Source organism: Brenneria goodwinii (genome assembly GCF_002291445.1).
Taxonomy (GTDB): Bacteria; Pseudomonadota; Gammaproteobacteria; order Enterobacterales; family Enterobacteriaceae; genus Brenneria; species Brenneria goodwinii.
The window spans coordinates 4,260,280-4,375,622 of the sequence record NZ_CP014137.1; the positions used below are offsets into that span (position 1 = coordinate 4,260,280).

Sequence of the window (115,343 nt, forward strand, 5' to 3'; positions counted from 1 at the left end):
AATGATGATTGCTGTTACAGGTATCTCTGGTCAGTTGGGGCGTTTAGTTATTGAACAGTTGCTGGAAAAAGTCCCCGCGGGTGAAATCCTGGGATTGGTGCGGGATGTCGCCAAGGTTGCTGATTTAGCCGCCCGCGGTATCCAGGTGAAAGCCGCGGATTACACTCAGCCAGAGTCGCTGATCGCCGCGTTGCAGGGGGTGGATAAACTGTTGCTGATTTCCTCCAGCGAAGTGGGTAAACGCGTGGCGCAACATCGTAATGTGATTGAGGCGGCGGTGCAGGCCAAGGTCAAACTCTTGGCGTATACCAGCATTCTGCATGCCGATCGCTCGCCGTTGGGTCTGGCGAAAGAGCATCGTGAAACCGAGAGCCTCATCAGCGCCTCGGGCTTGCCTTATGTGCTGTTGCGCAATGGCTGGTACACGGAAAACTATGCCGCCAGCATACCGGCTGCCTTGCAGCATGGCGTTTTTATCGGTAGCGCCGGCGAGGGAAAAATCGCCTCAGCCACGCGGGCTGACTATGCCGCCGCCGCCGTTGCCGTGCTGACGCAGGATAATCAGGCCGGTAAGGTTTATGAACTGGCGGGCGATGAGCCGTACACCCTGACGGAATTGGCGGCTGAAATCAGCCTTCATTCTGGTAAAACGGTTAGCTACCAGAATTTGCCCGAAGCGGAATTCAGCGCGGCGCTGGTGGCGGCGGGTTTACCCCCGGTTATCGCCGATATGATTGCCGACTCCGATGTCGGCGCATCCAAGGGCGGTTTATTTGACGACGGCCATCAATTGAGCCGGTTGATCGGGCGCTCAACCACACCGTTGGCGGCCGTGGTGAAGTCGGTAATTAAGTAAGCTGAATACCGGTTACGCAAGACGGGTTATCATGGGGCGCCGGCGTTATTTTACGCCAGCGCCCCATTATCCTGGCGATCCAGGCACAAGTCCCTTCTATGCTGATTCCCGCTAAATGCGGGAGGTGCGGTTCTGCGGCGAAAAACGGCTTTCGGCGTCGTGCGCGAAACCGGAAACTAATAGCGCTCACCCTCGCCAAATGCGCCGTCCAGCAGGCAAATTTGCGCCGCGAAGGCGGCGGCGTTTTTCAGGCTGTCCGATAACGATCTCCCCGCCAGGTGCGCCAGTAAAAACGCGGTGATAAATGCATCGCCAGCGCCGAGCGTGTCTCGCGCCGCCACCTGTTGCGGCGGCTGTTCCAGCCAATGTTGACCGTCAAATAATACGGCGCCTTGCGCGCCGCGGGTAGCGATGGCGTAACGGCTCCCCTGGCGATGAGCGTCAAGCAGAATCCGCCGCGTCTCCTCCAGGCTGCGTTCGGCGCAGGAGAAAAACGCGTAATCCAGCAGCGGGCATAAAGCCAGAGCGGCCTCAACGTCGAAATCATCGGAAAAGTCATACGACAGGCGGCCCGGCAATACGCTCAGCGCGGGCAACTGCTTATCCAGATAGCTGTAAGCGCCGGTGTGCAGCAACGCGAACTGACTCAACCAGGCAATGTCCGTTACGGCGAAATCCATCGATATCCGTTGCCGAATGCCGCCCGCATTGGAGCCAAGGAAAATCCGTTCGCCCTGTTTAATGGTCAGGTCGGCATAGCCGTTTTCACCAGCCGCCACGCGGCAGTGAGACGTATCAATGTTGCGGGCGGCCAGCGCGCGTTGTACATGCGAACCGTTGTCGTCATCGCCAAACACGCCGAGGTAGGCGGCCTGGGCGCCAAGCATTTCCGCGTAGACGCTGAAATTAAGCGCATTGCCGCCCGGATAACGAATATGCGTGTGCGTGTAACGATCAACAACGTTATCGCCGATACCCAGTACTTTCATCATAGCGTCCTTAATAGGCGACTTTCCCCATATAGCGGCGTGTTTCCAACGGGTGTTGCCGCACCAGGGCCAGCGCGGCGCGGTATTCGCACATCACGCTATAGAACAGCACCGGGTTGAAATAGTCCACCACCGGCGCCGGAATAACGCTCAGGCCGAGTTCTTTGGCATCAACGATTTCTACTTTATCGCCATACTGCGCCAGAAAATGGACGGCGCGCTCGTCAAGCGGACGCGTACGGCCTTCATTCACCATCACAATCCACGGCGTGTTTCTATTGGTTACTTCAAAGGGGCCGTGGAAAAACTCGCCGCTGTGAATTGATGCGGCATTGAGCCACTGCATTTCCATTAACGAACAGATAGCGAAACCATAGGCGTGGCCGTAAGAGGCGCCGCTGGAAAGCACATAGAACAGCGATTCATTACGATACCGGTCGGCAAATTCGGCGCAGCGTTGTTGTACCTGCATTCGTGCGCGGGCGATGACGCCATCGATCTGCGCCATCCCGCTCTGGAAATCCGCATAGCCGCTGAACCCTTCGCTTTGCGCTAACGCCTCGACACACAGATTGAGGATCAGCGCCATCGGGTTGGCGACCACCTGGCTGTCGTTGCCCCAAGCATAGAGAATATTACTGTCGGACCAGGCAATCAGCTCGGCCTCGGCATTATGGGTCAGGGTAATGGTGGTACTGCTGTGCTGCTGCGCCAGTTTCGCCGCCGCGACCGATTCCGGCGTATTGCCGCCGTGGGAACAGACAATGGTCAGGGAATTTTTCCCCAGCGTTTTTGGCGCCGCGTGGACGAATTCATTGGCCGTCATCATAAAGCTGTGCAGCGTGGCGGACTCGCAGTTAAGAAAGTAGTGTGCGGGATACATATCCACCAGCGATCCGCCGCAGGCGACAAGAAAGATCTGACGCAGGCCGCCTGCCGGATGAAAACGGTTTTCCATTAACGAAGTGATGATTGCCGCGGTATTCATGAATTAGTCGCCATACACATTGAAATTAAAGTATTTTTTCGCCAGTCGGTCGTAGGTGCCGTCGCGGCGGATTTCGGCAATCGCCTCATTGAGTTGATCGCGCAGTTTGTCGTTCTGCTTATTGACGCCGATACCGGTGCCCGGTCCGAAAATCACGTCATCCTTTACTTGCGGTTCTATCAGAGCAAAGTTTTTACCCTGGGGCTTGCTGAGCAGGGACTCGGTAACCACGGTCGCATCGTCCAGCGTGGCGTCAAGCCTTCCCACGATCATATCGGCATAGACGTCATCGGCGCTGGGGTAGGCGATCACTTCCACGCCGTGGCTTTGCCAGTGTTTTTTGGCGTAAGACTCAAATACCGAGCCTTGCTGCACCCCCAGGCGTTTTCCTTTCAGCGATTCGACTGTGGGTTTTAAACCGCTGGACACCGGGGCGACGAGAAAAGCGGGCGTGTTGAATAACTTGTCGGTAAAGTCGATGGCCTTTTTGCGCTCGTCGGTAATCGACAGAGAGGAGAGAATAGCGTCGAACTTGCGCGCATGCAGCGCAGGGATCAGGCCGTCAAAGCTGCTTTCCACCCATACGCATTTGGCGTTGAGTTTGGCGCACAGCGCGTTGCCGATATCAATATCGAAACCCTGCAATGAACCATCCGCCGCTTTTGATTCAAACGGCGGGAACGTGGGGTCCGTTCCGAAGCGGATCTGCTGTTCAGCGTGAACGTTTAAAGGCAGCCACGGCAACGCGAGGCCAAGCAATAAAAGAGAAAGCGCTTTTTTCATTATTTGCTCCACATTAGTAATGTGTACCATAAAATATACCATGATAGATATACTCACCGACTTAGCTAAAGGCAAGGGGTTGTTTATTTTTTTCTTTTTATAATAATTAGTTATGGCATTATGGTCTGATTTTTATCCTGGCTGTTTGTCATCGTAGCGGCGGTTTTTTGCTGGCTAATCAGACATTCATCGGTATACTTGGTACAAAATTTAGCGATGCTGAGTGAATAAAAATAGACCATGACGGAGATCGGCGAAATAAAACGGCGCCCGCGCAAAGCCTATTTGCAGGCCCGGCAATCTTTGCTGGCGCTATTGGCGACGCCGGAATACAACCAGGGCGATCAAATTCCCGCCGAGCGCGAGCTGGCGGCGCTTTTGCATATCAGCCGGATGACGCTGAGAAAAATTCTTGATGAACTTGTTGCTCAGGGCGTGCTGGAACGGCGCGGCAATCAGGGCACCTGGCTTACGGCCGCCGCCATCGAGCGTCCGTTAACTCAGGCGATAGAACAAGGCATCAGCAAAATCATCGAACATAACGGCGCGGTGCCCAGCAGCCGCCTGATCTACTTTCAGGATGCGGCCGCCAGCGAGCGTATCGCCCGCTTATTGCAGATAGAAACCGGCGCGCCTTTGCTGATGATAAAACGCCTGCGGCTGGCTGATGGCGTACCATTCTGCCTTGAAACCAGCTATCTGCCGCGCCGGCGCGTGCCGGATTTAAGCGCGCCGATGCTCGAAGCCAACGGCTCCTTGTACCGCCTGTTGGCCGAGCGCTACCACATTCAGGGGATCGCGGATGAGGGAACGATTCGGGTTGGCGTAATGAGCGAGGAAGAACAGGCGCTTCTGAACGCGCCGCCAGACAGTCCGGCGCTGGTGTACCGCGGGGTTATTTCCGATCGCCTGAATCAACCGGTGGAATATCTGGTGTCGGTCAATCATCCGCAGCGTGTGACGTTTCGCATCAGCCATAATGCCGTCGGACAGACGGATGTGAATGCTAACGTTCGCTAGCGGTCAATGGTTGGTTGGCCGCCAACGGTACGATTTACTTACGCCATAGCCGTAAACTGTTGCCTGATCTTGGGCGCCGCTCTCCGCCCGTAGCCAAATCCTCATTAATATATATTTCATATTGTGGTAAAAATCTCCCATAAGAATCACGTGTGATATCCTGCCTTTTATCAAATAGATGAAAAAATCTACGACGGCTCCGAACTTACTCACAAAAGGTGATCGCTTGAGCTTGTTTGAATTGCTTGCCGGATGCGCCCATTTATTGGCGGCCATCACACTGCTTTTGGCTAACGTTTTTCCAGACACTCCCTTGCTGGCGATTGCCATGGGCGCCACGGTGCTGGCGACTTTATTACGGTTTAATGCCCTCTCGCTGCTGGCTCGGGGATTTTGTCTGGGCGCTATCGCGGCTTTTGCGTGGGTGGCCTGGCGCTATCCTCTGCAACTGCACGTTATGGTTCAAGCGCTGGCGCAAGGGGTAGCGTTTTCATGCCTGTTGATCGTTCTGGGGCTGTTGCGTTATCCGGTGAGCCGCTCCGGCACCGTGCGCGAGGCGGCCGGATATCTGCTCTCTTTTCCCATCAGCCGCCGCTATGCGGCGGTTAATGCGGGCAGCCATTTTCTTAGCCTGCTATTTAACGTCGGCATCATTCCGCTGATTGCCGACCAATTGGGGAGCGCCAAAGATAAACCGGCCGAAGGTGAAGACCGCATCATGCTGCTGGCGGGGATGCGCGGCGCGGTTCTGATGACCATCTGGTCGCCGATGGGGCTGGGTTTTGCCATTGTCACTACCGCGCTGACGGCGCTGAACGCGACGTATTTTATTGCCGCCGCGTTCGCTTCGGCGATGCTGATTATGATCGTCACCTGCCTGTGGGCGATGCGCTACGAAGACGCGGAAGCGGATACTCACGCCCCCGGCGCGGGATCGGCCGGCTCCGCGCGCACGCTGCTTGGCGTGCTGCTGGCCTGCGCGGCGCTGCTGGCGGCTGTGATCGGTATCCATATCTGGTTACAATGGTCGTTCGTGGTTTCGACGGTGCTGGTGCTTCCGCTGTTCGCGCTGGCCTGGCTATGCCTGGAACGGTCATCTCCCCGCGCCGGCCTGGTTCAGGATGCCCAGCATATTTTTAGAAACATCGGCTCTATGCGGATGGAAAGCGCCATTTTCCTTTCGGCCAATGTGATTGGCGCGGCCATCTCGTTGACCATCCAGCAGCAGCCGGGGTGGCAGGAGCTGCAGTCTGCCCATTTCCCCGCGTTGGCGGTGTTGTTGGCCTGTTTGCTGATTGTTCCGCTGGCTGGCGGCCTGTTCATCCCCCACTCGATTTTCGTGGTGTTGCTGGCCCAGATATTCGGCGCCAGCGAATTGGGGATGGCGCACCCGATGTCATTGGCTTTGGCCCTGACCTTTGGCTGGGCGATGGCCATCGCCATATCGCCCATTAGCGCCATGTCTTTACTGACCGGCGCGCTGTGCGGGGTGAAGCCGCAAAAAGTCGGCTTGCTATGGAACCGCAGCTTCGTTGGGCTGATGTTCGTCGTTTCCGCCGCCATAATCGGCGTGTCTTATAGCTATGGATGGTAATCCTGGTTGGCCCGCCTGAGTCACTTATTTTAGGAGTCTTTCCGTGAAACTCTTCGATGCCGAAGCTACGGCCAAACTACTTCCTTACGATCGTCTGGTTGACGCACTGGATCTGATGACGCAACAAGCCCTGAACGGGCAGGCGCAAGCGCCGGTGCGCCAGAGCGTGCCCGCCCAGGACGGCGGCGTACTGCTGATGATGCCGGCCTCCGATAGCCAACACCTGTGCGTAAAACTGCTTACCGTACACGCGGGCAATCCAAATCGCGGCTTGCCGGCGATTCAGGGCGAACTGGTGCTGATGCGCGCCGATACCGGCCAACGCCTGCTGTCGCTGGATGCGCCGACGGTCACCGCGCGGCGCACGGCGGCGCTCTCGCTGCTGGGCGCGCGCAAATTGGCTCATCCGGATGCCGATACCCTGCTGCTGATTGGTTCCGGCGTACAGGCCAGGGAACATATTCAGGCTTTTGCCCAGCAGTGGCCGTTACGCCGGGTTCGTATTTTGTCCCAGCGTCTGCCGCGCGCCGCGGCTCTGGCGGACTATGTGCGCGAGCATCTGGGGCTGGATGCGGAAGCGATCGAGGCGGTGGATGAACGTGAAGCGCAGGCCGGGCTGATCGTTTCGGCAACCACCAGCCGTACGCCGGTGCTTTCGGTTCGGGTGCCGAATGACAGCACCATTATCGCTGTCGGCGCTTATCAGCCGGAGATGGCGGAGATCGCGCCGGCGGTGGTGCATAGCTGCGATCTGTTCGTCGATACGCTGGAAGGCGCCCGGGAAGAGGCGGGCGATCTGATGCAGGCCGGCATCGAGTGGGGCCGCGTCGGGGAAATTGGCGGTATCGTCAACCCGCGTCCTCGTCAGGGGCGTCCGGTGATGTTTAAAACCGTTGGCACCGCGTTATGGGATCTGGCCGCGGCGAAGCTGGCGGCGGAGATGGCCGGCTTAAGCTGATTTCTTTGTGGCGTTTGCGCATGACGCATGGCGAACGGTTCGTTCGGATCGATGTTAAATCCGGCGGACGAAAGAAGAGCGGGCATAAAAAAGGGCTCGCCGGTTGCGGCAAGCCCTCGCGCGGTTGATTGAGCGATTATTTCATGCAGCTAGCGCATGACTTCTGCTGAATCTGTTGGAAGAAATCATTGCCTTTATCATCCACCAGAATAAACGCCGGGAAGTTTTCCACTTCAATTTTCCAGATGGCTTCCATGCCCAGTTCCGGATATTCCACGCATTCCAGGCTCTTGATGCTCTGCTGAGCCAATACCGCGGCCGGGCCGCCGATACTGCCCAGATAGAATCCGCCGTGTTTATGGCAGGCGTCCGTCACCTGCTGGCTGCGGTTGCCTTTGGCCAGCATAATCATGCTGCCGCCGTGGGATTGCAGCAGATCGACATAGGAGTCCATGCGTCCCGCGGTGGTTGGGCCCAGCGAACCGGAAGCATACCCCGCCGGCGTTTTGGCCGGACCTGCGTAGTAGATCGGGTGATCCTTAACGTACTGCGGCAGGCCTTCGCCGTTATCGATACGCTCTTTCAGCTTCGCATGGGCGATATCGCGGCCCACGATAATGGTTCCGGTCAGGGACAGGCGGGTGGATACCGGGTATTGGGACAGCTGGGCGAGAATTTCCTTCATCGGGCGGTTCAGGTCGATATGCACCACTTCGCCTTCGCCCTGCTGGCGCAGGGATTCGGGAATATAGCGCGCAGGATTGTGTTCCAGTTTTTCAATCCAGATGCCTTCGCGGTTGATTTTGGCTTTGATGTTGCGGTCCGCGGAGCAGGACACGCCCATGCCGACCGGGCAGGATGCTCCGTGGCGCGGCAGGCGAATCACCCGGATATCGTGAGCGAAATATTTACCGCCGAACTGCGCGCCCAGCCCCAGGTTCTGCGCTTCGGCCATCAGTTCCTGCTCCAGTTGTACGTCCCGGAATGCCTGGCCGTGTTCGTTCCCTTCGGTCGGCAGGCCGTCGTAGTATTTGGCGGACGCCAGTTTTACCGTCTTCAGGGTGCTTTCCGCGGAGGTGCCGCCAATCACAAAAGCAATATGGTACGGCGGGCAAGCCGCGGTACCCAGGGTACGCATTTTCTCCACCAGATAGTTTTTCAGCTTGCCGGGGTTAAGCAGCGCCTTGGTTTCCTGATAGAGATAGGTTTTGTTGGCGGATCCGCCGCCTTTGGCCACGCACAGGAATTTATATTCATCGCCATCCACGCTGTAGAGGTCGATTTGCGCGGGCAGGTTGGTGCCGGTATTCACCTCTTTGTACATATCCAGCGCGACATTCTGGGAATAGCGCAGATTGTCTTCGGTATAGGTGTTATACACGCCGCGAGCCAGCGCTGCTTCATCATCGCCGCCGGTCCAGACGCGTTGCCCTTTTTTCCCCATGATAATGGCGGTGCCGGTATCCTGGCAGGTCGGCAAGATGCCTTTGGCGGCGATTTCCGAGTTTCTCAGAAACTGCAACGCAACATACTTGTCGTTTTCGCTGGCTTCGGGATCGTGCAGGATAGATGCGACCTGTTGCTGGTGGGCGGGACGCAGCATAAACGCGGCATCGTGAAAGGCCTGCTGGGCCAGCAGTGTCAACGCTTCGGGAGCGACTTTAAGTACCGGCTGACCTTCAAACTCGCTTACCGAGACGTGTTCGCTGCTTAGCAGGTAATACTCCGTCTCATCTTTGGCGAGGGGGAAAGGAGCCTGATAATGGAAAGGTTTGTTCGACATTTTTTCTCACTTAATTAGTTATTGCCGCTGTTATCGGGTATCAGCAAAAAATATTATTGCGGCATATTGTTCGGTACGGCGTTTGCCAGCCCGGCGCAATGGCGGCTGGCGACCTGTTATCAGAACATCATCAACATCCACGGGTAACCGATAACCAGCAAGGCAACCAGGAAAATTGCGCCGAAAATGGTGCCCAGACGCCAATAGTCCGCTGCCGGCAGGTAGCCGCTGCCATAGTAAATCGGGCTTGGGCCGGTGCCGTAAGGGGTGATAATCCCCATGATACCCAACGACGTTACCATCAATAGGCAGAATACCTGCATGTTCATGCCCGGGATGGTGGAGGCGATGGTCAGCATGGCGGGCAACAGCGCGGTGGTGTGGGCGGTGGTGCTGGCAAACAGATAGTGCAACAGGTAAAAAGCGACCAACAGTACGACGGTCGCCGTGCCGGGGGAGATACCGCCCAGCAATATGCCGCCTTCTTTACCCAGCCAGCCGATAAATCCGGTGGCGGACAGGCCGTCGGCCAATGCCACCAGCGTGCCGAACCAGACGAAGGTATTCCACGCGGCCTTGTTGCCGGTAATGTCGCTCCATTCCAGTACGCCGGTCCACAACATCAGGCTGATTACCAGCAGGGCGGCCAGCGCCGGTTCGATCCAGTTGGCGGCGAAAATCCACATCACCAGCGCACAGCAGACGAACACCAGCAGGAGAATTTCATTACGAGACAGTTTGCCGAGTTTTTCCAGCTCCTGGCTGGCCCAACGCGGCACTTCATCGTTGAATTTCACTTCAGGCGGATAAAGCCAGTAAGCCAGCAGCGGCATGGCCAGGATCAGCAGGATACCCAGCGGCAGGAAGGCGATAAACCAGGTTCCCCAAGAAATGTTAATGCCCACCGTGCTTTTGACTAACGCCAGCGCCAACAGGTTTGGCGCGAGCGCCGACAAGAACATGGAGCTGGTGATGCAGGCGGCGGTAATCGCCACCCACATCAGATAGGAACCGATCTTGCGGGAACTGGGATCATTGGGCTTGGAGCCGTACAACGGCGGCAGGTTGGCGATAATCGGGTAGATCGTACCGCCGCTGCGCGCGGTGTTGGAGGGCGTAAACGGCGCCAGAAGCAAGTCGGCGAAGGTGATGGCGTAACCCAGCGTCAGGCTGCGGCGACCGAGGTATTTCACCAGAATCAGCGCCAGACGGCGGCCAAACTGGGTTTTATCGTAGCCTGCGGCGAACATGAATGCGCCGAAGATCAGCCAAACGGTTGAGTTGCCGAACCCGCTCACCGCCCACTTAAAAGATTGCCCGGCGAGGTTGAAGCCGGGATCGGCCAATTGCTCCGGGCTGAATAGTAACCACTGGCTGCCCAGGGCGATGATGACTAATCCTGTCAGGCCGATCACTGCGCCCGGCAGCGGTTCGAATATCAAGCCGACAATCACGCCGACAAATATGGCGAAGAAGTGCCATGAATAGGGCTGTAATCCATCGGGTGCCGGAGTTAATAGCAATAAGACGGTAATTGCTATCGTCGCCAATATATATTTTAGATTGCTTTTCTGCTTCCCGCATGAGGCTTTTTTAGCCATTTGTGGGGTTTCACTTTTCGCTATTACGTTCATTTCGTTTGTCTATTAAGTAGTTAAGAATATTTTTGGTACGGATAAATATTATGCTTTATTTAGTTTTTTAAATTTATATGGTTATTTAACAATGACATTTTGAATGTTATATTGTCGCCATTTTTCGCATATAAATTATCCAATCCGTAGGATGACCATAATTTATATAATGCGTTTTTCGTATTTATAGCCGTTGATCTCGATCAATAAAATCACTGTGGCGTATCGATTTCGGCAGGTAAGAAATTCCGGTTTTTGTATTTTATTTTTTATTATATTTATCCGTTTTTTTATTTTTCAGGCATTGTTTATACGTAAGTAAATATGTCATTAGGTTTCTTATGGGTATTGGCAGGATAACCTTTCCATAAGTATTGCTTTTAACATCTCAGTAGTGGCGCGGCTTGTAGGGGTGTTAGTGGGTAAACTTTAATTATTTTTTATCTTGGTAAATGAAAAGTTATTTTAATTTAACACAATGTGATCTTTTCTTTTTAAAAGTAATGATGTCTTGGTAAAACGAGTAAATTGGTACTTGGCAAATAGTTAAATAAGTAAATTTAATGATTTTTAAACTAAATATAAAGTTATATTGATAGCATGACATCGGCTATGAATTAAAACCAATAAATAATAAACCGATAACGGATTCAGAGAATATTTATAATTTGGAGTTGATTATTATGAACAGTAACGATCGCATACTGAGTCCCTTTACTTTGCCCAATGGCACCCAGGTAAAAAACCGACTTCTGATGGCGCCGATGACAACCTGCACCGGTTTTTATGACGGCTCCGTCACGAATGAATTAGTGGAATATTATCGGGCTCGCGCCGGTAATATCGGTACTGTTGTTGTTGAGTGTTGTTTTATTGATGATCAAGGCCTGGCATTCCCTGGGGCCATTGGCATTGATAATGACAATAAAATTTCTGGTCTGGCAAAAGTCGCTGAAGCGATCAAAACCAAAGGTTCAAAAGCGATTCTGCAAATCTATCACGGCGGTAGGATGGTCGAGCCTAAACTGATTGGCGGCCAGTCTCCCGTCGGGCCGAGCGCTATCGCCGCGCCCCGTGACGGCGCGCCGACGCCGACGGCCTTAACCGCCGACGAAGTGGAAGGCATGATCGCTAAATTTGGCGAAGGCGTGCGTCGCGCCATTGAGGCCGGATTTGACGGCGTGGAAATCCACGGCGCCAACACCTATCTGATTCAGCAATTCTACTCGCCGAACTCCAACCAGCGTGACGATGAGTGGGGCGGCAGCCGTGACAACCGGGCTAAATTCCCGCTCGCGGTTCTGGACATCACCCACAAGATGGCGCGCAAGTACGCGGACGCTTCCTTCATCATCGGCTACCGCTTCTCGCCGGAGGAAATAGAAGAGCCCGGTATTCGCTTTGACGACACCATGTATCTGCTGGAAAAGCTGGCCGAACGCGGGCTGGATTATCTGCACTTCTCCATGGGTTATACCCTGCGCCCGTCGATCGTCGATACCCTCGATCCCACGCCATTGATCGATAAATATGTCGCCATGCGTTCCGAGACGCTGGCGAAAGTTCCGGTGATGGGCGTAGGCGGGGTGGTTAACAAAGAAGATATCGAGCTGGCGCTGGAACACGGTTACGACATGGTCGCCGTTGGGAAAGCCTGCATCGCGTATCCGGACTGGATCGACCGCATCGCCAGGGATGAGAGAATTGAACTGTTCATCGACAACACCAAGCGTGAAGATCTGATCATTCCGGAACCGCTGTGGCGTTTCTCGCTGGTTGACGCGATGATCCGCGACATGAGCCTATCGTCGAAAAAATTTAAGCCCGGCGTATTCCAGGAAAAAGCGCAGGATGATGCCAACGAACTGGTCATCAACGTTAGTCTTGAAACCGATCGCATCGCCGACATCGCGCTGGACGCCAGTTCCAATCTGGATGTCTCTTTCACGACCAGTTTCGAGGTCATTCGCTCGCGTATTCTGGACGCCAACAGCCCGCATGTGGATGCCGTTACCGGCGCCACGGCGCAAAGCGAAGCGGTGAAAAAAGCGGTTTCCAAAGCATTGGCAAAATCCTGCAAGGCGCAGATTCTGGAAGAAGGCGGTAACCCAGCCACGCCGCAACGCTATGATGTCGTGGTGGTGGGCAGCGGCGGCGCCGGTCTGGCCGCGGCGATTCAAGCCAGTGACGAAGGCGCCAGCGTATTGATTATTGAGAAGATGCCAAGCATTGGCGGCAACACCATCAAGGCCTCCGTCGGTATGAATGCGGCGGAAACCCGTTTCCAGAAAATAAAAGGCATTGTCGACAGCAAAGAGCTGTTTTATCAGGAATCCCTGAAGGGCGGTAAAAACAAAAATAATCCGGAGCTGCTGGCGTGCTTTGTCGAAAATGCGCCGCTGGCCGTGGAATGGCTGGCGGATCACGGTATTGAGCTGAACGATATCACCATCACCGGCGGGATGAGTATCGACCGTACTCACCGTCCGGCGGATCGTTCGGCCGTCGGTGGTTTTCTGATTAGCGGGCTGACGAAGAACATCAATAAACGCAATATTGATGTGATGCTGGATACTTCCGTTACCGATATTCTCTATGAAGCCGGTGCGGTAACCGGCGTCCGCGCCGTCAATGACGAGGGCGAAACTCTGACAATCCTGGCCGGAAGCGTCATTGTCGCCAGCGGCGGCTTCAGCGCCAACCGGGATATGGTTGTGCAGTATCGTTCGGATCTGGACGGTTTCGTCACCACCAACCATAAAGGCGCGACGGGCGACGGTATCGCTATTCTGGAGAAAATTGGGGCCGGTACGGTCGATATGGGCGAAATCCAGATCCACCCGACCGTAGAACAGACCACTTCTTATCTGGTTTCCGAATCAATTCGTGGCGGCGGCGCGATCCTGGTGAATCAGGAAGGCAAACGCTTCTTCAACGAAATGGAAACTCGCGACAAGGTTTCAGCGCAGATTATCAGTTTGCCGGAGAAATACGCTTACGTAGTCTTCGATGAGCAGATAAGAATGAAAAACAAGGCGGCGGACGAGTATATTGCGCGCGGGTTTGTCATCAGCGCCGATTCTCCGCGTGAGCTGGCCGACAAGCTGGATATGGACCTCCACGCTTTCCTGGCAACGCTGGAACGCTACAATGTGTTTGTTGATAAGCAGAATGACGAAGATTTCGGCCGTAAGACCGCCTTGCGTCAGCCTATCAACCAGGGACCGTTCTACGCTATCCGCATTGCTCCCGGGGTTCACCACACCATGGGCGGCGTTACGATTAACCCCGATGCCGCGGTGCTGGATGATCAACAACGGGTCATTCCGGGCGCCTATGCCGCCGGTGAGGTTGTCGGCGGGATCCACGGCGGTAACCGTATCGGCGGCAATGCCGTCGCCGATATCATTATCTTCGGTATTCTGGCAGGCCGTCATGCCGCCGCTCACGCCCTGCGGTAACCGATACCGACCTGAGCTTCGGGTAGCCGAGGCTCAGGGCTCATGATCCTATAATTTTCAGGTGCTCCGCTATGCCGCCAGACGATCGTGTATATGCCTATTCCGCTGTTTTGATGGGGTCACCCATTCTTCTTAAGCTGTTCGGGCATGATGAAAGTCTGGCTTCACAGGTCTTCAGGCTGATAAAACAGCAGGAAAACCGGCTGACGGTTAACCGGGCTCCTTCCGAAGTGATGAATATTAATCATGCGGCGGGCGCGCATCCGGTGGCGGTTAGCCCGCCGGTGTTTAATCTGATCAAACGCGCCAAAGCGGTGAGCCTGCTGGACGATAGCTGTTTTAACTTCGCTATCGGCCCGCTGGTTAAACGCTGGAAAATCGGCTTTCACGGCGACAGCGTTCCCCCCGCCGATGAATTGCGGACTTTGTTGGCGCTGACGGATCCCAGAGACGTGATCCTCAATGAACAGGATGGTTCGGTCTTTCTGCAAAAAGCCGGGATGGAGATCGATCTGGGGGCGATAGCCAAAGGATACATCGCCGATCTGGTCAGGGATTTTCTGCACCAGCGGCAGATTCATCATGCGTTGATCAATCTGGGCGGCAACGTACAGACGCTCGGCGTGCCGCAAAACAGCGGGTTGGACTCCTGGGCGGTTGGCCTGAAAAAACCGTTTTCCAATCCTGAAGCGCTGATTGGCGTTATCAACGTGAAAAATAAATCGGTTGTCACATCCGGTATTTACGAACGTTACTTTGAGCTGGACGGCCGCTGCTATCACCACATCCTCGATCCCAAAACCGGCTACCCGCGGGATAACGAGCTGCTAAGCGTCACGATTATTTCCGACGACTCCATCGACGGCGATATCTATACCACGCTGCTCTACGGCATGGGCGTGGAAAACGGCCTCGCCTATCTATCCGGGCTTCCTCATATTGAAGCCATTTTTGTCACCAGAGACAGGCAGGTTATTCTTTCTTCGCAGCGCCAGTTTACCTTTACCCTATTGGATAACGGTTATCACATGGCGTAATAACCTAACCGTCAGGACGTTTTCCTTCCGTTGCTGATATATTATCACTTTGATAAAGTTAATTTTTCTGGTCTTCTGCATTGGTAAAAATCGACGGCTTCAGCGTATTCTCGCTTTCCCGTATTCATCAGGGCGCTGCGGATGAATTGGAAGCCGCTTTTTATCAATACCTGACCGGATGCAGGATTTCGTTGGAGATGACTGCCGCCGATTGCTGATAAATTTAAGGTGCTAAATCCAAACTCACACAGTGTTCGGCAGGCTTCGCTGCAATATCCGCGCTTCCAATATGCCCGTCCCAGCCAGTAACCAATACCGGCTTTTTGGCGATTAATACCCATCAGCGAGATGGCGCCTATCAGGCTTTGATTCGCCCTAAGCGTGACGGCGAATGCGGCCAGCGTCCCGTTTTCCCAGCCGGGACGATGAGAGGCAATCCATTCCTGCGCCAGCAACGGTGGGTAGGGATGAGGAATATGCGCGGTTACATCGGCAATCTGCGGGTCATTTACCAGTTGATGAACCCGGTCGGCATCATCGGGTTGGAACGGTCTAAGAATAAGTCTCGGTGTTTCAAGGTTCGGCTGTAGCATGATTCTCTCCATGATAATGACTAAAACCGTCACGAATTAAACGTTATCGCGTGTCTATAACCGTCAGGACGACCGTCATCATGGCGAAGATCATGTTTTCCACGCTTAAGGGGCTAAAGCAGGCAGTTCTTCAAGATAACTTTTTAGCGCCGCCTGACTTTGGCTGAGTATCTCCATTTTATGCTGGATTTTTTCCAGTTCCATCTGCAAGGCTGGCCGCACGCGGGGGCAGGGCTGGAAGCGTTTGTTATCGCGGCTTATGCAAGGCAGCACGATACGTATGGTGCCGAGCGTCAAACCCGCTTCGCTCAGGGCCGCTATACGTTCCACGATCGTGACATCGTTTTCACTATATTCCCGGTAGCCTGATTCCCGGCGCTGTGGATTAAGCAGTCCTTGTTCCTCGTAATAGCGCAGCATTCTTACGCTTACGCCGGTTTGCCGCGAATCGATTGTGCGAAATGACGCACGCCCCGTTCGAAGTCAGCCCGCTTATCGTACACGGCATCTTCCATTACCCTATTTTATACGGATACCGGCCTAACCTTCGCCAGCGAGTTGAAAGAACGGTCATCGGCTCCCGGCGCTCGCCATAGGTCCATTTTACCTTCGACAAAGGAACAATTATGAGCACTAACGAGAAGAAAGTCGCCATCGTCACGGGCGCCTCGCGGGGAATCGGCCGGGCTGCGGCTGAGCGGCTTGCCAGGGACGGCTTCGCCGTCATCATCAACTATGCCAGCAGCGATGCCGCAGCCAGGGAGGCGGTGAATGCCATTACGGCTACCGGCGGCGACGTGAAGGCTTTCAAAGCGGACATCGCAAATGAGACGCAGGTCGAGGCGCTCTTCGACTTCACCGAGCAGGAATTCGGCGGCGTGGACGTCACCGTGAACTGCGCGGGCATCATGATTACCAAACCCGTCGTCGATTTCACCGTGGAAGAGTTCGACCGGATGCACGCGATCAACGTCCGCGGAACCTTCCTCGTATCGCGCGAAGCGGCTCGGCGGATGCGCGCGGGAGGCGCCATCATCAACATTTCAACGGCGGCCGAACGTCAGGCGATGCCGGCCTATGGCCCCTATGCCATGTCGAAGGACGCGGTCGAGGGGCTGAACCTTATCCTCGCCCGCGAGCTCAAAGGCCGCGATATCACCGTCAACACGGTCGGCCCCGGTCCCGTGGCTACCGAGCTGTTCCTCAATGGCAAGGATGAAGCGCTTGTCGAGCGGATCGCCAGCTTCAATCCTTTTAATCGCATTGGGCAACCGCCTGAGATTGCTGAAGTGATCTCGTTCCTCGCAGGCTCCGCCCGCTGGATCAATGGACAGACGATCTATGTGAACGGCGGCATGAACTGATCCTCGCTTCCCTGAGTCGATTGCGGGCTTCGTTCACTCTAATTGTACGGACAGCCGTACAGCCTATTCGATTTAGGCCGTATTGTCGGATATATTGGCGCATGATAGATTAAAAAAAGCACTAAAGCGGTAAGCGTGGATTCCCGGACTGGACGGGAGACGAGACTTTCGGTGGCGATCATGAAATCAGTACCAAACCTCAAAGACGCGAGCGATCTCATCGCCGTCGTGGAAGCCGGCGGCTTCCGGGGCGCCGCGCTGGTGCGGCACTCAAGCGCCTCTTCCCTCAGCGATTCGATCCGCCGGCTGGAAGCCGACCTTGGAATACGATTGCTCAATCGTACCACCCGCAGCGTCACGCCTACCGAGGCCGGCGCCAGGCTGATCGAACGTTTGAAGCCGGCATTCTCAGAGATCGAAGCGGCCTTCAACGACCTGAAGGACGAGGCCAACCGCCCGCTTGGCACGCTAAAGCTAAACGTGCCCGTTCCCATTGCCCGCCATGTTCTGCCCGGCATCGCCACGGGATTTCTCGAACGGTTTCCCTGCATCCGCCTGGATGTTGTCATGGAGAATGACTTCAGCGATGTGATCGGTCGTGGGTTCGACGCCGGTGTTCGCTATGAGGAGCGAATCGCCAAGGACATGATCGCCGTCCCTATCGGGCCAAGGCGTCAGCGCTTTGTGGCTGCGGCGTCGGCGTCCTATATCGAAACGTTCGGCTTGCCCGATCACCCGCGGACATTGCTGGTTCAGCATCGTCTCATTGGTAACCGGTTTCCCAGCGGAGCCATATGGCCCTGGGCGTTCGAGCGTGATGACGAGCTGCTGCGCATTATGCCGGATGGCCCCCTGATTTCCAGTTCCATCGATCTTCAACTCGCTTGCGCCGTCTCCGGCGCGGGTATCATCTATACCTTCGAGGATTTTTTGCGCCCGTATCTCGAATCCGGAGAGCTTGTGCCGCTGCTAGAAGAGTGGTGGCAGGAATTCGACGGTCCTTACCTGTATTACCCCAGCCGGCGACACATGCCATCGCCCTTGCGCGCCTTCGTTGACTATATCAAGGAGCTGAACGCCGGGGAGAAACCGTAAGCGCCGACAGCCGCGTCCCATTAGGCGACCGGGCTGCCCGGTCGCTATCCCGATCCGAGCACGCAAAAAGAGAGGCCCAGCCATGACCGTATCCCGTGATGCCGTATTTCCTGCCGGGCGACAAGCCCTGTACGAACGCAACCGCTATTCACCGGCCGTCCGCTCGAACGGTTTTCTTTTCGTCTCGGGCCAGGTCGGCAGCCGGGATGATGGCTCGCCGGAGCCAGAACTGGAAGCGCAGATCCGGCGTGCCTTCGATAACCTGAACTCGGTGCTTGAGGCTGGCGGTTGCACTTTCGATGACGTAGTCGATGTCACCGTGTTTCTTGTCGATCCTCAGTCCACGCTCGATACCGTCTGGAAGGTGCTGCCGGAGTTCTGGGGCGATGTGCCATACCCAACTCTGACGGGGGTCGGCGTCACCTGGCTTTATGGCTTCCAATTCGAGATCAAGGTGGTCGCGCGCCTGCCTGAAGGTACGAAATAAGCCACAGTGCTATTAAAGGTCTTCCCGATCTTAGGCGCTTGTGGTGAAACAAGATGCAGGGACGTCATACCCTGCGCCTTATTTATCGATCCAACTCTACCGAATACGCAATGTCCTTCTGCGCGTCGAGAGCCGCGAGCCGCTGCTGGAGCGCCGCATGGATATTGTCGAAGGCGGATGCTCCGAGCGTCAGACGCAACGGCGTCGTACCCGTATCGATCATTTCGATCATCCGATCGACCACTTTGTCCGCATCGCCAGTGACGGCGAACGCGCCCGAATCAATGCCGCGCTGCACGTCGCCGGCAGGCGTGCCGTCGTAGACCGGCGGCATGGCGGGACGAACCAGGCCGGCCTTGAAATTGGTGGCGGTCGGCCCCGGCTCCACGAGGGTGAAGGTGATGCCGAAGGGTTCCAGCTCCTTGGCCATCGTCTCGACGAAGCCTTCGATCCCCCATTTGGTGGCGTGGTAGAGGCTGAACCCTGGATAGGCGATCTGACCCCCTTCCGAGGAGATTTGTAGCACGCGCCCGCCGCCCTGATTGCGCAAGTGCGCGATCGCGGCGCGGATGAGCGTGATGGAGCCGATGAGGTTCGTATCGATGATCTGGCGAATTTGTTCGTCAGGCACGGCTTCCGCCGGACCGAGGATGCCATAACCGGCATTGGACACGATGACATCGATGCGGCCGAGAGCGGCAAAGGCGCGATCGGTCACGGTACGCACCGCGTCCGCATCGGTCACGTCGAGCTTGGCGACCCACAGCCTGTCACCGTAAGTCGCGACGAGATCGTCGAGTGAATCAAGACGGCGCACCGTGGCGGCCACTCGATCGCCGCGGGCGAGCAGACGTTCGGTGAGAAGGCGGCCGAGACCGGCCGATGTTCCGGTAATGAACCAGGTTTTGCTCATGACAGACTCCAAAATGAGAAATAGGTGGGTGACAGGATTAGATCATAGGGTCATATCATTGTTGCGATAAGAGTGAATTAACCACATGGGTTGGTGTATAAAAACTACCAATGAGCAAACCGACGCTAGCTGATCTCAAAGCCTTCATGGCGGTCGCCGAGCACCGCAGCTTTCGGCGTGCCGCCGATTTGCTGGGGATCGCCCGCCCCTCCGTGAGCCATACCATTCAGAATCTGGAAAATAGCCTGGGAGTTCGCCTGTTTCACCGGACGACGCGCAGCGTGTCCCTGACCGAAGCAGGGCAGCGCCTGCTAGGCCGCCTCGATCCGCTGATGCGCGATCTCGATGCGGCGTTGGAGGAGGTCACCGGCGAACAAGGGAATCTGCAAGGCCAACTGCGCATCAATGGCAATGATGCCGCGATCGGCCTGCTACTGCGGACGGTGGTGCCGGAATTTCTGGCGCGCTATCCCAGCGTCGAGTTGGATCTCGTCGCTGAGGGACGCCTGGTGGATATTGTTGAACAGGGGTTCGACGCGGGTATCCGCTTGCGCGAAGCCGTACCCAAGGACATGGTGGCGATCCCCCTCGGGCCGGACATCCGCTTTCTGGCGGTGGCCTCGCCACGCTACCTGGCCGCACGGCCCGCACCGGAAGTGCCCGATGCGCTTACCCAGCACCAGTGCATCCGGCAGCGTCTGCCCAGCGGCAAGCGCTACCGCTGGGAGTTCAGCAAGCGGGGACAGATGATGGAGATCGACGTGCCCGGTACGCTGACGCTCGACAGCAGCCCGTTGATGCTGGAAGCCGCCATCAAGGGTCTTGGCATCGCCTACATGCCCGAACCCTATGCCCGCGCCGCGCTGGAGGATGGGCGTCTGGTGAGCGTATTGGAAGATTGGTGTCCCCGGATACCGGGGCTGTCGCTGTATTTTCCCGGCCATCGCCACGTTCCGGCGACCCTGCGGGCCTTGATCGATACGATCCAAGCGCTGCGCCATCAATTCGACGACCTGGCTCCGTCGACGCCTCTGCGCAAATCCTCGCCCGCCGTCAAACCACGCTGAGAGGTGCGGCGTGTCACGCGGGCCTGTGTGTATCCGGCGCAATTTGCCGTCTCGTCTGGTAGGCATGCCTGACCGGAGGCATGCCGAATATCCGGGCATAGTCGCGACTGAATTGACAAGGGCTTTCATCACCGACCAGGAAGCCAGCGCTGACGGCATCCGCGGCATCACTCACCATCAGCATAACAAGGCGCTATGCGGGAGCGGTGGAAGTGAGTGGACGCTTAAAGACGCAGCGTTCGATACAGAAGCTGGAATTTTGTTTTATCTGTTTGATTTATCATTATGTTTGTTGGTGCGTTTTTGTGCGATGGGCACATTTATGGACACAAAAAACATATTATGGATAACACATTGAATTTAAATAACAATATGATATTCCTATCACTATTGATTACGCTATCTGCCCCAGTGGAAGTGCGTTTAACTCAGAATGGGCATTCTGCCAGGCATAATAGTATTGGCCCAGTAATGATATGAACCGTTCATTAGTGGGTCGGTTCAATTAAATGACCATCTCATGCACGATCTCCTCCTGAATTCTGCTGTGCCAACCAGCTTTTACCCGCCGGCGTAAGTCGATACCTTTGTCGACTGCTTCTGGGTTTGTCCGGAATCGTCATTTCTATGAATCTACCCGCCAGCGCTGGGAGAAGATAGGTATTGCGGAAGTGATCTTCATGTTTCAATCCCAGAGCGGCCTGGATGTCCGACCGCTTCATTTCCCCTTGTATTACCATTAGTAACCGCAACACTTCCCCGGTGACTTCCCCGGTGACTTCCCCGGTGACTTCCCCGGTGACTGCTTCTGTCAGTGGTCGCCGGATAACCACGCGGAACTGGTTAGCCGCTACATCGTCGATAAGATCGATGGCTGGCCAATCCTGCAATGCGCGGGGAATACCGGTGCCTAAGCCGCGGTAGGGCAGGATATGTACGGCATGCTCGGTCAGCGTGGGATTACGCCGGTTAGTGGCACCGCGACGAATGGCCTCGGTGCTCAGGCTGTCGGGCAGGTGGCCGGGACTGATGATTTCCACCCGATCGGCGAATACCATCAGACGGATAGACGCGCTGGTGAAGTAGTCTCGGTGAATCAACGCATTGACCAACAACTCTTCCAGCGCCTGTTCCGGAATTTCCAGTTGCCCTAGCGTATTAAAGCCTCGTCCGGCCTGTACATGGCGTAGGTTGCGGCGAATAAAGGCAAAGCTGCGCTGGTATTGCTCCAGCAATGTGCCGCCGATGTCTTCGCTGTCCAGATAGCGGGTATCGTGCAGTGCTGTACCGGGGAAAGCGACGGCTTTGACTTCGAAAGCGGGCCGCCAGCGCTGCGGGTGGTGACCGAATAACAACAATCCGGTCAGATTTAGCTCGCGGCCATCGCTCAGGCTGAGGTTTTGCAGCAGTTGTTCCAACGGTTGTCCGGCAAACTCCACATCCTGACCGTAGCGGCGATTGAAATAGTTATGGAAAGCCTTGCCATTGATATCTGTTGGCGACGTACCGGCTATTGGCACCACATCTGCGTAGACCAAGCCGGCAAGTTGGAACATGCGCTGCATCTCTTCGCGAGCTGTCACATGGCGCTTATCCGCTCCCTGTTTGACCCAAATACGGCCCTGGTGATCCACATAGGGTTTGGCAAGGCCATCGGGTACGCTGATCACCATTACGATGCCGTTGGCCGTCTGCACATTTTCAGTGAGAGGATGTACAGGCGGACGCGTGTGCTGCGAAGCGGCATTGCTTAGCAACTGATTCAGACGTCGCACTGCGCTAGCATCCAACCCCAATACCGAGCCATCATCCGCTACGCCGATAAATAACCGGCCGCCGCCACTGTTGGAAAAAGCCGCCAACTCAGCGGCCATACTGTCAGCGTTGGTGGCGTCGCGTTTGAACTGGCGGCGGCTGTCTTCGCCGAGAGCCAGTTGGTGCAGGAGTTCGGCTTCGGTCATTGGCAATATAATCCTTATTGGGTGAACAATTCGCTGGTGCTGCGAATCGTCTGGTGGATGTTGAGATCGGAAAAATGATCTTGTCCGGCAAAATGGATGTAGCTCTAAGCGAGGCAAATTATATCGGACCTTGCCCACTATTCGCATGCGGTCGGTATCGGTTGTGTAATCAACGTCAATGTATCAAATCCCGGACATAAAAGATGAACCTGAACGTATCATGCTGGGATAGGGCCAGAAAGCGAAACATATTGAGAGTTATATCGCCGATCGTCTTAATGAGGTAGCCGGGGAGGGCTGAGTTGACCCGACTCTCAGCGGAGGCGGATAAACAAAAAAATCCCGCATAACAGGCAGCTATGCGGGATGAGTGGAAGTGAGTGGACGCTTACAGACTCAGCGTTACTTGCCGATGCAGAAGCTGGAGAAAATGCGGCCCAGCAGGTCGTCGGAAGTGAATTCGCCGGTTATCTCGCTCAATGCCTGTTGTGCTAAACGGAGTTCCTCGGCTAATAACTCACCAGCGTAAGCGCTCACTAACTGTTCTTTGCCCTGCGCCAAATGCTGGGCCGCCTGTTCCAACGCTTGCAGGTGCCGGCGCCGCGCCAGAAAACCGCCTTCCGTATTGCTGGTGAAGCCCATACTTTGCTTAAGATGCTCACGCAGCGTCTCAATGCCTTCGCCGGTGCGTGCCGATAGGCGAATAAGTGAGTAAGTATTCACATCCTCAATGCCCAGCGGCTCCCCGGTGATGTCGGCTTTATTGCGCACCACGGTAATCGGCAAGGTTCGGGGTAAACGCGCCATGAATTCGGACCAGATGGCGGCAGGTTCAATCGCCTGGGTGGTGGTGCCGTCGACCATAAACAGCACGCGGTCGGCCTGTTCGATTTCCTGCCAGGCGCGTTCGATGCCGATGCGTTCGACTTCATCGTTGGCGTCGCGTAGGCCGGCGGTATCAATGATGTGCAGCGGCATACCGTCAATATGGATATGTTCGCGCAGTACGTCGCGGGTGGTGCCGGCGATATCGGTGACAATCGCCGCTTCCCGCCCGGCTAATGCGTTGAGCAGGCTGGATTTTCCGGCGTTGGGCCGCCCGGCGATCACCACTTTCATGCCTTCACGCAGCAGGCTGCCCTGATGGGCTTCGGCCCTGACCGCGTCCAGATCGGCCATCACATTGTTGAGCTGGCCTTCAATTTTCCCATCGGAGAGAAAATCAATCTCCTCATCGGGGAAATCGATCGCCGCTTCAACGTAAATTCGCAGGTGCGTTAGCGCTTCAACCAGATGATTGATACGGGCGGAAAAAGCCCCCTGTAACGAATTCAGCGCGGAACGCGCGGCCTGTTCAGAGCTGGCGTCAATCAGATCGGCGATGGCCTCCGCCTGCGCCAGATCGAGTTTATCATTCAGAAATGCGCGCTCGGAAAATTCTCCTGGGCGCGCAATGCGCACATCGGGCAAGGTCAAAATACGTTGCAGGAGTATGTCGAGAATAACCGGGCCGCCGTGTCCCTGCAGCTCCAGAACGTCTTCGCCGGTGAACGAGTTGGGGCCGGGAAACCATAAGGCGATCCCTTGATCGAGCGTTGTCCCGTCGGCATCACGAAACGGCAGATAATCGGCGAAGCGCGGCTTGGGCAGCTTACCCAATACGGCTTGCGCCACGGCTGATGCCGCTGGGCCGGAAACACGTAAAATACCTACCCCGCCGCGTCCTGGTGGCGTGGCCTGGGCTACGATGGTGTCGGAATGGCTCATGGTTTTCTCTCAGATGGTATAAAAAATAAGGCGGTCAATGACCGCCTTATCTTGTTTCGCTAGTCAGCTGTGACCGTTAGCTTTTTTTGCGGCTATGCAAGCCACGTTTTTCCAAACCACGGTAAATCAACTGCTGCTGGATGATGGTCACCAGGTTGCTGACGATATAATACAGCACCAGACCAGACGGGAACCACAGGAAGAACACGGTGAAAATAACCGGCATGTAGGTCATGATCTTCTGCTGCATCGGGTCGGTAACGGTGGTCGGCGACATCTTCTGAATGAAGAACATCGTCACGCCCATCAGGATCGGCAGAATGTAGTACGGGTCTTGCGCGGACAGGTCGTGGATCCACAGGGCGAACGGCGCATGGCGCAGTTCAACGGAGCCCATCAGCATGTAGTACAGCGCCAGGAAGATCGGCATCTGAATGACCAGCGGGAAACACCCGCCCAGCGGATTCACTTTCTCCGACTTGTACAGCGCCATCATTTCCTGGCTCATGCGCTGTTTGTCGTCACCGATGCGCTCACGCATTGCCTGCAGTTTTGGCTGCAACATGCGCATCTTCGCCATTGAGGTGTATTGCGCCTTGGTCAGCGGGTACATGATGCCGCGCACGATAAAGGTGATGGCAATAATGGAGAAGCCCCAGTTGCCGATAAAACCGTGCAGGAATTTCAGCAACTTAAACAGCGGCTGAGAAATAAACCACAGCCAGCCGTAATCAACGGTCAAATCCAGGTGCGGCGCTACCGCAGCCATTTTGTCCTGAATTTCCGGGCCGACCCACAGGGTGGCATTCAGGTTTTGCTGACTGCCGGCCGGCACCATGACCGGAGTAGATTTAAAGCCGATGGCGGCCTGACCGTTACCAAGATTGTTGGTATAGAAGGTATTGGCGCCTGCGGTGGTCGGGATCCAGGCGGTAGCAAAGTACTGCTGCAACATCGCTACCCAGCCGCCGTTGGTGGTGATGTTCAGGTTCTCGTCCATGTCGCCGAAGCTGTATTTCTTATACTTCTCTTCGCTGGAGGAGAACGCCGCGCCGCGGTAGGTATGCAGCGCAAAGTTGCTGCTGCCGGTGTCGCGGTGTTTGGGTAAATTAATGGATTGCTTCAACTGGCCGAACAGCGTGAGTTCCAACGGCTGGGCGCTGCTGTTATTGATGCTGTAATCAACATTCAGCGCATAGTCACTCCGTTTCAATATGAACGTTTTGGTGTAAGTGACGCCGTCAGCCGCGGTATAGGTCAGCGGAATACGCAGTTCGTTTTGACCATCGGCCAGCTCAAAGTGATCCTGATCGGCCGTGAACAAGGGGCGCGGGCCATTGGCCGGATTATCCGGGCCGTTTTTGCCTGTCAGGCCGCTTTGCGCCTGATAAACGAATTCGGGTGTGGTTTCCAGCAACAGGAAGGGGGTATTGGAACCCAGCGTGTCCGGATACGCCAACAGGCTAGCCTGCTCAATGTCGCCGCCACGGGTATTGATGGTCAGAGACAATACGTCAGTTTTAACCGTGATGAGTTTACCTTGGCCGCTAGCGGGTACGCCCTGGTTACTGGTATCACCGGGTGCTGCATTCGTCGCCTGCTGTATGGCCTGCGTGGTAGCTGGCGGATTTTTGTCCGTTTCCCAGGCTTGCCAGATCATAAAGGTTACGAATAGCAGAGCGATGAGAAAAAGATTGCGTTGCGAATCCATCGTTAATGTTCTCTGTTATTGTCGGTTTTTGGCGGTACGGGATCATCACCACCAGGGTTCAAAGGGTGGCATTTTAATACGCGTTTAAGCGTCAACCAACTGCCTTTTATCATGCCGAACCTGCGAATTGCTTCAATACCGTATTGTGAACACGTTGGCCGAAACCGGCAATGTGGTCCAAGTAACGGGCTGATAACGAGTTGATAGCCACGTATCAACCCGATCAGCAGGCGGGAGCCAAACGACAGTGCCGACGCCATAATTTTTCCAACGCTTCCGTCAGTGCTCGGTTATCCAGTTCAGACACCCCTTTTTTGGCAATCACCACAAAATCCATTGCAGGCAATGAATGTTGATGCAGGCGAAAGCTTTCGCGCGTCAGGCGTTTAATCCGATTGCGTTCATGAGCACGTTTAACATGCTTTTTGGCGACGGTAAGACCGATGCGGGGATGCCCCAGCGTGTTCAGGCGGCCGAGGATAGTGATTTGCGGCGTGCCAGCCCGTTGCGGTTGCTGGAAGACGAAAGTGAAATGGCTGGGAGTTAACAAACGTAACTCCCTGGGAAAAGCGAGCTTAACCACTCGGTGGGTTAGCTTTTATTACTTAGAAACGGTCAGACGAGAACGGCCTTTCGCACGACGGCGGGCCAGAACCTGACGACCATTTTTAGTGGCCATACGAGCACGGAAACCGTGGCTACGGTTACGCTTCAATACGGACGGTTGGAAAGTGCGTTTCATGGCGATTTCTACCTAAACTTGGATAATTAACGGTCTATCCCTGCTGGTGCGGGGAATAAACACGACTTCACAGTAAACGCGTTTGGCTACTCGGCGTGACAGTGACCGACGCCTCAATCGCATATAACAAAGAGGCGGGATTGTAATAATTGTACAGTCCCGAGTCAATTAACATCACACTTTACCTGCCAGCCATTCCAATTATTTTTTGGATTTCTGTCTGGCCGAGCACAGAAACAGGCGTTGACGCGCGGGCAGAGAATTATACGGACTCCAGAATAAAGCGCAAGGATCCTGCTGCGATCCTCCCGGCGAGATCATGATCAATATCACCGCAACTTGTCCGCCGACTGGTCTATTCTTAAATGAATTTCGTCGTCGCGCTGAGAATAAGATTCTTCCGATCTTCTGGCGTAAGGCCTGAAGCTGCTATAAGCATAGCCTGTGGATAAAAAGGATCAAAACTGTGCAGAAGGGGAGGATCTCTTCTCTGGTTTAGGTTATGATCCGCCGTCCCGTTAGCGATCCTTCTTCGGGATCGCCACGGTAAACCGCATCGGTAACGCGGTGCATCTGCCGTCTTTTCGTGGACGGGGGCAGGTGCCAAAATCATGAGTTATATAAATATCGTTTCTTATTCTTTTCTTTTTGATCGTTCTTGTTCGAGTGGAGTCCGCCGTGTCACTTTCGCTTTGGCAGCAGTGTCTTGCCCGTTTGCAGGATGAGTTACCTGCCACAGAATTCAGTATGTGGATACGCCCATTGCAGGCAGAACTGAGTGATAACACTCTGGCGCTCTACGCCCCTAATCGTTTCGTACTGGATTGGGTTCGTGACAAATATTTAAATAATATCAATGTCTTGTTGAATGATTTTTGCGGGCTGGATGCCCCGTTGCTGCGTTTTGAGGTCGGCAGCAAACCATTGGTTCAGACGATAAGTCAGCCGGTTAACCATCATGGCAGCGCCAACGTTGCCTCCGCGGTGCAGGTGCGTCCAGCGCCGGTTCGCCCAAGCTGGGATAATTCGCCGGTGCAGGCGGAGCACACCTATCGCTCCAATGTGAATCCGAAACATACCTTTGATAACTTCGTTGAAGGTAAGTCGAACCAGCTGGCGCGCGCCGCTGCCCGTCAGGTCGCCGACAACCCTGGCGGCGCCTATAATCCCCTGTTCCTGTACGGCGGAACCGGCCTGGGTAAGACGCACTTATTACATGCGGTCGGCAACGGCATCATCGCGCGTAAAGCCAACGCAAAAGTGGTTTACATGCATTCCGAACGTTTTGTGCAGGACATGGTAAAAGCGCTGCAAAATAATGCGATTGAAGAATTCAAACGCTATTACCGTTCAGTTGATGCATTACTGATTGATGACATTCAGTTTTTTGCCAATAAAGAGCGTTCGCAGGAAGAGTTTTTTCACACCTTCAATGCGCTGTTGGAAGGGAACCAGCAAATCATTCTGACGTCGGATCGCTATCCGAAAGAGATTAACGGCGTGGAAGATCGCCTGAAGTCGCGCTTCGGCTGGGGGCTGACGGTCGCCATTGAACCGCCGGAGCTGGAAACGCGCGTCGCGATCCTGATGAAAAAGGCCGACGAGAACGATATTCGTCTGCCGGGCGAGGTGGCTTTCTTTATTGCCAAGCGCCTGCGTTCCAACGTGCGTGAACTGGAAGGCGCATTAAACCGGGTGATTGCCAACGCCAATTTTACCGGCCGTTCCATCACCATCGATTTTGTGCGTGAAGCGCTGCGCGATCTGCTGGCATTGCAGGAAAAACTGGTTACTATCGATAATATTCAGAAGACGGTGGCGGAATACTATAAAATCAAAGTCGCCGACTTGTTATCCAAACGTCGTTCCCGCTCGGTGGCCCGCCCGCGTCAGATGGCGATGGCGCTGGCCAAAGAGCTGACTAACCACAGTCTGCCGGAAATCGGCGACGCGTTTGGTGGACGCGACCATACCACGGTGTTGCATGCCTGTCGTAAGATCGAACAGCTGCGTGAAGAAAGTCACGACATCAAAGAAGATTTTTCCAATTTAATCAGAACATTATCTTCATAATATTATGAAATTCATTGTCGAACGCGAACATCTGTTAAAACCGCTGCAACAGGTCAGCAGCCCGCTGGGCGGCCGGCCTACATTACCTATTCTGGGCAACCTGCTGTTGCAGGTTACCGAAGGAGCGTTATCACTGACCGGCACCGATCTTGAAATGGAGATGGTCGCCAAAGTTGCATTAACGCAGCCGCATGAACCGGGCGCCACCACGGTTCCGGCGCGTAAATTGTTTGATATCTGCCGTGGTTTGCCGGATGGCGCGGAAATCACCATCATGCTGGATGGCGATCGCATGCTGGTGCGTTCCGGCCGCAGCCGTTTTTCGCTGTCGACCCTGCCTGCCGCTGATTTTCCCAATCTGGATGACTGGCAGAGCGACGTTGAATTTTCATTGCCTCAGGCAACGCTGAAACGTCTGATTGAAGCCACGCAGTTTTCGATGGCGCATCAGGACGTTCGTTATTACCTCAACGGTATGCTGTTTGAAACCGAGGGCGAGGAGTTGCGCACGGTCGCGACCGACGGGCACCGCCTGGCGGTGTGCGCCATGCCGGTGGGGCAGACGCTGCCGTCGCATTCGGTGATTGTGCCGCGTAAAGGCGTGATGGAATTGGTGCGTTTGCTGGATGGCGGCGATACGCCGCTGCAATTGCAAATCGGCAGCAACAATATCCGCGCTCACGTCGGCGATTTTATCTTTACTTCTAAGTTGGTTGACGGCCGTTTCCCGGATTATCGCCGCGTATTGCCGAAGAACCCGGATAAAACGCTGGAAGCCGGCTGTGATTTGCTTAAGCAGGCGTTTTCCCGTGCGGCCATCCTGTCGAATGAAAAATTCCGCGGCGTGCGTTTACACCTCATCCATAACCAACTGAAGATCACCGCCAATAACCCGGAACAGGAAGAGGCGGAAGAAATTCTGGATGTGCAGTACGACGGCACCGAGATGGAAATTGGCTTCAACGTCAGCTATGTGCTGGACGTTCTGAATGCGCTGAAGTGTGAAGATGTCCGCTTGCTGTTGACGGACTCGGTTTCCAGCGTGCAGATTGAGGATGGCGTCAGCCGGGCCGCCGCCTATGTCGTTATGCCGATGCGTCTCTAGTCTATGTCGGGCGATTTCACTTGTCAGCCTCGGATTGGAGCGCGTTCACCCTCTCCGCGTATGTTGGGGATGCTCCGGGCGCCCGCTGGGAATGCCCGTTGGGCCGGTCGGCCGTTCGTCCCAAATACGTTGTCTCTGGGCGGTGTGCTGTCCGCACTCAATCAGTCTGCGACAATAGCGCCTCTCGATTGCAAGAAATAGTCGCATGGCTCTGAATCGTCTTCTTATTAAAGATTTCCGTAATATTGAAGCGGCTGATTTGGCGCTGGCGCCCGGCTTTAATTTTTTGGTTGGGCCGAATGGCAGCGGTAAAACCAGCGTGCTGGAAGCGATTTATACGCTGGGGCACGGGCGGGCGTTTCGTAGCGTGCAGGCGGCGCGCGTGATCCGTCACGAACAGCCGGAGTTTGTCCTGCATGGTCGTATCGATGGCCTTGAACGTGAACGTTCGGTCGGGCTGAGTAAAAACCGTCAGGGTGACGGTAAAGTGCGTATCGACGGCAGCGACGGCCATAAAGTGGCTGAACTGGCGCAGCTATTGCCGATTCAGCTGATCACTCCCGAAGGTTTCACTCTGCTGAACGGCGGGCCGAAATATCGCCGCGCTTTTCTCGACTGGGGCTGTTTCCACAACGAACCCGGCTTTTTCTCCGCCTGGAGCAATATGAAACGCCTGTTGCGCCAGCGTAATGCGGCGCTGCGGCAGGTGGGGCAGTATGGGCAGCTTCGGGCCTGGGATCAGGAACTGGCGCCGCTGGCCGAACGTATCAGCGAATGGCGGGCGCAATACAGCTCGGCGATTGCCGAGGATATTTCAACCACCTGTAGCCAATTTTTACCGGAATTTTCCCTCAGTTTCGCTTTTCAGCGCGGCTGGGATAAAGAAAGTGACTATGCCGAACTACTGGAACGGCAGTTTGAACGCGACCGTATGCTTGGTTATACGGCGCTTGGGCCGCATAAAGCCGACTTTCGCATCCGCGCCAGCGGTGTGGCCGTCGAGGATATGCTGTCCCGTGGTCAGCTAAAGCTGCTTATGTGCGCGTTAAGGCTGGCCCAGGGTGAGTTTCTCACCCGTCAGAACGGACTGCGCTGTCTGTATCTGATAGATGATTTTGCTTCCGAACTGGATAGTACCCGCCGCCGTTTGCTGGCTGAACGGTTAAAAGCCACCCATGCACAGGTTTTTGTCAGCGCGATCGGCGCTGAGCAAATCGCCGACATGATGGGTGAAAATGGCAAGATGTTCCGCGTAGAACAGGGTAAAATAACGGTTCAATCACAGGACTAAAATGAGCGGGAAACGTTGATGTCGAATTCTTATGACTCCTCAAGTATCAAGGTATTGAAAGGGCTGGATGCGGTACGTAAACGCCCAGGTATGTACATCGGTGATACGGATGATGGTACCGGTCTGCATCACATGGTATTCGAGGTTGTGGACAACGCTATCGACGAGGCACTCGCTGGCTATTGTAAAGACATTGTCATCACTATCCACGCTGATAACTCAGTCTCGGTACAGGATGATGGCCGTGGTATTCCCACCGGTATTCATGAAGAAGAAGGGATCTCCGCGGCGGAAGTGATCATGACGGTGCTGCATGCCGGCGGCAAATTTGACGATAACTCGTATAAAGTTTCCGGCGGCCTGCATGGCGTGGGGGTTTCCGTTGTGAACGCCCTGTCGGAAAAGCTGGAGTTGGTCATTCGTCGCGAAGGTAAGGTTCATCAGCAAACCTACCGTCACGGTGTGGCGCAGGCGCCGCTGAAAGTCGTGGGTGATAGCGATAAAACCGGCACCACCGTGCGCTTCTGGCCGAGCCTGGAAACCTTTACCAACATGGTGGAGTTCGAATATGAGATTCTGGCCAAGCGCCTGCGCGAACTTTCCTTCCTGAACTCGGGCGTTTCTATCCGCCTGATCGACGAGCGCGTAAAAGATAAAGCCGACCATTTTCACTATGAAGGCGGCATCAAAGCGTTTGTTGATTACCTCAACAGAAACAAGACGCCCATTCACCCGACGGTATTCTATTTCTCCACGGTGAAAGACGATATCGGCGTGGAAGTGGCTTTGCAGTGGAATGACGGTTTCCAGGAAAACATTTACTGCTTTACCAACAACATTCCGCAGCGTGACGGCGGTACGCACCTGGCCGGTTTCCGCGCCGCCATGACCCGTACCCTGAACACCTATATGGATAAAGAAGGCTACAGCAAGAAAGCCAAGATCAGCGCCACCGGCGACGACGCGCGCGAAGGTCTGATTGCCGTGGTTTCAGTGAAAGTACCCGATCCGAAATTCTCCTCCCAGACCAAAGATAAACTGGTGTCATCGGAAGTGAAAACGGCCGTTGAGTCGCTGATGAACGAGAAACTGGTGGATTATCTGATGGAGAACCCGTCAGACGCCAAAATCGTGGTGGGTAAAATTATTGACGCCGCCCGCGCCCGTGAAGCCGCGCGTAAGGCGCGCGATATGACTCGTCGTAAAGGCGCGCTCGATTTGGCCGGCCTGCCGGGTAAACTGGCGGATTGTCAGGAGCGTGACCCGGCGCTGTCCGAACTGTACCTGGTGGAAGGGGACTCGGCGGGCGGTTCCGCCAAACAGGGGCGTAATCGTAAGAATCAGGCGATTCTGCCGCTGAAAGGCAAGATCCTGAACGTCGAGAAAGCGCGTTTCGACAAAATGCTCTCTTCCCAGGAAGTGGCGACGCTGATCACCGCGTTGGGTTGCGGCATCGGCCGCGACGAGTACAACCCGGATAAACTGCGTTACCACAACATCATCATCATGACCGATGCCGACGTCGATGGTTCTCACATTCGTACGCTGCTGTTGACGTTCTTCTACCGTCAGATGCCGGAAATTGTCGAGCGCGGGCACGTGTATATCGCGCAGCCGCCGCTGTACAAAGTGAAGAAGGGCAAGCAGGAACAGTACATCAAGGATGATGACGCCATGGATCAGTACCAGATTATGCTGGCGCTGGACGGGGCCACGCTGCACACCAACGCCGCCGCGCCGGCGATGGCGGGCGAGCCGCTGGAAAAACTGGTTGCCGAACATTATGCGGTGCAGAAAACGATTGGTCGTATGGAGCGTCGTTTCCCACGGGCATTCCTCAACGGTTTAATCTATCAGCCAACGCTGGCTGAAGCGGATTTAAGCGATCGGGAACATGTCCAGCAGTGGATTGAAACGCTGGTGACGCGCCTGAATGAACAGGAGCAGCACGGCAGCGCTTACACCTTTGTTATCAACGATAACCAGGAACGGCAGATCTTTGAACCGGTTCTGCGCGTGCGGACCCACGGCGTCGATACCGATTATCCGCTGGATTACAGCTTCGTCACCGGCGGCGAGTATCGCAAAATCAATCAACTGGGCGAGAAACTGCGCGGCCTGATTGAAGAAGACGCCTACATTGAACGCGGCGAGCGCCGTCAACCGGTCGCCAGCTTCGAGCAGGCGCTGGACTGGCTGGTGAAAGAGTCGCGTCGCGGTCTGGCTATCCAGCGTTACAAAGGTCTGGGCGAGATGAACCCGGAACAGCTGTGGGAAACGACGATGGACCCGACCAGCCGCCGTATGCTGCGCGTGACGGTCAAGGACGCCATCGCCGCCGATGAACTGTTTACCACGCTGATGGGCGATGCGGTTGAGCCGCGCCGTGCGTTTATCGAAGAGAATGCGTTGAAAGCCGCGAATATCGATATCTAATCGGGTAAATCGACCGCTTTACCCCACCCTAACCTCCCTTTCGCAGGGAAGGGAATCAGGCCGGTTCGCTTCTGAGCCGGCTTTTTTATGGCAGCCGTCCTGCCACCTTTCGCGCCGTCACTGCGTGGCGTTGAAAACGCTCCCTGCGTTTTTTATGGCCCGCCATTCATGGCGGCAATTCTACGGATCGTCGCAAATCGCTACCGGTATCGCGATATGAAGCCCCGCTATACCGCTACGGCGCGTTGCCTGGCGCTGCGCAGTTCCTGCCGTAGCGTAATCAGCGCGGTGATCAGCATAAAAATCACCGCCGACCAGAAGATGGCCTGCGGATAGTTGTGATCCAGTAACCAGCCGAACAGTAGCGGCCCAACGGCGCCGCCGATATTAAAGCCGGTGGAGACGATGCCGAAAACACGCCCTTCGGCGCCGGCGGGCGAGGCCGCGCGCACCAGCATGTCGCGCGAAGGCGCAATCATACCGGATAGAAAACCGGCGGCGGCCAACAGGGGAACCAAAACGGCGACCGGCAACGGATAAATAGCGACCAGCGTGATTAAGCCTGCGGTAATTGCCAATGCCGCCGTCGCCACCAGCCCGTGACGCCGGGTTTTATCCGCCAGCGCGCCGCCCGCCAGTACGCCGAAGGCGCTGGAAAACAGAAAGGAGGTCAGCACGATATTCGCCTGCGATAACGGCAGGTCATAGCCGGTGACAAACGCCGTAACCGAAAAGTTCTGAATCGACGCCGTGCTCAGGTTTAACAGCAGGAATAGCACTAACAATGCCATGATGGGCAGTGTAAAAAGCGCCGCGCGGCTGCGTTTGCCTGGGCGATCGTTTTCCTGCGTAGCGTGCTGGAGGCGGATTGGCTGGTCGCGCTCGGTCAACAGCAGGGGAACCGTCAGCAGTCCTATTGCTCCCGCCACGATAAATGCGCTATTCGTGCCTGCGAAGGCGGCTACCGTCAGTAAGATCCCTGGGGCGATGGCAGTACCGAAGAAGCCGGAGAAAGTATGGATTGAGAAAGCCCGTCCCATGCGTTTTTCATCGATCCCGCGTGACAATAGCGCGTAATCGGCGGGGTGATAGACCGCATTCGCCACGCCCGCCAGCGCCATCGCGGTCACCAGCCAGAAGTAGCTGTTTGAGAAACTCAGAGAGAGAAAACACAGGCTGCCGAGCGTAAGACCGGCGGTCAAGGTGCGTCGCGCCCCGATGCGGTCGACCACAAAACCGATTGGCGTTTGCACGCAGGCGGAGACAATATTGAACACGCTTAGCGCGAAGCCCAGTTCGACGAAGCTGATATTGCGCTGTTCAGAGAGCAAAGGGATCAGCGCAGGCAGCACCATCATGTGGAAATGGCTCACCAGGTGAGCGGATGAAATCTGGGCCAGCAGGGGCAGCTTTATTCGTTTCATTTTTTGTCGTCAGCAGATGGTTATGCGCATATTGGCGCGTCAGGCGTGGCGCTAAAGGCAGAGAAAGCATAACACTACTGCATCGATAATATTATTAGCCTTCAATCTTTTTGTCGCTGCCGTGACGAATAAATGGGGGGAAGGCGGGTATGAGAGGAATGACAGGCCGGCCACGCCAGCCCGTCATGAACAACCGATCAGGAGAGCCTGAACACCTGCACCACCTGGGAGAGCCGTTTGGCCTGATCTTCCAGCGAAGCCGCGGCGGCGGACGCTTCCTGTACCAACGAGGCGTTCTGTTGCGTGACGCCATCCATTTCGTGGACGGCCTGAGTGACCTGACTGATGCCGCGCGACTGTTCGTCCGACGCCGAGACGATTTCATCCATAATATCTTTTACCGACGTCACCGCCGTCAGCATATCCTGCATGGTGGCGCCCGCGCTTTGCACCAGTTTGACGCCGTTGTCGACGCGGCCGGCTGATTCGGCGATCAGCGCGGTGATATCTTTCACCGCATTGCCGCTACGCTGGGCGAGATTGCGTACTTCATTGGCCACCACGGCAAAACCGCGCCCTTGCTCGCCCGCTCTGGCGGCTTCCACCGCCGCGTTCAGCGCCAGAATATTGGTTTGGAAGGCGATACTGTTAATAATGCTGGTAATTTCGGCGATCTTCTGAGAACTATCATCGATTTCACCCATGATGTCGACGACCTGACCCACTAGCGCATCGCCTTTTTTGGCGATTTGCGCGGCGTTTTGCGCCAGGCGAGTGGCGTTATGGGCATTATCCGCGTTCTGTTTCACGGTCGCGGTGATTTGTTCCATGCTGGCTGCGGTCTCTTCCAGCGCGGAGGCCTGCTGCTCGGTTCGGGAAGCCAGGTCCGTATTGCCTGCGGAAATTTCGCTGGCGCCGTGGCTAACGGATTCGCTGGTGGTGAGCAACTGCTCTGCGATATCCCTCAACTGCGCCTGCATGGTGTGCATGGCGTAAAAAATACTGTGCTTGTCTTTGGCCTGCAGCGGAATGTTTTTGGTTAAATCGCCCTGCGCGACCGACAGGGCGAGTTCGGCTGCCTCCGTAGGTTCCCCGCCAACGGTACGCAGCACCTTACGGGTGAAAATGACGCCTACCACGCCGGAAACCACAATGATGCTCAGTATGGTCAGCAGTATGGCGATGTTGCGCTGCCTGACGCTTTCCGCCATCACGGCATTAACGGGGATCGCCAGACCCAGCACCCAGGGCGTGCCGGTATTGCCGATGGTGATGGGGGCGTTGATGTTGAACGCTTCGGTGCCCAGAGTGTCGCTAAAGCGCTCCTGTATACTGATTTTGCCGTTCGCAATGCTTTCCAGCAGCGCCTGGCTATTATCGGACTTTTGGCCGATGCGTTTCTGATCCGGATGCGCGATAAAGACGCCGGTATGCGAAAACATCTGTGCGTAAGCGCCTGGATAAGGACTGATGCTATTGACGAACTGTTGCAGGCTGGCTAGCGAGAAATCAGCCGTGACGGATCCATAAAACTTGCCGTCAACCATGATGGGGACGGCAAGCGACGTAAGTAACGTTTCCACGCCGTTATAGCTATAGCTGTAGGGATCCAGAATGACCTCTTTTTGCAGTTGGCGCGGCAGGAGATAGTAGTCGCCGCTGCCGGGCGTTTCGTAGTCGGTCAGGTGATGCAGTGCAATGCCGCCGGCGGGATCGCGATCGACATAGCGGACAAAACGTCCGTTAGGATCTTGATCGGGCTGTTCGGCATACTGTTGATCTTTCCCGTCGAAAGCGTTGGGCTCCCAGGCCAGCGACATGGAGAGCAGATCAGGATGATTTTTCAGCGTATTTTTCAACATGGCTTCCGCCGTGCGGCGATCGGGATTACCCACTTCCTGTAATGTTTGTACGCTTTGAACCAGATCGCGGGCGGCGGATAATGCATTATTGAACTTATCCTGCACCAAAGAGATGTTTGAATACGTCATTTGAGTCAGAAATTTCTGGGCGATATATTTTTGCTGTTGGCTGGACTGCCAGAGTAGTAAGCCGATGGTAATAATAAATCCTAATGCGATTGTGGCGATGGTGCTAATTAATACCAGAGCCCGGGTGGAGAGTTTCTTTTTTTTAGAAGAAGGTGGCTGGGATGAAGAATAGGAAACCAATTCATTTGACATTGGGTTGTCCCCCTTTAACCAAAGTGCCTATGTAAGAGCAGCCGGCTGCGCTTCTTTCACTGTCGGATTGCATGCATATACCCAATAGTTTTCGAGACTCAGGGGAAGACGAATAATGAAGCCAACACACCTGCGGCTTGAAAGATGATGGGTATTAATGTGATAAAAACCACTTTTTATTTATCGACTTAATTTATTGTTTCTTTAGTTATTTTCAGTGATCTATTTATTGCGTTACTGCTACAGATGATTTTCCGCGTCGCACGTAAAGACGTTTTATAGAAATAGAAAAGAGAAGCATAATTAATATATTTCACGGTTCGGATAATATCGCCGCACTTTAAAATATATTCGAAATATCATTTTAAAAAAATAACGAGACGGGCCGAAATTCAATCGGAGAACGCGGCCGGGCCTTTACCCACCGATTCACGGATAATCAATTGGCCTTTAAATTCGGGGAACGGCGCGACCTTTCCGCCTTCCAACTTACAAAGCAGCCTTTCAAGCGCGCATTTTATCATTTCGGCGACGGGGACGTGTACGGTGGTCAGGGCTGGATGAAACCAGGAGGCCATCGGCAGGTCGTCAAAACCCAGTAAAGAAACATCCTGTGGGATGGATATACCCCGTTTACGGAACGCCTTTGCCGCGCCAATAGCCATGTCATCGTTGCTGGCGACCAGCGCGCTGAAGGTGACGCCGCGCTGGTACAGTATCTCCACGGCTTCATAACCGCTTTCGGATGTCCAGCTTCCCGGCGCCGCCAGAGCGGGGTTGAATGCGATGCCCCGGGCCGCCAGCGCCTGCCGGTAACCGGCGAAACGGCTTTCTCCGGTCGGTGACTCCGCCGAACCGCTGATAAAAGCGATATCCCGGTGCCCTTGCTCAATCAGGTAATCGACGGCGGTAAAACAGTGCTGTTGATGGTTGGCGCAGACGCTGTTTTCTTCATGATGTTTCAACTTGCGATTTACCACCATGATGGGCTGTTCATGGCGATCGATAATGGTTTCCAGCGCGGCGATGGAAAGAAAGCGAGGGTAGATAATAATTGCGTCGCAGCGTAAATCCAGCAGGAACTGAATGGCCTGCTCCTCTTCTTCCGCGCCGTGCTTGCCATCGGCCATGATCAACTGCCGCCCGAATTTCTCCGTCATGGTGGCGGTCTGAAACAACAGTTCGCTAAAGTAGGGGCCGTTATACAACGTATTGGTGACCACCAGGCCAATGCTTTGGGATTTGCTGGTAGCGAGGTTGCGCGCCAGCAGGTTTGGCCGGTAGCCCGTTTCCTCTATCGCTTTGAACACCCGGTCTCTGGTGGTTTTGCTGACGTAGTTGTTGCCCGTCAGTACGCGTGAGACTGTGGCTTTCGATACGCCCGCTTTTTTCGCCACATCGAGCATGGTTATCATTCTGTTTTCATATCCCTCATTTTTCATGCCGCAGATGTGTTGGCGGCTCAGTCGCCCGGCCTCTCGGTCGCCTGCGCGCAGGGCGCACCGCTGCGCTTATTATAAGGAAATTAGACCATTTTTATCATTGTTAAACCAGACTCCGCCAATTTTTATTCATGGGGAATTCTATTTATGATCGCGTTCAAAAAATGAGAAAAATAATATGAAACCGGTTGCATATTATTTTTTGTATTGCTTGAATAATAAAAAAGACAGACGGTGAGGTGCAAGATGAATAAAATTCTACTCTGTTGCGCAGCGGGTATGTCCACCAGCATGCTGGTTCAACGCATGGAAAAAGCGGCGAAAGAGAAAGGAATCGGCGTTGAAATAAAAGCCGTTGGTTTTGATGAGTTTAATGAAGTTATCTCGGAGTATGACTGCTGTCTGCTCGGTCCGCAGATTAAATATAAGCTGGCGGAGTTTAAAGAAATAGCTGATGAGAAAAACAAGCCTATTGCCGTTATCAATATCCTTGATTATGGAATGATGAATGGCGAGAAGGTTCTCAGCGACGCGTTGGCGATGATCCACTAATGATGGGAAATAATGATGGGTAAATTCAGCGAGTCATTATTTGGCGTGATTGAAAATAGCATTAGCCCGGTTGCCGCAAAACTTTCCAATCAACGTCATGTTGTAGCAATTAAAGATGGTTTTATTGCCTCCATGCCGTTTTTGATTGTCGGCTCTTTTATGTTGCTATTTGCTCATCCCCCTTTCAGCGCGGACAGCCAGTGGGCATTCGCGCAGTGGTGGCTGGGGATGGTCGCGCGTCATAACGAACAGATTATGATGCCCTACAATATGACCATGGGCATTATGGCGCTGTATATCGCCAGCGCGATTGCCTATAACCTGGCGCAAAGCTACAAAATGAACGGCTTTATGGCGGCCAGCCTGTCGCTGATGTCGTTTCTGGTGGTGTCGGCGCCGCAAACCGGCGGCAGTTTACCGGTGGGATCGCTGGGGGGCGAAGGGATCTTCACCGCGATTCTGGTTGCGCTCTACGCCACGGAGCTGATGCATTTCTTGCAGAAACATAACATCGGTATCCGGTTGCCGGAGCAGGTGCCGCCGAAGATTCGCCAGTCTTTTGATCTGTTAATTCCGATCCTGGCCATTTTCCTGACGCTGTTTCCGCTCAGCCTGCTTATTCAAAGCCAGTTCGGCATGCTGTTGCCGCAGGCGATTATGGCGATCTTCGCGCCGATTATCTCCGCTTCGGATTCGCTGCCCGCCATTTTGATCGCCGTGCTGCTGTGCCATCTGCTGTGGTTCGCCGGGATCCACGGCGCGGTGATCGTCGGGGGCATCCTGCAGGCTTTCTGGCTGACCAACCTGGGTCTTAACCAGCAGGCGCTAAATACGGGCGCGCCTATCACTCAAATCTTTATCGAACCATTCTGGCAGTTCTTTATCGTGGTGGGGGGATCCGGTTCGACCATGGGCCTGGTGTTCCTTTATCTGCGCAGCCGTTCGGCTCATCTGCGCTCCATCGGCAAACTGGCCGTCGTTCCCAGTATGTTCAATATCAATGAACCGGTGATTTTTGGCTCCCCGGTGGTGATGAACCCGCTGTTGTTTATTCCGTTCGTTACCGCGCCATTGGTCAATGCCGTGATCGCTTATGTCGCCACCAGAACCTCGCTGGTCAACCATGTGGTGTCGCTCGCTCCCTGGACAACGCCGGCGCCGATCGGCGCGGCCTGGTCCACCGGTTGGGACTGGCGGGCCATTGTGCTGGTCGGCGTGCTGATTATGGTGTCGGCGATGATTTATTACCCATTCTTCAAGATGTACGAACGTCAGCTTTTGGCGCAGGAAAAAGAGACGATACAAACCGAGGGGGTCACTGATGGCGCTTGATGAAATCACGGTAATGGAGCTGATTATTCATGCCGGAGAAGCCCGTTCCTGCTCAATGGAAGCCCTGAGCGCCGCAAGAAAGTATGACTGGGACCAGGCGGACGCGCTGCTGGCCGACGCCTCCGCCGCGGCGCGTAAGGCCCATCGGATTCAGACCGAACTGATCGGCGCGGATGAGGGGAGCGGAAAAATTCCGGTCAACCTGATTCTGGTCCATGCGCAGGATCACCTGATGAATGCGATGTTGTGCCGCGAGCTGGTTGAGGAGCTTATTTATCTGCATAAAAAGATTGCCGCGCTTGCGCCTTAAGCCGCTTGTGCATGGCGTTGACGCCACGAATGCACCGCGTGTCGACGCTAACCATTTTACCGACGAATGCCGGTTATTTATCAAAAGTTAAGAAGGGTACGAAATGTCAGTTCAACAATTACCGGAAGACTTTCTGTGGGGCGGCGCGGTAGCGGCGCATCAGGTTGAAGGCGGTTGGGATCAAGGAGGGAAAGGCGTCAGCATTTGCGATGTGCTTTCCGGCGGCGCGCACGGCGTGGATCGGGTGATAACCGATGGCGTACAGCCGGGTATCAGCTATCCCAATCATCAGGCGGTGGAGTTTTATTCCCATTATAAACAGGATATTGCGCTGTTTGCGGAGATGGGGTTCAAGTGTTTCCGTACCTCTATCGCCTGGACGCGTATTTTCCCCAATGGCGATGAGCAGGAGCCGAATGAAGCGGGCCTGCAATTTTATGACGATCTGTTCGATGAACTGCTGAAATACAATATTGAACCGGTGATTACGCTTTCCCACTTTGAGATGCCTTACCAGCTGGTCAAGCGGTATGGCGGATGGCTTAACCGCCAGGTGATTGATTTTTTTGTGCGTTACAGCGAAGTGGTAATGAAACGCTATAAGTCCAAGGTGAAATACTGGATGACGTTCAATGAGATCAATAACCAGCGTAACTGGCAGTATCCGCTGTTTGGCTATTGCTGTTCCGGGGTGATTTTCACCAAACACCCGAATCCCGAACAGGCGATGTACCAGACGTTGCACCACCAGTTCGTGGCCAGCGCCAAGGTCGTGAAGCTAGGGCATGCGATCAATCCTGAGTTTAAAATCGGCTGCATGCTGGCGCTGGTGCCGCTTTATCCCTGGTCCTGTAATCCGGATGACGTGATGTTCGCCCAGGAAGCGATGCGCGAACGTCATCTGTTTGGCGATGTGCAGCTACGCGGCTATTACCCGGCCTATATCCTGAAAGAGTGGGAAAACAAGGGCTACCAGATTGATAGGCGGCCGGGCGACGAGCAAATCCTGAGAGAAGGCTGCGCGGACTACCTCGGCTTTAGCTATTACATGAGCAACGTCGTACAGTATGCGGCCAAGGATCGGCCGGGAGGAGATGCCATCACGGGCTTTAACGGCAGTGTGAAAAACCCGTACATTGGCGCGTCCGAGTGGGGGTGGCAGATTGACCCGGTGGGGCTGCGTTATACGCTGAACAGCTTCTATGAGTGTTATCAAAAGCCGATGTTTATCGTTGAAAACGGTTTCGGCGCGGTCGATACCGTGGAAAGCGACGGGCAGATCCATGACGATTACCGTATCGATTATCTGCGCGCGCATATTGAGCAGATGAAAAAAGCCGTATTGGAAGACGGCGTTGAATTAATGGGATACACGCCCTGGGGCTGTATCGACTGTGTTTCCTTTACCACCGGGCAGTACAGCAAACGCTATGGCTTCATCTATGTCGATAAACATGATGACGGCACCGGCACGCTGAAACGTTCGAAGAAGAAGAGTTTTAACTGGTATAAGCGGGTGATTGCCAGTCAAGGCGCTGATCTGGCGTAAGGCGGCTTGCCTATCGTGTTTCAAACCCTCGTGGTTTCCCTGAATGACGCGGCCCGGTCCCTTTAGGGCCGCGTTCCCGCCGACTGACATCTCTTGCGTATAAATATGGCCGGATTTCCGGTTTGTTCCGCGTATGAGTGCGCTCAATAGATGTCAACATTAGGGAATATCGCTTTCTTATCATTGATGACGAATATTAGCGTGCTTTATTTTGCTGGCTCTTCGTCGCTGAATCGCGTTAGCATAAAAACAGTCACGTGCTGCTGGAATAACTATGTCTATTAAACTGATCGCTATTGATATGGACGGGACGCTGTTGACGCCCCAGAACCAGATTTCGCCTGCCGTAAAAGCCGCTATCGCCGCCGCCCGGGCCAAAGGCGTCCAGGTGGTATTGGCTACCGGCCGCCCGTTTATCGGCGTGGCGCGTTACCTGGCGGAGTTGGATTTACGGCAGGAAGGTTGCTACTGCATTACCAACAACGGCGCGCTGGTGCAACGCGCCACCGATGGCGAGTGTGTGGCGCAAACCACGCTCAGCTTCGACGACTATCTCTACTTCGAAGCGTTGGCTCGTCAGCTCAATGTGCATTTCCACGCGTTGGATTTCAATTTTGTCTATACCGCGAATAAAGATATCAGCGCCTATACCGTGCATGAGTCGAATCTGACCGGTATGCCGTTAAAGTATCGCGCGGTGGAAGAGATGGACCGCAGCCTGACGTTCCCGAAACTGATGATGATCGATGAGCCGCCGGTGTTGGATCGGGCCATCAGCCAGATCCCGCGGGAAGCGTTCGAGCATTACACCCTGATGAAGAGCGCCGAGTTCTATCTGGAAATTCTGAATAAGCGGGTCAACAAGGGCGAAGGCGTGAAGATGCTGGCCGAACACCTGAATATTCCCCGTGAAAGCATTATGGCGATGGGCGATCAGGAAAACGATCTGGCGATGATTAATTACGCCGGGATTGGCGTAGCGATGGGCAATGCCATTGATGAGGTGAAGGAAGCCAGTCAGTTCATCACCAAAACCAATGCGCAAGACGGCGTGGCTTACGCCATTGAGAAATTTGTTCTCAATGCCTGATGGCGGTTGTTTATAGGTTCAGATCTGAATAGCCATCAATGATGGCTCAGACTGATGACAAAGCCCCTAATATACCCCTGTCATCCTTCACGGCCCCAGCGCGGTCATTCCCGCAGTAGTAGGCGGGAATCTCCTGCTGAAACCGTAAACAGCCATTGGCTGATTCCCGCCTACGCGGGAATGACGGGTTTGGGAAGGTTTGTCATCAACCTCGCTATTTTTTTTGCCTTTAATTATTTCTCTGCTATCTATTTTTAATGGATTAACTTCATAATTAATTATTCGATAAAGTCGTTGTAAAACAAACAAGGAATTATTAGATAGCATCCTAATTTATTCTAATGACAGGCAGTCGGTTATTTTTTCTTTTATCATCCTGGTGACCTGATTGACTAACTGGCTGCGGGGGATTTGCGGCGGGTAAACCGCGCAGTACGCCATTTTTATATTGGGATGAAAGGGCTTAACGATAACCGGGGATGAACTATTCAATGCCGTAATGAAATCCACTACGCCGATGCCGACATTCTTTGCCGCCAGCGCGCAGCTGTTAGCCATTGAGGTTTCAATCGGATTGTGCAAATACCCCTGTTCGTTTCTGATCGACATATCGATTTGCGCCCGTAACGGCGTAGTTCTGCCCGGCAGGATAGCTCGGTAATGGGTTAAGTCGGCAATGGTAATCTGCTCCGCTTCCGCCAGAGGATGCGTCATCGACAGCACGGCAACGGCGCTGGCTTCAGCCAGCGGTTCGGCTTCCAGGCCTTTGTTGCTCGCCTGACCAAAAATAAAACCGACGTCGTACTGGTTCGCCGTAATGGCTTCGGTGATATGACTGGAACTTTCTATATCTAAAAATAAAGAGATATCAGGATATTCCTTGATTAAGGCTGGCAGCATTTGCTCCGAACAGAGCAGCGATAACGCCTGAACCGAGGCAATGCGCAGTACGCTGCCTTTGGCATGACGGATTTCATCAGCGATGAGGGCGATGTGATCCAGCCCCAGATAAAGGCGATCGACTTCCCGGTAAAGTTTCATCGCTTCGGCGCGGGGAATCAGGCCGCGCCCGTCCCGGTCGAACAGTTTCAGGTTCAGGGCGTCTTCAAAATCCCGAATCAGCCGGCTTACCGCGGGTTGGGTAATGTGCATCATGTTGGCGGCTGATGTGATCCCGCCAGTGAGGATGACTTTGTGAAAAGCTTCAACCTGGCGGGGATTGATTCGCATACTGTTCACTCCGAAACATAATATTTGTTTATCAATTTAACACAAAATGTAATTTTTATTTGTTCAGTCTAACGCATAGACTCCTTAAATATAATATTTTATGCACTACATAACTCTGACATGGAATAGAGGGGCTAGTGAATGAAAAAATCAACAACGGCATTATTTTTTACTTTTTTATTTTCATCTTCACCTTTGGTTTTTAGTGCGGATTTGAATATTGGTTTGGCGACATCCACAACGTCAATGGACCCTCAGTTTTATGTGGGCGGGCAAAATAGCGCCATGGCGCGTAATATTTTTGACGGTTTGGTTGTTCAGGATGAAAAACAACAAATTTCTCCGGCTTTGGCCGTATCGTGGAAAATTATTGACGATAAAACCTGGGAATTCTCATTACGGCCAGGCGTGAAGTTTCATGACGGTAGTGAGTTTACCGCCAAAGATGTGATTGCCAGCATCAAACGCGTCGCGCTGGCATCAAAAAACAGCCCGAGTTCTTATGCGCCTTACGTCAACGATGTTGCTGATATTCAGGAGATCGATCCGTTAACGGTGCGCATCACCACCAAAGAACCGTCGCCTTTGCTGTTGAATAATTTAAGCCGGGTTTCAATTTTACCGGCCCGTCTCGAAACGGTGCCGACGGAAACGCTGAATGCCGGGAAAGACGTAATTGGAACCGGGCCTTTCAAGTTTGTTTCCTGGGTGCCCGATGATCGGGTCGTTCTTGAGCGTAATGATAACTACTGGGGGGAAAAAGCCGAGTGGGACAAGGTTACCGTTCGTGTATTTAAAAACAGCAGCGCCCGTGTAGCCGCTATTTTATCCGGTGATGTGGACATGATCGAAAGCGTTCCAACAGCCGACAGCCGTAATATTTTAAAAAATAATCAGTTACACACGATTTCAACACCAGGGAATCGTATTATTTATCTGCATATGGACCAACAACGCGACGTTTCGCCGTTCGCCAAAGGTCCTGATGGCAAAAATCCATTACTAAAAAAAGAAGTCCGTCAGGCGATGTCTTTAGCGCTTAATCGCCAGGCCATCGCCGATCGTATTATGGATGGGCAGGCCAATCCGGCTTCCCAACTTGTGCCTAAAGGGTATTTCGGCTATTCCGCTTCCATTCCTGCGCCGGTTTACAACCCGGAGAAAGCCAAACAGGAACTGGCGGCGGCGGGATACCCCGACGGCTTTACGCTGACGTTTCATGCTTCAAACGATCGTTATCCCAATGACGCGAAAATCGCGCAGGCTATCGGTCAGATGTTTACCCGCGTCGGGATAAAAACCGACGTCGTGACGATGCCGGGCAGCGTCTATTTCTCACGCGCGGCCCGTCTCGAATTCAGTTTAATCATGGGCGGCGCGGCCATCGAAACCGGGGAAGCGTCCGGCGTTCTGGGGCCGTTGCTGGAGACCTTTGGTCCTAATGGCGGGCAGGGCAACCGTGGCCGCTATTCCAACCCCGCCTTTGATAAAGCGTTGAACGAAGCGCGCGCGACAATGGATAGCACGCGGCGGGAAGCGCTATTGGCCGAGGCAATGAACATCGGTATGAACGACCAGAGCGTGATTCCGGTGATGTTCCTGTCCAACACCTGGGCGATGAAAAAACAGTACACCTATGTGGGGCGCTCGGATGCGTACACGCTGCCGTATTTTGTTCGTTCGGCGAAGTAGCCCCTCCGCATCAGCGCCCGTTGTGGCGTATCAATGAAATTTTTGCCCGCTATTCCATTGCCGGCTGTATTAAAGCGGCGCTGCAATTGCAGGGGTTTGACGTGGGCGATCCGTTGCCGCCGCAGCCGTCGCTGGATGAACAGGCGCGCCAAGAGATCGCCGAGGTTCTGGCATCCGTCGATGCTTTATAATATGTAACAACATCTTGAAGAAGGGAACGGTCGCCGGATGAGTGCTGTACCGATTATTATTGATTGCGATCCGGGGATTGATGATGCCATCGCGCTGTTGAGCGCGTTTGTCTCGCCTGAGCTGGATATTCTCGGGATTTGCGCGGTATGCGGTAATCAACCGCTGGAACGCACGGTCCATAACGCATTGCAAATTGCCGAACTGGGGAATCGCACGGATATTCCCGTTTATGCGGGGTGTCATCGCCCCCTTTTTCGCGCACCGATTCACGGCCAGTTTCATGGGAAAAGCGGGTTGGGCAACACGGTCTTACCCGAACCACGAAAACAGGTCGAATCTCAGCATGCGGTAAGTTTTATCATTGAGCAATGCGAAAAGGCCGCGGCTGCCGGTCAGCCCGTCACGCTATGTACGCTGGGGCCGCTAACCAATCTGGCCACCGCGTTGATTATGAAACCCGCCATCGCCGACGGCATTGAACGCGTCGTTATGATGGGAGGCGCATACCGGGAAGCCGGTAACCGCAGCCTGACGTCGGAATTCAATATGCTGGCCGACCCTCATGCGGCGCACGTGGTGTTCTCTTCCGCCCTCGCCATTGTCGCGCTGCCGTTGGATGCCTCTCACCAGGTGATCCTGACGCCGGAACAGGTTGCGCGCTTTATTGCGCTTTCCGGGCGGATTTCCACGCCGCTGGGGGAAATGATGGCGTTCTGGGATCGTAACGATATCCGCCGTTACGGTTCGCGCGGCGGGCCGCTGCACGATCCGCTGGTCATCGCCTGGCTACTGGCGCCGCACTGTTTTAACAGCGAAAAAGCGCGGGTCTACATTGAGCATGAAAGCGAGCTTTGCATGGGGCAGACCGTGGCCGACTGGTATGGCAAGACCGACGGGCGGCCCAATGTGGATGTGGTGACGCAAGTTGATGCCGAACGGGTTTTTGCGCTGTTTGCCGAACGTCTGAACCGCTATGAAGTGAAAGCCTGATATGGTTAAAGAACGCATTATTATTGATACCGATCCCGGAGTGGATGACGCCATCGCCATCTGGCTGGCGCTGGCGGCGCCGGAACTGGATGTTCTGGGTATCACGGTGGTGGCGGGCAATGTGCCGCTTGAGGATACGCTGGCTAACGCCTGCAAGGTGGTCGGGTTGACCGGCAGAACGGATGTGCCGGTTTACGCCGGTTCGCCAGGGCCGCTGGTGCGCGAGCAGGTCTACGGTAAATACGCGCATATCGGGGCTTTCTCGCGTGAGCTGGTGCCGGATTCGTCTTTCCGCCCGGAGCAGGGGCATGCGGTCGATTTTCTGGTGCGTACGGCGCGCCAGGCCGCGGCGGACAACAATCCGATTACCCTTTGCGCGCTGGGACCGTTGACCAACCTGGCTTTGGCGCTACGTCATCATCCGGATGTCGCTCGCGGCATCAAGCGGATTGTCACCATGAGCTGCGCCTTTAGCGCATTGGGCAACCGTGTTCCCTGGGCGGATTTTAACGTTTATGCCGATCCCCATGCGGCGGCGATCGTCTTTTCTTCCGGCGTTCCCGTGGTGATCATGCCGCTGGATATGACGTTTCAGGTGCTTATTCAGAAACAACAAATTGATGACCTGGAACGCCGCGCCGGAGCGCCCGGTGCGGCGCTGGCGGCGTTACTACGCCGCTTCGACCGTAACGAGGTCGTCCGTTTTGGCCGCGAAGGCGGCCCGATTCATGACGCCACCGTGGTGGCGTGGTTGCTTAACCCCGCGTTGTTCAGCGGCGTATCGGCCAGAGTAGACGTGGAGGTCGCCGGCCGCACGGCAGGCTATGTGTTTGCTGATTTCTATAACAAGCTCGGCCAGCCTGCGAATGCGCTGGTGATGCGGGACACGGATGAGCAGGGCGTCCTGACCCTGCTTGCGGACTACCTGAACCGCTATGGTTCTAAGGAACGCTGATGATCGCCTACCTGCTAAGCCGTATCGGACAGACGCTGTTGACGCTGATCGTCATGTCGGTACTGGTGTTTGTGGGGGTGTATCTGGTGGGTAATCCGGTGGACATGCTGCTGGGGGCGACGGCGACGCCGGCGGAAAGACTGGCGGTGATCCAGTCATTCGGTTTGGATAAGCCGGTGTGGGAACAGTATGGATTATTCGTACTGAATGCCCTGCACGGCGACATGGGGAACTCCTTTATTTTCAACCAGCCGGCGCTGACGCTGATTTTTCAGCGCATGCCCGCCACGCTGGAATTAGCGATGACGGCGTTCGTTATCGCCCTGGTTATCGGCATACCGCTCGGCATTTACGCCGGCCTGCGGCCGGACAGCGCCGTATCGAAATCGATTATGACGTTTTCCATCTTCGGCTTTAGTTTGCCGACCTTCTGGATTGGTCTGGTCATGATCATGTTGTTCAGCGTCAAGCTGGGGCTATTGCCGGCCTCGGGGCGCGGACAAACCAGCGATGTATTCGGTATTCCCTTTAGCTTCTTAACCAGAGACGGCCTTGAACATCTTATCTTACCCGCCTTCAATCTGGCGCTGTTTAAAACCTCATTGATTATTCGTTTAATGCGGGCCGGCGTGATCGAGTGTCTGCAACAGGATTATGTGCAGTTCGCCCGCGCCAAAGGGCTCTCGGAAACCCGCATTGTGCTGGTGCACGTGCTGCGCAACACGCTGATCCCGCTGATTACCGTTATCGGCCTGGAGCTAGGTTCGCTGATCGCGTTTGCGGTAGTCACGGAAACCATTTACGCCTGGCCCGGCATGGGTAAGCTGATTATCGATTCGATCGCCGTGCTGGACAGGCCGGTGATCCTCTCTTATCTGATGATTACCGTGGTGATGTTCAGCGTCATTAACCTGCTCGTCGATCTGCTGTATGTGCTGGTCGACCCGCGGGTTCGGCTGGGAGGGAATAACTGATGCCCGCCAATACGGTACATCAGCGCGCGGCGGGGCGGGAGCCAAGTCATTCGGCCTTCACGCTGGTTCTGCTTGCGCTGCTTAAAAACAGGCTGGCGCTGTGCGGCCTGATTATGCTGGCCATTTTTATCACGCTGGCGGCCCTCGCCTCGATCGTTTCGCCGCAAAATCCCTACGATCTGATGCAGCTCGACATCATGGACGGACGCCTGCCGCCGGGATCCGACAGTCTCAGCGGCATAACCTATTGGCTGGGCACCGACGATCAGGGGCGCGACCTGCTCAGCGCCATTCTTTACGGTACGCGGATCAGTCTGGTGGTCGGTTTTTCCAGCGCGGTGTTGGCCCTGCTGATTGGCGCCTCGCTGGGATTGATTAGCGCCTATGCCGGCGGTAAAACGGACGCGCTGATTATGCGTATCGTCGATATTCAGCTCAGTTTCCCGCCGATCCTGATTGCGCTGATTTTGCTGGCGGTGCTGGGGCAAGGCGTCGATAAAATTATCCTGGCGCTGGTGGTGACCCAGTGGGCTTACTACGCGCGGACCATCCGGGGCTCGGCGCTGGTTGAACGACGGCGAAACTACGTGGATGCCGCCCGTAGCATGTCCTTATCCAATCGACGGATCCTGTTTCGTCATATTTTGCCGAATTGCCTGGCGCCCCTGATTGTGGTCGCGACGATGCGCATTGCTTACGCCATCATGCTGGAGGCGACGCTCTCTTTTCTCGGGATCGGATTACCGGTGACCGAGCCGTCGCTGGGGTTATTGATTGCAAACGGTTTTGAATACCTGATGTCCGGCGACTACTGGATCAGTTTCTTCCCGGGGCTAACGCTGCTGCTGCTTATTGTGGCGATCAATCTGGTGGGGGATGCGCTGCGCGATATCCTCAATCCAAGGCATTAAGGGGAACAACATGACGTCGCCAATTATGTCGGTATTGCATCTCACCACGGCCTTTCAGGTGAATGGCGAGTGGATGAATGTGGTGCGCGACCTGTCTTTCTCCATCGGCGAGAGAGAGACCGTCGCCGTGGTGGGCGAGTCCGGCTCCGGCAAGAGCGTGATGGCGAAATCCATCATGCGGTTGTTGCCCGCCGGGCAGAGTCAGATCGGCGGGGAGGTTCATTTCGGCGGCGTCGAACTCCTCTCCTTATCACCCCGAGAGATGCGGGATGTGCGCGGCAATCGCATCGGGATGATCTTTCAGGAGCCGATGACCAGCCTCAACCCGGTATTGCCGATTGGCTATCAGATTACCGAGGTGCTGCGCCATCACCGGGGGATGGATAAGGCGCAGGCGCGGGCGGAAGCCGTTCGTCTACTGGAGAAGGTACGCATTCCCGGCGCCAAAGCGCGCTTGCATGAGTATCCGCAAAGTTTCTCCGGCGGGATGCGCCAGCGGGTGGTGATCGCCATCGCGCTGGCCTGCAACCCGCAGCTGTTGATTGCCGATGAACCGACCACGGCGCTGGACGTCACCATTCAGGCGCAGATACTGGCGTTGATTAAAACCCTGCAGGAAGAAGAAGGGATGTCGGTGCTGTTTATTACCCATGATATGGGCGTGGTGGCGGAAGTTTCCGACCGCACGTTAGTCATGTATCAGGGCGAAATGGTTGAAAACGCCGCCACCAGAGAAATTTTTCATCATCCCAAACATCCTTACACCCGCATGTTGCTGTCCGCCGTTCCCAGGTTGGGATCCATGTCGGGAAGCGAGCGGCCGCAGCGTTTTCCGCTGGTGGATCGCCAGACGGGCGAGCGCCTGCCGATACCGGAAACGGTGGATACCCTCCGCAGTGATAAGCCGGTACTGGCAGTAAAAAATCTGGTGACCCGCTTTGATATCCGCTCCGGTTTTTTCCGGCGGCTGTCCGGGCGGGTGCATGCGGTGGAAAACGTCTCTTTCGATCTGTGGCCCGGCGAAACCCTGTCTTTGGTGGGCGAGTCGGGCTGTGGGAAGTCCACCACCGGCCGGTCAATCATCCGCCTGGCTGAGGCGACCAGCGGAGAGATTCTGCTCCAGGGGCAGGATATTCTCACAGCGGATAAAAATGCGCTGTCCGAGCGCCGGCGGCAGATTCAGATGGTGTTTCAAGACCCTTACGAAAGCCTGAATCCGCGAATACGGGTGGGCGACGCCATTGCCGAACCAATGCTGGCTCACGGGCTGGCCGGCGCCAAAGAGGTTCAGGCCCGCGTTCGGGAACTGCTGGAACAGGTCGGTTTACCGGGCTGGATGGCCGAGCGTTTTCCACACCAGTTTTCCGGTGGACAGCGGCAGCGGGTCTGTATCGCCAGGGCGCTGGCGCTGGAACCGAAAATCATCATCGCCGACGAATCGGTTTCGGCGCTTGATGTTTCCGTCAAGGCGCAGGTCATCAATCTGATGCTGGATTTACAACAGCAACTGGGGCTTTCTTTCCTGTTTATTTCCCATGATATGGCGGTCGTTGAGCGCATCAGCCACCGCGTCGCGGTGATGTATCTGGGGGAGATCGTCGAAATTGGACCGCGCGCCGCCATTTTTGATAACCCGCAGCATGACTATACCCGCCGTCTGATTGCGGCGGTGCCGATCCCCGATCCGGATATCCGGCCGGTTCGCGCGCTGTATAGCGATGAACTGAAAAGCCCGGTGAGACCGCCGGACTTTATTTGTCCTGAACGCCGCTATCGGGAAGTCTCCCACGGGCATTTTGTTCAGATCCAGAACGGCGGCGATCGCCACGCCGGGCGCGGGCGGGATCCGCTGGCATAGCCCGCCGTGGCCGACACCTCAGCTTTGCGACACTTTCTGCGGTATGTAAGTGTTGGCGACCACCTCGCCCTGGGAGCCGACCGCGCGCAGCGGCGCGGGATGCGCCAGATCGAGATGCGGAAACAGCAATTCGCCGACCCGATAAGCCTCTTCCAGGTGCGGATAACCGGAGAGGATAAAGGTATCGATGCCGAGATCGGCATATTCCTGAATGCGCGCGGCGACCGTCGGCCCATCGCCGACCAGCGCCGTACCGGCTCCGCCGCGCACCAGACCGACCCCGGCCCACAGATTGGGGCTGATTTCCAGTCGGTCTTTTTTCCCGCCGTGCAAAGCCGCCATACGCTGCTGTCCGACCGAATCGAAGCGGGCAAGCGCGGCCTGCGCGCTGGCGATGGTGTCGTCATCCAGATGCGCGATCAGCCGATCGGCGGCCTGCCAGGCTTCTTCCGTGGTTTCGCGCACAATCACATGCAGGCGAATGCCGAATCGCACCTGGCGGCCTTTGGCCTGCGCCTTGGCCCGCACCTCGTCCAGCTTTTCTTTTACCTGCGCGGGCGGCTCGCCCCAGGTCAGATAAAGATCGACCTGATCGGCCGCCAGATCCTGCGCCGCCGCGGAGGATCCGCCGAAATAAAGCGGCGGACGCGGTTGTTGCACCGGCGGATACAGCAGCTTGGCGTCTTTTACCTTAAGGTGCTTGCCTTCAAAGTCGACCGTGTCGCCTTCCAGCAGCCTGCGCCAGATGTGGGTAAATTCGGCGGACGCCTCATAACGCTCGTCATGGCTGAGAAACAGCCCTTCCGCGGCCAGTTCTTCGGGATCGCCGCCGGTGACCAGATTGAAAAGCGCGCGGCCGTTTGACAGCCGATCCAGCGTGGCGGCCTGACGTGCGGCAATGGTCGGTGAGATGACGCCGGGACGCAGCGCCACCAGAAATTTCAGCCGCTGCGTTACCGGGATCAATGAGGCCGCCACCAGCCAGGAGTCCTCGCAGGAGCGGCCGGTCGGCAGCAATACGCCGCCAAATCCCTGCCGTTCGGCGGCCTGCGCCACCTGTTGCAGATAGCTGTGATCCACCTGGCGCGCGCCCTCGGAACTGCCGAGATAGCGGCCGTCGCCATGGGTGGGTAAAAACCAGAATACGTTAAGACTCATCGTGTTATCTCCTGAGTAGGTCGAACTCTCCGGGCTACCCGGCATAAATGTTATTGGGACTGAGGACGCCAGACGCGTTGGGAAACATCCACTTTCACCGGCACCAGACGATTTTCATAAAACAGATCGGCGGTATATTGCTGCGCTTCGATCGTCGGCTGTTCCAGCGGTTTGATGGTCGTCGGCGGGCGATGGTCGAGCGCGGCGGCGATCACTGTTTCCGGCAGGCCGACCGCGTTCGCCAGCAGCGTGACGCTTTGCGCGCGATCGCTCAGCGTCAGCGCATCGGCCTGGGTTAACACCTCCAGCACCTGACGGATAAAGGGGCCATGCGCTTCGGTATACGGACGGGCCGCCAGATAGAAGGAGCCGGTCTGGTTCAGGCCGGTACCGTCCGCCAGCACCCTAACGCCGCCCTGCAATAAGGCGGCGGAGTAATAGGGATCCCAGATGGTCCAGGCGTCGACATTGCCTTGTTGAAAGGCGGCGCGGGCATCTGCCGGGGTTAAATAGATCGGTTTAATATCGCTGAACGCCAAACCGGCCTGTTGCAGCGATCGCAGCAGCAGGTTGTGCGAACTGGAGCCTTTCTGAAACGCTACCTTACGGCCTTTCAGATCGGCGACGCTCTTAATTGGGCTATCTTCGGCCACCAGAATCACTTCGGCTTTGGGTTTTGGCGGCTCAACGCCGACGTACAGTAAATCGGCCCCGGCGGCCTGAGCGAAAATAGGCGGAATATCGCCGGTGCTGCCCAGATCGATACTGCCGACGTTAAGCGCTTCCAGCATTTGCGGACCGGCCGGAAATTCAATCCAGCTGATCCTGGTCTGCGGAAACCGTTTCTCCAGCAGCTGATGGGATTTAGCCAGCACCAGACTGACCGACCCTTTCTGATAGCCAATTCGGAACTGCTCGGGTGCGGCATCCTGCGCGTGGGCGACGCCTGTCAGCAGCGCGCTAAAGGCGACCGTTGCCGCCAGCCAGCGGCGCAACGGTGTCTGGCGTTGATGTGATGTTCCCAAGCCGAACGCTTTCGTTGAATCCTTCACCATAAGTATCACCACCTAGACCACTTATAACCAAAAGTTAAAATAAAGTGACCATTTGCAACATTGAGGTGATAAACATAACAGGCGCAGCGCGGGTTTTTTAAATCTCAATTTCTGGTTTTGATAGTTAAAAAGGGGAAAAGATAGGGATGGCCTATCTCCCCCCTTCCAGACCCTTCTTGTAAAAATTTCTCGTATAAATTTATTGTTATTTTGTTAAATTGCCTGTTTTGTGATCCAGATTGTAGTACTAGTTAATATGTTAGTACTACAATCAGTCACAAGAAGGAGCAACAGAAACGAATATTGTGCAGCACTTCAGCGACGCTCAGCGGCGCGGCAGGTAAAGTAGAAGCGATACGTATCAACCTGTTTTTATTCCGCTGAGGTGACGATGAACAAACATGAACTAAGCAAAACTGACCGCATCATTCTTGCTATTGGTCAACAGATTGTTAGCGGTAAGTACGCGCCGGGCGCGCCTTTACCGGCGGAAGCGGAACTGTGCGAAGAGTTTCAGACCTCGCGCAACATTATCCGTGAAGTTTTCCGCGCGCTGACGGCGAAGCGCCTGATTGAGGTTAAACGTTATCGCGGCGCATTCGTTGCCGCGCGCAACCAGTGGAACTACCTGGATACGGACGTGTTGCAATGGGTGCTGACCAACGATTATGACCCGCGTCTGATTGGGGCGATGAGTGAAGTGCGTAACCTGGTTGAACCGGCCATCGCCCGCTGGGCGGCGGAAAGGGCGACCTCCAGCGAACTGGCGGTGATTGAACAGGCGTTGAACGACATGATTACGCATCACCAGGATCGTGATGCTTTTAATGAAGCGGATATTCGTTTTCATGAGGCGGTGCTGGCATCGGTGCATAACCCGGTGTTGCAGCAGTTGAGCGTGGCGATCAGCTCGCTGCAACGGGCGGTATTTGAACGCACCTATATGCCGGATAACGAAAATATGCCGCGGACATTGCGCGAACACCAGGATCTTTATGATGCCATCCGGCATCAGGATGTTGAAGCGGCGGAACGGGCGGCATTGGGCATGATCGCCAGTTCGACCAAACGGTTAAAGGATATTACATGAATGACAGTTATATCGCGATTGACTGGGGATCAACCAATCTGCGCGCCTGGCTTTATCTGAACGGCGCCTGTGTCGATGAGACGCAGTCCGAGGCCGGGGTAACGCGTTTAAACGGCCAGACGCCGCAACAGGTTTTTCAGAATATCGTCGCGCCCTGGCGGCGGCATGACGTGCCGGTGGTGATGGCCGGCATGATTGGCAGCAATGCCGGTTGGCTGTCGGTGCCTTACCTGCCGTGCCCGATCCGCTTGACCGACGTGGCGCGCCGCTTAACCCGCGTGGATGCGGCGAAACCGCTGGCGGCCTGGATTATTCCCGGCTTGAGCATTGCGCGGGAAGATAACAGCAATGTGATTCGCGGCGAGGAAACGCAGCTGATCGGCGCTTACGACGCATGCCCGTCATCGCTCTACCTGATGCCCGGCACGCACTCCAAATGGGTGCAAATGGATGGCGACGCCGTGATCGACTTTCGTACGGTGATGACCGGCGAACTTCATCACCTGTTGCTAAAGCAGTCGTTGATCGGCGTTGGCATCGGTGAGCAGCAGCCTGCTCCTGACGCTTTCCAACGGGGGCTAGAGCAGGGTTTCGCTGATGAAAATATCATCCGTTGCCTGTTTGAAACCCGTGCGGCGCACGTGTTGGGACGGCTGGAAAAAAGCGCCGTCAGCGACTGGCTATCCGGGCTGCTGATTGGCAATGAAGTCGCGCAGATGCAGCGCCAGTATCGGATCGCCGCCGATACGAACGTAACCATTATCGGTAATCCGGCGCTTGGCGCGCGTTACCAACAGGCATTACTCAACGCCGGGCTGCGCGTTCAGTCACTTGATGGCGACCAGACTTTTCAGGCAGGTATAAGGAGTATTGTGAATGAGCTGGAATACTGATCTTCCCTTAATCGCCATTCTGCGAGGCATTACGCCCGAAGAGGTGTTGGAGCATGTCGCCGCGCTACTGGACGCCGGTTTTGATGCGGTGGAAATTCCGCTGAACTCGCCGGAACCTTTCCGCAGCATTCAACTGACGGTTGAGCGCTTCGGCGACCGGGCGCTGATCGGCGCGGGTACGGTGCTGAAGCCGCAGCAGGTTGATGAGTTGAATAACGTCGGCGGCAAACTGGTGGTTACGCCGAGCATCAACCCGGCGGTGATCCGCCGCGCGGTTGAGTGCGGCATGACGGTTTGCCCTGGCTGCGCGACGGCGACGGAGGCGTTTAATGCATTGGATGCCGGCGCTCAGGCGCTGAAAATCTTTCCTTCCGTCTCTTTTGGTCCGGGCTACATCAAAGCGCTGAAGGCGGTGTTGCCAAAAGACATCCCGGTGTTTGCCGTCGGGGGCGTGACGCCGGCGAATTTGGCGGATTATCTTGGCGCCGGGTGTCTCGGCGCCGGGCTGGGCGGCGATCTCTATCGCGCGGGTCAGTCTGTTGCTGTCACTACACAAAAAGCGCATGCATTTGTTAAAGCTTATAAGGATGCTGTTCAATGAAAATTACCAAACTGACGACCTACCGACTGCCGCCGCGCTGGATGTTTCTGAAAATTGAAACGGACGAAGGCATTGTCGGCTGGGGCGAGCCCGTGATTGAAGGACGGGCGCGGACGGTCGAGGCCGCCGTACATGAGCTGGCCGATTATCTAATTGGTCAGGATCCGGCGCGGATAAACGATATCTGGCAGGTGCTTTACCGCGCCGGTTTTTACCGCGGCGGCCCGATTTTGATGAGCGCGATTGCCGGTATCGATCAGGCGTTATGGGATATCAAAGGCAAAGCGCTGGGCGTGCCGGTTTATCAACTGCTGGGCGGTCTGGTGCGGGATAAAATCAAGGCTTATAGCTGGGTAGGCGGCGATCGCCCCTCGGAAGTGATTGCCGGTATCAACAAACTGAGCGAAATCGGCTTTGATACCTTCAAGCTCAATGGCTGTGAAGAGATGGGCATCATCGATAACTCGCGCAAAGTCGACGCCACGGTCGCGGTGGTGGCGGAAATTCGTGCCGCGTTCGGCAACCGTATTGAGTTCGGGCTGGATTTCCACGGACGTGTCGATGCGCCGATGGCGAAAATCCTGATCAAAGAGCTGGAGCCGTACCGTCCGCTATTTATTGAAGAACCGGTGTTGGCTGAACAGGCCGAATATTATCCGCGCCTGGCGGCACAGACGCATCTGCCGATTGCGGCAGGCGAACGGATGTTCTCGCGCTTTGACTTCAAACGCGTTCTGTCGGACGGCGGTTTGGCGATTATTCAGCCCGATCTCTCTCACGCCGGGGGAATTACCGAATGCTTTAAAATCGCCGCGATGGCGGAAGCGTACGATGTGGCGCTGGCTCCGCATTGCCCGCTGGGTCCGATTGCGCTGGCCGCTTGTTTGCACCTCGATTTTGTTTCACGCAACGCGGTATTCCAGGAGCAAAGCATGGGAATTCATTATAATAAAGGCGCGGAACTGCTGGATTATGTGGTGAATAAAGATGACTTCGCCATGACCGATGGCCATTTTTATCCGTTAAATAAACCAGGGTTGGGGGTGGAAATTAATGAAGAGCTGGTGATTGAACGCAGTAAAAACGCACCAGACTGGCGTAACCCGGTATGGCGTTATCCTGATGGCGCGGTAGCCGAATGGTAAATACGTCATATTACATATTAATAAAAAGTAACGAATAAAAATTAAATTTATTTTAGTTGTCTCTGTGTATTCAGTGGCACGGCCTGTTATTGCAGTAATACTGAATACCCTATTATTTGAGGTAATAAATAATGGCTGCCGATCTGTACTCGTCGACCCTCAAGCAACTTAATGCGAAGATAATACCATTTATCATTATATGTTATTTTGTTGCTAATTTAGATAAAACCAATATATCCATCGCCGCATTGCAAATGAATGCCGATCTGGGCCTTTCCGCCAGTATGTATGGGCTCGGCGTGGGGATGTTTTATATTTCTTATATTATATTTGAAGTTCCCAGTAATATCTTAATGACCAAAGTCGGGGCGCGCATCTGGATTGCCCGAATTATGATAACCTGGGGGATTGTCAGCGCCGGGATGTCATTTATACAAAGCGCCAATCAATTGTATGTTATGCGCTTTCTATTGGGCATGGCGGAAGCCGGATTTACGCCGGGGATTATCTATTATATCTCTTGCTGGTTCCCTAAAAGTAACCGTGCGCGGGCTATGTCGTTCTTTTATATGGGTTCTGTGCTGGCTTCGGTTATTGGCCTGCCGATTTCGGGCAGTATCCTGAATTTGCATGGGATTGCCGATATCGCAGGGTGGCGCTGGCTGTTCGCCCTTGAAGGGATCCCCGCTGTGGTGCTGGGCTGCCTGGTTCTGTGGCGTTTGCCGGACACGCCGGAACATGCCGACTGGCTGAACCAATCGCAGAAAAACTGGTTAACCTCGCAGTTGAAAAAAGATAATGCCGCCATTGAGGTGGGGAAAACACACTCATGGGGCAGCGCATTAAGAAATAAAACCGTATTGTTGCTGAGCGTGGTTTGGTTCTTGCAGGCATTTGGCTCCATTGGTATTACGCTATTCCTGCCGCTGATTATAAAAAGCGTCGTGACCGAGCAAAGCAATTTTGTTATCGGTTTGCTATCGTCTGTTCCATTTATTTTTGCCGCGCTGTTCATGTATCTGAACGGCCGTCATTCTGACATAACCAAAGAGCGTCCGTTACATTTGGGGCTGCCGCTGATTATTTCGGGGATATTGCTGGCGACCTCGATCTATACCAGTAATTTGTATATTGCCTATATTCTTCTGGTATTGACGGTAGGGTTCAACTTTGCGTTAACGCCGATTTTTTGGGCAGTGACGACAGAGAAATTGGCGGGCGTTGCCGCGGCGGCATCCATCGCGTTTATTAATGCGATTGCGAATTTCGCCGGCTTAGGTTTACCGCCGATTCTGGGGAAAATAAAGGATGCGACCAACAGTTATGAATATGGACTGTTGATTGTCGCGATCGCGTTGATCATCGGCGGTGTTATCGGAATTATTATTGCTCGTCCCGGTAAATCCGTCGGTGGGAAAGAATCAGTCTCTTCACTCTCGTAGTACGAAGGTTAATTATGAAACAGAAAATATTAAAGCAGGCATCGTTACCGGCACAGTTGGATGAAGAGCTGAATGCGCGGTATGACGTATATGAATACGCCGCATTGGCGCCATCCGAGTTTTCGCGACTGGCGGAAGAGTTTCGCGTTGTCATCACCAACGGCGAAGCGGTCGTGACGCGGGAGTTCATTAACGCCTTGCCTAATCTGGCGCTGATCGCGGTTTTCGGCGTGGGTTATGATGGCGTGGATGTTCCGGCGGCGAAAGCGCGGGGTATTGCGGTGACGCATACGCCCGGCGTATTGACCGACGATGTCGCCGATCTGGCGCTTGGGCTGCTGTTGGCGACGTCCAGACAGATCGCGGACGCGCAAACCTTTATTCAGCAAGGTGGCTGGAAACAGCAATCCTATATGTGGACGCGCAAAGTGTCTGGTTCGACGCTGGGGATTATCGGCCTGGGGAGGATTGGCCGGGCGGTGGCGCAACGCGCTGCCGGCTTTAATTTGGCCATCTCCTATACCGATCGTCAGCCGGCGAATGATGTGGACTTCACATTTTATCCGACGGTGGAAGCGTTAGCGGCCGCCAGTGATTATCTGGTGGTGTGTACGCCGGGCGGCTCCGATACCCACTGTCTGGTCAATCGCGACGTATTGCGCGCGTTGGGATCGGATGGGATGCTGATTAATATCTCCCGCGGCTCGGTGGTGGATGAGCAGGCGCTGGTCGAGGCGATCGAACAGGGAACGATCGCCGGCGCGGGCCTGGATGTGTTTGCCCATGAGCCGGATGTGCCGGCAGGGTTGTTGGGGAAACCGAATGTGGTCGTCACGCCGCATATGGCCAGCGCCACCTGGTCGACGCGCAGGGAGATGTCGCGTCTGGTCATGGAAAATGTCGACGCCTGGTTCGCCGGACAACCGCTGGTGACGCCTGTCCCTTAAGTTAACTGCGATAATAAAACGGGTTTTCCGATATTAGGCGGAGAACCCGTTTATTTATTCTATTTTCAGGTAATTATACGCTAAATAATTCGAGCGGCAGGAAGGCGGTTTTACTGCGACAAATTCGTCGGGAAGCGATTTGAACGCCGCTTGCGGCGGCTTTGTGGATTTATTTTTAATGTGACTGATATCCCAAAAAAACACAAACGATTAGACAACTATTAAAAATACGTGCTAGTTATAAATCAAGCCGTAGATACACTATTAAAACATTATCCTGTGATAATCTTTTAATAGTTTCGGAATGGCGTAAGCCAGGAAAATTAATAAAACAGCGTTTTGTTGGTTGTTCTATTTAACAAACCGTTGTTAATAGGGTCAGTGAACTGAAAGCCCTCAGAGATTTAAACAATCTCTGAGGGCTTTTTTTTTATTTTTAAATAAGGAGTTGGAGTCATGTCAAAAAAACGTCGGTTATCCAGAGTTTTTGCTCAAGATGGTAAATCTGTTACGTTGGCACTGGATGGGTACTATTTTTCCACCAAAACAGCAGGCGTTGACGATACGCTAAAAAGCCTGCCCGTATTGATTGAAAAAGGGCTGGATTGTGCTTTGGTCACCTACGGTATGGCAAAAAATTATGAAGCGGAATTAATGAATATTCCAATTGTGCTGCGGGTAGACAGCACCGTAAATATTTTTGATAACACCGTTCCTGACACAAAAGGGGTTTTTTCTGTTGAGGATGCATTAAAAATCGGGGCCGATGGCGTTGTGTGCATGACATTCCCCGGCGCGTTTAATGAAGAGAAAACCCACGATTTGGCCATGAAACTGGCGCAGGCCGCCGATGCCTGGAATTTACCGCTAATTGTTGAATCGTTGCCTTACGGCTACCCGGTTACCAATAGCGAATCCAACAGCCCTGAGGTGATTGCCGCCGCTGCCCGCATTGCCGTGGAATTGGGGGCCGATGTCATCAAAACCCGCTTTTCAGGAACCGCCGCAGACCGGCTGATTGTTGAGGCGGCCGGTGTTCCCGTACTGGCGTTAGGCGGCCCTAAAACCGATATTCTAAGTTATTTTGAATTCGTACAGCACTGTATGAACATGGGGGCGAAAGGTGTCGCCGTAGGCAGAAATATTACCCAAGACCCCAAACCCGCCCACGTTGTAGCAGGTCTACACGCCATCATTCATGAAAATGCAACACCGGAAGATGCGTATGGCCTCTATATGAAAAAATAGAAATCTGGACAACTCTCTATGATGTTAAATAACACCGTCATACCCTCGGTCAGACGCTATAAAAATTTTGAGAAAGCGCTTTCCTGTGAATCAGAATATATTTTATTGTCGGAAGCCGATATAGGTAACTTACAGTCCCTGGTAGGGAAATGTCATAAAAGAAATAAAAAGGTTCTGATTCATTTAGAACTTTTGGGTGGGTTCAAACCCGATCCGTGTGGCATCTCCGTATTAAAAAAGATCTATAAGGTGGACGGTGTTATTTCCTCTAATTTTACTGCGTTACGATATGCAAAAAAGGAGGGGTTAATCACTATCTATAGAATATTGCTCATTGACTCCAGAGCGTTAGATCAATCCATCGATATCGTAAAAAATAATTCAATCGATGCGATTGAATTGCTGCCGGCAGAGTATGCGTGCTTATGTTTCGATTTGCTAAAAAATAACTTTAAGAATCTTAATGTAAAGTTCATCGCCGGTGGTTTTGTAAAAAGAAAATATTTAGTTGATAGGATCTTTTACACCGGGTTTGACGGCATTACCACCAGCGAACCCAGCTTATGGTAAATAATCATTATAAAAATCCGAGGCGGACATGAAAAATAAATATGTCATGGGTATTGATAATGGCGGCACCGTAACAAAAGCGGCTATTTATGACATGCAAGGCCATGCGCTTGCCATTGCGTCCAATGCTACCCGCATGTTAACACCCAAACCGTTTTACACCGAACGGGATATTAAAGAGCTATGGGAATCAAATATTAAGGTTATCAAAGAAGCGATTATTGATTCCAGAATTGATGCCGGCGACATCGTGGGAATATCCGTAACCGGGCACGGTAATGGTTTGTATCTGGTCGACGAAGAGGGGCATCCAGTCAGAAACGGCATTATCTCCACCGATTACCGGGCAAAAGATTATGTTGAGAAATGGTATCGGACGGCCGAGTTTGAAAGGGACATTCTCCCCAAGACCATGCAGTCAATCTGGGCGGGGCAACCCGTTGCGCTGCTGGCATGGTTGAACGATCACGAACCGGAAACCATAAAGAAGACAAAATATATCTTTATGGTGAAAGATCTGATTCGTTACTACCTTACCGGGGAAGCCTATCTGGAGTTGACCGACATCTCCGGCACCAATCTGATCAGCGTACGTGACCGAGATTATGATGACGAACTGCTGGATTTCTGGGGGATCCGCGCCTGGAAAGACAAGCTGCCGCCTATCCGGCTTTCGACGGAGTGTTGCGGGCGGATTAGCCGGCAGGTTGCCGAACTGACCGGATTAGCGGCGGGAACGCCGGTATCCGGCGGCGTGTTTGATATATCGGCGTCATCCATTGCGTCGGGTATCAACGATATCAATAAACTGGCTATCGTCACCGGTACATGGAGTATTAATGAGTATGTTACGGATGAACCGGTGGTTGATAAAAACTTATTTATGACCTCCATCTACCCGCTGGACGACAAGTGGCTGATAACGGAAGCCAGTCCTACCTCGGCCAGTAATCTGGAATGGTTTATCAACAATTTCATGGCCAGCGATAAACAGCTGGAACAGGAAAAAGGCAAATCTATTTATGCCTTATGCAATGAGTTGGTCGCATCGACAAACCCGGAAGAGAGCCATTTGTTGTTTTTCCCCTTTGTCTTTGGTTCCAATACCATACCCGATGCCACCGCCGGATTTATCGGCGTAAACAGTTTCCATAAAAAAGAACATTTCCTGCGGGCGATTTACGAGGGCGTCGCGTTCAGTCATCTGTATCACACCGAGCGATTAAGAGCCATCAATCCCCAGCTCAGCGATGTCATGCGTGTCGCCGGCGGTATCGCCAATTCAGATACCTGGCTGCAGATTTTTTCAGATATATTCCAGTGCTCATTAGAGATCGTGGACGTAAAGGAACACGGTACGTTAGGCGCCGCCATGACGGCGACGGTGATGTGCGGGTATTACCAGGATATTTTTGCGGCGTCGAATAATATGGTTAATGTGTCGAAAACTATTCGCCCGAACAAAGACAATCAGGGAATTTATCAGAAAAAATATCAACTCTACAAAACGATTCTAAAAGACATGCAATTGCCATGGAAATCCTGCAGTCGTTATGTCATAGAATAATTCTGGAGCAATAATATGGATCTTGAACTGAAAAACAAAAACGCCATTATTACCGGCGGCGCCACGGGGTTGGGCCGTGAATTTGTTCTTTCGCTGGCTAAAGAGGGGGTAAATATCAGCTTCACTTATCTTAGTGAAAAAGAAAACCCTGATACTTTGATTCATGAAGTAAACAATATTTCCAACGTTAATATTATTGGTATAAAAACAAATTTGGCGAATGATAACGAGATAGCCGAATTCTTTGCGGAAAGTGCCGCCACGCTGGGGAATATCGATATTTTGATTAACAACGCCGGCATCTGGCTTTCCGGTTATGTCAATGACATCTCGCTGGAAGATTGGGATCTGGTAATGAATGTGAATTTAAAATCCGTGTTCTACCTTAGTCAGCTTTTTGTGAACCACTGTATTCATGAAGATAAAGCGGGCTCTATCTTAAATATCACCTCTCAGGCCGCTTTTCATGGCTCGACCACCGGGCATGCCCACTATGCGGCCAGTAAAGCCGGCCTGGTCGCTTTTTCTATTTCACTGGCCAGGGAAGTCGCCAAGCAAAAGATTAATGTAAACAATATTGCCATCGGCATTATGGATACCCCCATGATCCGAAAAAATCTACAAGAAAACCCAGACTACTACGTGAATAGGATCCCAATTGGTCGTGTGGCGTCACCGCATGAAATTTCTGAAATCGGGGTATTTCTGGTTTCGTCTAAAGCAGGCTATATGACCGGGGCAACCGTCGATGTGACCGGCGGAATGCTGATGCGCTAACCATGAGGAGTAGTAACATGAAGTGTCTTGCTATTGCGGATCTTTTTATCAATAAAGCCACCATGAATTTCGGGCTGCAAAAGCTCAGGGATAACGGTATTGACGTTATTGTCAGGGAATGGAAACACGATTCGCTTGAAAAGCTCCAGGTGGATAATTTACAGGTTGAGCAACAGGGCGCGGAAGCCGTGCAGTTGCCGGCCGCCTTGCTGGAAGGCATTGAAGATATTGATGTGATCATTACGCAATTTGCGCCCGTTAATATTTCAGTCATGGAGAAGGCCAAAAAACTGAAATACGTCGGCGTATTAAGGGGGGGAATTGAAAATATCAATACCGATTATGCGTGTCAAAAAGGTATCGTGGTGTTGAATACGCCCGGCCGTAATGCCAGAAGCGTGGCGGAGTTTACGGTGGGCATGATGCTGGCGGAGACCAGAAACATTGCCCGGGCGCATGATGCGTTAAAAGATAAACATTGGCGAAAAGATTTTCCCAATCAGGAATGTATCCCGGAACTGGGCGGGAAAACCATCGGGTTGATCGGTTTCGGGCATATTGCCCAACTGGTGGCAAAATTTCTTAGCGCCTTCGACGTGAATATCATTTTCTTTGATAAATATGTCGATCATCACGATCGGTATAAAAAGATAACTGATCTGGATGAGCTGGTAAAAAATGCCGATATTATTTCTGTTCATGCGCGTTTGACGGAAGAGACGCAAAACTTGATCAACGCCCATCATTTCAGATTAATGAAAAAAAACGCCGTTATTATCAATACGGCACGTTCCGGGTTGATTAATGAACAGGATTTACTGCAGGCATTGCAGGAAAAGCGCATTATGGGGGCGGCGATCGATACCTTTGATTATGAGCCATTGCAAGATGATAGCGCGTTTTACGCACTGGACAATGTGACGATTACTCCGCATATGGCGGGCAGCACGATTGATGCCTTCAGTAATACGCCGAAACTTTTTTCTGATATTCTCTTGGGGAAATTAGATAAAGGTAAGTGATATTAATTTTTTAAAACCAGCGAATTTATCAATCATCTATTACATAAAATCGGCGCTTATTATGTGCATTTTATGCCGTGTTCCTTTTCTTGTAAGGGCGTACTATGGATATTATAAATAGTATTATCGGTCTTGGCGCATCAGTAATGATGCCCATTATTTTTTTCATCATCGCGCTATGCTTTGGGGTAAAAATAGGCACAGCTTTTAAGGCGGGCATGCTTGTCGGTATCGGTTTTGAGGCTGTCGGCCTGGTCATTAATCTGTTATTGACGAATCTGGGGCCGGCCTCTCAGGCTATGGTAGAGAGGATGGGGCTGTCACTGACCGTTGTCGATACCGGTTGGCCGACCGCGTCAACGATAGGATGGGGCTCGCCTATCATGTTGCCTGTTGTTGTCGGGTTCATTGTTATTAATCTGGCTATGCTGTTTTTAAAACTGACGAAGACGGTGAATATCGATATCTTTAATTACTGGATATTCCTGATAGTCGGCTCCGTGGTTTATGCGGGAACCAATAACTATTGGTTATCAGTGGGTTTCACCTTCGCCATTTTTATATTGACGCTGATCGCGGCAGATTTTACCGCGCCTTATATCCAGCGCAATTACAACCTGAAAGGCATTTCATTCCCCCATTTAACCTGCATTATTTATGTTCCTTTCGGTATCGTGACCAATTTTTTATTGGAAAAAACACCGTTAATTAAAAGGATAAATCTAGAGCCGGAACATATTAATAAAAAGTTCGGCGTATTCGGCGAACCTCTAACGCTGGGGTTTATACTGGGGCTGGTACTCGCTTTTTTAGCGGGATACCGCATCGCCGATGCGGTATCGCTGGCGATAAAAGTCTCGGCCGCCATGTTGCTGCTGCCGAAAATGATTGAAATTCTGATCCAGGGTTTACTCATTGTGCGTGACGCGGCCGAAGATAAGTTAAAAAAGAAATATCCCGATCGCGATTTCTATATCGGCATGGATACCGCGCTGCTGATTGGCGAACCTTCGGTCTTGGCGACGGGATTGTTATTGATTCCTATGGCCGTGGTTCTGTCGGTGATTCTGCCGGGCAATCGGGTACTGCCCTTCGTCGATCTGGCTTCCCTGATGTTCCTGATGGCGATGATTACCCCTTTCTGCAAGCGTAATATGTTTCGCATGTTTATTTCCGGCACCTTAGTGCTGATCTCTATTTTTTACGTCGGTACGGACATTTCCGCCGAGTACACTCAGGCGGCGGTTAATTCAAATATCCCGATCCCCGAGGGGATGTCTGAGATCACCAACATTGTTGGCGGCGCAACGACGCCGATCGGATGGTTGGCGGTAAAACTTGGGGAATTATTCAGTAGCGGTACATGACAGAGGTAATAAAGGAACAAATGGAGGGCGTACGCTCGTATTGCCCTTTTCCTTCGTTCATAAAAAACCGGATTGCCTTGATGAGGGGCAATCCGGGGAGGGCAGGTGAAGCAGGATAATTAACGGATTAGTTATAAATTACCGCAGTACCGCGCAGGTGGTCGTTACCGGTTGCTGAGGTGATGGTAAAAGCTTTAGCCCCGGCCTTGTCAGCTTTTTCAGCCAGATGTGTTTTCAGCGAGTCCAGGTCCAGCGCGGAGGCGGAAACTACACCCACTTTTTGCATGCCTTGAGCCTGCTGTGCGGAGACATACTCAGCGGCGGAAGCGCCGAAAGAAACGGCAGCGAGTACAACGGTAGCGGCGATAGTTTTTACGTTTTTCATAATGTCTTATCCTATTCTGAATTATGGAATGAAAGGTCATCGCCTTTCGATAGAACAAAGGTTACGCCGATGTTCACTCACTGAAAATCGAATGTTTTTGATGGCGGCATTCAAATTTTTTGAACTAAACATGGTGTGATCGTTCTTATTTTTTAAATATAAAACAAAAGCTTATACATAAAACTGAAACATATTTACAATCTATTGAAGTTTATTGATTTTGCGGGGTGATACTTTGTATTGTGAACTAAAGTTAACTTTTAATGCTATTGGTCATCAAATTACCAATATTAATGTCTGGTCATGTGATGGAAACTGGATAGTTTATGATGTTCGCCCCCGGGGATCTTCATTTACCGGCTTGACTATTGAACGAGTAAACATTCATAGCCGGGAAATCGAGGTCATCTATCAGGCAGGAGACGGCGCGCATGTGGGCGTCGTAACCTGTAGTCCGGTCGCGCCGTTACGCTATGCGTTTATCCACGGACCGGAACATCCCGATCGCCATTGGCAGTATGATTTTCATCACCGCCGGGGAACGATCGTCAGCGACAGCCAGCGCGGCAGGGCGGTAACGCTGGATGCGCTTTCGATTACGCCGCCTTATCAGGCGGGAGCGCTGCGCGGGGGGTCGCATGTTCATGTATTCAGCCCGGACGCCAGCCGTCTGAGTTTTACCTATAACGATCATGTGCTGCATGAGTACGCGCCGTCGCTGGACTTACGCAATGTCGGCGTTGCCGTACCGCTGCATCCGGTTTCGGTCGTGAAACGGCATTCGCGCGAGTATGACGGCAGCCATTATTGCGTGCTGGTCAGTCGCACCACGCCGCATCCCCGGCCTGGCAGCGATGACATCAATCGCGCGTATGAAGAGGGGTGGGTCGGTTCGAACGGCTATCGTCGGCCTGATGGCGCCTGGCAGCGCTGGGCGCTGGCGTTTATTGGCGATACGCTCTCGGTTAGCGGGGAAAAAGTTGCCGAAGTCTTCCTGGTGGATTTACCGGAACCATTGACCGATTACGCCAAAGAGGGCGACGCGCCGTTGGCAGGAACATCGACGACAATGCCCGCGCCGCCTTTGGGCGTGCGGCAGCGGCGGTTGACGTTTACCCATCACCGCCGTTATCCCGGTCTGGTGAATCAGCCCCGCCACTGGCTGCGCGCTTCGCCTGACGGCGGCGAAATTGCCTTTTTGATGCAGGATGACTCGGGGATTGTGCAACTGTGGACGGTTTCACCTAACGGCGGCGAGCCCCGACAGGTGACGCACTCGGCATCCGGCATTCAGTCGGCTTTTAACTGGCATCCGCGCGATCGTAAATTGGCGTTCGTCTGTGATAACAGCATCATGCTGTGTGATGCCGACAGCGGGAAAACAACCCGCCTGACGGCCCGCACGGAGAATGCGCCCAGCGCGGACGCCGTCGTCTTTTCACCGGACGGGCGGCATATCGCTTATATGCGCGAAATCGACGGGTTTAATCAGATTTTTGTCGTGGCGGTTACGCCATGCTGAGCGCCCCGGCAGCCACTTTATCTGTAAAGTAAAGCGTGGCGAAAATAAGTTTAAAGCTGATTGTTGGGCGCCGTGGCTGCCTGTGAATTGGCCGTCTGGCTCTGTTGTTCACTATGCAGGATGCGGTCGTGCATGGTGGTTTTATCTCCGTCCGCACGGTAATAGTCATAGGGCAGCAACAGCGTATCCGCCACGGCGGAGAATGGCAGGTCGAGAATGACCAGCGGCATCATCGCCCAACTGGTGTTGTCATCGCGCAGCATATCCATGCTGGCCCGCGTCCCGGGATAGTACCCCTGATCGTTTCCGGTATGCGTCATCACGCTGGAACAACCGCCCGTTACCATCATTCCGCTACTGATGATGAAAGAGAATAAAGCACTTTTCAGCATAGTCATATTATCGTCCATTAAGGGTAGGGAGGGCGTATCTGCCCTGACTCTCTATACCCTCCATCTTTCAGATTGCCGGTACGTTGGCGGCGTTCATTACTCGGCCCTGCTCTGGGCCTCGCCCATCAAGGGCCGACGCTTTGCGTTGTTCAAAACGACAACGTTATGCCGTGCAACTCGAAATCTCTTGGGTATATAACGTATTACCTGAAACTACAGCCTTATTTGCTGGTCCCTATCATCTGAATTCTGAGTCAATGCATCGGAACTCATTCGCAGCACCTTGAGAGCCATGGCGCATCATAACCAGGTACGCGTAAAGTTTGGCTACACTGCGGCATCGAATGATTTAAGTGTATGTGATAACAGGGCGCTTATCGGTGAATTTTGCATGAAAAGCGATAATTTTTTCTAGTGGCCTATTGAAAGTCTGAGATCGGTCACCATGTTGAAAAATAAGTTCGGAGAGAAAGGTACGCCGGAAGGGTATCTATCCGAACGCTGAACCTGTCCTTAGGGAAGGTTGATTGTGAATCCTCGCTGAATCTTTAGGAGGCCGTTTATGCGTAACCCGGACTTTTCACCGCTTTATCGTTCCGCTATTGGTTTTGATCGCCTGTTCAATCTATTGGAAACCGGCCAGACCCCGAGTAATGGCGGTTACCCCCCCTACAATGTCGAGTTAGTCGACGAGAATCAATACCGCATCGCCATCGCCGTCGCCGGTTTCGCCGAGCAGGAACTGGAGATCACCGCACACGATAATTTACTGATCGTGAAAGGGGCGCATGCCGGTGAACCTGCCGCCCGTAACTATTTATATCAGGGGATCGCCGAGCGTAATTTTGAGCGCAAATTCCAGTTGGCCGAACACATTCAGGTCAAAGGCGCCAATCTGGAAAACGGTTTGCTGTATATCGATCTGGAACGCATTGTGCCGGAAACGATGAAACCGCGCCGGATCGAAATTAAATAAGCGGCATTAGAGCCTGCGGTCGTATCGTAACGAATTAATGTAATAACTATCGTCTGCCGAATGGGGACGAACCCAGCGGCGTCGCCGCGGCTGGGAAAGATTATCTCGCTTCATAGAAGGAGTAACGAGTATGCGTAACTATGATTTATCACCCTTACTGCGTCAGTGGATCGGTTTTGACAAATTAGCCAGTTCGATGCAAGGGGGTCAGGAACCCATTGAGTTTCCTCCCTATAACATTGAGAAAAAAGACGATAACCATTATCGCATCACGCTGGCTTTAGCTGGTTTCCGGCAAAGCGATCTGGACATTGAAGTGGAAGGCCCGCGCCTGACGGTGAAGGGCAGCCCGGCGCAGCCGGAAGAAAAAGTGGAATATCTGCACCAGGGGTTAGTGTTTAAGCCTTTCTCCCTGAGCTTTACGCTGGCGGAACATCTGCATGTTTCCAATGCGAAGTTTGAAAACGGCTTGCTGCATATCGATATGGTCCGCGAAGTGCCGGAAGCATTGCAACCGCAGCGGATTGCCATCGGTAGCGGGCGTCCGGTATTGACCCAGCCATCCGCGGATGAGGCGCTCCAGACGTCTGATCCTGATAAGGCGGCGGCCGAGTCGTAACAGACGGCCCCTCCGGTTATTGCTATTTTGTTTGTTGCGCCCGTTGCTTAGCCGAGCAGCGGGCGTTTTTTGTGTTGCCCGCCACGTTTCCCTCCTCGTCATTCTGCCAGAATCAATCACAGTAAATGTCGATGCTTAACTGAACTGCTTATGTTTTTTCCTCAAATAAGATGCGTTTGCACAAAGAAGGACACGAGGTATGAGTGATATCGCGCTGACCGTTAGTATGCTGGCGCTGGTGGCGGTTCTGGGACTATGGATCGGTAACTGGCGGATTTACGGCGTTGGTTTGGGCATCGGCGGGGTTTTGTTCGGCGGCATCATCGTCGGGCATTTTGCCCAGAGTTATCAGTTCGCGCTGAATGACGATATGCTGCATTTTATTCAGGAGTTTGGGTTAATTCTGTTTGTTTATACCATCGGCATTCAGGTCGGGCCGGGATTTTTCTCTTCATTACGCGTTTCTGGTCTGCGCCTCAACGGGTTCGCCATTCTGACGGTATTTCTCGGCTGTGTCGTGACCGTCATTATTCATAAAATCTTCCATGTTCCTCTGCCCATCATTCTGGGGATCTTCTCCGGCGCCGTTACCAATACGCCTTCTCTGGGCGCCGGGCAGCAAATACTGACCGACCTCGGCTCCGATGCCGCGCTGGTTAATCAGATGGGGATGGGGTACGCAATGGCTTATCCATTGGGTATCTGCGGTATTCTGCTGGTGATGTGGTTCATACGCGTCTTGTTTCGCGTGGCGGTCGATGCGGAAGCCAGGCAGTTTGAGAACGATAATGGTATGCACCATGAACATCTGCATACCATGAATGTGTCCGTAACGAACGCCAACCTGCAAGGATTGGCGATTCAGGACGTGCCGATTCTGAATCGCGATGCCATTGTGTGTTCCCGTCTGAAACGTGGTGATGAACTGATGGTGCCTTCTCCGGCCACCGTTATTCAACTGGGCGACTATTTGCATCTGGTAGGGGCGAAAAACGATCTGGAGCAGGCGCGGCTGGTGATCGGTCACGAAGTGGATACCTCGCTGTCGACTCGTGGCACCGAGTTGCATGTAGAGCGGGTGGTGGTGACCAATGAGAAAGTATTGGGACGCAAGATCCGCGAATTAAATTTAAAGCAAAATTACGATGTGGTGATTTCCCGTCTGAACCGCGCCGGCGTCGAACTGATCGCCAGCAACAACGCAAGCCTGCAATTCGGCGATATTCTCAATCTGGTCGGGCGGAAAACCGCCATTGACGCCGTAGCCAATCTTGTGGGCAATGCGCAGCAGAAGCTCCAGCAGGTGCAAATGTTGCCGGTATTTATCGGCGTCGGCCTCGGCGTTGTGTTGGGATCCATCCCGATATTTATTCCTGGTTTCCCGGCGGCCTTACGGCTAGGGCTGGCAGGAGGGCCATTGGTGGTTGCCCTGATACTGGGGCGTATCGGCGGTATCGGTAAGCTATATTGGTTTATGCCTCCCAGCGCCAATCTGGCCTTGCGTGAGCTGGGTATCGTGCTGTTTCTGTCGGTTGTCGGGCTGAAGTCGGGCGATGGCTTCATCGATACCTTGCTGCATGGGGATGGCGTCTGGTGGATTGGCTACGGGGCGTTAATTACCATTATTCCTTTGCTGGTGGTCGGGATTTTGGCGCGGGTTATCAGCAAAATGAATTATCTGACGCTGTGCGGCATGTTGGCCGGCTCAATGACCGATCCTCCGGCGCTGGCGTTTTCCAATGGGTTGCATCCCACCAGCGGAGCGGCGGCGTTGTCGTATGCCACGGTATACCCGCTAGCCATGTTTCTACGCATTATGTCGCCTCAGATTCTGGCGGTTTTATTTTGGGCTATGTGATATCTCCCTGACGGGAATAATGTTTTCACGCTAGCGGAAATAAATCAGACAAAGAGATAACGCCTTATCTGCTATTATTTTTTTTGCGTAGGAAATGCATTCCTGTGCAATAGATAAATATCACCCGTTATCTCATCAATTGGCATATTAAATATCCATGTAAAATATATGGATAACGCTTATGTTATCGATTATGATTTAAGTTAATTTAATGTTTATTAATTGTTGCATTAAATATATATCATTTGCTTGTTGAAATTATTACCCTGATTATTAAGTTAATAAATATATTTAGTAAGTAAAGTAATCTCTATTTGTAACACCATTACATTATTATGTTTCTATGGGTTATAGGAATTTAATGGGCGAAAAATCACCCTTTGCCATTACTTTCTCGCTTTTTTAAGCTGATGTTTCCAGTTGCGATAGTTACTTCTGTATTAACGAGCAGGGTGATGAAGGAAGAATAAGAAACACCAACTTCTCCGCACGGAACATCCGTTATTAGTTAACGAATTCCGTATTAATGAAGAGTGGTGTTCTATGTCTGCAAATAATGGCAGGTTAGTAAAGCTTCTGATTATAATTTGTCTCGCCGTTGGGTTATGGTTACTGCCGGTTCCTTCCGGCGTGAGTCCCGATGCCTGGCATTTAATGGCAATTTTTATTGCGACGGTCGTGGGGCTGATTCTCTCTCCTTACCCGTTGGGCGCGATGGCGATGTTCAGTCTGACATCGGTCGCAATATTGGGTTTGTTATCCATTAAAGATGTTCTGGCGGGGTTCAGCGATCCGACCATCTGGATGATTGCCTGCGCATTCTTTATTTCCCGCGGCTTTATTAAAACCGGTTTCGGCAGACGTATCGGTTTGCTGTTTATCAGCAAATTGGGCAATAGCTCTCTGGGGCTGGCTTACGGATTGGTCTTTACCGATTTGCTGTTTGCCCCGGCAATGCCTTCAACCTCGGCGCGCTGCGGCGGGATTATCACTCCGCTGTTCCGCTCTATTTCCGAGGCTTATGACTCGACGCCGGAAAAGGGAACGCAGCGGCGCATCGGCGCCTTTCTGGTACAGTCCATTTTCCAGTGTAACGCGGTGACGTCCGCCATGTTTATGACCTCCATGGCCGGTAACCCGATGGTGGCTAAACTGGCGTCGCAGTTCGGTATTCATATAAGCTGGACTGACTGGGCGCTGGCAACGCTGTTGCCCGGTTTCCTCTCGTTGGCCTTGATTCCCTATCTGGTTTACCGTTTCTATCCGCCCGAACTGAAGAAAACCACAGAAATGCGCGCGATTGCGGTAGAGCGTCTGCGTGAAATGGGGCCGATGAGCCGCAATGAATGGGTCGTTCTGGGGGTATTCCTGGGGCTGGTCACGTTCTGGGTGCTTGGCTCTACGTTGAAAATTGACGCCACCCTGACGGCGCTGGCTGGCTTGAGCGTCTTGTTGCTGAGCCGCGCGTTGACCTGGGACGATGTTGTCAGCGAAAAAGAAGCCTGGCATACCGTGGTGTGGTTCGCCGTTCTGATGACGCTGGCCGGTCAGCTCAATAAGATGGGATTGATCGCCTGGCTGGGCGGTCTGGCCGGAAACGCCGTGAGCGGTATGCACTGGTTGCCGATGCTGGGTCTGCTGTTGTTGGTTTACTACTATAGCCACTATCTGATGGCGAGCGCGATTGCCCATATCAGCGCCATGTATGCGATTTTCGTTTCGATTGCGCTGGCGGCAGGGGCGCCGCCGATGCTGACGGTGCTGGTCTTCGGTATCTTCAGTAACCTGTTTATGTCCACCACCCACTATTCCAGCGGTCCGGCGCCGATTCTTTTTGGCTGCGGTTATATGCCATTAAGCACCTGGTGGAAAATCGGCTTTTTCATCAGCCTGGTGATCATCCCTATCTGGCTGGTTGTCGGCGGCATGTGGTGGAAAGTGCTCGGTTACTGGTAAGGCCGGATCTCTCCTTCATGCATCAAGTTGCAGCGGCGTTGGCCGATTAAAATCGAGGCCGCTGCAAACACCGCGCAAATTCGCGTCAGGCCGGCTGGTTTCCCAATGGTTTTGTTGACCGGATTTGCTGGGTTGTATTCAATGATTGACTGGCGTCATCTTGAAATCTATCGGGTTATCGCTTTGTTTTTACGCCATATTTGATCTGAAATGACGCGCACTGCGGCGTATCCGTGTTCGCCGACACGCGAAACCTGATGAAAAAGTATAAGATAACGGTGTAATGATAGTTATTCCGGAGAGCAGCATGAATAAGAAAAAAACACCGTTGAAGTTGGGTACATCGGTGTTTCTGATGGTTTCGGCGGTGATTGGCGCGGTTCTGTTGGTCGTATATGCCTTGCTGTTTTTTCGCATTAACCAGCTCTCTGAAGACCATCTCCGGGAAAAAGCCTTCGCTATCGCCCGCACTTTTGCCTCTTCCCCCTTGGTTATCGATGACCTGAAAGGCATCGGCAACCCTGATTCCATACAGGACGCTGCAGGAGTTATTCTCCGGCGTAACCAGTTGCTCTTTATTACCGTTACCGATATGAACACTATTCGCCATACGCACCCTGAGCCGAATAGGATTGGCGGATACTTTGCCGGCCGGGATATTTATCCCGCCTTATTGGGGATGGAGAATTCATCAATCAATCGCGGTACGCTTGATCCCGCGCTACGGGTGTTTACACCTGTCTTTGATCACGATCATCGTCAGGTCGGCGTTGTGGCCGTGGGTATTGCGCTGACCAGCGTACAGAAGGTTATCAGTGAGAACCGCTGGATGATCCCCTGGGCTATCCTGGCTGGAGCGCTGGTCGGCTGGCTGGGTACCTTGATTTTGGTGAAAATACTCAAGCGAATCATGCTAGGCTTTGAACCGTTCGAGATCTCGAATCTGTTTGAACAGCGCAATGCGATGTTGAAGCAGATTAAAGAAGGCGTGATCGCGGTCGATACTCAGACAAATATCACGGTGATTAACGATGAGGCGATACGGCTATTCCGGCAGGGAGGAAGCCAGTCGCCGGATAAAACGGCAGAGAGCATTAGCCAGAATTGGCTGGATCACTTGCATTTGAAGCAGGTGCTGGAGAACGGCATCCCGCGGCGTGATGAAGAAATCAACGTTCACGGCCATCTGCTGCTGACCAATACCGTGCCGGTATTTGTTAATGGCGATATGATCGGCGCGATTGTGACATTCCGTGATAAAACGGAAATCAGTCAGTTATTACAGCGTCTGTCCGGCATGTCCTACTATGCGGACGCGTTGCGGGCGCAATCGCATGAGTTTATGAACAAGCTGCATGTGATTCTGGGGATGCTGCATTTGAAATATTATTCTCAACTGGAGAATTATATTTTGAAAACCGCCAATAATTATCAGGCGGAAATCGGTTCGATTATCCGTAAAGTAAAATCCCCGGTGATTGCCGGTTTCTTGTTGGGCAAAATTAACCGCGCCCGCGATCTCGGCATCACGCTGTCAATTAGCGAAGAAAGTTATCTGCCCGATACGGATGACGTGGATGCCACGAATGAGTTAATTACCGTGCTGGGCAATCTGATTGAGAATGCGATGGATGCCATCGACGGGCAGGAAAACTGTGAAATCAGCGTGGGTTTTCACCACCAGGATGGATGTTTGCATTTAACCGTTGGTGATGATGGCCCAGGTATTTTGCCGGAGAATCAGGAACATATTTATGAACAGGGTTTTTCCACGAAAGGCAGTGGCCGAGGCATTGGCCTGTATCTGACTAAACAGAGTTTGGAAAAGATAGGCGGAAACATCGATTTTGAGTCGGAACCTGAGGTGTATACCCAGTTTTTCGTTAACATACCTTATCAAGCAAGGCCGTTAGATCATGATTAATGTACTGATTGTTGATGACGATGCCATGGTTGCAGAACTGAATAAATCCTATCTGAATCAGATTTCCGGATTTAGCTGTTATGCAACGGTACCTACGTTACAGCAGGCGAGAAACTTACTGATGCAAGCGGATTCAGGCATCGATCTGGTATTGCTGGATATTTATATGCAGCAGGACAACGGGCTGGATTTGCTGCCGACCATCCGTGAGTTCAGTGAAAAGACGGATGTGATCATTATTTCATCCGCCAGCGACGTGTCTTCCATCAAGAAAGCGCTGCACTATGGTGTAGTGGATTATCTGATTAAACCTTTTCAGTTTTCCCGCTTTGAGCAAGCATTGACGGCCTATCGCGAAGAAGCCAATTTGCTGAAACATCGTGAGTTTGTCGCGCAGTCCGATATTGATAACCTGATCCGCCGTACCAGCGGCAATTCTGCCAGCGAACGCAAGAAGTTGCCGAAAGGGTTGACCAGTTTAACGCTGCGTACCGTGTGCGAATGGGTTGAAGGGAACCAGGGGACCGAGTTCTCGACGGAAATGCTGGCGAATGCCATCGGCATTTCCCGCGTGTCGTGCCGTAAATATCTCATTTATCTGGCGGATACCGGCATCCTTGCCACCAACATTCTCTATGGTTCTACCGGCAGGCCGGTGTATCTCTATCGGCTGTTGCCGGAAAAGCAGGATGCGTTGCGCCAATACTGTGAGTAGCGATCGTTGCGCCGTCAGCTCAGGGCCGCTTTCCGGCCCTGACGTCATGCTTCTTACAACGTATAACCGCTTGCCTGACGCAGCCATGCGCCGGCGCCGAGCAGGCCAGGGTGCGGATGGGTAATCAGGTACACCGGAATATCGGCCAAATAATCTTTAAAGCGGCCTTTATCCTCAAAGGCGGTGCGAAAACCGGAGTTGAGGAAGAAATCCAGAAAGCGCGGAACAATGCCGCCGGCGATGTATACGCCGCCAAACGTTCCCAGAGTTAACGCCAGATTACCGCCGAACCGTCCCAACAGAACGCAGAACAGCGACAACGCCCGGCGGCAGTCTACGCAGCTATTTTCCAGCCCTCTGGTGGAAATATCCTTTGGCGTCAGCGGCGTCGGCGTTCTGCCGTCGGCAATGACGATAGCCCGATACAGGTTGACGAGGCCCGAGCCGGACAGCAGGCGTTCCGCCGAGACATGACCAAATTCGTCGCGCAGTGTTTTGAGAATGATTGACTCTTCCTCACTGTTTGGCGCGAAATCGACATGTCCGCCTTCGCCGGGCAAGCTAACCCATTTGCCGTTCACCGGAACGAGATGCGCCACCCCTAGCCCGGTGCCCGCGCCATAAATCGCAATGGGTTTACCGGCTTCGGCCTGGTTGCCGCCAAACTGGATCACATCATCCGGGCCGAGCGTCGGGATCGCCATACTAACGGCGGTAAAGTCGTTGATAATGTCCAAACGGTCGAAATTCAGATTGCGGGTTTGCTCCGCAATGGAAAAGGCCCAGTGATGGTTGGTCATGGCTACCCAGTCGCCGACGATCGGACAGGCAATCGCGATACAACCTTGTTTAATGGTCAGTGAGGCGTGCTCAGCCAGGAACAGCCGGATAACCGTTTCCAGGCTATCATGCTCGGACACGGCATAATTTTTATTGCACGATATAGCGCCGTTTTCTAATGCGCAAAGCGCGAGACGCGCGTTCGTTCCCCCGACATCGCCCACCAGGGCATACTGATACATAACGTCTTATCTCCGATCAGATTTCAAGAATCTTTCTTTCCATTTTCCAGCGGCGGAGCGCTCATCATGGCCATCTGGTTTTCCAGGCTGATGAGGATGGGTTCCGCGCGTTGGAATGTATTTGGCTATATATAAACAGAAATGGGGGGGGAAGGTCACGGTTAAGGCGGAAAATAAATAGGCCGGTCGATAAAGCCGACCGGCCTATGGCAGATAATGCGCGGTTAAGTTAGATGATCCAACCCAGCAGCAGGGTGGCGCCGATCACGGTGGAAGCCCCGCCGATACGGGTGGCGATCTGAGCGAAAGGCATCAATGACATACGGTTGGAGGCAGACAATATGGCTACGTCGCCGGTGCCGCCCAGCCCGCTATGGCAAGTGGTGACGATGGACGCTTCTATCGGATACATGTTCAGGTAAGGCGCGATAAAAAAGCTGACCAGCGCCATGGAGAGCACCACTGAGCCGCAGACGATGACATAACCGATGGAGAAGACGGATACCACGCTTTCCAGCGGGATGTAGAGCATGCCTAAGCCAATCATCAGCGGCCACACCAGCGAGCTGGAAACAAACTTGTAAACGCTATGCGCGCCGGTTTCCATCGTGGCGGGAATAACGCGGCTGTATTTACAAAATACGGCGATCAAAATCATCAATACCGGCCCGGGGATATGAACCAGTTTCTCAAACAGGCCGCCGACGATGAAAAACGCGCAGATCATCAGCAAACCGCCGCCCATCAGGTGGAAGTCAACGGCTTTCGGCGCTTCGGTTACGGAGAAGATGGCGTTGTCTTCATCGCTGCGCACCAGACGGCCTTCGCCATTCAGATCTTTTCGGCGCATGCCCAGGCGGGACAGGATGCCTGCGCAGAAGATGGCGAAGATGTTGCCGACGACGGCGGCCGGCGCCAGTTGCGCGACATAAACATCCGGCGTTTCTCCTAAAATCGCGGAGTAGGCGAGCGATAAAGGCAGAATGCCCTCGCCGATGCCGCCGCCGATAATCGGAACAATGATGAAAAAGAAGGTGTGGTAGAAGCTATAGCCACAGAGTTTGCCAACCAGCAGTCCGGTGCACAGCGCCGTTGCCGTACCCACAACCAACGGTACAAACATGCGGACCATGCCTTGAATCAGGATTTTCCGGTTCATGCCCAGGATGCTGCCGACCACCAGGCAGGCGATGACGAAATACAGGAAATTCGCCTCTTTCATCAGCAGGTGTACGGTATTCATGGTGTTTTCATTGAACATATGAAAATACACCAGAATAGAAGGCACCATCAGACAAAGAATTGCCGGGCCGCCGATATCTTTAAATACAGGAATTTTATGTCCGATATGCGCCAGTAAAAAACCCATACTCATAATAACCGCGAAACCGCCGATCATATTTTTTGGTAAATATCCTGCGTAGGCTGCAATAAAAACAATAGCAGCGATAGCAATAAAAAGCGGGACAGGGACGGCCCCGATTTTCTTGTTGAAAATAGTATCTACAAGTGAGAGGGATGTGGGTGTATCTATGGCAAGATCGTTCTCACAGAGAATATCAGTGTCAGTTTTTTTCATTGTATTCACCCTGCTATGACAGTACGGTACAGGAGAGTCCTGCGTTCATTTTCAGATAAAAGTAAGAAATCCATTTTTTGTTTTTCATCAATACGTAACGAAAAACTCAGAATGGTGAAGGTTTTATTTAACGCGTGTTTTTATTAATCCGTAATCTAGCATGGGTTAATGTTAAAAATAATATGTGATTTCATTATTTGTGAACTTATTAGCAAGTTCCTTTTAAATAACTTATATCATTTTTTTGTAATTAAATTAATTTAAAGGTCGCATTTAATAGCATTTCGGAGAATGAAAGGCGGGGACATCATTAATGTAATATAAACATATCACGTTATTAAAATAAGTAAATAATCGAATCAAAAACTAATAAAAGCATTTTTAGCGACCAAAATCCATTCTTAATAGCTTCCAGCATAGAAAAGATGGCCATAAGCCAGATATTCCCTATCAACATGCCTCTGACCGCTTGAGCGGCGGAACGGATAGGCGCGTTTTCTTCAGCAAGATCCCGGCGCTTTAGCCGGTGGGCAAATCGGCTGCGGCCACCCTCTTTCGCGTTATTGTTTCATAGGCAATAAAGTTTTTTTATGACGCGTAGATAGTATGTTTCAAATTTCTATATTTCATACTGATATCACTTTAACTTATATGTTGGCAGGATTTTCACCTGCCGATAACGTTTTTCACAATGAATAGTGCTCATATCTTGGACATGTAGAAGAATATTCTCATAGTTTTTTTGATGGTGGTAATTTCTTTATTTTTGTGTTTTTATGGTTTTTTACACTGGCTTTTAATTATTTTACAAAAAATAATAACTGTTATTTGCGATTTTTTCGTGTTTTGAACCAATGAAAAATGGTCTGGCTGTTTGTAAATCCCTACAGCTTGTATTGACGCAACTGTAATCTGTTGACAGATTTAAGACGTCATAGAGGGAAGAAAACAGTGAATGCCTGAATGATTCCTCGTATTCATTGGCCGTAGGCTGTCTCGCCGCTTTCTCCGTTATTTTAATTTTGCGCCTTCGGGCAAGGCTCGGACCATTACACTCAAAAATAGCGGTCCGACCTAATGAACAACACAATATCATCCACAATGGAGCACAAATAATGGGAAATTCCTTGGCTAAATCAAGGGTTTTGAAACTCGGGCTTGGTTTGTTGGCCATGTCTGTCGCCGCCGGACTACAGGCTAAAACGCTGGTCTATTGTTCCGAAGGCTCTCCAGAAGGGTTTAACCCGCAACTGTTCACCTCAGGAACAACGTTTGATGCCAGCTCTATTCCTATCTACAACCGTTTGATTGAATTCAAAAGCGGGACAACCGATATAGAACCCGGTCTGGCTGAGAAGTGGGATATCAGTGAAGATGGTAAAACTTACACGTTCCATCTGCGTAAAGGCGTGAAGTGGCAGGACAGTAAAGACTTTAAGCCGTCGCGTGATTTCAATGCCGATGACGTATTGTTCTCCTTCCTGCGTCAGCAGGATGCCAATCACCCCTATCATAAAGTGTCCGGCGGCGGCTATGAGTACTACCAGGGCATGGGGATGCCGGATTTGATCGGCAAGATTGAAAAAGTGGACGACTACACGGTCCGCTTTGAGCTGACTCGTCCGGAGGCGCCTTTCCTGGCTGACTTGGCGATGGACTTCGCTTCCATTATGTCGGCGGAGTATGGCGATCAGATGCTGAAAGCCGGTACGCCGGAGAAGATCGACCTGAATCCGGTCGGCACCGGGCCGTTTAAATTGCAGCAATATCAGAAAGATTCACGCATTCTGTACACCGCATTCCCCGGTTTCTGGGGTAAAAAACCGGGCATCGACCGTCTGGTGTTCTCCATCACGCCGGATGCTTCCGTGCGTTACGCCAAATTGCAGAAAGACGAATGCCAGATTATGCCGTACCCCAATCCGGCCGATTTGGCGCGTATGAAAGAAGACAAAAATATTACGCTGCTGGAAAAACCGGGTCTTAACGTCGGTTATCTGGCGTTCAACGTACAGAAAAAACCGCTGGACGATGTGAAAGTGCGTCAGGCGCTGACCTATGCGGTGAACAAAAGCGCCATTATCGACGCGGTCTATCAGGGAGCCGGACAAGCGGCTAAAAACCTGATTCCGCCGACCATGTGGGGCTATAACGACGATATTCAGGACTACAGCTACGATCCGGAAAAAGCCAAAGCGCTGTTAAAAGAAGCGGGCATGGCGGATGGCTTCACCATCGACCTGTGGGCGATGCCGGTCCAGCGGCCTTATAACCCGAATGCCCGTCGTATGGCTGAAATGATCCAGTCGGATTGGGCGAAAGTCGGGGTGCAGGCCAAGATCGTCACCTATGAATGGGGTGAGTACCTCAAGCGCGCCAAAGACGGCGAGCACCAGACCGTATTGATGGGATGGACCGGCGACAACGGCGATCCGGATAACTTCTTCGCCACGCTGTTTAGCTGTGATGCGGCGGAAAGAGGATCGAACTACTCCAAGTGGTGCTACAAGCCGTTTGAAGATCTGATCCTGCCTGCCCGCACGACCTCCGATCATGAAAAACGGATCGAGCTGTATAAACAGTCGCAGGTCGTTATGCACGATCAGGCGCCGGCGCTGATCGTGGCGCACTCCACCGTGTATGAGCCAATCCGTAAAAATGTGAAGGGTTATGTTATCGAGCCCCGTGGCGTACACAGTTTCAACAACGTGTCGTTGGATTAATTCAACACGTCTTCACGGGCAATCCCTGAGCCTTGCCTTCGCCGCGTCGCTGACGATGTGGCGGCGGTGGGGCTTTATTGCCCGTTAAATTTCAAATGTGAGCATATAAGTCCGATAGCCTAAGAGCCATCGGACGCTTAAAAGAGAGTTCGGGATATGTTGCAGTTCATACTCCGGCGTTTGGGGCTGGTTATCCCAACGTTTATCGGTATTACTCTACTGACTTTTGCTTTTGTGCACATGATCCCGGGCGACCCGGTTATGATCATGGCCGGGGAACGCGGAATTTCTGCTGAGCGCCATGCTCAGTTGATGGCTGAAATGGGGCTGGACAAGCCGTTGTGGCAACAATACGTCAATTATATCGGCGGTGTATTACACGGCGATTTAGGCGTTTCTCTCAAAAGTCGCATTCCAGTCTGGGAAGAATTTGTCCCACGCTTTAAAGCGACGCTGGAATTAGGTATCTGCGCGATGATTTTCGCCATCAGCGTGGGTATTCCCGTCGGCGTTCTGGCGGCAGTAAAACGCGGTTCTATCTTCGATCACGCCTCCATCAGTCTGGCATTGGCGGGTTACTCCATGCCCATTTTCTGGTGGGGGATGATGCTGATCATGCTGGTTTCGGTTCACTTCAATCTGACGCCGGTATCCGGACGCATCAGCGATATTGTTTTCCTTGACGAAAGTATGCCGCTGACCGGGTTCATGCTGATTGATACCTTCTTCTGGGGCGAACCGGGCGACTTCATCGATGCGGTGGAGCATATGATTCTGCCCGCGGTGGTGCTGGGCACCATCCCGCTGGCGGTGATTGTGCGTATGACGCGTTCCGCCATGTTGGAAGTGCTGGGCGAGGATTACATCCGTACCGCCCGCGCCAAAGGGTTGAGCCGTCTGCGGGTGATTGTGGTGCATGCGTTGCGTAATGCCATGCTGCCGGTGGTGACGGTTATCGGCTTACAGGTCGGTACGATGCTGGCCGGCGCCATTCTGACGGAAACGATCTTCTCCTGGCCGGGGCTGGGACGCTGGCTGATTGATGCCTTACAGCGCCGAGATTATCCGGTTGTGCAGGGGGGCGTGCTGCTGGTGGCGACCATGATTATTCTGGTTAACCTGCTGGTGGATGTGCTCTACGGCGTGGTTAATCCACGTATCCGTCATAAGAAATAAGGGGGAGGCTGAGATGACACAAATTACTGAGCCTGTTGTAAACAGCGCGCCTAAGCCGATGACCCCGTTCCAGGAATTCTGGCACTATTTCAAACGTAATAAAGGGGCGGTGATCGGCATGATTTATGTCGTGCTGATGCTGCTTATTGCGATTGGGGCGAATGTACTGGCGCCGCATCTGCCGTCCGAACAGTTCCGCGATGCATTGCTTCATCCGCCGGTCTGGCAGGAGGGAGGAAGCTGGCGGTTTATTCTGGGCACGGATGACGTCGGCCGCGACATTTTATCCCGGCTGATGTACGGCGCGCGTCTGTCGCTGCTGGTCGGCTGTCTGGTGGTCGTCCTGTCGCTGATTCTGGGGGTGATCTTCGGCCTGCTGGCCGGTTACTTCGGCGGTATGGTTGATGCCATTATCATGCGCGTCGTCGACATCATGCTGGCGTTGCCCAGCCTGCTGTTGGCGCTGGTGCTGGTGGCGGTCTTCGGGCCGTCGATTGTCAACGCCTCGCTGGCGCTGACGTTTGTGGCGCTGCCGCACTACGTTCGTTTGACCCGCGCGGCGGTGCTGGTTGAAGTGAACCGCGACTATGTGACGGCTTCGCGCGTGGCGGGCGCGGGGTCGATGCGCCAGATGTTCGTCAATATTTTACCAAACTGCCTGGCGCCGCTGATCGTGCAGGCATCGCTGGGTTTTTCCAATGCCATTCTTGATATGGCTGCTTTGGGTTTCCTCGGTATGGGCGCGCAGCCGCCTACGCCCGAGTGGGGCACCATGCTTTCCGACGTTTTGCAGTTTGCGCAAAGCGCCTGGTGGGTGGTGACGTTCCCCGGCGTGGCGATTTTACTGACGGTATTGGCGTTTAACCTGATGGGGGACGGCTTGCGTGATGCTCTCGACCCCAAACTCAAGCAGTAATAGAGGTAGAGAGATGGCGTTACTCAATATAGAGAAACTGTCCGTTCATTTTGGCGATGAGGGCGTGCCGTTTCGTGCGGTCGACCGTATCAGTTACCAGGTTGAGCAAGGGCAGGTGGTGGGTATTGTCGGCGAATCGGGGTCCGGTAAATCGGTCAGTTCGCTGGCGATTATGGGATTAATCGATTATCCCGGCAAGGTGATGGCCGACAAACTGGAATTCAACCAGCGGGATTTGACGCAGATATCCGAGAAAGAGCGGCGTCAACTGGTCGGCGCGGAAGTGGCGATGATTTTTCAGGATCCGATGACCAGTCTGAACCCCTGCTACACCGTGGGTTTTCAGATTATGGAAGCCATCAAGGTTCATCAGGGCGGCAACCGCAAAACCCGTCGTCAGCGGGCGATTGACTTGCTGACGCTGGTCGGCATTCCCGATCCCGGATCAAGGCTGGACGTCTATCCGCACCAGCTTTCCGGCGGGATGAGCCAGCGCGTGATGATCGCCATGGCTATCGCCTGCCGGCCCAAACTGTTGATTGCAGACGAACCGACCACGGCGCTGGATGTCACCATCCAGGCGCAGATCATCGAGTTGCTGCTTGAATTGCAGCAGCGCGAGAACATGGCGCTGATCCTGATCACGCACGACCTGGCGCTGGTGGCCGAAGCCGCGCATCACATCATCGTGATGTATGCCGGGCAGGTGGTGGAGTCGGGCAAGGCGACGGATATTTTCAGCGCGCCCCGCCATCCGTATACGCAGGCGCTGTTGCGCGCGCTGCCGGAGTTTGCGACGGATAAATCGCGTTTGGAATCGCTGCCGGGCGTGGTGCCGGGGAAATACGACCGTCCAAACGGTTGTTTGTTGAATCCGCGCTGCCCCTATGCGAACGATCGCTGTCGGCGCGAAGAGCCGGAGCTGCGGAGTATTCCGGGGCGTCAGGTGAAATGTCACACACCGCTGGATGATGCGGGGAGGCCAACCTTATGAACCCGAATAACGTCACATCGCAACCGCATTTACTGCATGCGATCGACCTGAAAAAACACTATCCGGTGAAGAAAGGCTTGTTTGCGCCGGAGAGAATGGTCAAAGCGCTGGACGGCGTCTCTTTTACGCTGGAGCGCGGGAAAACGCTGGCGGTGGTCGGTGAATCCGGCTGCGGCAAGTCGACGCTGGGCCGTCTGCTGACCATGATTGAAATACCGTCGGCGGGCGAGCTTTACTATCAGGGACAGGATCTGCTGAAGCCGGATCACACGGCGGAGAAGTTGCGCCGCCAGAAGATCCAGATCGTATTCCAGAATCCTTACGGATCGCTGAACCCGCGTAAAAAGGTCGGTCAGATCCTGGAAGAGCCGCTGCTGATCAACACCGAACTGTCGAAAGCCGAACGCCGTGAAAAAGCGCTGACCATGATGGCGAAGGTGGGGCTGAAAACCGAGCACTATGATCGCTATCCGCATATGTTCTCCGGCGGGCAGCGTCAGCGTATCGCCATCGCCCGCGGCCTGATGCTGGATCCGGACGTGGTGATCGCCGATGAACCGGTGTCGGCGCTGGATGTTTCGGTGCGGGCGCAGGTGCTGAACCTGATGATGGATTTACAGCAGGATATGGGGCTGTCTTACGTGTTCATCTCTCATGACCTGTCGGTGGTCGAACATATTGCCGACGAGGTCATGGTGATGTATCTGGGGCGCTGTGTGGAGAAGGGCAGCAAAGAGGCCATCTTCAGTAATCCGCGTCATCCGTATACCCAGGCGCTGTTATCCGCGACGCCCCGGCTTAATCCGGATTTACGGCGTGAACGCATCAAGCTGGTCGGCGAGCTGCCCAGCCCGTTGAATCCGCCGCCGGGCTGTGCGTTCAACGCCCGCTGTCAGCGTTGCTTCAGCACCTGCACCCAGTTCCAACCACAGCTGAAAGACTATGGCGGACAGCAGGTCGCCTGTTTCGCCGTCGATCAGGACGAACAGGGCGTTCAGCCTGCGCATTCCGGCTAATTGGTTATCGCTAGCCCACGTCTCTTTCATTGGGGCGTGGGCTAGCCTGATTCACCGTAAAGAGAAAAGAAGAGACGGTCGGACGATAAACGTCACGCTAGATCCATGACTCGTGGATCAGGCTAAAAACCACACCTGAATATTTCAACGATGATTGCCGCTAGCGGCGGTGTTTCTGCCGGGTAAGGTGAAACGCCTCGGCCAGCCGTGCAATGCCGGGTTCAATCTGTTCGGTTTTGATCGCGTGGAAGCCCAGACGGAAATAGTTTTCCGGCGGCTGCCTGTCGAGGAAATGATCCTGACCTGGTTCGATCAGCACGCCGGCATGGGCTGCCCGCCATGCCAACTGTTGTGTATTGATGGATGCCGGCGTGCGAATCCAGAACGCATTGGCAGGGTTACTGCCGGGAATGCGGGTACATTCGGGGAGATGGGTATTCAGCGCATCATTGAGAATATGCCAGCGTTTGGCCGAGTCCTCGCGGTAGCGGTGCAGGTAGGTTTCGTAATATCCCTGCGACAGAAAATGCGCCATCTGATACTGAATGCTGGCGGGCGGATGACGGTAAACCAGCCGGCGTAGCGCGCGCAGCTCGTCAATCAGTTCCGACGGCGCGACCAGATAGCCCAGACGCAGCCCCGGCGACAGCGATTTCGACAGGCTGCTGACGTAAATCACCCGGTTGTGCATGTCGCTGGCCTTCAGGGCGGCCCTGGGGTGGGGATCAAAACTGCTTTCGGAGTCGTAATCGTCTTCAATGATAATCTGATCGTATTTACAGGCGTGCTCAAGCAATTGGGTTCTGCGGGCATTGCTCATGCTGATGCCCGTCGGCGCCTGATGGCTGGGCGTGACATAAAAATAGTCGCAGGAGCGCGATACCTCGGTTAACTGCAAGCCTTCGCTGTCTAACTGGTGGGGGATGATGTGGGCATCCTGTAGCGCGAAAGTATTGATGGCCTCGCGGAATACCGGATTTTCTACCGCGATTCGGGTGTTTCTGTTCAGCAGCAGGCGAGAGAGCAGGTAGAGCGCGTTCTGTGAGCCCAGCGTGATCAGGATTTCATCACCGCGGGCGATAATGCCCCGCTTGGGAAGAATACGCTTGCGCACTTGTTCAATCAGCGGCGTAACATCCTGGTCGATATTGTCGTATATCCAGCCTTGATCGTGATGAGCGCCGGTCACTTTACGCATCGCCTCGCGCCACTGTTCCAGCGGGAAAAGCTGCGTGTTTGGCTGACCGTAGATAAAGGGATAGGGATAGTCCATCCACTGCGCGGGCTTCAGGATCGCAAGGTAGTTGCTGGGGCATTTATTGAATCGCTTGCTCCATTCCGGTGCCGCCGGTTCCGTTTCCGACATGTCGTCATAACGCGGTATATCCGGCAAGGCATCGGTTTGGTGATAGTTCGGGTGCAGGTAATACCCGCTGCGCGGACGGCTGATCAGGTAACCGTCATTGAGCAGGCCTTCGTAGACCAGCGCCACCGTGTTTCGAGAAATATTCAACTGGCACGATAACTTACGACAGGAGGGGAGCGGTTCGTCAATCGGAAATACGCCGGCGAGAATTGAGGTAACCAGCGTTTCGCGTAGCTGCTCTTGCAGGCTTCTGTTCGATACAAAATCGATATATAGACAGTGATCAATCATTTTCCGCATCCCACGCCCAACAACATATGCCTGAGAGACAAGCAAATTACATACCTGAATGGCGCGGGGGATGCGGTTTTAACCTGAAAGCGTTTTAATCACGATCGATGGCAAAGGCAGACCACGCCTGACGCACCGGCATCACTTCCATCCGGTTGATGTTCATATGGTCCGGCAGGGTCGCGATCGTGTAAATCTGCGCGGCGATATCCTCCGCGGTGAGCGGCGTGGTTCCCTGGTACAGCTTGTCCGAGGCTTCCCGATCGCCTTTGGTTCTCACCAGCGTAAATTCGGTTTCCGCGATGCCGGGCGCCAAATCGGTGACCCGCACGCCGGTGCCTTGCAGATCGCAACGCAGGTTATAGCTGAACTGTTTCACGAACGCCTTTGACGCGCCGTAAACGTGGCTGCCGGGATACGGCCATTGTCCGGCAATGGAGCCGATATTGATGATGCTGGCGCCTTTGCCGGTCGCAATCAGCGTCGGCAATAGCGCGTGGGTGACGTTGACCAGACCGGTGATATTGGTGTCGATCATGGTATGCCAGTCTTCCAGCGCGACGTTTTGCGACGCATTAGGCGCCAGAGCCAGACCCGCATTGTTGACCAGCGTTTTCACCGCCTTAAATTCGGCTGGCAGCGTATCGACCAGTTGTTTGACCGCCTGCGCGTCTCTGACGTCCAGCGCGGAACAGTAAACCGGCACCTTGGCTGACAGCTCATCCGCCAGCGCTTTCAATCGCGCTTCCCGCCGTCCGGTTAGGATCAACGACCATCCATTGGCTGCAAAATGGTGTGCTGCTGCATGACCGAATCCGGATGTCGCCCCGGTGATAAACACAATATTCTGCATTAAAAACGCCCTCTGAAGTTTAATAAACCTGTTTTTCCAACATGGTAGGGGCAGCCTCCTGCCCCTACTTTCTCACTTTACGAAGTGGGAAACCTCTCCGACAGAGCCAGTTGTATGGAATCTATGGGACAAACTGACCCATAGTTATTCATGATCTGGCTCTATCAACGCCGGCGTTTTTGTCCCTAGTCTGATTTTGATGAATGAACATTATACACGCGGCGTAACCTCGCGGCTCCCGGTGAACGGCGGGGCGCTGTGTGTACCGCGCAATGATGAGGATGAGAAGATGACCAACAAGAATGAAACCGCGTTGTCTAATGACTATGTCCGTCAGTTGGACCGGCAATATGTTTTCCACTCCTGGTCGACGCAGGGGGCGCTGAACCCGATGGTTATTGCGGGCGGCGAAGGGTGCCGTCTCTGGGATTATGCTGGGAATTCCTATCTGGATTTCAGCAGCCAGTTAGTCAATACCAATATCGGTCACCAGCATCCGAAAGTGATTGCGGCCATCAAGGCTCAGGCCGAGTCGCTGGCGACCATCGCCCCGGCGACGGCCAACCTGGCGCGCGGCGAAGCGGCGAAACGCATCGTGGCCCGCGCGCCGGATAAATTCAACAAGGTGTTTTTCACCAATGCGGGCGCGGACGCCAATGAGAACGCGATCCGTATGGCGCGCCTGTTTACCGGCAAAGAGAAAGTGCTGTCCGGCTATCGCTCTTATCATGGCAATACCGGCAGCGCGATCGGCGCGACCGGCGACTGGCGGCGTCTGCCCAATGAGTATTCCCGTGGTCATGTTCACTTCTTCACGCCTTATCTGTATCGCAGCGAATTCATGGCGAAAACAGAGGAAGAGGAGTGCGCGGCCGCGTTGCGCCACCTGCGCCGCATCATTGAGTGTGAAGGCCCGAACACTATTGCCGCCATTTTGCTGGAAACCATTCCGGGCACGGCGGGGATTCTGGTTCCGCCCGCCGGTTATTTAGCGGGCGTTCAGGCGTTGGCCAATGAGTTCGGTATTGTACTGATTATGGATGAAGTGATGGCCGGATTTGGCCGGACGGGTTCCTGGTTTACGTTTGAACATTACGGCGTTGAGCCTGATTTGATCACCTTTGCCAAAGGGGTGAACTCCGGTTACGTGCCGGCGGGCGGCGTGCTGATTTCCGATCCGATTGCCCATTTTTTCGATACGCGCATGTTTCCCGGCGGTTTGACCTATTCCGGCCATCCTTTGGCGATGGCGGCCATTGTGGCGACGCTGGATGCGATGGAAGAGGAAAAAATCGTGGAAAACGCCGCCCGGATCGGGGATGGCATCTTGGCGCAGGGTTTACGGCAACTGGGCGAAAAATACGCCATCGTCGGCGAAGTGCGCGGTATCGGCCTGTTCCATGCGCTGGAGCTGGTGTCGGATCCGGTCAGTAAAACGCCGTTGCCGGCTGCTGTCATGGGCGAGTTTAAATCACGGCTGCTGGATAAAGGGCTGCTGGGGTTTGTCGCCGAAAACCGTCTGCATGTGGTGCCGCCCTGCATTGTAACGGCAGAAGAAGTGAACCAGGCGCTCGGCATCATTGATGAGGCACTCTGCGAGGTCAACGCGAAGTTTGCCTGAACCTGAAATTCGCTGGAACGCCAGTGATGACCGGCTGATGAGTCGCGTGATGTGGCCCTTTTTGGCGTAAGGAATTGTGCTGCAGTGGGCGCGGTTCGCAATAAGGCCGCGAACGCTGCAGGCGCCGCGTTAGCGGCACAACTTAGCCAATAGCCGGGGTTCATAGGGGCGGCGTTTGAGCCCCTATGTCGGGCGCGTGCGATGGCTATTTTTGCGCACGAAATATTCTCTGCCGTTGAATACGGCAGTTTCTGGAAATTCCCTCTGCCTGCAAGCAGCGCCGATCAAACCGGTTTATCCATCGCCCTTGGCAATCCTCCCCCGGCATTAAAACCAAATATACGTTTTATGTATGGATATTGCTCCAAATGGAGGCAAATAGGCGGGGATTTGCACCAAATGTGTTTTCTCTTGCCTGACCGCAGGGTTAATTCCCCTGTTATTCGTAAGGTTGGCGGGAAAATAAACGTTGGCATGGAAATGGCATCAGTTTAGGCAGAAACCTAACCAAATAGTCAGAAACCGCCAATATGGGACAACCGGTATGAGCCAACCAATGTATGCAGATGAGCCATCACTCATAACGACGACATCGGCCCGCAACACGGCTAGACCGGCAATCGTCGTACGTGACGCCAATGTGATCTATCCGGCGGCCGATAAGCCGGTACACGCGCTGAAAGATATTAATCTGACCATTCGCCAGGGCGAGTTTGTTTCCTTCATCGGGCCTTCCGGCTGCGGTAAAACCACATTATTGCGGGTGATTGCCGATCTGGAGCCGATTACCTCCGGCGATGTGTTGGTCAATGACATGACGCCGTCGGAAGCCCGGCAGGCGCGGGCCTATGGCTACGTTTTCCAGGCGCCGGTGTTGCTGCCGTGGCGCACCGTGCTGGCTAACGTCATGCTGCCATTGCAGATTCAGGGCGCGTTGCCGGCCAGATGTGAAGAGATAGCCCGTGAACAGCTGGCGCGGGTCGGTCTGAACGGATTTGAGAAAAAATATCCGTGGCAGCTCTCCGGCGGCATGCAGCAGCGCGCGTCCATTGCGCGGGCGCTGGGATTCGAGCCGAAAATTCTGATGATGGACGAGCCTTTCGGCGCGCTGGATGAACTGACTCGCGATAATCTGAACCAGCAGTTACAGCAGTTGTGGTGCAACGAGCAGCGCACGATGGTCTTCGTCACGCACTCCATTTCCGAAGCGGTCTATCTGTCTACCCGCATTGTCATTATGTCGCCCCGTCCTGGCCGTATTGTCAAAATCATCGACTCTCCCTTACCCCAGGCGCGGGATCTGTCTATGCGCGACTCGCCGGAGTTCATTCGTCTGGCCCAGGAAGTGCGTGAAGCGCTAATCGAGGGTCATCATGAACATTGACGCGTTACGTTACCGGGTTTTCCCCGTCGCCGTGGTTATCGCCGCGGCCGTGGTGTTTTGGTATCTGCTGGCGATTGCCTTGAACGCGCAAGGGGCGATTGACCGTACTCTCTCTTCGGACGGCGGCTGGGGCTGGCGCGAACTGGTGGAAACCACGCTGAACATGTCGCGTCCGGTGCTGCCCACGCCACACCAGATTCTGGCCGATATCTGGGCCAGCCTGACGAAATGGCCGGTCACCTCGCCGCGAAACCTGCTGTTGCACACCTGGGTGACGGCCAGCGCCGCGCTGACCGGGTTCGTCATGGGCGTGGCGCTGGGGCTGGCGCTGGCTATCTGCATTGTGCATTCCCGCACGCTGGATAAAGCTCTGCTGCCGTGGATTGTGGCGTCGCAAACGGTGCCGGTACTGGCGATAGCGCCGATTGTGCTGATTATTCTGGGCAGCCTGGGGATCACCGGCCTGCTGCCAAAAGCCACGATCGCCATGTATCTCTGTTTCTTTCCGGTCACCATTGCCACCGTTCAAGGGTTGCGTTCGCCGCAGAAGATGGAAATGGAACTGGTGCACACTTATGCCGCCAGCCGTATTGATACCTTCTGGATGGTTCGGCTGCCTTCCGCCCTGCCTTATCTGTTTCCGGCATTCCGGGTGGCGATCGCCAGCGGCCTGGTCGGCACCATGGTGGCGGAGTTGCCGACGGGGGCGCAGGCCGGTCTGGGCGCGCGCTTGCTAACCGGTTCTTATTACGGCAACACCATTCAGATCTGGTCTGCCCTGGTGATGGCCTCTTTACTGGGGCTGTTGCTGACCGCGTTGGTCAGCCTGACGGAATACGCCGTCATGTCGCGTCGTAAAGGGGGTCAGTGATGCGTAGATATGTTACCGGCGGTTTTGGTCTGGTCGTCGCATTGATCGCGACGCTGATGGGGCTGGTGCAACTGCTCCCCGGCGGCGTGGCGGTAGGCGGCATAACGCAGGTTCTGGTTATCGAACTGCTGCTGCTGTGCGCCGTCCTGCTGGCGTTGTATCCCTCTTCATCATCCTGGCTGCCGGCCTTGGCGATCGCGCTGACCGTCGCGGCGGCCGGAATGCTGATTCAGCCCGGCGCGATGGCGCATCCCGATGCCGTGTACTGGTTGGCGGTGTCGGCCCTGGCGCTGCTGGCGTGCCATAGCGTGCAGCGTTTGGCGAACAGCGGCGGTAAAACGCTGCCGGCCGGCGCGGTCGCCGCGTTGTTTGGCGCCTGGATCCTTTATTTCTGGCAATTGCTGGTCGCGGTGTTCGCGGTGCCTCAGGTATTGCTGCCCGCGCCGATGGATATTGTCCGGGCGCTGTATGACAACGCCGGGCTGCTGACGGGCGACTTTGTGCAAACGGTGTTGAAGTCGGTGCTGGTGGGGTATTTGCTGGGCAGCGGCATGGGTATCGTGGTAGGCATTCTGATCGACCGGCTGCCGTTCCTGCAACGCGGTTTGCTGCCGCTGGCTAATCTGACCAGCACCATTCCGCTGGTGGGCGTGGCGCCGATTGCGGTGATGTGGTTTGGCTTTGACTGGCCTTCCAAGGCGGCGGTCATTGTGCTGGTGACCTTCTTTCCTGCCTTGGTCAGCACGCTGGCCGGGCTACAGGCCTCCGGCAAGCTGGAGCGCGAACTGATGTATTGCTATGCCGCCACGCCGCGCACCACCCTGAGAGTGCTGCGCCTGCCGGCGGCGTTACCCTTTATTTTCGGCGCGCTTAAGGTCAATGCCACGCTGGCGATGATCAGCGCGATTGTCGCCGAGTATTTCGGCTCCCCCACCGCGGGACTGGGTTTTCGTATCTCAACCGAAGCGGCCCGGATGCACATGCCCACCGTGTGGGCGGCGATTGTGGTCGCGTCCGTGGTGGGATCGCTGTTTTATGCGCTGTTGGTCTGGCTGGAAAGGAAAGTCAATTTCTGGCATCCCTCAGTGCGCGGCGAGTCGTAAGCGGCCCGTATTGTGAGCAGTAAGCCGTCATCGTTATCGGCAAGCATTGTTACCCAAAGGATCGTTATTAAAAAATGTTGTTGTTAAAAAAATAGAGTTGTTAAAAAAAACCTAGTTGTTAGAAAAACATGGTTGTTAAAAAAACATGGTGTGTGTTCCACCCTAACCCGAGGATACTCATATGAGAGATCGTTCCGCCTTTCGCAAATGCCTTATCGCGGCCGCCACGACGCTGGCATTGTCATTGAGCGCCGGCGTTCATGCCGCCGAGAAAGTCACGCTTCAGCTTAAATGGTTGCCTCAGGCTCAGTTTGCGGGCTACTACGTGGCGCAGGCCAAGGGCTATTACAAAGATGCCGGGCTGGATGTCACCATCAAACCGGGTGGAACCGATATTTCTCCGGTGCAGGTTATTGCCGGCAAGTCGGCGGATGTGATTGTCAACTGGATGCCCGATGCGCTGGCCGCGCGCGAGTCCGGGGTGCCGCTGGTGAATATCGCGCAGATATTCGATCGTTCGGGCATGATGCTGACCTGCCGTAAATCGACCGGGATTAAGACCCCGGCGGACTTGAAAGGAAAAACGCTGGGCGTTTGGTTCGGCGGCAATGAATATCCGTTCTTCAACTGGATGCATAAACTGGGCTACAAACCGGATACCGACATCAAAGTGCTGAAACAGGGCTTTAACGTCGATCCGCTGTTACAGAATCAGGCGGCTTGTATTTCCACCATGAACTACAACGAATACTGGCAGCTGATTGACGCCGGGATGAAAGCGGACGATCTGATTTCGTTCCCGTATGAAGATCAGGGCGTTTCCACCCTGGAAGACGGGCTGTACGTGCTGGAATCCAGCCTGAAAGATCCGGCTTTTGTGGCGAAAATGGCGAAGTTCCTGCAAGCCACTTACAAAGGCTGGAACGAGGCGGTAAATAACCCGGCAGAAGCCGCCGAGATTGTGGTTAATGAAGATTCGTCCGGTTCCGCGACGGTGGAAGTACAGCAGCGGCAGATGGAAAACGTCGCCAAGCTGATTACCAACGCCAATACGCCGAAAATCGGTTATCTGGATCCTGCCGCCTATCGGCGTACCGTGGATGTCTTGCTGAGCGGCGGCGGCGAGTCGGTGATCAAAAAAGATCCCGGCGATAGCGCCATGACCCACGTCGTTTGGGAGGCCGCGGCGCAGTAATTCCGGCGTCTGCCGTCACCTCGTGTTGCCGGGCGCCCATAAACCGGCGGTTTATGGGCGCCCCGTCCGGTTAACCGGACTGGCTCTCTGTTCGGGAAGAGAGATAAGCGCGCCAGCCTTTCAGGTGCGTGATATCCTCCGCGCCTTGCAAACCATATTGCTCGCAGATGAAACCCGTTTCCCAACTGCCATCGGACAACTGGATTTTTCCCAGTCCCAGCGGTGCGGGAATGCCGGTGAGAAAAGAGCCGAGTTCCGATGCGGGCAGTTCCCACACTTCGACCTCTATCGCTGCGCCGTCCTCTTCCACCCGCACCATTCCCGGCCGGAACGGCGGACCGCCGGCCAGCGCATACAGCCGATAGTCCGGTGAACTTTGCGTTGCCTGCAACAGCCGGCCGCCGCGCCGGATCAATTGCCCGTTCAGGGGCTGTCCGGCGAGATGGGCGCCGCACACCACCAGCCGAACCCGGTCGTTGCGGGCCATCCGCTCCGGCGCGGCTTCGTTCAACCGGTATCCGCCAACCAGCGGCAGCGCCAGCTCGCGCTGCAAGGCCGCGGCCAGACTGAGCAGGTATTGATCGGTGAACACGCGTCCGAACAGCGTAACGCCCCAGGGCAGGCCGGTCGTCATGAACCCGGCGGGCACCGCGACCGCCGCATAGTCAAGCATGTTCATAAAATTGGTGTAGTAGCCAAGGTCGGCATTGCGTTTGACCGGTTCGGCGTGCAGCTCGTCCAACGTGACCGCGCGCGGATAGGTCGGGGTCAGAATGCAGTCCAGATCGGCCAGCGTACGGTCGCAAACGGCTTTCAACGCCTGCAATCGGTACTGTGCGCGAAAGGCGTCGACGGCGCTGCGATGGGGAGCCTGGGCAAGCACATCGCGAATGACCGGAAGTACCGCGTCCGGCTGACGTTCAATCAGCTCGCCGGCCACGCTGTAGCGTTCCGCGGTCCACGGCCCCTCATAGAGCAGGCGGGCGGCCTCCAGAAAAGGGGCGAAATCGATGCTGACCGGCACCCCGCCTAATGCCTGCAGCCGTTCAATCGCGGCGGAGAAGAGCGCCGGGCTTTCCGCACAGCCGAGAAACTCCAGTTTATCCGGTATGCCGAAACGGAAGCCGGGCCTGGGGCGGCCAAACGCGCCGGCGTCATTCCACTGCGGATTGGCGCGGCTGTAGGCATCATCGGGATCGATGCCGACGGTCAGATCCAGCAGTAGACTGGCCTCCGCCGCGCTGGCGGTAAAGAACGTCACGCAGTCCAGCGTCCGGCAGGCCGGTATCACGCCTGCGGTGGAGATCAGTCCCTTACTGGCCTTCAGACCGACCAGATTATTCAGCGCGGCGGGTACCCGACCGCTGCCCGCCGTGTCCGTTCCCAACGCGAAACTGGCCAGGCCCAGGGCCACCGCCAGCGACGAACCGGCGCTGGAGCCGCCGGAAGGGTAATCCGGCAGCACGCTATTACGGCACTCGCCATAGGGCGAGCGCGTACCGTTCAGACCGGTGGCGAACTGATCCAGATTGGTCTTGCCGATGGGGATTGCGCCCAGCGCGATCAGCCGATCGACGATGGTCGCGTTGTTTTGCGGCACATAGGCATAGGCTGGGCAGGCCGCGGTGGTCGGGATACCCGCCAGATCGATGTTATCCTTGATTGCAAAGGGGATGCCGTACAGCGGCAGATCGGCGGGCGACCGCTGTGCCAGCGCGGCCAGATAAGGCTCCTGGGCTTCCGCGCTCAGCAGATGGATGAACAGATTGAATTCGGGATTGAGGGCGGCCGCGGCTTCGCGCAGCTGTCGCAGCAACGCCCGCGGGGTTAATTCGCCTTTCCGGTAAGCATCCTGAAGCGTGCTCAGGCGCAGATCAAAGGTCGGTTGCATGGTATTTTCCTCACACTTCGTCGATGACAATAACGCACTGTCCGGCGCTCACGGGGGAACCCGGCTGTACTCTCACTTCGCGGACGATGCCTGCGCAGGGGGATTCGATCGGAATTTCCATCTTCATCGACTCCAGCACCACCAGGACGTCGCCGGCGGCGACGCGGGCGCCCGTTTCAACCTGAACCTGCCATAGATTACCGGCGATCGGGCTGGTGACGCCGCACTGACCGGCCAGCAGCGGCGCGCCGGCGTCGTTTTCCGTGCTTTGCGCCTCGCTGTCGCAATGGGCCTGACCGGCATCCTCCCAGCGCCGCCGTTCGGCATCAAACGCCGAGCGTTGCCGGTGGCGGAATGCGGCGATGCTGTCCGCCTCTCGCGCCATGAACGCCAGATAGTCCGCCAGCGCCAGCTCGCCGTGTTCAATGCGCAACGGATAGCGCCCCAGCGGGAAGTCGCGGCGGATCTGCGACAGTTCGTCGGCGGAAACCGGGTAGAAACGGATCTGATCAAAGAAACGCAGCAGCCACGGCTTGCCGTCAAAGGCCTCAAGGTCGCGGTAGCGGTTCCACATTTGCAGCGTGCGGCCGACGAACTGATATCCGCCGGGGCCTTCCATGCCGTAAACGCACAGGTAGGCGCCGCCGATACCTACCGAATTTTCCGCCGTCCAGGTGCGGGCGGGATTGTATTTGGTGGTCACCAGCCGATGGCGCGGATCCAGCGGGGTGGCGACCGGCGCGCCCAGATAAACGTCGCCCAGCCCCATCACCAGATAGCTGGCGGCGAATACCGTACGGTAGACCGCGTCCAGATCCGGCAGGTTATTGATGCGACGGATAAATTCCAGGTTGCTCGGACACCAGGGCGCATCTTTGCGCACGGTGGTCATGTACTTTTGGATCGCCCGTTGGCAGGCAGGGTCATCCCAGGAGAGCGGCAGGTGCACAATGCGCGAAGGGACGCGCAAATCCTGCTTTTCACAGACCTTGCGCCACGCATCGGCCACCCACGGCAGCAGTTGCTCCAGCGGCAACGTTTCCGGATGGTAGTGGATTTGCAGCGAGCGGATCCCCGGAGTCAGGTCGATGATGCCGTTGACGCCGTCAGCCTGTAGCATTTGCATCAGACTATGGCCGCGAAAACGCAGCGCCAGATCCAGCTCCGGTTTGCCAAACTCCAGCAACAGGCAGCGATCGCCGCTGAGGCGGGCGACCAGCCGCTGGTTTTCCTGCCCGCGGTCGAGCACCACCGGGGATTGCAGCGGCTGCGGTCGCCAATGGACCGAAACGGGCCGCAATCCGCTATATTCCGCTTTTCGCGCCGCCGCCAGCGCGCGCGCCGTCGTGACGCTGACCGGGATGAAGCGCAGCTTATCGCCCGCCTTAAGCTGGCCGAGCTGCCACAGGTCGGCCTCAATCACGGTCGCGGGGCAGACGAAACCGCCCAGGCTCGGCCCGTCAGGGCCGAGGATCACCGGCATATCCCCGGTGAAATCCACCGCGCCGATGGCATAGGGATTGTCGTGGATGTTGGAGGGGTGCAGGCCCGCTTCGCCGCCGCTTTCACGCGCCCATTCGGGTTTGGGGCCAATCAGACGCACCCCGGTACGGCTTGAGTTGAAGTGAACTTTCCACTCGGCGGCGAAAAAGGTGTCGACATAAGCCGGGGTGAAATACTCCGGCGCGCCATGCGGGCCGTAAATCACCCGTAGCGCGCGGACCGCCGGCAGCGAGACGGCCAGCTCGGCAGGCAGACTGGCGCCGGCGGCGTTATCCCGCAGGGCGGCAAGATGCAGCACGTCACCCGCCCGTAGCGCGCGGCCGCCGTGACCGCCGAACTGCCCCAGCGTGAAGGTGCTTTTACTGCCGAGATAATCCGGCGCCTGGATGCCGCCGCGCAGGCACAGGTAGCTGCGCGCCCCCGCCCCGGCGATGGCGCCCATGCGCAGGGTACCGCCCGCCGGGATGTGAAATACGGTGTTCAGCGGCTGCGCTTGCCCGTCCAACTGCACCGGCAGCTCGGCGCCTGTCACCACCGCAACGGCGTCGGTGTTGAAGCGCAGGGTCGGGCCGCTCATGGTCACTTCCAGCGCCGCCGTTCCAGGGGCGTTTCCCAGCAGACGGTTGCCCAGGCACAGCGAACGGTCATCCATCGGCCCTGAGGGCGGTACGCCCACGGCCCAATAGCCGAGGCGTCCGGGGTAGTCTTGCACCGTGGTTTGCGTGCCCGGCGCCACAACGTCGCAGGTATTGGCGCGGTAGGTCAGCGTTTCCAGACAGCGGGTCCACGGCGCGCCGCTGGCGAAAGGGGTATCCGCCATGATTTGCCGCAGGTAATCACGGTTGGTTTCCACCCCGTACAACAGCGTAGCGGCCAGCGCGCCATCGAGTGCGCGGCGGGCCTCTTGCCGGGAAGACGACCAGCTAATCAGCTTGGCGATCATCGGGTCGAAATAAGGCGGAATTTCGCAACCCGCTTCGACCCAGGTATCGATGCGCAGCGATTCGCCGTCGGCCTCGGGAAAACTGACGGCCGTCAGCAGCCCCGGACTGGGCTGAAAGTTGCGTCCCGGATCTTCGGCATACAGCCGCGCCTGAATGGCGTGGCCGCGGGGCCGCAGATCTTGCGCCAGTTCATCCAGCGCGGGCAGTTCGCCCGCCGCCAGCAGCAGCATCCAGCGCACCAGATCCACGCCCCATACCTGTTCGGTGACGCCGTGCTCCACCTGTAGGCGGGTGTTGACCTCAAGGAAGTAGAACCGCTCGTCCTGGCTGTCGTAGACGAACTCGACCGTACCCGCGCTGCGGTAGCCGACGGCCTTGCCCAGCTCGATCGCGGCGCGGCACAGCGCCTCTTCCATGCCCGCCGGCAGGTTGGGGGCGGGGGTCTCTTCCAGTACCTTCTGATTGCGCCGCTGCACCGAGCAGTCGCGGACGCCCAGCGCCACCACCGCGCCGTGACCGTCGCCGAAAATCTGCACTTCAAGGTGACGGGCGCGCTCAATGTATTTTTCGATAAACACGCCCGCATCGCTGAAATTATTCTGTCCCAGCCGGCGCACGCTCTCAAAAGCCTCGGACAGTTCAGTGGGCGAACGGCATACGCGCATGCCGATCCCGCCGCCGCCCGCCGTGCTCTTCAGCATCACGGGATAGCCGACGACGCTGGCCGCCGTCAGCGCTTCATCGCTATCCGCCAGCAGTTCGGAGCCTTCCAGCATCGGTACGCCGTGCGCTTTCGCCAACGCGCGCGCGGTATGTTTCAGCCCGAAGACGCGCAGTTGCTCCGGCGTCGGCCCGATGAAGGCGATACCCGCCGCTTCGCAGGCTTGCGCAAAAACGGCGTTTTCGGACAGGAAACCATAGCCGGGGTGGATGGCCTTGGCGCCGGTTTGTCTGGCCGCCGCCAGGATCTTGTCGACCATCAGGTAAGTCTGTGCGGCGGGGCCGTCGCCCAGGCTCACCGCGATATCCGCCTGCCGGACGTGCAGGCTGGCGGCGTCGGCCTCGGAATAGACCGCGACGCCTTTCACATTCATTGCATGCAGGGTGCGCAAAATACGGCAGGCAATCGCGCCGCGGTTGGCAATCAATATGTTTTCAAACATTTACTCTGTTCTCGCAAAGGGCAGGTCGTCCCGCCGCTTATTGTTCTGCGTCATGGCCGTCCATGACGGAGCCGCTAGCCTGCTCGGTTACCGGCTTCGCCGACGTTCGCCGCGTTTACCCGCCGGCGCCGGGGCGAATGCCATGCCGGCTGTGCTGTAAGCGCGTTGATTTTGGGCCGTCACTGCCATATCAGTACCTCTGCGGGGGTAGGGTTCCAGCCGTTACAGGGGTTGTTAAGCTGCGGACAGTTGGAGATCAGCACAATCACGTCGGTTTCCGCCCGCAGTTCGACGTACTTGCCGGGGGCGGAGATACCGTCTTCAAACGTTAGCCCGCCGTCCGGGGTGACCGGGACGTTCATGAAAAAGTTGATGTTGGCGCCAATATCTCTTTTATCCAGACGACCGTCGTGCAGACAGGCGCACAGGAAGTTATCGCGGCAGCTGTGCATATAACGTTTATCCAGCGCATAACGCACGGTGTTGCTCTCCTGGGCGCAGGCGCCGCCCAGCGTGTCGTGGCGGCCGCAGGTATCGGCGACGATAGTCAGCAGCGGATTGCCCAGATTGGAATAGAGCACGCTGCCGGTGGTCAGATAGGCGTTGTTCTGGCGGCGGATCGTTCGCTGCGGATCGTAACGTTCACGCGGATTCGCCGCGCGGTAAAACAGCGTGTCGACCGCCTGGTTGCCTTCCAGATCGAGCAGCCGCAGTATCTGCCCTTGCTTGACGTCGAACAGATAGGGCTCGCCCGCCGGAATGACATGACGGAAAAGGGCATCTTCAGGCTGAAGGTTACTGGTGGTTAAGCTCATGTCGGCACCTCTTAGATATACAGGCGTTCAGTGTTATGAAATGCGCGGGCATTTTCCGCCCGCGAGCGGCGGCAACCTTCGGTAATGCCGTCGCTGTTCGGCTGGCTCCAGTTCAGCTTTACGGGTTTGGGGTCATAGCGCGGCTCGGGGTCCATGGGATGCTGTAGCGCGGTGAGCACCACCAGCGTATCCATCGGCGCGTACAGCTCAACGTAGTCGCCCGCTTGCGCGTTGCCGGGATGAAAATGGAATGCGCCCGCCGCATCCACCGTCACCTTACTGAACAGGTTGACCACCATCAGCAGGTCTTGCAGGTTCAGGTTCCACTTACCCATTTCCACCAATAAGTTATCCACCCCGTTGCGGTGAAAGGCGTTACGCTGTTCCTGATAGCGTCCCTGACCGTATTTCTCCCGGACTTCGCAGGCATCGAGCACGCCGCCAAAGCTATCGTGCCAGCCGCAGGTGTCGGCGGTGATGGCGGCCAGCACCCGGCCCATATCCGAATATAGACAGTGGCCCGCGGTGAGTTTGGCCGTATGCTGGCCTTTAAGGGTGTCGGGCAGATTCAGGCGTTCGCTGGGCTGGAGGGCATTGAGCAGCAGCAGGCTGACATTGGCGTCACCCTCGATATCCGTAATACGCAACTGCTGCCCCCGGCGCAGGACAAATGAGGTATGTCCGCCGCCAGGGACGATTTCTTCGTATAAAGAGGATTGTAAAATCAATGAGTTATCCATGATGGAGTCCTTATGAATGGGAAGCCGCCGGGGCATCGGCAAGGTGCGGCGGCAGCATTGAAATTGCGCGGCGTGCGGCAAGGCGATCGGCGTTGAGGGGAATGTCATAGGTAACGCGCGCGCCATAGGCGTTCGGCACCTGGGGATCGGCGCGAACCTTGTCGAATACCAGCAGGCGGGTGCCCAGATTGAAACCTTCCGACAGGTCGTGCGTAACCATGAACGCCGTCAGGCGGGTTTCCTGCCACAGTTCCAGCAGGAGCTTGTGCATATCTTTGCGGATGCCGGGATCGAGCGCGCCGAAAGGTTCGTCCAACAGTAAAATCCGCGGGCACATGATAAAAGCCTGGGCGATGGCCAGCCGCTGCTGCATGCCGCCGGACAGCTGTCCGGGGTATTTATCCAGCGCCTGTCCCAGCCCCACTCGTTGCAACAGGCGCGTCGCCTCTTCTCTGGCCTGGCGTTTGCGCCGCCCGAAGAAGCGCCCGGTAAAGCGGGCTTGCAGCAGTTCGGGGCCGATGACGACATTGTCCAATACGCTCAGGTGCGGAAAGACGGAGTAGCGCTGAAACACCACGCCCCGGCTGGCGTCCGGTTCGTTCGCCAGCGGTTTGCCCTCCAGCAGCAGCTTGCCCCGGCTCGGCTTTTCCTGCCCCAGCAGCAGGCGCAGAAAAGTGGATTTACCGCATCCGGACGCCCCGACCATGGTGCAGAACTCCCCTTCCTCAATAGATAAGTTGAGGCGCTCCAGCACCACGTGATCGCCGTACTCCTGCCAGAGATTTTTTATCTCGATAAAGCTCATGCCGCCCCCTCGGACCACGGGAAAAGGCCGCGATTGAGACGGCGCAGCGCATAATCCATCATCCAGGCCAGCAGCGTGATCCACACCACGTAAGGCAGAATCACGTCCATAGCCATGTAACGGCGCACCAGGAATATGCGGTAGCCCAGGCCCGCCGTCGCCGAGATGGCTTCCGCGGAGATCAGAAACAGCCAGGCGGCCCCCAGCATCAGACGCAGGGAAACCAGCAGGCGCGACAACAGCTGGGGCAGGATGACCCGCAATACCAGCGTCCAGCTATTGGCCCCCAGCGTTTGCGCTTTGATTAGGATCTCCGGCGGGAGTTCGCGGGCGCGCTGTTCAAGATCGCGGGCCAGCACCGGGGTAATGCCGATGACGATCAGCATCACTTTCGCCAGTTCATCCAGGCCAAACACAATGAACAGAATCGGCAGTATCGCCAGCGGCGGGATCATCGACAGCACCGCCATCAGCGGCGATAGCGAGGCTCTGAACAACGGGAACGCCCCGGCGGCGATGCCAAGGCATAATCCCGCCAGAGAGGAGATCCCCAGCCCGATCGCCAACCGGGTCAGGCTGGCTGCGGTGTCGGCCCAAAGAATATACTCGCCGCTGCGTCTGTCGGCGGTGAACGCGACGCGCTCTATCGCCTCGATCATCTGCCCGGCGCTGGGCAACAGCTTGTCGCTGGGGTTGTCCGCCAGCCGGGCGGCGGAACTGAAGAAGTAGATGGCGATCAGCAGTAGGAACGGCAGCAACATAAGCAGCAGCTGTCCGCCGCGTCCCGGATGACGATTGATCAAACGCATGGCACATTCCCCGCGGTGATTAAAGCTGCCCGTCGACGGCCATTTGTACAAAGGACGCGTCAAAACGCAGCTTCACATTATTTTTGTCGCCGATAACCACGTCGCCGGGGAAGGCGATGCCGACGGCGTCGGCGCTGCGCGCGCCTTCACCCAGCAGCCCTTTATCGAAAGAGAACTGCGCCACCCGCTGCATGGTTGTCGGCAGCTCGGCGCTGGCGGCGAACTGCACGGCGTCGGCCGGAGTGTAAAACAGATGGGTGGTTTTCAACTGGGCTTGATAGCCGGCCAGGTCGGTGCCTGACGCGCGCGCCATTGATTCGAGCGCGGCGTTATCGCCCGCCTGCATCGTCGACATGATTTCAAACCAGGCGCCGGTCAGCGCTTTGCCCAGCGCCGGGTTATCTTTGAGCGTCTGCGTATTGACGACCATCAGGTCGATGATTTCCCCCGGAATCTGGCTGGAGCTGAAGACTTCGTTGGTGTCGGGCGTCGCTTTGATTTCGGAAAGCTGGGGATTCCAGGCGCCGGCCGCCTGAACGCTGCGGGTATTAAAGGCGGCGACGATATCGGCGTCGGAAGTATTCACCACTTTGACGTCTCTTTCCGCCAGACCGGCTTTTTCCAGTCCGCGCACCAGCAAATAGTGAGAAACGGAGAGTTCGGGCAGGTTGATATTCAGCCCTTTCAGGTCGGACAGCGTCTTGTCTTTGCCCTTCACAACGATGCCGTCATTGCCATCGGAAAAGCTGCCGGCAATCAACGCAGTGGTGTCGACCCCGCCTGCGGCGGGCATGGTGAGCGCATCCATGTTGGTCATTGAACAGCCGTCGAACTGCCCGGCGGTGTACTGATTGATTGACTCAACATAGTCGTTAAGCTGGGTGACTTTTATGTCAATATCGTATTTTTTGGCCCATTTATCGATAATGCCTTCGGTACTGGCATACCCCCAGGGCATCCAGCCGGCATATATCGTCCAGCAGACGTTAAAACTCTTTTTGACCTCAGCGTGGGTGGAAAAGCTCAGAACAGTCAGAAGGCAGGCGGCAAGAAGGCCGGGTGAACGGGGCTTTTTCATCAATCTCTCTCCAGTCGGGTTTACGGGTGCAGGAGCAGCAAAATACCGATAGGGGTTTGCTGTCTCCCGGGCTTTTATCCCGCCGTGTAACCTCGCTGGAGGTCGCCAGCTCTCGGACCAGTCATTCACCAAAAGTGAACCGGAACCCTAGCCAGCTATTGAGTGCGCCCAGACTAGACGAATTAGTACTGTGCTGCCCTGTAGATAATATCAAGCAATATATGTGCCAATAAATAAAATCAATAAAAATAGGCATATTGCGATATCAGGCCGGAGGCCGCGAACTAAAATGGTGCGGATAACGCGTTCCATGCCCAAAAATCACGCAGTGGTTGCGCCCAATGTCCTATCGGCAGCGGGCGCGATCGATGCCTGGGTTTGCCGGGCGTGTTTATGGCGCGCTGACGCCGGGTCAGGTTGTTTCGCTGCGGCAAACATCGGTATTCTTTGGTGATGTGGGTGAGCGGTTATGTTATTACTAATCGGATTTCTGATGATGGCGTTCGTTCGCGTGAACGCCTTATCTTGCGTGGATTCAACCCTCCCGATCGTTAACCGGTCGATTTTGATACGGATAGTAGGACAAGAAATTGATGTTGAAGCACATGTTGACTGACGAATCGTCAAAGGGCCGTATCCGGCTTGATAACGAGGCGGTGATCCTGCTGGCTGCGGAGCATGTGTTTGCCCGTTTTGGCTTTAAAGGCGCCACCATGGCGCTGATCGCCGAAGAGGCGAATCTGCCGAAACCCAACCTGCACTACTATTTCGGCAACAAAAAGAACCTGTATTTATGCGTTCTGGACGACATTTTGCACGACTGGCTGTCGCCGCTGGAGCATTTTCAACCACAGGCCGACCCGCGAACCGTTATCGAACAGTATGTGCGGCAAAAAATGGTATTAACCTTCGAACGTCCATACGCCTCTAAGCTGTTTGCCAATGAACTGCTGCAAGGCGCGCCGATGGTGCATGATATCCTGAAAACCCAGCTCCATGATCTGGTCGCCAGCAAGGCCGCCGTGGTTGACGGCTGGATAGAACAGGGATTGCTGCTGCCGTTGGACAGTAAACACTTCTTTTTCTCCATCTGGGCCATTACGCAAACCTACGCCGATTTTGATATCCAGATTGCCGCCGTGCTTGGCGAAGAAGCCGGCGCGCCGGATCGGCGGCAGCGGGCCGTCAAGCATGTCCTGACCAGCGTGTTTAGAATGTGCGGTTTGGATACGGATGGCGTCGACCGGTAAACACCAAATAGCTCAGCGCTGAATTTAGAATTGGATATCCAGCCAAGAAATGCTGATGCAATGGGTAAAGATCCCGCGGCCGCAAACCAGATATGGAAGGCAGAGTGGTAATGGCGGCACTGGATGTGTATATGAACGGCTACCGGGTTGGCCTATTTATCAAAACCGCTACCGGCGGCAGAGCGCGGGCTATCTTTTTTGTCGCGTCTGATATTTCGCTGATACTTTGCGCGATGTATGTAAGATCCGCAGGATATGCACTTCGTTCATTTTTCGTTTCAGCGCATAGATAATGATGAACGGGAACTTTGTCAGCACCAGTTTTCTTCTCTCCCCGGACTTACCTATATCTATTCCCGCTTCCGGCGTGGCTTTCAGCAGGGATACCGCCGACTCGAACTTGTCATCCGCCCCATTCGCTACATCCAGTCCGGCTTCTTTATACAGGTAACGATAAATACCTTCACGGTCTGCCAGCGCCTGCTTTTCCCAGCGTATTCCGGCCGTCACAACTCACCTCGCGCCGCCCGCGCTTTCAGTTCATTCATCCGCTGACTGGCATCCTCATTGCTGATGAACTCGCTTTCACCCGCATCATAACGATCGAATGCTTCCCGCACTTGTGCTTCAAGCCATTCATCACCGGCGTTACGCTGATGCTGCCGCTCTTCTTCGGCCAGTTCCTCCGCCCGCTGCCGCATCAGCTTCGTCAGACTGACCTGATGACGCTCGGCGGCCAGCATTGCCAACCGTTTGATTTCTTCATCAATTCTAAAGTGGATAGTTCCCATTGCCGCCTCCTGTGGTGTCACTTGTGTTGTCATATTACGTTACTTTTCCTGTTTTTTCCTCTTCTTCGCCTCACAGATAGCCTCCGCGGCCCACATCCACGTGATCGGCCAGCTCAGTACAAGCCGGCGTTTACATTCTTTTTGGCGAAGACAACTCCTCCATCAGCACAAAAATAGCGCAACGCGTGAAACGAATAGCCTGATTTGCACCTCAATTGGTCAAAGTTTGTTCTTATGGCTCAAGAGGCGTGTTGGTAATTAATTGTTTTTATTTGAATTAATTATTTTTATGAAAATGGCACATAAATCGCATGGTTAGTTCGGAAAACTTAACCATTTGGTCAAGATTGTTTGAAAGGTGTGGCGCCACCGGACTTTTCCTTCATTCGACGTTAGCGGGAGAACCATTATGAGCCATCGAAAGCAAGGCGATACAGGCGGGCGGTTGAGCGGTTTTCGTGACCCGGAAGTTAACCAGCCAGAGGAGTGTGCCGAATGAAAACATCATTACCGCCCGGCGTTGATACGCCGGGTATTCAGTCCGGGCGGCTGAGCGCGGCGGAATACGCGGACAACTTCAGCGACAGCGTGGCGCCGCTGACCAATATTCAGGCGGTGATCGAGGCGGAGCGTTGCTACTACTGCTATGACGCGCCCTGTACCCGTTCGTGCCCGGCGGATATTAATGTGCCGAGCTTTATCCATCGTATCGCCCAGGAAAACGTGCGCGGCGCGGCGCAAGCCATTCTGAGTGAAAATGTATTGGGCGGTATGTGCGCCAGGGTTTGTCCGACCGAAACCTTGTGCGAACAGTCCTGCGTGCGCAATCAGCAGGACGGCAAACCGGTACGGATTGGTCTGCTGCAGCGCTATGCCACCGATGCCTATCTTTCCAATCCCGGTCAGCCGCTGTTTACCCGCGCGACGTCGACCGGCAAAAAAGTGGCGGTGGTGGGCGCCGGTCCGGCGGGGTTAACGGCGGCTCACCGTCTGGCGCGATGCGGGCACCAGGTGGTGGTGTTCGACGCCAGAGAGAAACCGGGCGGTTTGAATGAATACGGTCTGGCGAGCTACAAAACAACCGACGATTTTGCCCAGCGTGAAATCGCCTGGCTGTTGTCGATTGGCGGCATCGAGCTACGCCTTAACCAGCGTCTGGGGCGGGACATCAGTCTGGATAGGCTGCGCGCTGATTATGATGCGGTTTTCCTCGCGATGGGGCTAGGCGGCGTCAATGCGCTGGGTATTGAAGGGGAACCGCTGGAAGGCGTGCGTGAGGCGGTTGATTTTATTGCCGAATTACGTCAGGCGTCCCATCCCGGCGAGGTGGCGATCGGCCGCAACGTGGTGGTGATTGGCGGCGGCATGACGGCCGTTGACGCCGCGGTTCAGGCTAAAAAGCTGGGCGCGCGTGAAGTCACCATGGTGTATCGCCGTGGCGAAGCGGATATGAAAGCCTCGCCGCACGAACAGGAATGGGCGAAAGCCAATGGCGTAACCATTCGCCACTGGGCGGCTCCCTTGACTATCCACGGTGAGAATAATTGCGTCACCGGCGTGTCGTTTATGGTGATGCAATGGCTGGCGGGGGCGCTGGTCGCCAGCGGGGAAAACTTTACCTTACCGGCCGACATGGTGCTCAAGGCCATCGGTCAGACCTATGACGCCGGCCCGACGGAGAGCGTTATTACCCTGAAAGGCGGCCGGATCGCCACCGATGAGGAAGGTCGCACGTCGCTGCCCGGCGTGTGGGCCGGGGGCGATTGCTGCGCCGATGGCCTGGACTTAACGGTAGACGCGGTACGGCAAGGCAAAGCGGCGGCGGCGTCGATAGACGCGGTGCTGCGACCTTTTGCCAGCCATCCGGTAAACCATAACCCTTCAACCACCGATCGGGAGTACTCACATGGCTGATATCAGCAGTAACTTTTTAGGTATCAAAAGCCCGAACCCTTTCTGGCTGGCTTCCGCCCCGCCTACCGACAAGGAATACAACGTCGTTCGGGCATTCGAGGCGGGCTGGGGCGGCGTGGTGTGGAAAACGCTGGGCCAGGATCCGCATGTGGTCAACGTCAACGGGCCGCGTTACGGCACGCTGCGCACCACTGACCGCCGCATCATCGGCTTGAACAATATCGAATTGATTACCGACCGATCGCTGGAAACCAATCTGGAAGAGATTGCCCGCGTGAAGCGCAACTGGCCGGACCGGGCGATGATTGTCTCCATTATGGTGCCCTGCGAAGAGGAGGCCTGGAAAAGCATTCTGCCGCTGGTGGAACAGACCGGCGCAGACGGCATTGAGCTGAACTTCGGTTGTCCGCACGGCATGAGCGAACGCGGCATGGGGGCCGCGGTGGGGCAGGTGCCGGAGTACATCGAAATGGTCACCCGCTGGTGTAAGCAGTATTGCAGCCTGCCGGTGATCGTCAAACTGACGCCGAATATCACCGACATTCGCTACCCTGCGCGTGCGGCGCGGCAAGGCGGCGCCGACGCCGTATCGTTGATTAACACCATCAACTCGATAATCGGCGTGGATCTGGAGCAGATGGTCATGACGCCCAATACCGGCGGCAAAGGATCGCACGGCGGTTACTGCGGCCCGGCGGTGAAACCGATCGCCCTGAACATGGTGGCGGAAATCGCCCGCGATGAGCAAACGCGCGGACTGCCCATTTCCGGCATCGGCGGCGTGTCCACCTGGCGCGACGCCGCCGAGTTTATCTCGCTGGGCTGCGGCACGGTGCAGGTGTGTACCGCCGTGATGGTGCACGGTTTTCAGATTGTGGGCGACATGATAAGCGGCCTGTCCAACTTTATGGATGAGCGTGGCTACCGCACGCTGGAGGATTTCCGCGGCCGCGCTGTCGGTTCCGTCAGCGATTGGCGCTATCTGAACCTCAATCACATCGATAAGGCGGTCATCGATCAGGATAAGTGCATCAAGTGCGGGCGCTGTCATCTGGCCTGTGAGGATACCTCGCACCAGGCGATCACCAGCATGAAAGACGGCGAACGCCATTATGAAGTGAAGGAAGAGGAGTGCGTGGGCTGCAACCTGTGCGTATCCATTTGCCCGGTGGACGAGTGCATCTCCATGCGCAGCCTGCAACCGGGCGAGGTGGATTTGCGCACCGGGAAGAGGGTGAGCGGCGAGTACGCCAACTGGACGACGCACCCGAATAACCCGATGGCGACCACGGCAGGTACGGTCTGAGGCCGACCCCACCCCGGCCTCCCCTTCGCAGGGGCTGTCTCTTATACACAAATGTAGGGGCTATGAGGGGGGGGGGGCCGTTACCCGGCGTAAGAAATTATGCTGAGGAGATAGCAGGCTTAGGATGAGCCGCACGGACGCGGCGAAAGCTTGCGCCACGTATGGAACGTGTCGCAAGCGGTCCGTTAAGCCTGATACCGACGAAGGCATCGCGCAGCGACATAATTTAGCCGCAAGCCGGGGTTCATAGGGGGCTGGCGTCTGAGCCCCCTATGTCGGGCGCGTGCTGCGAGGCAGCATGAAAATAGCGGCATTGTGGCGCACGAAACTATCTCCAAGTCCGCATAAAAATGTGACTAAGAGACAGTCGCAGGGGAGGGAGTTTACAGCGGTTTAGCCTCTCACACGGGCGGGGGAGCAAAACCGGTACGTCCCTCCCTCTGACAAGGGGAAAGGGGGCAAGACAGCCGTTGGCTCCTCCCCCGGCAAGGGATAGGGGGTAAGACAGCCGTTGGCTCCTCCCCCTGGCAAGGGGGAGGCTGGGAGGGGGTGATTGGAACGGGGTCATTAACAGCAAAGCGCCTAACTTTATTCGCAGCCAGAACCGGCAATAACGAGGGGAACATGATGAGTCATAACCTGTTAATCAAAGGTGGTACGGTCGTCAATGCCGATCGGGAATTTCGCGCCGACGTACTCTGTTCAGACGGCGTTATCGTGGCCGTCGGCGAGGACGCCGCCCGCGCCGCGCCGGCGGGAACGGAAGAGATCGACGCTGGCGGCATGTATGTGATGCCGGGCGGCATCGATCCGCATACCCATATGAATTTCCCTTTTATGGGAACGGTCACGGTGGACGATTTTTACAGCGGCACGGCGGCGGGGCTGGGGGGCGGCACCACCACCATTATCGATTTTGTCATTCCCAATCCGCAGCAGCCGCTGATGGAGGCCTACCGCGACTGGCGCGGCTGGGCGGAAAAAGCGGCATCCGACTACAGTTTCCATGTCGCCATTACCTGGTGGGATGACAGCGTACACCGGGATATGGGCACGCTGGTGAACGAAGAGGGCGTCAACAGCTTCAAGCATTTTATGGCCTATAAGAACGCCATCATGTGCGACGATGAAACGCTGATGAACAGCTTCCGCCGCGCCCTGGAACTGGGCGCGATGCCGACCGTTCACGCCGAAAACGGCGAAATGGTCTTTCTGTTGCAGCAGGAGATCATGAAACGCGGCATTACCGGGCCGGAAGGGCATCCGTTATCGCGCCCGCCGGAGGTGGAAGGGGAAGCGGCCAGCCGGGCGATTTCCATCGCCAACGTATTGGGCGTGCCGATTTATGTGGTGCACGTGTCCTGCCAGGAGTCGGCGGAAGCCATCGCCCGCGCCCGGGCGCGCGGCCAGCGGGTTTATGGCGAAGTGCTGGCCGGCCACCTGGTGGTCGACGACAGCGTGTACCGCGATCCGGACTTCGCCAAGGCCGCCGCGCACGTCATGAGCCCGCCGTTCCGTCCCAAGGGACATCAGGAGGCGCTGTGGCGCGGGTTGCAATCCGGCCAGTTACACACCACCGCCACCGACCACTGTACCTTCTGCGCCAGTCAGAAAGCCGCCGGCGACGGCAACTTCACCAAAATTCCCAACGGCTGCGGCGGCGTGGAAGAGCGTCTGGCGGTAATTTGGGATGCCGGCGTCAATAGCGGACGTCTTACGCCCAGCGAATTCGTGGCGATTACGTCCGCCAATACCGCCCGTCTGTTCAATATCTACCCGCGTAAAGGGCGGGTTGCGGTAGGGGCCGACGCCGATCTGGTGGTCTGGGATCCCAACGGCAGCAAAACCCTGTCGGCCAAAACCCATCACTCAAAAAATGATTTCAACGTTTTTGAAGGCCGCACGGTGCGCGGTATTCCGCGATATACGGTCAGTCAGGGAACGCTGGTGTGGGCCGACGGCGATCTGCGCGCGCGGGAAGGGGCCGGCCGTTACATTAAGCGCCCGGCCTTTACCGCGGATTTTAGCGCTAATGCCCTGCGGGAACATCTGCTGGCGCCAACGGCGGTACAGCGTTGAACCGGACATCGTTGCGAGCGAGAAGGTAACTTCACTCCACCCATGAGGAACTCTGTTATGAATAGCGAAGTGTTATCTACAACGAAAAATAAAATTGATATTACCGATCTGCGTGTTGATGGCGATCGCCTATGGCAGTCACTGATGGATCTGGCGGTGATTGGCGCCACGCCGAAAGGCGGCGTATGCCGGCTCACGCTGACCGATCTGGATCGCCAGGGACGCGATCTGGTGGTCAGTTGGGGAAAGGCCGCCGGATTATCGGTTGAGATCGACAAAATCGGCAACGTGTTTATGCGCCGTCCCGGCCGTAATAATGACCTGCCGCCGATCGTGGCGGGCAGCCATATCGATACCCAGCCGACCGGCGGAAAATTTGACGGCAACTTCGGCGTACTGTCGGCATTGGAAGTGATCCGCACGCTAAACGACAATAACATCGAAACCGAAGCGCCGGTGGAGATGGTGTTCTGGACCAATGAAGAGGGATCGCGCTTTGTACCGGTGATGATGGGTTCCGGCGTGTTTGCCGGTATCTTCCCGATAGAGCTCGCCTATGCCGCACAGGATGTGGACGGTAAAAATGTGAAGGATGAACTGGAGAAAATCGGCTATGCCGGGCCGAAAACGCCGGGCGATCATCCGATCGGCGCCTATTTTGAAGCGCATATCGAGCAGGGGCCGATTCTGGAAGATAAGAACATTGAAATCGGCGTGGTGCAGGCGGTGCTGGGCATTCGCTGGTATGACTGCGTCGTTACCGGCATGGAGTCTCACGCCGGGCCGACGCCGATGGCGCTGCGTAAGGATGCGTTGCAGGTTTCCACCCGCATCATGCAGGAGGTGATTGCGATTGCCGATCGCTTCGCGCCGCACGGCCGCGGTACGGTCGGTATGGTGCAGGTGCATCCCAACAGCCGCAACGTGGTGCCGGGCAGCGTGAAGTTTTCTATCGATTTCCGTAATCTTACCGATGCGCTGGTGGATGAGATGGATGCGGCGCTGAAAACCTACCTCGCCGAATTGGGCGCGCAAACCGGGTTGGATATTCAGTTGACGCAGGTTTCTCACTATCCCGCCGCGCCGTTCCATGCGGACTGTAAGGATGCGGTGCGCCGGGCGGCCAATTCGCTGGGTTATTCGAACATGGATATCGTTTCCGGCGCCGGTCACGACGCCGTTTATGTGGCGGATCTGGCGCCGACCGGGATGATTTTTATCCCGTGTAAAGACGGCATCAGCCATAACGAAATCGAGTATTCATCGCCCGAACAGGTGACGGCCGGCGCGAACGTGTTGCTGCACGCGGTGATGGAAACCGCCGGCGTCGTGGGGCGGGGGGCGTAATTTCCGTCACGGGGCCGGGCGCGTTGCGGCATTATCGTATGGAAAGCGGGTTGCTTTGGGATGAATGCCGATCCTGACACGATCGGCATTCGCAGACGCCTGACGCGTCGGGCGTTTAAGGCATGGCGTTGAGGCGGCTCAGCCCATACGCAATCACGAACATGGCGATAGCCACAACGAAGTCCAGCCCTCGAACCATAAGCGGATTAGCGAAAAAGCGTGAAACGCGGTAGGCCGCGTATCCTGTGGCGTAAAACCAGATATACGAGGCGGCGCTGGCGCCGATAATAAAACTGAGTCTGGTTTCCTCAGACTGGCGAGAGCCGATGTTGCCGAGAATAAAAAATGTGTCGAGATAAACGTGCGGATTTAGCAGCGAAAACGCCAGCGCCGGGATCACGACGCTGCGCTGTTTCAGATAGCGGGCTTTCTCCGACTGGCTGACATCGGACAAAACGGCTTCCCAACCTTTGGGATGCTTGGAGAAAGCATTCATCAGAGAGAGCAACCCGTAGTAAATCAAAAATAATACGCCAATCCATTTCGCGATGATCACCAGGTCAGGCACCACCGTCATCAACGCCGACATGGAGAAGGTGCCCAGGATAATGAGCGCGCAGTCACAGCTTGCCGCGATAGTCGCGGCAAGAAACACGTTTTTATTTTGCAACCCCGTTTTAATGATGTAGATATTTTGCGCGCCGATCGCAACAATCAAACTGAGTCCGAGCACAAACGCTCTGGCAATATGCAATAGGTCTATCACTTAACCATCCTTGGCCGATATGGTATAGACGGTGAACTCACCGCCGCAGTTTCTCACAATACGCCGACACAGCGCGTTAAGCGCATGAATTCGGTATGCGGCGGACGTCGCTGCGTTTCCCTGAACAACGATGAGAACATTTTTCGTGGCGGGCGACACTTTCGCCAGATCGCTGTCTCTTGAATCAAGCCAGGCCAGCACCTTCTCGGCATCGGCATAGACGTAATCCTCTTTCGCCGTCGCCTTGTTTCCGCCGCCTATCGGGATAAACGCTTCCCCCCCGGGGGAGAAGCGAAACCAGATATCACCTTTGATCATATCCATATCATGTACGCCGAAAGACAGGTAGTGCTCCAGCGCGGCCAGGTTATAGATGTCGACCAGCGTATTGATATGGTGAAACTGTCTTTT

Annotated in this window: 98 protein-coding genes, 1 pseudogene and 1 riboswitch (1 of these 100 running past the window's edge); of the genes and pseudogenes, 62 read left to right on the top strand and 37 right to left on the bottom strand. The window is 54.8% G+C overall.

What is annotated here, in order from left to right; all coding sequences use genetic code 11:
- Nucleotides 1-4 precede the first annotated feature (4 nt).
- A complete protein-coding gene (locus tag ACN28R_RS18895) occupies nt 5-856 on the top strand; it encodes an SDR family oxidoreductase (protein ID WP_095835199.1) in 852 nt (283 codons plus the stop codon).
- 176 nt (nt 857-1,032) lie between these two features.
- Here ACN28R_RS18895 and ACN28R_RS18900 read toward each other — a convergent pair whose 3' ends face one another.
- The 3 genes from ACN28R_RS18900 to ACN28R_RS18910 are packed head-to-tail and all read right to left on the bottom strand — an operon-like array spanning nt 1,033 to nt 3,616.
- On the bottom strand, nt 1,033-1,845 hold the full coding sequence (locus tag ACN28R_RS18900; protein ID WP_095835200.1) for a PfkB family carbohydrate kinase: 813 nt from the start codon (nt 1,843-1,845) through the stop codon (nt 1,033-1,035).
- Nucleotides 1,846-1,855: 10 nt separating this feature from the next.
- Nucleotides 1,856-2,833, bottom strand: coding sequence for an SIS domain-containing protein (locus ACN28R_RS18905; protein ID WP_095835201.1), 978 nt, complete (start codon nt 2,831-2,833; stop codon nt 1,856-1,858).
- Nucleotides 2,834-2,836: 3 nt separating this feature from the next.
- Entirely contained in the window at nt 2,837-3,616 is a 780-nt protein-coding gene (locus ACN28R_RS18910) for an ABC transporter substrate-binding protein (protein WP_048636850.1), read from the bottom strand.
- A 240-nt stretch (nt 3,617-3,856) separates the two neighbouring features.
- On the opposite strand from ACN28R_RS18910, the gene ACN28R_RS18915 reads away from it, so the two are divergent.
- The 3 genes from ACN28R_RS18915 (at nt 3,857) to ACN28R_RS18925 (ending at nt 7,188) form a co-directional block, all read left to right on the top strand.
- The gene (locus ACN28R_RS18915; protein ID WP_095835202.1) at nt 3,857-4,636 is read left to right on the top strand and encodes a GntR family transcriptional regulator; all 780 of its coding nucleotides are present in this window, start codon (nt 3,857-3,859) and stop codon (nt 4,634-4,636) included.
- A gap of 226 nt (nt 4,637-4,862) precedes the next feature.
- A complete protein-coding gene (locus ACN28R_RS18920) occupies nt 4,863-6,230 on the top strand; it encodes a hypothetical protein (RefSeq protein WP_145957981.1) in 1,368 nt (455 codons plus the stop codon).
- 43 nt (nt 6,231-6,273) lie between these two features.
- Complete coding sequence (locus ACN28R_RS18925; RefSeq protein WP_095835204.1) at nt 6,274-7,188, top strand: delta(1)-pyrroline-2-carboxylate reductase family protein; 915 nt, start codon at nt 6,274-6,276, stop codon at nt 7,186-7,188.
- 136 nt (nt 7,189-7,324) lie between these two features.
- Here ACN28R_RS18925 and fumA read toward each other — a convergent pair whose 3' ends face one another.
- Together fumA and ACN28R_RS18935 are read right to left on the bottom strand one after the other, a co-directional pair.
- Nucleotides 7,325-8,971: a class I fumarate hydratase FumA gene (gene fumA / locus ACN28R_RS18930; RefSeq protein ID WP_095835205.1), complete on the bottom strand. Its 1,647-nt coding sequence runs from the start codon at nt 8,969-8,971 to the stop codon at nt 7,325-7,327.
- A gap of 119 nt (nt 8,972-9,090) precedes the next feature.
- Nucleotides 9,091-10,572 carry an anion permease gene (locus ACN28R_RS18935; protein WP_048636856.1) on the bottom strand — a complete coding sequence of 494 codons (1,482 nt, stop codon included), beginning with the start codon at nt 10,570-10,572 and terminating at the stop codon, nt 9,091-9,093.
- A 716-nt stretch (nt 10,573-11,288) separates the two neighbouring features.
- On the opposite strand from ACN28R_RS18935, the gene ACN28R_RS18940 reads away from it, so the two are divergent.
- Both ACN28R_RS18940 and ACN28R_RS18945 read left to right on the top strand, forming a co-directional pair.
- Nucleotides 11,289-14,066 carry a flavocytochrome c gene (locus ACN28R_RS18940; protein WP_095835206.1) on the top strand — a complete coding sequence of 926 codons (2,778 nt, stop codon included), beginning with the start codon at nt 11,289-11,291 and terminating at the stop codon, nt 14,064-14,066.
- A 71-nt stretch (nt 14,067-14,137) separates the two neighbouring features.
- Nucleotides 14,138-15,103 (top strand): FAD:protein FMN transferase, encoded by a 966-nt coding sequence (locus ACN28R_RS18945; RefSeq protein WP_095835207.1) that lies wholly within the window; start codon nt 14,138-14,140, stop codon nt 15,101-15,103.
- Between the two features lie 44 nt (nt 15,104-15,147).
- On the opposite strand, the gene ACN28R_RS18950 is transcribed toward ACN28R_RS18945, so the two are convergent.
- Together ACN28R_RS18950 and ACN28R_RS18955 are read right to left on the bottom strand one after the other, a co-directional pair.
- Nucleotides 15,148-15,729 (bottom strand): GNAT family N-acetyltransferase, encoded by a 582-nt coding sequence (locus ACN28R_RS18950; protein WP_145957982.1) that lies wholly within the window; start codon nt 15,727-15,729, stop codon nt 15,148-15,150.
- Nucleotides 15,730-15,801: 72 nt separating this feature from the next.
- Nucleotides 15,802-16,149 (bottom strand): MerR family transcriptional regulator, encoded by a 348-nt coding sequence (locus ACN28R_RS18955; RefSeq protein WP_072065823.1) that lies wholly within the window; start codon nt 16,147-16,149, stop codon nt 15,802-15,804.
- A 173-nt stretch (nt 16,150-16,322) separates the two neighbouring features.
- On the opposite strand from ACN28R_RS18955, the gene ACN28R_RS18960 reads away from it, so the two are divergent.
- The 3 genes from ACN28R_RS18960 (at nt 16,323) to ACN28R_RS18970 (ending at nt 18,642) form a co-directional block, all read left to right on the top strand.
- Nucleotides 16,323-17,060 (top strand): SDR family oxidoreductase, encoded by a 738-nt coding sequence (locus ACN28R_RS18960; protein ID WP_095835209.1) that lies wholly within the window; start codon nt 16,323-16,325, stop codon nt 17,058-17,060.
- 180 nt (nt 17,061-17,240) lie between these two features.
- On the top strand, nt 17,241-18,155 hold the full coding sequence (locus ACN28R_RS18965; protein WP_095835210.1) for a LysR family transcriptional regulator: 915 nt from the start codon (nt 17,241-17,243) through the stop codon (nt 18,153-18,155).
- Between the two features lie 82 nt (nt 18,156-18,237).
- The gene (locus tag ACN28R_RS18970; RefSeq protein ID WP_095835211.1) at nt 18,238-18,642 is read left to right on the top strand and encodes a RidA family protein; all 405 of its coding nucleotides are present in this window, start codon (nt 18,238-18,240) and stop codon (nt 18,640-18,642) included.
- An 82-nt stretch (nt 18,643-18,724) separates the two neighbouring features.
- On the opposite strand, the gene ACN28R_RS18975 is transcribed toward ACN28R_RS18970, so the two are convergent.
- Nucleotides 18,725-19,555: an SDR family oxidoreductase gene (locus tag ACN28R_RS18975; protein WP_095835212.1), complete on the bottom strand. Its 831-nt coding sequence runs from the start codon at nt 19,553-19,555 to the stop codon at nt 18,725-18,727.
- A 110-nt stretch (nt 19,556-19,665) separates the two neighbouring features.
- Here ACN28R_RS18975 and ACN28R_RS18980 point away from each other — a divergent pair, with 110 nt between their 5' ends.
- Entirely contained in the window at nt 19,666-20,622 is a 957-nt protein-coding gene (locus ACN28R_RS18980) for a LysR family transcriptional regulator (protein WP_095835213.1), read from the top strand.
- Between the two features lie 518 nt (nt 20,623-21,140).
- On the opposite strand, the gene ACN28R_RS18985 is transcribed toward ACN28R_RS18980, so the two are convergent.
- From ACN28R_RS18985 to rpmH, 6 genes are all read right to left on the bottom strand, one after another.
- Nucleotides 21,141-22,583 (bottom strand): Fic family protein, encoded by a 1,443-nt coding sequence (locus ACN28R_RS18985; protein ID WP_095835214.1) that lies wholly within the window; start codon nt 22,581-22,583, stop codon nt 21,141-21,143.
- Nucleotides 22,584-22,985: 402 nt separating this feature from the next.
- A complete protein-coding gene (gene mnmE / locus ACN28R_RS18990; protein WP_095835215.1) occupies nt 22,986-24,350 on the bottom strand; it encodes a tRNA uridine-5-carboxymethylaminomethyl(34) synthesis GTPase MnmE in 1,365 nt (454 codons plus the stop codon).
- A gap of 76 nt (nt 24,351-24,426) precedes the next feature.
- Nucleotides 24,427-26,061, bottom strand: a complete 1,635-nt coding sequence (gene yidC, locus ACN28R_RS18995) for a membrane protein insertase YidC (RefSeq protein WP_048636868.1) — start codon at nt 26,059-26,061, stop codon at nt 24,427-24,429.
- 2 nt (nt 26,062-26,063) lie between these two features.
- Complete coding sequence (gene yidD / locus ACN28R_RS19000; protein ID WP_009115145.1) at nt 26,064-26,321, bottom strand: membrane protein insertion efficiency factor YidD; 258 nt, start codon at nt 26,319-26,321, stop codon at nt 26,064-26,066.
- On the bottom strand, nt 26,285-26,644 hold the full coding sequence (rnpA, locus tag ACN28R_RS19005) for a ribonuclease P protein component (RefSeq protein ID WP_072065824.1): 360 nt from the start codon (nt 26,642-26,644) through the stop codon (nt 26,285-26,287). Before rnpA ends, yidD begins: the two co-directional genes overlap by 37 nt.
- An 18-nt stretch (nt 26,645-26,662) precedes the next feature.
- Nucleotides 26,663-26,803: a 50S ribosomal protein L34 gene (gene rpmH / locus ACN28R_RS19010; protein ID WP_003849659.1), complete on the bottom strand. Its 141-nt coding sequence runs from the start codon at nt 26,801-26,803 to the stop codon at nt 26,663-26,665.
- A 678-nt stretch (nt 26,804-27,481) separates the two neighbouring features.
- Here rpmH and dnaA point away from each other — a divergent pair.
- The 4 genes from dnaA (at nt 27,482) to gyrB (ending at nt 33,708) form a co-directional block, all read left to right on the top strand.
- Complete coding sequence (dnaA, locus tag ACN28R_RS19015; RefSeq protein ID WP_048636870.1) at nt 27,482-28,876, top strand: chromosomal replication initiator protein DnaA; 1,395 nt, start codon at nt 27,482-27,484, stop codon at nt 28,874-28,876.
- A gap of 4 nt (nt 28,877-28,880) precedes the next feature.
- A complete protein-coding gene (gene dnaN / locus ACN28R_RS19020) occupies nt 28,881-29,981 on the top strand; it encodes a DNA polymerase III subunit beta (protein ID WP_048636871.1) in 1,101 nt (366 codons plus the stop codon).
- A gap of 205 nt (nt 29,982-30,186) precedes the next feature.
- Entirely contained in the window at nt 30,187-31,272 is a 1,086-nt protein-coding gene (recF, locus tag ACN28R_RS19025; protein WP_048636872.1) for a DNA replication/repair protein RecF, read from the top strand.
- An 18-nt stretch (nt 31,273-31,290) separates the two neighbouring features.
- Nucleotides 31,291-33,708 carry a DNA topoisomerase (ATP-hydrolyzing) subunit B gene (gene gyrB, locus ACN28R_RS19030; protein WP_048636873.1) on the top strand — a complete coding sequence of 806 codons (2,418 nt, stop codon included), beginning with the start codon at nt 31,291-31,293 and terminating at the stop codon, nt 33,706-33,708.
- 227 nt (nt 33,709-33,935) lie between these two features.
- On the opposite strand, the gene ACN28R_RS19035 is transcribed toward gyrB, so the two are convergent.
- From ACN28R_RS19035 to ACN28R_RS19045, 3 genes are all read right to left on the bottom strand, one after another.
- The gene (locus tag ACN28R_RS19035; protein ID WP_095835216.1) at nt 33,936-35,132 is read right to left on the bottom strand and encodes an MFS transporter; all 1,197 of its coding nucleotides are present in this window, start codon (nt 35,130-35,132) and stop codon (nt 33,936-33,938) included.
- 197 nt (nt 35,133-35,329) lie between these two features.
- On the bottom strand, nt 35,330-37,315 hold the full coding sequence (locus ACN28R_RS19040; RefSeq protein WP_095835217.1) for a methyl-accepting chemotaxis protein: 1,986 nt from the start codon (nt 37,313-37,315) through the stop codon (nt 35,330-35,332).
- Nucleotides 37,316-37,707: 392 nt separating this feature from the next.
- Nucleotides 37,708-38,730 (bottom strand): LacI family DNA-binding transcriptional regulator, encoded by a 1,023-nt coding sequence (locus tag ACN28R_RS19045; RefSeq protein WP_095835849.1) that lies wholly within the window; start codon nt 38,728-38,730, stop codon nt 37,708-37,710.
- A 273-nt stretch (nt 38,731-39,003) separates the two neighbouring features.
- Between ACN28R_RS19045 and ACN28R_RS19050 the strand changes: the two genes are divergently transcribed.
- The 5 genes from ACN28R_RS19050 to yidA all read left to right on the top strand — a co-directional run bounded on the left by ACN28R_RS19050 (nt 39,004) and on the right by yidA (nt 43,590).
- Nucleotides 39,004-39,309: a PTS sugar transporter subunit IIB gene (locus ACN28R_RS19050; RefSeq protein WP_048636876.1), complete on the top strand. Its 306-nt coding sequence runs from the start codon at nt 39,004-39,006 to the stop codon at nt 39,307-39,309.
- 15 nt (nt 39,310-39,324) lie between these two features.
- Nucleotides 39,325-40,641, top strand: a complete 1,317-nt coding sequence (locus ACN28R_RS19055) for a PTS sugar transporter subunit IIC (protein ID WP_048639724.1) — start codon at nt 39,325-39,327, stop codon at nt 40,639-40,641.
- On the top strand, nt 40,631-40,951 hold the full coding sequence (locus tag ACN28R_RS19060) for a PTS lactose/cellobiose transporter subunit IIA (protein WP_048636877.1): 321 nt from the start codon (nt 40,631-40,633) through the stop codon (nt 40,949-40,951). The genes ACN28R_RS19055 and ACN28R_RS19060 overlap by 11 nt, the downstream gene beginning before the upstream one ends.
- 103 nt (nt 40,952-41,054) lie before the next feature.
- Nucleotides 41,055-42,500 carry a 6-phospho-beta-glucosidase gene (locus ACN28R_RS19065; protein ID WP_095835218.1) on the top strand — a complete coding sequence of 482 codons (1,446 nt, stop codon included), beginning with the start codon at nt 41,055-41,057 and terminating at the stop codon, nt 42,498-42,500.
- Between the two features lie 274 nt (nt 42,501-42,774).
- Complete coding sequence (yidA, locus tag ACN28R_RS19070; protein ID WP_048636879.1) at nt 42,775-43,590, top strand: sugar-phosphatase; 816 nt, start codon at nt 42,775-42,777, stop codon at nt 43,588-43,590.
- A 333-nt stretch (nt 43,591-43,923) separates the two neighbouring features.
- Here yidA and ACN28R_RS19075 read toward each other — a convergent pair whose 3' ends face one another.
- Nucleotides 43,924-44,820 (bottom strand): LysR substrate-binding domain-containing protein, encoded by an 897-nt coding sequence (locus ACN28R_RS19075; RefSeq protein ID WP_095835219.1) that lies wholly within the window; start codon nt 44,818-44,820, stop codon nt 43,924-43,926.
- 141 nt (nt 44,821-44,961) lie between these two features.
- On the opposite strand from ACN28R_RS19075, the gene ACN28R_RS19080 reads away from it, so the two are divergent.
- From ACN28R_RS19080 to ACN28R_RS19110, 7 genes and pseudogenes are all read left to right on the top strand, one after another.
- Complete coding sequence (locus ACN28R_RS19080) at nt 44,962-46,512, top strand: ABC transporter substrate-binding protein (RefSeq protein WP_048636881.1); 1,551 nt, start codon at nt 44,962-44,964, stop codon at nt 46,510-46,512.
- An 11-nt stretch (nt 46,513-46,523) separates the two neighbouring features.
- Nucleotides 46,524-46,703 (top strand): annotated as a pseudogene (locus ACN28R_RS19085) (dihydrodipicolinate synthase family protein); the annotation flags it as partial.
- 37 nt (nt 46,704-46,740) lie between these two features.
- The gene (locus ACN28R_RS19090; protein ID WP_048636882.1) at nt 46,741-47,694 is read left to right on the top strand and encodes a nucleoside hydrolase; all 954 of its coding nucleotides are present in this window, start codon (nt 46,741-46,743) and stop codon (nt 47,692-47,694) included.
- A 1-nt stretch (nt 47,695) separates the two neighbouring features.
- Entirely contained in the window at nt 47,696-48,649 is a 954-nt protein-coding gene (locus ACN28R_RS19095; RefSeq protein ID WP_095835220.1) for a nucleoside hydrolase, read from the top strand.
- The gene (locus ACN28R_RS19100) at nt 48,649-49,623 is read left to right on the top strand and encodes an ABC transporter permease (RefSeq protein WP_048636884.1); all 975 of its coding nucleotides are present in this window, start codon (nt 48,649-48,651) and stop codon (nt 49,621-49,623) included. The genes ACN28R_RS19095 and ACN28R_RS19100 overlap by 1 nt, the downstream gene beginning before the upstream one ends.
- Nucleotides 49,623-50,534, top strand: a complete 912-nt coding sequence (locus ACN28R_RS19105) for an ABC transporter permease (protein ID WP_095835221.1) — start codon at nt 49,623-49,625, stop codon at nt 50,532-50,534. Before ACN28R_RS19100 ends, ACN28R_RS19105 begins: the two co-directional genes overlap by 1 nt.
- A gap of 10 nt (nt 50,535-50,544) precedes the next feature.
- Nucleotides 50,545-52,392, top strand: coding sequence for an ABC transporter ATP-binding protein (locus ACN28R_RS19110; protein ID WP_095835222.1), 1,848 nt, complete (start codon nt 50,545-50,547; stop codon nt 52,390-52,392).
- A gap of 18 nt (nt 52,393-52,410) precedes the next feature.
- On the opposite strand, the gene ssuD is transcribed toward ACN28R_RS19110, so the two are convergent.
- Both ssuD and ACN28R_RS19120 read right to left on the bottom strand, forming a co-directional pair.
- Nucleotides 52,411-53,550 carry an FMNH2-dependent alkanesulfonate monooxygenase gene (gene ssuD, locus ACN28R_RS19115; protein ID WP_095835223.1) on the bottom strand — a complete coding sequence of 380 codons (1,140 nt, stop codon included), beginning with the start codon at nt 53,548-53,550 and terminating at the stop codon, nt 52,411-52,413.
- Nucleotides 53,551-53,600: 50 nt separating this feature from the next.
- Nucleotides 53,601-54,605 carry a sulfonate ABC transporter substrate-binding protein gene (locus ACN28R_RS19120; RefSeq protein ID WP_095835224.1) on the bottom strand — a complete coding sequence of 335 codons (1,005 nt, stop codon included), beginning with the start codon at nt 54,603-54,605 and terminating at the stop codon, nt 53,601-53,603.
- 391 nt (nt 54,606-54,996) lie between these two features.
- Here ACN28R_RS19120 and dgoR point away from each other — a divergent pair, with 391 nt between their 5' ends.
- The 12 genes from dgoR to ACN28R_RS19180 all read left to right on the top strand — a co-directional run bounded on the left by dgoR (nt 54,997) and on the right by ACN28R_RS19180 (nt 67,274).
- Nucleotides 54,997-55,695, top strand: a complete 699-nt coding sequence (gene dgoR, locus ACN28R_RS19125) for a D-galactonate utilization transcriptional regulator DgoR (RefSeq protein ID WP_048636889.1) — start codon at nt 54,997-54,999, stop codon at nt 55,693-55,695.
- Nucleotides 55,692-56,588 (top strand): 2-dehydro-3-deoxygalactonokinase, encoded by an 897-nt coding sequence (locus tag ACN28R_RS19130; RefSeq protein WP_095835225.1) that lies wholly within the window; start codon nt 55,692-55,694, stop codon nt 56,586-56,588. The genes dgoR and ACN28R_RS19130 overlap by 4 nt, the downstream gene beginning before the upstream one ends.
- A complete protein-coding gene (locus tag ACN28R_RS19135) occupies nt 56,572-57,189 on the top strand; it encodes a 2-dehydro-3-deoxy-6-phosphogalactonate aldolase (RefSeq protein ID WP_095835226.1) in 618 nt (205 codons plus the stop codon). Before ACN28R_RS19130 ends, ACN28R_RS19135 begins: the two co-directional genes overlap by 17 nt.
- Entirely contained in the window at nt 57,186-58,334 is a 1,149-nt protein-coding gene (dgoD, locus tag ACN28R_RS19140) for a galactonate dehydratase (protein WP_095835227.1), read from the top strand. The genes ACN28R_RS19135 and dgoD overlap by 4 nt, the downstream gene beginning before the upstream one ends.
- Nucleotides 58,335-58,465: 131 nt before the next feature.
- Nucleotides 58,466-59,776, top strand: coding sequence for an MFS transporter (locus ACN28R_RS19145; protein WP_048636893.1), 1,311 nt, complete (start codon nt 58,466-58,468; stop codon nt 59,774-59,776).
- A 14-nt stretch (nt 59,777-59,790) separates the two neighbouring features.
- A complete protein-coding gene (locus ACN28R_RS19150) occupies nt 59,791-60,723 on the top strand; it encodes a 2-hydroxyacid dehydrogenase (protein WP_048636894.1) in 933 nt (310 codons plus the stop codon).
- 456 nt (nt 60,724-61,179) lie between these two features.
- Nucleotides 61,180-61,971, top strand: a complete 792-nt coding sequence (locus ACN28R_RS19155) for a class I fructose-bisphosphate aldolase (protein WP_048636895.1) — start codon at nt 61,180-61,182, stop codon at nt 61,969-61,971.
- An 18-nt stretch (nt 61,972-61,989) separates the two neighbouring features.
- Nucleotides 61,990-62,541 (top strand): glycerol-3-phosphate responsive antiterminator, encoded by a 552-nt coding sequence (locus ACN28R_RS19160; RefSeq protein ID WP_048636896.1) that lies wholly within the window; start codon nt 61,990-61,992, stop codon nt 62,539-62,541.
- Between the two features lie 28 nt (nt 62,542-62,569).
- Nucleotides 62,570-64,108 (top strand): FGGY-family carbohydrate kinase, encoded by a 1,539-nt coding sequence (locus ACN28R_RS19165; protein WP_095835228.1) that lies wholly within the window; start codon nt 62,570-62,572, stop codon nt 64,106-64,108.
- A gap of 15 nt (nt 64,109-64,123) precedes the next feature.
- On the top strand, nt 64,124-64,885 hold the full coding sequence (locus ACN28R_RS19170) for an SDR family NAD(P)-dependent oxidoreductase (protein ID WP_095835229.1): 762 nt from the start codon (nt 64,124-64,126) through the stop codon (nt 64,883-64,885).
- 17 nt (nt 64,886-64,902) lie between these two features.
- Nucleotides 64,903-65,907: a 2-hydroxyacid dehydrogenase gene (locus ACN28R_RS19175; protein WP_095835230.1), complete on the top strand. Its 1,005-nt coding sequence runs from the start codon at nt 64,903-64,905 to the stop codon at nt 65,905-65,907.
- 104 nt (nt 65,908-66,011) lie between these two features.
- Nucleotides 66,012-67,274, top strand: coding sequence for a PTS galactitol transporter subunit IIC (locus ACN28R_RS19180; RefSeq protein ID WP_095835231.1), 1,263 nt, complete (start codon nt 66,012-66,014; stop codon nt 67,272-67,274).
- Between the two features lie 127 nt (nt 67,275-67,401).
- Here ACN28R_RS19180 and bhsA read toward each other — a convergent pair whose 3' ends face one another.
- A complete protein-coding gene (gene bhsA, locus ACN28R_RS19185; protein ID WP_095835232.1) occupies nt 67,402-67,659 on the bottom strand; it encodes a multiple stress resistance protein BhsA in 258 nt (85 codons plus the stop codon).
- 235 nt (nt 67,660-67,894) lie between these two features.
- Between bhsA and ACN28R_RS19190 the strand changes: the two genes are divergently transcribed.
- Entirely contained in the window at nt 67,895-69,181 is a 1,287-nt protein-coding gene (locus ACN28R_RS19190) for a DUF3748 domain-containing protein (protein WP_072065825.1), read from the top strand.
- 50 nt (nt 69,182-69,231) lie between these two features.
- On the opposite strand, the gene ACN28R_RS19195 is transcribed toward ACN28R_RS19190, so the two are convergent.
- Complete coding sequence (locus tag ACN28R_RS19195; RefSeq protein ID WP_048639726.1) at nt 69,232-69,579, bottom strand: YceK/YidQ family lipoprotein; 348 nt, start codon at nt 69,577-69,579, stop codon at nt 69,232-69,234.
- 556 nt (nt 69,580-70,135) lie between these two features.
- Here ACN28R_RS19195 and ibpA point away from each other — a divergent pair.
- The 6 genes from ibpA (at nt 70,136) to dcuR (ending at nt 77,621) form a co-directional block, all read left to right on the top strand.
- Complete coding sequence (ibpA, locus tag ACN28R_RS19200; RefSeq protein WP_048636902.1) at nt 70,136-70,549, top strand: small heat shock chaperone IbpA; 414 nt, start codon at nt 70,136-70,138, stop codon at nt 70,547-70,549.
- A gap of 130 nt (nt 70,550-70,679) precedes the next feature.
- Nucleotides 70,680-71,168: a small heat shock chaperone IbpB gene (gene ibpB / locus ACN28R_RS19205; protein WP_095835233.1), complete on the top strand. Its 489-nt coding sequence runs from the start codon at nt 70,680-70,682 to the stop codon at nt 71,166-71,168.
- A 199-nt stretch (nt 71,169-71,367) separates the two neighbouring features.
- Nucleotides 71,368-73,026 carry a putative transporter gene (locus ACN28R_RS19210; RefSeq protein WP_048636904.1) on the top strand — a complete coding sequence of 553 codons (1,659 nt, stop codon included), beginning with the start codon at nt 71,368-71,370 and terminating at the stop codon, nt 73,024-73,026.
- Between the two features lie 543 nt (nt 73,027-73,569).
- Nucleotides 73,570-74,982 (top strand): anion permease, encoded by a 1,413-nt coding sequence (locus tag ACN28R_RS19215; RefSeq protein ID WP_048636905.1) that lies wholly within the window; start codon nt 73,570-73,572, stop codon nt 74,980-74,982.
- 307 nt (nt 74,983-75,289) lie between these two features.
- Nucleotides 75,290-76,906, top strand: a complete 1,617-nt coding sequence (locus ACN28R_RS19220; protein ID WP_048636906.1) for a sensor histidine kinase — start codon at nt 75,290-75,292, stop codon at nt 76,904-76,906.
- On the top strand, nt 76,899-77,621 hold the full coding sequence (dcuR, locus tag ACN28R_RS19225) for a two-component system response regulator DcuR (RefSeq protein ID WP_048636907.1): 723 nt from the start codon (nt 76,899-76,901) through the stop codon (nt 77,619-77,621). The genes ACN28R_RS19220 and dcuR overlap by 8 nt, the downstream gene beginning before the upstream one ends.
- A 53-nt stretch (nt 77,622-77,674) precedes the next feature.
- Here the strand turns inward: dcuR and glk are convergent, their stop codons facing one another.
- Nucleotides 77,675-78,643 carry a glucokinase gene (glk, locus tag ACN28R_RS19230; protein ID WP_095835234.1) on the bottom strand — a complete coding sequence of 323 codons (969 nt, stop codon included), beginning with the start codon at nt 78,641-78,643 and terminating at the stop codon, nt 77,675-77,677.
- Between the two features lie 229 nt (nt 78,644-78,872).
- Nucleotides 78,873-80,222, bottom strand: a complete 1,350-nt coding sequence (locus ACN28R_RS19235) for a 2-hydroxycarboxylate transporter family protein (RefSeq protein ID WP_048636909.1) — start codon at nt 80,220-80,222, stop codon at nt 78,873-78,875.
- 1,115 nt (nt 80,223-81,337) lie between these two features.
- On the opposite strand from ACN28R_RS19235, the gene dppA reads away from it, so the two are divergent.
- The 5 genes from dppA (at nt 81,338) to dppF (ending at nt 87,047) form a co-directional block, all read left to right on the top strand.
- Nucleotides 81,338-82,945, top strand: a complete 1,608-nt coding sequence (dppA, locus tag ACN28R_RS19240) for a dipeptide ABC transporter periplasmic-binding protein DppA (RefSeq protein ID WP_048636910.1) — start codon at nt 81,338-81,340, stop codon at nt 82,943-82,945.
- A 156-nt stretch (nt 82,946-83,101) separates the two neighbouring features.
- Complete coding sequence (gene dppB / locus ACN28R_RS19245) at nt 83,102-84,121, top strand: dipeptide ABC transporter permease DppB (protein WP_048636911.1); 1,020 nt, start codon at nt 83,102-83,104, stop codon at nt 84,119-84,121.
- A 13-nt stretch (nt 84,122-84,134) separates the two neighbouring features.
- Nucleotides 84,135-85,037, top strand: coding sequence for a dipeptide ABC transporter permease DppC (gene dppC, locus ACN28R_RS19250; RefSeq protein ID WP_048636912.1), 903 nt, complete (start codon nt 84,135-84,137; stop codon nt 85,035-85,037).
- Between the two features lie 13 nt (nt 85,038-85,050).
- Entirely contained in the window at nt 85,051-86,031 is a 981-nt protein-coding gene (gene dppD, locus ACN28R_RS19255; RefSeq protein ID WP_048636913.1) for a dipeptide ABC transporter ATP-binding protein, read from the top strand.
- Nucleotides 86,028-87,047, top strand: a complete 1,020-nt coding sequence (gene dppF, locus ACN28R_RS19260; protein ID WP_048636914.1) for a dipeptide ABC transporter ATP-binding subunit DppF — start codon at nt 86,028-86,030, stop codon at nt 87,045-87,047. Before dppD ends, dppF begins: the two co-directional genes overlap by 4 nt.
- 160 nt (nt 87,048-87,207) lie before the next feature.
- Here dppF and pdxR read toward each other — a convergent pair whose 3' ends face one another.
- Together pdxR and ACN28R_RS19270 are read right to left on the bottom strand one after the other, a co-directional pair.
- A complete protein-coding gene (pdxR, locus tag ACN28R_RS19265; RefSeq protein WP_095835850.1) occupies nt 87,208-88,704 on the bottom strand; it encodes a MocR-like pyridoxine biosynthesis transcription factor PdxR in 1,497 nt (498 codons plus the stop codon).
- A gap of 94 nt (nt 88,705-88,798) precedes the next feature.
- Entirely contained in the window at nt 88,799-89,557 is a 759-nt protein-coding gene (locus tag ACN28R_RS19270; protein ID WP_048636915.1) for an SDR family NAD(P)-dependent oxidoreductase, read from the bottom strand.
- 289 nt (nt 89,558-89,846) lie between these two features.
- On the opposite strand from ACN28R_RS19270, the gene ACN28R_RS19275 reads away from it, so the two are divergent.
- From ACN28R_RS19275 to ACN28R_RS19300, 6 genes are all read left to right on the top strand, one after another.
- Complete coding sequence (locus ACN28R_RS19275; RefSeq protein WP_095835851.1) at nt 89,847-91,178, top strand: aspartate aminotransferase family protein; 1,332 nt, start codon at nt 89,847-89,849, stop codon at nt 91,176-91,178.
- Nucleotides 91,179-91,379: 201 nt separating this feature from the next.
- Nucleotides 91,380-91,673: a hypothetical protein gene (locus ACN28R_RS19280; protein ID WP_145957983.1), complete on the top strand. Its 294-nt coding sequence runs from the start codon at nt 91,380-91,382 to the stop codon at nt 91,671-91,673.
- A 49-nt stretch (nt 91,674-91,722) separates the two neighbouring features.
- Nucleotides 91,723-92,562: an ABC transporter ATP-binding protein gene (locus tag ACN28R_RS19285; protein WP_095835235.1), complete on the top strand. Its 840-nt coding sequence runs from the start codon at nt 91,723-91,725 to the stop codon at nt 92,560-92,562.
- Nucleotides 92,552-93,433: an ABC transporter permease gene (locus ACN28R_RS19290; RefSeq protein WP_048636917.1), complete on the top strand. Its 882-nt coding sequence runs from the start codon at nt 92,552-92,554 to the stop codon at nt 93,431-93,433. The genes ACN28R_RS19285 and ACN28R_RS19290 overlap by 11 nt, the downstream gene beginning before the upstream one ends.
- A complete protein-coding gene (locus ACN28R_RS19295; protein ID WP_095835236.1) occupies nt 93,433-94,536 on the top strand; it encodes an ABC transporter permease in 1,104 nt (367 codons plus the stop codon). The genes ACN28R_RS19290 and ACN28R_RS19295 overlap by 1 nt, the downstream gene beginning before the upstream one ends.
- Nucleotides 94,537-94,717: 181 nt before the next feature.
- Nucleotides 94,718-95,731 (top strand): ABC transporter substrate-binding protein, encoded by a 1,014-nt coding sequence (locus tag ACN28R_RS19300; protein ID WP_048636918.1) that lies wholly within the window; start codon nt 94,718-94,720, stop codon nt 95,729-95,731.
- Between the two features lie 70 nt (nt 95,732-95,801).
- Here ACN28R_RS19300 and atzF read toward each other — a convergent pair whose 3' ends face one another.
- The 7 genes from atzF to ACN28R_RS19335 form a co-directional block, all read right to left on the bottom strand.
- Entirely contained in the window at nt 95,802-97,622 is a 1,821-nt protein-coding gene (atzF, locus tag ACN28R_RS19305; RefSeq protein WP_095835237.1) for an allophanate hydrolase, read from the bottom strand.
- Nucleotides 97,623-97,632: 10 nt separating this feature from the next.
- Nucleotides 97,633-101,232, bottom strand: a complete 3,600-nt coding sequence (uca, locus tag ACN28R_RS19310; RefSeq protein WP_095835238.1) for an urea carboxylase — start codon at nt 101,230-101,232, stop codon at nt 97,633-97,635.
- Nucleotides 101,233-101,411: 179 nt separating this feature from the next.
- Nucleotides 101,412-102,047, bottom strand: a complete 636-nt coding sequence (locus ACN28R_RS19315) for an urea amidolyase associated protein UAAP2 (RefSeq protein ID WP_095835239.1) — start codon at nt 102,045-102,047, stop codon at nt 101,412-101,414.
- A gap of 11 nt (nt 102,048-102,058) precedes the next feature.
- Nucleotides 102,059-102,787, bottom strand: a complete 729-nt coding sequence (locus ACN28R_RS19320; protein ID WP_048636922.1) for an urea amidolyase associated protein UAAP1 — start codon at nt 102,785-102,787, stop codon at nt 102,059-102,061.
- Between the two features lie 10 nt (nt 102,788-102,797).
- Complete coding sequence (locus ACN28R_RS19325) at nt 102,798-103,592, bottom strand: ABC transporter ATP-binding protein (RefSeq protein ID WP_095835240.1); 795 nt, start codon at nt 103,590-103,592, stop codon at nt 102,798-102,800.
- A complete protein-coding gene (locus tag ACN28R_RS19330; RefSeq protein WP_048636924.1) occupies nt 103,589-104,401 on the bottom strand; it encodes an ABC transporter permease in 813 nt (270 codons plus the stop codon). Before ACN28R_RS19330 ends, ACN28R_RS19325 begins: the two co-directional genes overlap by 4 nt.
- 19 nt (nt 104,402-104,420) lie before the next feature.
- Entirely contained in the window at nt 104,421-105,479 is a 1,059-nt protein-coding gene (locus ACN28R_RS19335; RefSeq protein WP_095835241.1) for a putative urea ABC transporter substrate-binding protein, read from the bottom strand.
- Nucleotides 105,480-105,540: 61 nt separating this feature from the next.
- A riboswitch (guanidine-I (ykkC/yxkD leader) is annotated at nt 105,541-105,641 on the bottom strand.
- A gap of 179 nt (nt 105,642-105,820) precedes the next feature.
- Between ACN28R_RS19335 and ACN28R_RS19340 the strand changes: the two genes are divergently transcribed.
- Nucleotides 105,821-105,961, top strand: a complete 141-nt coding sequence (locus tag ACN28R_RS19340; protein ID WP_156186722.1) for a hypothetical protein — start codon at nt 105,821-105,823, stop codon at nt 105,959-105,961.
- A 111-nt stretch (nt 105,962-106,072) separates the two neighbouring features.
- On the top strand, nt 106,073-106,729 hold the full coding sequence (locus ACN28R_RS19345) for a TetR/AcrR family transcriptional regulator (protein WP_095835242.1): 657 nt from the start codon (nt 106,073-106,075) through the stop codon (nt 106,727-106,729).
- Between the two features lie 189 nt (nt 106,730-106,918).
- Here the strand turns inward: ACN28R_RS19345 and ACN28R_RS19350 are convergent, their stop codons facing one another.
- A complete protein-coding gene (locus tag ACN28R_RS19350) occupies nt 106,919-107,239 on the bottom strand; it encodes a type II toxin-antitoxin system RelE/ParE family toxin (RefSeq protein WP_048636928.1) in 321 nt (106 codons plus the stop codon).
- Entirely contained in the window at nt 107,236-107,520 is a 285-nt protein-coding gene (locus tag ACN28R_RS19355; RefSeq protein WP_095835243.1) for a damage-inducible protein J, read from the bottom strand. Before ACN28R_RS19355 ends, ACN28R_RS19350 begins: the two co-directional genes overlap by 4 nt.
- Nucleotides 107,521-108,015: 495 nt before the next feature.
- Between ACN28R_RS19355 and ACN28R_RS19360 the strand changes: the two genes are divergently transcribed.
- The 4 genes from ACN28R_RS19360 (at nt 108,016) to ACN28R_RS19375 (ending at nt 114,166) form a co-directional block, all read left to right on the top strand.
- Nucleotides 108,016-109,434: an NAD(P)-dependent oxidoreductase gene (locus ACN28R_RS19360; protein ID WP_048636930.1), complete on the top strand. Its 1,419-nt coding sequence runs from the start codon at nt 108,016-108,018 to the stop codon at nt 109,432-109,434.
- Nucleotides 109,427-110,740 carry an NAD-dependent dihydropyrimidine dehydrogenase subunit PreA gene (gene preA, locus ACN28R_RS19365; protein ID WP_095835244.1) on the top strand — a complete coding sequence of 438 codons (1,314 nt, stop codon included), beginning with the start codon at nt 109,427-109,429 and terminating at the stop codon, nt 110,738-110,740. The genes ACN28R_RS19360 and preA overlap by 8 nt, the downstream gene beginning before the upstream one ends.
- Nucleotides 110,741-111,367: 627 nt before the next feature.
- Nucleotides 111,368-112,819, top strand: a complete 1,452-nt coding sequence (hydA, locus tag ACN28R_RS19370; RefSeq protein ID WP_095835245.1) for a dihydropyrimidinase — start codon at nt 111,368-111,370, stop codon at nt 112,817-112,819.
- Between the two features lie 57 nt (nt 112,820-112,876).
- Nucleotides 112,877-114,166 (top strand): Zn-dependent hydrolase, encoded by a 1,290-nt coding sequence (locus tag ACN28R_RS19375; protein WP_095835246.1) that lies wholly within the window; start codon nt 112,877-112,879, stop codon nt 114,164-114,166.
- Nucleotides 114,167-114,281: 115 nt separating this feature from the next.
- On the opposite strand, the gene ACN28R_RS19380 is transcribed toward ACN28R_RS19375, so the two are convergent.
- A complete protein-coding gene (locus tag ACN28R_RS19380; protein WP_048636934.1) occupies nt 114,282-114,932 on the bottom strand; it encodes a LysE/ArgO family amino acid transporter in 651 nt (216 codons plus the stop codon).
- Nucleotides 114,933-115,343: the 3' portion of a B3/B4 domain-containing protein gene (locus ACN28R_RS19385; RefSeq protein WP_183096822.1), read on the bottom strand. The gene runs 321 nt beyond the window's last position; only the last 411 of its 732 coding nucleotides appear in the window; its start codon lies off the right edge, out of view; its stop codon occupies nt 114,933-114,935.

Bases quoted from the DNA above. Each gene is read 5' to 3' on its own strand.
- ACN28R_RS18895 (WP_095835199.1), top strand. From the start codon at position 5: ATGATTGCTGTTACAGGTATCTCTGGTCAGTTGGGGCGTTTAGTTATT.
- ACN28R_RS18900 (WP_095835200.1), bottom strand. From the start codon at position 1,845: ATGAAAGTACTGGGTATCGGCGATAACGTTGTTGATCGTTACACGCAC.
- ACN28R_RS18905 (WP_095835201.1), bottom strand. From the start codon at position 2,833: ATGAATACCGCGGCAATCATCACTTCGTTAATGGAAAACCGTTTTCAT.
- ACN28R_RS18910 (WP_048636850.1), bottom strand. From the start codon at position 3,616: ATGAAAAAAGCGCTTTCTCTTTTATTGCTTGGCCTCGCGTTGCCGTGG.
- ACN28R_RS18915 (WP_095835202.1), top strand. From the start codon at position 3,857: ATGACGGAGATCGGCGAAATAAAACGGCGCCCGCGCAAAGCCTATTTG.
- fumA (WP_095835205.1), bottom strand. From the start codon at position 8,971: ATGTCGAACAAACCTTTCCATTATCAGGCTCCTTTCCCCCTCGCCAAA.
- ACN28R_RS18935 (WP_048636856.1), bottom strand. From the start codon at position 10,572: ATGGCTAAAAAAGCCTCATGCGGGAAGCAGAAAAGCAATCTAAAATAT.
- ACN28R_RS18940 (WP_095835206.1), top strand. From the start codon at position 11,289: ATGAACAGTAACGATCGCATACTGAGTCCCTTTACTTTGCCCAATGGC.
- ACN28R_RS18945 (WP_095835207.1), top strand. From the start codon at position 14,138: ATGCCGCCAGACGATCGTGTATATGCCTATTCCGCTGTTTTGATGGGG.
- ACN28R_RS18960 (WP_095835209.1), top strand. From the start codon at position 16,323: ATGAGCACTAACGAGAAGAAAGTCGCCATCGTCACGGGCGCCTCGCGG.
- ACN28R_RS18965 (WP_095835210.1), top strand. From the start codon at position 17,241: ATGAAATCAGTACCAAACCTCAAAGACGCGAGCGATCTCATCGCCGTC.
- ACN28R_RS18970 (WP_095835211.1), top strand. From the start codon at position 18,238: ATGACCGTATCCCGTGATGCCGTATTTCCTGCCGGGCGACAAGCCCTG.
- ACN28R_RS18975 (WP_095835212.1), bottom strand. From the start codon at position 19,555: ATGAGCAAAACCTGGTTCATTACCGGAACATCGGCCGGTCTCGGCCGC.
- ACN28R_RS18980 (WP_095835213.1), top strand. From the start codon at position 19,666: ATGAGCAAACCGACGCTAGCTGATCTCAAAGCCTTCATGGCGGTCGCC.
- ACN28R_RS18985 (WP_095835214.1), bottom strand. From the start codon at position 22,583: ATGACCGAAGCCGAACTCCTGCACCAACTGGCTCTCGGCGAAGACAGC.
- mnmE (WP_095835215.1), bottom strand. From the start codon at position 24,350: ATGAGCCATTCCGACACCATCGTAGCCCAGGCCACGCCACCAGGACGC.
- yidC (WP_048636868.1), bottom strand. From the start codon at position 26,061: ATGGATTCGCAACGCAATCTTTTTCTCATCGCTCTGCTATTCGTAACC.
- yidD (WP_009115145.1), bottom strand. From the start codon at position 26,321: ATGGCGTCGGCACTGTCGTTTGGCTCCCGCCTGCTGATCGGGTTGATA.
- rpmH (WP_003849659.1), bottom strand. From the start codon at position 26,803: ATGAAACGCACTTTCCAACCGTCCGTATTGAAGCGTAACCGTAGCCAC.
- dnaN (WP_048636871.1), top strand. From the start codon at position 28,881: ATGAAATTCATTGTCGAACGCGAACATCTGTTAAAACCGCTGCAACAG.
- recF (WP_048636872.1), top strand. From the start codon at position 30,187: ATGGCTCTGAATCGTCTTCTTATTAAAGATTTCCGTAATATTGAAGCG.
- gyrB (WP_048636873.1), top strand. From the start codon at position 31,291: ATGTCGAATTCTTATGACTCCTCAAGTATCAAGGTATTGAAAGGGCTG.
- ACN28R_RS19035 (WP_095835216.1), bottom strand. From the start codon at position 35,132: ATGAAACGAATAAAGCTGCCCCTGCTGGCCCAGATTTCATCCGCTCAC.
- ACN28R_RS19040 (WP_095835217.1), bottom strand. From the start codon at position 37,315: ATGTCAAATGAATTGGTTTCCTATTCTTCATCCCAGCCACCTTCTTCT.
- ACN28R_RS19045 (WP_095835849.1), bottom strand. From the start codon at position 38,730: ATGATAACCATGCTCGATGTGGCGAAAAAAGCGGGCGTATCGAAAGCC.
- ACN28R_RS19050 (WP_048636876.1), top strand. From the start codon at position 39,004: ATGAATAAAATTCTACTCTGTTGCGCAGCGGGTATGTCCACCAGCATG.
- ACN28R_RS19055 (WP_048639724.1), top strand. From the start codon at position 39,325: ATGGGTAAATTCAGCGAGTCATTATTTGGCGTGATTGAAAATAGCATT.
- ACN28R_RS19060 (WP_048636877.1), top strand. From the start codon at position 40,631: ATGGCGCTTGATGAAATCACGGTAATGGAGCTGATTATTCATGCCGGA.
- ACN28R_RS19065 (WP_095835218.1), top strand. From the start codon at position 41,055: ATGTCAGTTCAACAATTACCGGAAGACTTTCTGTGGGGCGGCGCGGTA.
- yidA (WP_048636879.1), top strand. From the start codon at position 42,775: ATGTCTATTAAACTGATCGCTATTGATATGGACGGGACGCTGTTGACG.
- ACN28R_RS19075 (WP_095835219.1), bottom strand. From the start codon at position 44,820: ATGCGAATCAATCCCCGCCAGGTTGAAGCTTTTCACAAAGTCATCCTC.
- ACN28R_RS19080 (WP_048636881.1), top strand. From the start codon at position 44,962: ATGAAAAAATCAACAACGGCATTATTTTTTACTTTTTTATTTTCATCT.
- ACN28R_RS19090 (WP_048636882.1), top strand. From the start codon at position 46,741: ATGAGTGCTGTACCGATTATTATTGATTGCGATCCGGGGATTGATGAT.
- ACN28R_RS19095 (WP_095835220.1), top strand. From the start codon at position 47,696: ATGGTTAAAGAACGCATTATTATTGATACCGATCCCGGAGTGGATGAC.
- ACN28R_RS19100 (WP_048636884.1), top strand. From the start codon at position 48,649: ATGATCGCCTACCTGCTAAGCCGTATCGGACAGACGCTGTTGACGCTG.
- ACN28R_RS19105 (WP_095835221.1), top strand. From the start codon at position 49,623: ATGCCCGCCAATACGGTACATCAGCGCGCGGCGGGGCGGGAGCCAAGT.
- ACN28R_RS19110 (WP_095835222.1), top strand. From the start codon at position 50,545: ATGACGTCGCCAATTATGTCGGTATTGCATCTCACCACGGCCTTTCAG.
- ssuD (WP_095835223.1), bottom strand. From the start codon at position 53,550: ATGAGTCTTAACGTATTCTGGTTTTTACCCACCCATGGCGACGGCCGC.
- ACN28R_RS19120 (WP_095835224.1), bottom strand. From the start codon at position 54,605: ATGGTGAAGGATTCAACGAAAGCGTTCGGCTTGGGAACATCACATCAA.
- dgoR (WP_048636889.1), top strand. From the start codon at position 54,997: ATGAACAAACATGAACTAAGCAAAACTGACCGCATCATTCTTGCTATT.
- ACN28R_RS19130 (WP_095835225.1), top strand. From the start codon at position 55,692: ATGAATGACAGTTATATCGCGATTGACTGGGGATCAACCAATCTGCGC.
- ACN28R_RS19135 (WP_095835226.1), top strand. From the start codon at position 56,572: ATGAGCTGGAATACTGATCTTCCCTTAATCGCCATTCTGCGAGGCATT.
- dgoD (WP_095835227.1), top strand. From the start codon at position 57,186: ATGAAAATTACCAAACTGACGACCTACCGACTGCCGCCGCGCTGGATG.
- ACN28R_RS19145 (WP_048636893.1), top strand. From the start codon at position 58,466: ATGGCTGCCGATCTGTACTCGTCGACCCTCAAGCAACTTAATGCGAAG.
- ACN28R_RS19150 (WP_048636894.1), top strand. From the start codon at position 59,791: ATGAAACAGAAAATATTAAAGCAGGCATCGTTACCGGCACAGTTGGAT.
- ACN28R_RS19155 (WP_048636895.1), top strand. From the start codon at position 61,180: ATGTCAAAAAAACGTCGGTTATCCAGAGTTTTTGCTCAAGATGGTAAA.
- ACN28R_RS19160 (WP_048636896.1), top strand. From the start codon at position 61,990: ATGATGTTAAATAACACCGTCATACCCTCGGTCAGACGCTATAAAAAT.
- ACN28R_RS19165 (WP_095835228.1), top strand. From the start codon at position 62,570: ATGAAAAATAAATATGTCATGGGTATTGATAATGGCGGCACCGTAACA.
- ACN28R_RS19170 (WP_095835229.1), top strand. From the start codon at position 64,124: ATGGATCTTGAACTGAAAAACAAAAACGCCATTATTACCGGCGGCGCC.
- ACN28R_RS19175 (WP_095835230.1), top strand. From the start codon at position 64,903: ATGAAGTGTCTTGCTATTGCGGATCTTTTTATCAATAAAGCCACCATG.
- ACN28R_RS19180 (WP_095835231.1), top strand. From the start codon at position 66,012: ATGGATATTATAAATAGTATTATCGGTCTTGGCGCATCAGTAATGATG.
- bhsA (WP_095835232.1), bottom strand. From the start codon at position 67,659: ATGAAAAACGTAAAAACTATCGCCGCTACCGTTGTACTCGCTGCCGTT.
- ACN28R_RS19195 (WP_048639726.1), bottom strand. From the start codon at position 69,579: ATGACTATGCTGAAAAGTGCTTTATTCTCTTTCATCATCAGTAGCGGA.
- ibpA (WP_048636902.1), top strand. From the start codon at position 70,136: ATGCGTAACCCGGACTTTTCACCGCTTTATCGTTCCGCTATTGGTTTT.
- ibpB (WP_095835233.1), top strand. From the start codon at position 70,680: ATGCGTAACTATGATTTATCACCCTTACTGCGTCAGTGGATCGGTTTT.
- ACN28R_RS19210 (WP_048636904.1), top strand. From the start codon at position 71,368: ATGAGTGATATCGCGCTGACCGTTAGTATGCTGGCGCTGGTGGCGGTT.
- ACN28R_RS19215 (WP_048636905.1), top strand. From the start codon at position 73,570: ATGTCTGCAAATAATGGCAGGTTAGTAAAGCTTCTGATTATAATTTGT.
- ACN28R_RS19220 (WP_048636906.1), top strand. From the start codon at position 75,290: ATGAATAAGAAAAAAACACCGTTGAAGTTGGGTACATCGGTGTTTCTG.
- dcuR (WP_048636907.1), top strand. From the start codon at position 76,899: ATGATTAATGTACTGATTGTTGATGACGATGCCATGGTTGCAGAACTG.
- glk (WP_095835234.1), bottom strand. From the start codon at position 78,643: ATGTATCAGTATGCCCTGGTGGGCGATGTCGGGGGAACGAACGCGCGT.
- ACN28R_RS19235 (WP_048636909.1), bottom strand. From the start codon at position 80,222: ATGAAAAAAACTGACACTGATATTCTCTGTGAGAACGATCTTGCCATA.
- dppA (WP_048636910.1), top strand. From the start codon at position 81,338: ATGGGAAATTCCTTGGCTAAATCAAGGGTTTTGAAACTCGGGCTTGGT.
- dppB (WP_048636911.1), top strand. From the start codon at position 83,102: ATGTTGCAGTTCATACTCCGGCGTTTGGGGCTGGTTATCCCAACGTTT.
- dppC (WP_048636912.1), top strand. From the start codon at position 84,135: ATGACACAAATTACTGAGCCTGTTGTAAACAGCGCGCCTAAGCCGATG.
- dppD (WP_048636913.1), top strand. From the start codon at position 85,051: ATGGCGTTACTCAATATAGAGAAACTGTCCGTTCATTTTGGCGATGAG.
- dppF (WP_048636914.1), top strand. From the start codon at position 86,028: ATGAACCCGAATAACGTCACATCGCAACCGCATTTACTGCATGCGATC.
- pdxR (WP_095835850.1), bottom strand. From the start codon at position 88,704: ATGATTGATCACTGTCTATATATCGATTTTGTATCGAACAGAAGCCTG.
- ACN28R_RS19270 (WP_048636915.1), bottom strand. From the start codon at position 89,557: ATGCAGAATATTGTGTTTATCACCGGGGCGACATCCGGATTCGGTCAT.
- ACN28R_RS19275 (WP_095835851.1), top strand. From the start codon at position 89,847: ATGACCAACAAGAATGAAACCGCGTTGTCTAATGACTATGTCCGTCAG.
- ACN28R_RS19280 (WP_145957983.1), top strand. From the start codon at position 91,380: ATGGCTATTTTTGCGCACGAAATATTCTCTGCCGTTGAATACGGCAGT.
- ACN28R_RS19285 (WP_095835235.1), top strand. From the start codon at position 91,723: ATGAGCCAACCAATGTATGCAGATGAGCCATCACTCATAACGACGACA.
- ACN28R_RS19290 (WP_048636917.1), top strand. From the start codon at position 92,552: ATGAACATTGACGCGTTACGTTACCGGGTTTTCCCCGTCGCCGTGGTT.
- ACN28R_RS19295 (WP_095835236.1), top strand. From the start codon at position 93,433: ATGCGTAGATATGTTACCGGCGGTTTTGGTCTGGTCGTCGCATTGATC.
- ACN28R_RS19300 (WP_048636918.1), top strand. From the start codon at position 94,718: ATGAGAGATCGTTCCGCCTTTCGCAAATGCCTTATCGCGGCCGCCACG.
- atzF (WP_095835237.1), bottom strand. From the start codon at position 97,622: ATGCAACCGACCTTTGATCTGCGCCTGAGCACGCTTCAGGATGCTTAC.
- uca (WP_095835238.1), bottom strand. From the start codon at position 101,232: ATGTTTGAAAACATATTGATTGCCAACCGCGGCGCGATTGCCTGCCGT.
- ACN28R_RS19315 (WP_095835239.1), bottom strand. From the start codon at position 102,047: ATGAGCTTAACCACCAGTAACCTTCAGCCTGAAGATGCCCTTTTCCGT.
- ACN28R_RS19320 (WP_048636922.1), bottom strand. From the start codon at position 102,787: ATGGATAACTCATTGATTTTACAATCCTCTTTATACGAAGAAATCGTC.
- ACN28R_RS19325 (WP_095835240.1), bottom strand. From the start codon at position 103,592: ATGAGCTTTATCGAGATAAAAAATCTCTGGCAGGAGTACGGCGATCAC.
- ACN28R_RS19330 (WP_048636924.1), bottom strand. From the start codon at position 104,401: ATGCGTTTGATCAATCGTCATCCGGGACGCGGCGGACAGCTGCTGCTT.
- ACN28R_RS19335 (WP_095835241.1), bottom strand. From the start codon at position 105,479: ATGAAAAAGCCCCGTTCACCCGGCCTTCTTGCCGCCTGCCTTCTGACT.
- ACN28R_RS19340 (WP_156186722.1), top strand. From the start codon at position 105,821: ATGTCCTATCGGCAGCGGGCGCGATCGATGCCTGGGTTTGCCGGGCGT.
- ACN28R_RS19345 (WP_095835242.1), top strand. From the start codon at position 106,073: ATGTTGAAGCACATGTTGACTGACGAATCGTCAAAGGGCCGTATCCGG.
- ACN28R_RS19355 (WP_095835243.1), bottom strand. From the start codon at position 107,520: ATGGGAACTATCCACTTTAGAATTGATGAAGAAATCAAACGGTTGGCA.
- ACN28R_RS19360 (WP_048636930.1), top strand. From the start codon at position 108,016: ATGAAAACATCATTACCGCCCGGCGTTGATACGCCGGGTATTCAGTCC.
- preA (WP_095835244.1), top strand. From the start codon at position 109,427: ATGGCTGATATCAGCAGTAACTTTTTAGGTATCAAAAGCCCGAACCCT.
- hydA (WP_095835245.1), top strand. From the start codon at position 111,368: ATGAGTCATAACCTGTTAATCAAAGGTGGTACGGTCGTCAATGCCGAT.
- ACN28R_RS19375 (WP_095835246.1), top strand. From the start codon at position 112,877: ATGAATAGCGAAGTGTTATCTACAACGAAAAATAAAATTGATATTACC.